The following is a 113,158-nucleotide window of genomic DNA, read 5'->3' as shown; positions in this document are numbered from 1 at the left end:
GTGGATGGTCATGCCGAGGTCTTCCATGTCGGCGCCCATCTCGAGTGCGAGCACGGTCTCGCCGATCAGTTCGCCGGCGTTGGGGCCGACGATGCCGGCGCCGAGGATGCGCTTGGTCTCGGGGTCGAACAGCAGCTTGGTCAGCCCCTCGTCGCGATGGATGCCGAGCGCGCGGCCACTGGCGGCCCAGGGGAAGACACCTTTTTCGACCTCGATGCCCTTGGCCGCGGCCTCGGTCTCGGTGAGGCCCATCCAGGCCACCTCGGGGTCGGTGTAGGCGACTGAGGGGATGGTCATCGGATCGAAGAGCGCTGGTTCGCCGGCGATGACCTCGGCGGCGACCTTGCCCTCGTGCGTGGCCTTGTGTGCGAGCATCGGGCCGCCGACGACATCGCCGATGGCGAAGATGGTCGGCACATTGGTGCGCATGTGCTGATCGGTCTGGATGAAGCCGTGCTCGTCGACCTTGACGCCGGCGGCCTCGGCGTTGATCAGCTTGCCGTTGGGGCGGCGGCCGATGGCGACCAGCACCTTGTCGTAGCTGGCCTCGCCGGGGTGCTTGCCTTCAAAGACGACGTCGATGGCCTTGGAGCTGGCGCTCATGGTGGCGACCTTGGTCTCGAGCCAGATGTTCTGGTAGCGCTTTTTGACCACCTTTTGCAGCGCGCGCACCAGATCCTTGTCGGCGCCGGGCATGAGCTGGTCTTTCATCTCGACGACGTCGATCTTGGCGCCGAGCGCGGCATAGACGCTGGCCATCTCGAGGCCGATGATGCCGCCGCCGACCACCAGCATGCGCTCGGGGATGCCGTCGATCTCAAGTGCGTCGGTGGAGTCCATCACCCGTGGATCATCGTGCGGGAAGCCGGGGATGCGGATCGGGGTGGAGCCGACGGCGATGATGCAGTGGTCGAAGCTGACCGCGATCTTGCCCTCGCGGCTGTCGACGCTGATGCGGTTGGGGGTCTCGAAGCGGCCGCTGCCTTGCACCACCTCGACCTGGCGCTGCTTGGCCATGCCGCTGAGGCCGCTGGTGAGCTTCTTGACCACCTTGTTCTTGCCTGCGCGCATCTTGTCGAGGTCGATCTCGGGTGGGGCGAAGGTGACGCCCATTGCGCCCATGGTCTTGGCCTCTTCGATGATCTGCGCGGTGTGCAGCAGCGCCTTCGAGGGGATGCAGCCGACATTGAGGCAGACGCCGCCGAGGCTGGGGTAGCGCTCGATGAGGACGGTGCGCAGGCCGAGATCGGCGGCGCGAAAGGCGGCGGTGTAGCCACCGGGTCCGCCGCCGAGGACGACGACTTGGGCGCTGAGTTCTTTATTCGGAGCGGTGTCGCTCATGAAGTCTCTCGTTCAGGTGTTTGTGGTTGATCACTGCAGGTGTGCCCAAGCTTCGTCTTCCTCTGGTCGTAACCAGTCCCTTCCGAGCGATGCTTCTGAAAGTAAGAGTGTTTCATCGCGTTCAATTGGCAGCTCGTCAAGGATCGTCACCAGCGCCCGATGCTTACCCTCGAGCTTGATCGGCTCGGCAAGCTCGATGGCGCCATTCTCGTCGATCACGGCTTCGATGGTACTCATCATGGGGGTCACCGATTGAGGCCCCTGAAGGGGGCCGCGCTAGTTGACATCAGGATAGAAGTCAGGATTGAGGATCTGTGCTTGAGAATAAGGGCAGCTGACCGGGAAGGTCTTGACCGGCAGTTCTGACTCGCGTGCGGCAAGCTCGACGGCTTGCGGGTAGGCCTTGGTGATGGCCTCGCCGATCTTCCCCTTGAGCCCCGGATACTCTTCTAGCAGGTAGCCTAGAGCAAGTCGCTGCTCAATGAGTGTGTTGCGCCAGCGCTTGCCTTCGTATTCTGCCCAGCGCTCTGAGAGCTGCCGATACTGATACTGCCATTTCAGCAGATGGGCAAGGAGGATTCGCAGGCGGCTCACTAGTTCATGCCGCTGGCTCTTGCCCATGTCGTCCAGCTCCTCCAGCAGATGATCCAGGTCGAGTTCTGAGAAGCGGCGCTGGCGGAGCAGTTCGGCTGTCTTTGCCGCCCAGCTGGAATAGTCAACATCGTATAAGGTGCTCAGTGCGTTCATCAGAGGCCTCGCCCGATCCAATCTGCAGCAAGTGCGTCAGATGACGGGCATCGTCGTCATGGAAAACTCGATAAAACAGCAGTGTAAACCTTTCTCTCGGGGATGCGTTCACCCTGTCTATTACAACAGTAAGCGCCGAATATCACTGAGTAGCCCAGCCAGCAAGGTCGTGAAGCGCACACCATCAGCGCCATCGACGACACGATGGTCATAGGACAGCGACAGCGGCAACATGAGCCGTGGCTCGAAGCTATTGCTGTCAGCATTCCAGACCGGTTTCATCTCAGTGCGTGAGACACCGAGGATGGCGACCTCGGGGGCGTTGACAATGGGTGTGAACGCAGTGCCGCCGATGCCGCCGAGACTGGAGATGCTGAACACGCCACCTTGCATATCGCCCGGTAGCAGCTTGCCATCACGTGCCTTGGTGCTGAGCGTCATCAGCTCGCGGGCGATCTCGAACAGGCCCTTCTTGTCGACATCGCGGATCACCGGCACCACCAGCCCGTTCGGTGTGTCGACGGCGACGCCGAGGTGGGTGTAGTGCTTGAGGATCAGGTTGTCGCCGTCGGGCGAGAGCGAGGCCTTGAGCGTCGGCATCTGCACTAGTGCACCGGCGACGGCCTTCATCAAGAACGGCATGAAGGTGAGCTTGACGCCGGCCTGCTCGGCGGTCTGCTTCTGGCCTTTGCGGAAGGCCTCGAGCTCGGTGATGTCGGCCTCGTCGAACTGAGTGACATGCGGCACCGAGAGCCAGGCGCGGTGCAGATGGGTGCCGCTGAGCTTCTTGATGCGCGAGAGCGGCTGCGTCTCGGTCTGGCCGAACTTGCTGAAATCGACCTCGGGCGCGGCCGGGAGCTGGAATGGCATACCGCCGGCTGCGGCAGGAGGGCCTCCGGCTGAGAGTGTCTTTTTGACGTAGGCCTGAACGTCGTCCTTGAGGATGCGCCCCTTACGCCCACTGCCCTTGACCTGTGCCAGGTCGACGCCGAGCTCGCGCGCGAAGCGTCGGATCGCTGGGCTGGCATGCGGGGTGCGGCCACTGGCGATGGCCTGCATATCCGCGGGGCGTGGCAGGATCGGTGCCTTGCGGCGCTCGGCCTCACCGGGCGCGCGGCTCGTGGATCGAGCCTGTTGAGCCTGGGTGCTTTCAGAGGCGCCGGTTGCTTCGGGTTGGGCTTGGGCGCCTTCGGGTTTTGCGGTGGCCGCGGGTGCTTGCGCGGTCTCGGCCTCTTCGGCTGAGGGTGCGTCTGATCCATCCCCAACGCTCGCCTGAGCCGCTCCCTTCAGCGTCAGCAGCAGATCGCCTTGATTGACCTTGTCGCCGGTCTTGATGTGCACCACCTCGACGGTCCCGGCGGCGGGCGAGGGGATCTCCATGGTCGCCTTCTCGCTCTCGAGGGTGACGATGGATTGATCGACCTCGACCTGGTCACCAATGCTGACCAAGACCTCGATCACTGGGATGTTGGTGAAATCGCCGATGTCTGGCATCGGCACCTCGATCTGCTCAGTGGAGGCGGCGTTGGTTGTTGCCGCAGCCTGCTTATTTCCGGTTTTCGCTGATGCCGTCGAGGCGGGTTTGTTCGCGGTCGATGCGGTTGCATTGGCGCCGGTTGCGGTTGCATTGGCACCGGTTGCTGTTGCCCCTGTGCCGCTGGTTGCTGGCTCAGCGGCAGGCGCGCCTTTGGCCTCGGATGCGCTGGATGAAGCGGCTGCCGAGACTGAATCTGCTCCTGAGTCAGCGCCCTCGGCTGAATTCGAGCTTGCAGCACCGCCGTCAGCACGGGTATCAACCCGCAGCAGCAGATGACCTAGCCCAACCCGCTCGCCGACCTTGACGTTGATCTCGGTGACCTTGCCGCCGAGTGGCGACGGGATCTCCATGGACGCCTTGTCGCTTTCCAGGGTCAACAGCGACTGTTCGGGCTCGATGCGATCGCCAGGAGCGACTAGGATCTCGATGATCTCGACATCGGTGAAGTCGCCGATGTCGGGAAGCAGAATGTCTTCTACCGTTGCCACGCTGCTGTCTCCTGTGACCAGTGAGGGGCCGGATGGGGATGCGCGATCAGGGAGGGCCAGTAAGTGCTCGGGTGCCTTGGCATCCGCAAGCGCTGGCGTCGTCCCGCTGGCTTTATTGGAAAAGGCTGCGGCACGCTCATTGGGTCACCGGGTTCGGCTTCTCTGGATCGATCCGATACTTTTCGATGGCCTCGCGCACGCGCGATGCCGGGATGCTGCCCTCGTCGGCCAGCGCCTTGAGCGCGGCGATGACGATGTACCAGCGGTTGACCTCGAAGAACTTGCGCAGCTGGCTGCGCATGTCGCTGCGGCCGAAGCCGTCGGTGCCGAGCACGCTGTAGCGGCGCGGCAGATAGGGCCGGATCTGATCGGCATAAGCGCGCATGTAGTCGGTGGCGGCGACGATGGGGCCTTCGCTGTCGGCGAGCTGCTCGGTCACATAGGCGCTGCGCGGCGGCGCTTCTGGATGCAGTAGGTTCCAGCGCTCGCAATCGATGCCATCGCGGCGTAGCTCGTTGAAGCTGGTGACGCTCCAGACATCGGCGGCAACCGCGAAGTCTTTGGCGAGCAGTGCGGCGGCGGCTTGGACCTCGCGCAGGATGGTGCCGCTGCCGAGCAGTTGTACGCGCGCTGACCCGGCCTTGGCGCTCGCCTCGCGCTCTCTTGCATGAGCCGTATCGCCCGTTGTCGTCGTCGCCTGCGTCTCGTCTGCCTCAGTCGCCGATGGCAATCGGTAGAGGCCGCGCCGGATGCCGTCCTCGACCCCCTCGGGCATCGCCGGCTGCGGGTAGTTCTCGTTCATCACCGTGATGTAGTAGAAGCAGTTCTGCTTCTCGGCGTACATCCGGCGCAGACCGTCCTGGACGATCACCGCCAGCTCATAGGCAAAGGCGGGGTCGTAGCTGACGCAGTTGGGGATGGTCGCGGCGGCCAGATGGCTGTGGCCGTCTTGGTGCTGCAGGCCCTCGCCAGCGAGCGTGGTGCGCCCGGCGGTGCCGCCGAGCAGGAAGCCGCGCGCCTGCATGTCGCCGGCGGCCCAGATCAGGTCGCCGACGCGCTGGAAGCCGAACATCGAGTAGTAGATGTAGAACGGGATCATCGCCTGGCCGTGGTTGGCGTAGGCGGTGGCGGCAGCGATCCAGGACGACATGGCGCCGGCCTCGTTGATGCCCTCTTGCAGGATCTGGCCGTTGGTCTCCTCGCGGTAGTACATCACCTGGTCGGAGTCGACCGGCTCATAGAGCTGGCCAACGTGCGAGTAGATGCCGAGCTGGCGGAACATGCCTTCCATGCCGAAGGTGCGCGCCTCGTCGGGTACGATCGGCACCACCAGCTTGCCGATCGTCTTGTCGCGGAGCACCATCGACATCAGCCGGACCATGGCCATGGTGGTCGACATCTCGCGCTCGCCGCTGGATTCGAGCAGTTGCGAGAAGGCCGCTAGCTCGGGTACCGCGAGCGCCGGGGCGTCGTCGAAACGCGCCGGTAAGGGGCCGCCGAGGGCCTCGCGGCGCTCCTGCAGGTACTTCAGCTCGGGGCTGTCGGGGGCTGGCTTGTAGAAGGGCGCGGCGCCGATCTGCTCGTCCGAGATCGGGATGTTGAAGCGGTCGCGGAAGGCCTTGAGATGGGCCTCGCCCATCTTCTTTTGCGAGTGGGTGATGTTCATGCCCTCGCCGGCAACGCCCATGCCGTAGCCCTTGACGGTCTTGGCCAGGATCACCGTTGGCTGGCCCTGATGGCTCATGGCCGCGGCGTAGGCGTTGAAGACCTTGACCGGGTCATGGCCACCGCGATTGAGGCGCCAGATGTCCTCGTCGGTCATGTTGGCGACCATGTCGGCGAGTTCGGGGTACTTGCCGAAGAAATGCTCGCGGGTGTAGGCGCCGCCCTTGGCCTTGTAGGCTTGGTAGTCGCCGTCGACGCATTCTTCCATGCGCTTGAGCAGGAAGCCCTGGTTATCGCGTGCCAGCAGTGGGTCCCAATAGCTGCCCCAGATGACCTTGATGACGTTCCAACCGGCGCCGCGGAAGACGGCTTCAAGCTCCTGGATGATCTTGCCGTTACCGCGCACCGGGCCGTCGAGCCGTTGCAGGTTGCAGTTGACGACGAAGACCAGATTGTCGAGTCGCTCGCGCGCGGCCAGGGAGATGGCGCCGAGTGATTCGGGCTCGTCCATTTCGCCGTCGCCGAGGAAGGCCCAGACCTTGCGTCCTTCGGTGTTGAGGACGCCGCGGTCACTCAGGTAGCGCATGAAGCGTGCCTGATAGATGGCCATGATCGGTCCCAAGCCCATCGAGACGGTCGGGAACTGCCAGAAGCCCGGCATCAGCCAGGGGTGCGGATAAGATGACAGTCCTGGACCGTCGACCTCCTGGCGGAAATTGTAGAGCTGCTCCTCGCTGATGCGGCCTTCGAGGAAGGCGCGCGCATAGATGCCGGGGGCCGAGTGGCCTTGCATGAAGACCAGATCGCCGCCGTGGTCCTTGCCGCGGGCGCGGAAGAAATGGTTGAGGCCGACGTCATAGAGCGTGGCGCTGGAGGCGAAGGAGGAGATATGTCCGCCCAGTTCCGAAGACAGCCGGTTGGCTTGGACCACCATCGCCATCGCGTTCCAGCGGATGAAGGAGCGGATGCGTCGCTCCATCGCCCGATCGCCAGGGAAACGCTCCTGCCTCTGCATTGGGATGGTGTTCAGATAGGCGGTGTTGGCGCTGAACGGCAGATAGGCGCCGGAACGGCGGGCCTTATCGATCAGGCGCTCGAGCAGGTAGTGCGCGCGCTCGATACCCTCGTTCTCCAGCACGGCGTCCAGGGACTCGAGCCACTCTTGAGTCTCCTGGGGGTCGATATCGGGCTTATTGGACATGGCGTTTCCTGAAAGCGAGGGCGTAACGCGACGGCGAGCGGTTGAAAGCTGCCAAAGCTACCGGAGCCTCAGTGAATTGGCAAATACTGATTATAGGTTTAACGTCGATGGGGTCAGATTGACAAAGCCTGTTCAAACAAAAAGCTCCCGATTGACGGGGGCTTGCGCTTAGGCTGCCGGATGCCGCTGCGCCCAGCGGAGGCTAAGCGTGGTCGGTTGATCCATGACGGAGCCTGTCGCCGAGCGAGCCGTTTGGTCACCGGACCCTGCGCGGCTGCCGGTCTTCGGCCTGCCTGACGAGCCGCAGAAAGGCCTGGCAGCGTGCTGTGAGCTCCTCGCCCGCATGCAGGTCACCACCGATCAGCAGCATGCTGTCGCGTCCATAAAAGGTCACCAGCTCAGGCACCTGCTCGAGGCGCATGCCGCCGGCGGGCACCGGCCAGATCGGCGCGAGTCCAGCCAGCGGCGCCCTGGCGGCGGTCGTGATCTCTTGGCACTCGGTCGCAGTGAACGCGAAGCGACCGCCAAAGCTCGGGAAGATGGTCGCGTCGGCACCGGCGAGACGGGTGAGGGTGCCGAACAGCAGGCCGTGGGCTAGGCCCTGGCTCGATCCCAGGCCTGATCCCAAGCCTGATCCCAGGCTAAGGCCGCCGAGCAGTGCCGGATGACTCAGTATCGGCAGTGCGATCTGATCGTCAGCGGCGAGTCGTCGCAGGCTGTCGAGTCCGGTCAGGCCCGGACAGAGCAGCAGGCCACCGGCGCCCTGCTCGCGAGCATACTCGGCACGGGCGTTGAGTTCATCTGCGGGCGCGGTGATGTTTGGCAGATAGAGGCTGGTGTGACCCGTCTGCTGATTGGCGCGGGCAATGGCCTCGGCGCAGCGGCTGACCCGCTCGTCGAAGGGGCAGAAGGTCTGATCGCTCAAGCCGTGGTCGTCCTTGATTAGGTCGATGCCGCCGAGGGCGAGGCGATAGGCCATGTCGGCCAGTTCACTCGGGCTGAGTCCCATTGGCTTGAGCGCGGTGCAGAGCAGTGGCCGATCGGTGATGCCCAGCCGTTGGCGCAGCCCAGCGATACCGAAGCGTGGTCCTGTGTGGTGCTGCAGCAGCGCGGGCGGGAGATCGATGCGCTGCAATCGCACCCCGGGCTGCAGCGCGACGTTGCCGAAGAGGACATTGAGCAGCTGGGTGAGCTCGCGTCCAGCGGCCTCGATCGGGTAGCGGATGCTAACCTCGAAGCTGCTTGGGTTTTCATCGCTGGCGTCGTGGTTGGAGTTGCCGCTCCAGCTCGCGCCGGATATGGAATCAGTACCGGGGTGAGTGCTGGAGCCCATGCTGGAGCAGGGCTCGATCTCAGCAATGGTGCCGACGATCTGCGCGCGAATCGCCTCATTTGGGATCAGCGCCTCTGGGAACTCGACTGTCTGCTCGAGGCAGATCGCGCGGGCGCGCGCCTCAACCTCCGCCGTTGTGCCGCTGAGGCGATAGACCGCGGTGAAGCGCTCGCCGCTGAGGGAGAGTGTTGAACTGGCTGTCATCGGGGCTTTTTGGTGTGCTGGTTTTTTAAGTGCTCTCAAGAGGGCGCTTATAGGCGTTAAGCGCTTCCATTGGGGTGATTGTTGATTTTGACTCGGATTGTTCTATAATCGTTCCCAGCAGAGTTCTAAAGTTAATCATCAGTCCTGTTGGGAATGTTTAGATGGAATCACCGATCCCTTTGCCGGTTGAGCGTGCGATTCGCAAATTGGGCACTGATCTCTCGCTTGCGCGTCGGCGACGCCACATCAGCCAGGCATCGCTCGCGGAGCGGATGGGCGCCTCCCTGTCCACGGTCCGGCGCATGGAGAAAGGCGATGTCCGCGTGCCCATTCACTTCTTTGCTCGCGCTCTGCATGTCTTTGGCGACATTCAGGCGCTGGAGCAGCTACTTGATACCGCGAATGATGATATTGGTCTGACGCTGATGGATGAGCAACTGCCTAAGCGGGTGCGCAACAAGCGCAACACTCCTGAGGCCTTATAGCGCAGGCCTTATGGCGCAGGCCTTATAGCGCAACACCCTGAGGCCCTATGATGATGGAGAGGTCATGAATTCTGCGGCAGCATCGGTCCGCCAACAAGTCGAACTTCGCATCGGCAAGGCGGGAACGCGAGTCGGCCATCTGATCTATGTCCGCCAGGGGCGACGGGAAAACACCGCGCTGGCCTATGCCGAGTCATGGTTGTCCAACCCTGACCGATTCAACATCTCCGCCGATTTGCAATTGGGCCTGGGCTACCAGCCCCACAAAGCGGCCACCGCGCAGGATTCCGTCTTTCATGGGGCGATCGCTGACACGGCCCCGGATGCCTGGGGAAGACGGGTCATTGCCCGTGACCATGCCAAGCGCCGAAAAGAGCAGCCACGTCTTGCTCCACTCACAGAGATGGACTACCTGCTTGCGGTCGACGATTTTAGCCGTGTCGGCGCCTTGCGCCTCTCTGATGGGGATGGATGTTACCTCCGAACAGTCGAAGAAGGACGTCGCAGCACACCGCCGCTGATCGAGCTGAGTCGGATCTTCCAGGCCAGCCAGGCGCTAGAGCGCGGTCAGGAAACCATCGCCGATTTGCGTTACCTGCAGGGCAAGGGGACATCGCTGGGTGGCATGCGTCCCAAATGTTCTGTGGTGGAGGAGGACGGCTGGCTGGCGATCGGCAAGTTCCCAAGTGTCGGCGATCTGCGCAGTGTCACCCGAGGGGAAGTGCTGGCTCTGAAGTTGGCTCGGCGTGCCGGCATTGAAGCGGCTCAGGCGCGTATCGTGCAGCTGGATAACATCCCTGTGGCCGTGATTCGTCGCTTCGACCGCAGCGAGAGCGACGCTCGGATACCCTACCAGTCGGCGGCAACGCTACTGCAGGCCTCCCGCGCAGAGGAACGCAGCTACACGGAAATCGCTGATGCGATTCGCCGTTATGGCTATGCCCCGACGCAGGACTTACAGCAGCTCTGGCGCCGGCTGGTCTTTAATCTGTTGATCACCAATGTGGATGACCATCTGCAAAATCATGGTTTCCTGCACCTGGGAAAAGGTCTCTGGCAGCTGGCGCCCGCGTTCGATATTAATCCTTTTCCGGACAAGGAGCGGGAATCCAAGACCTGGCTGTCTGAGGAGGATGGGCCGATCACGGATGTGACCATGTTGCTAGCAAGAGCCGACTATTTTGCGCTGAGCCAGCAGCAAGCGTTGGCGGCTCTGGCCGAGGTGTATGTGGCAGTCTCGAACTGGCGTCAGATTGCACTCAGCTCAGAGGTGAGACTGCAACCAGCGGAGCTGGACGACTTCGCACCAGCCTTTGAGCATGATCAGACAGAGGCAGCTGCGCTGTTGCTCAGGCAATAGGCAAAGTCAAGCAAAGACTGTCTTCCAGTGCCAGATCAACCAACAGAGACGAGTATGGCGTCTCAAGCGCGCAATATCAAAGCTTGAGTTTGATAATGCAAGGTTACTCGGCAACTGGGCCTTCGATGATCACTGCCAGCGAGAGATCCACGATCAGAGGTCTTCGGTCTTATCCGCCTTGGCGAGGGTCTCGCCCTGAGTCTCGGCGCGAATGTCGGCTGCGATCTTGGCTAAGATCGCATCATCGATCTGCAGTGATTCGCCGATCAAGGTCTCAGCGGCTCGGACCAGCGCTGCTGCATCGAGTCCGTATTCGCGCATCAGGTAGGGCTTGCTGGCGCCGTGGGCATAGGTGTCGCGTAGGCCGAGCCGGATTAGCCGCTTGCCGATGCCTTGCTCGGCGAGCTGTTCAGCGAGCGCGCTGCCGAGTCCGCCGATGATGCTGTGGTTTTCGATCGAGATCGCGCCATGGCGGGCCTTGGCGATCTGCTCGAGCAGCTGGGGGTCATCGAACGGCTTGAGGGTCGAGACGTGCAGATGGCTGACCGAGACGCCATGGCTACGCAGCGCAGCGACGGCGTTGATGGCTGCTTCGGTACAAATACCGGAGCTGATGACAGCAAGATCGCTGCCTTCGCCAAGCAGCCGCGCCCGGCCAAGTCGTAATGGCTGATCGGCCGGGAACAGTCGTGGCACCTCACCACGGAGCTGGCGCACATAGACTGGGCCGTCGATGGCTTGTGCGACCGCGAGCACGGATGCCACCTCGGTCGCGTCGCCGGCCTCGAGGATGGTCATGTTCGGCACCGCGCGCAGTAGGGCGATGTCGTCGATGGCCTGATGGGTGACGCCGCCGGGGGTGGTGATGCCGGGCAGGAAGCCGATCAGCCGCACCGGCAGGTTCGGATAGGCAATGCTCATCGCCAACTGATCGAAGGGGCGGCGGGTGATGAAGACCGAGAAGGTGTGGATATAAGGAAAAAAGCCTTCGCGCGCGAGCCCGGCGGCGAAGCCCAGCATGTTCTGTTCGGCCATGCCGAAGGAGAAGAACCGCTCCGGGTACTGATCGCGGAAGCCGTCGGCTTCGCAGGAGGCGGTGAGGTCGGCGCCGAGTACCAGCAGGTCCGCGTGCTCGGCAGCAAAGCGGATCAGGTTCGATCGATGGGGGCGGGTGACCAGCTCGATCATCAGTGGTGGTCCTGGGGGAGGGGCTGAAGCATGGACTGACGAGGCGGGCGCCCCGACTCGACATTTCGCTCTTCAGTCAGCCTGAATCTCGCGCGATTCATCTTTGCGGGGTTGCGCACGGCCATGTTCGTTGGCTGCGATCTGGCGTTCATTGGCTGATACTGTCCTGCCAGTGCTCGAGCAGGTCCTCGTAAGCGTCTTGCTCTGCCGTTGTCTTGAAACGCAGATAGTGCAGCTTCGGCGCTCGTTTGCGGAGTAGGTCAATGCCGCGGCAAGGGTCGGTGCGGGCAATGACGACCAGTGGCCGGTCGGTCGGTGCCGGCTCGGCTGGGTGCTCGGGCATGGATGCCGTTGCTGTCACTGCTCTCGACGTTGCGCCTGTGTCCGCGCCTGCTGCCGATAAGCGCGCCAGCGCCGGCGCGGCCAAGGCCTGGCTGTCGTGGCCATCGACCTCATGCACCTCGGCGCCAAACGCACGCAGGCGATCGGCAAGGGGCTCGATGGTCATCACATCGGTCATGGGACCATCGCATTGCTGGGCATTGGCATCGATGTAGACCCCGAGATTGCCGATGCAATGATGGGCCAGCGCGGCGAAGGCCTCCCAAGTCTGGCCCTCTTGAAACTCGCCATCGGACATGAACACCCAGACCCGTCCGGTCTCACCGCGCAGCCGGCGCGCGAGCGCGATGCCACCGGCCTGGCTCAGGGCCTGGCCGAGCGAGCCGGCGGTGACCTCGTGACCGGGGGAATGTTCGGCACCGATCAGCTCGACCGTGCTGCCGTCGGTGTTGAAGGCCGCTAAGGCATCCGGGCCAAGTCGGCCAAGCTCGATCAGCAGCGCATACAAGACCAGTGCGTAATGCACCGGGGAGAAGATGAAGCGATCCAGCTCGGGCGCGCGCGGGCCGTTGTAACCGGCGCCAGTGAAGGCATCGGGGTTATCACGGCTGGGCACGCCGGCAAAGGCGCGCGGGATCAACGGGGCGATACTGGGGCCGAGCCGCATGACCCGCAGGTAGAGGGTCGCGAGGATCTCGGCGGACGAGCAAGCCTGGCTGAGATAGCCGCCGTTGTTGCGCAGGGTATGCTCGAGGACGCGACGGCGGATGCCCGCAGCGACGGCTTCAACCGTCAATGTCGATGGTGGCTGAGCGGACGTTGCCTGCTGTCCAGTGTGCAATGGTTGCGCGCTCATTGTTCTGGGGCTGCGCTGGCAGGCGCGGATTGTGCGCTGAATGCCTGGCCGGTTACGCCGCGTGACTCGGGTCCGAGCAGGTAGAGATAGGCGTTGATGATCTGCTCAGGAGGCGCCAGCCTGGTCGGATCTTCGGCTGGGTAGAGCTGCCGCCGCTGCGCGGTGCGCACCGCGCCGGGATCGATGCTGTTGACGCGGATGCGGCTGCTGTTCTCGGTCTCTTCAGCGAGCGTCTGCATCAGCGCCTCGATGCCGGACATCGCGGCGGCGAAGGCGCCCCAGTAGGCAAGTGCACGGCGACCGACGCGATCGGATTGGAACAGGATCGAGGCGGCTTCCGCGGCGCGCAACAGTGGCAAGCAGGCCTGGGTGAGCAGGAAGGGCGCGGTCAGATTGATGCGCAGCACCTTGTTCCACTGCTCGGCGTCGTAGTCATCGATGCGGCTCAGGAAGGGGATGTATTGGGCCGTGTGCACCAGCCCGTCGAGCCGGCCGAACTCGTCGCCCAGGGTGGTTGCGATGCCGAGCATCAGTGGCTCGTCGGCCTTGTCGAGGTCGAGTGGCAGGCTGGCCGGCTCAGGCGAGCCCTCGGCGGTGATCGCGTCGTAGACCGACTCGAGCGCCTTCTCGCGGAAGCCGCTGAGGATCACGGTGGCGCCATGGCGAGCTGCGGCGAGCGCCAGTGCCTTGCCGATGCCTTCGGCGGCGCCGGTGATGAGAATCACGCGGTCCTCGAGCAGGTTAGGGCGGGGTTGGTAGTCCTGCAGGTTAGGCTTCACGGCGATGCATCAGTGTGTCGACAATCATAAGGCGTATTTCCAGGGCCTCTCTCGCCAGCACTCGCAGCACTCGCGATGATAGAGCGCAAGCGCTGAAGAGCAAGATAGCGATGGCTTGAGGCTAGCGTTGATCAGCAAGGCCAGTCAGCGTGGGCGCTCAGGATCGCGTGCTGGCGTTGATGGGGTCAAGCCGGTAGATCGTCCTCTTGGGGGTCGTCTTCGGCGCCACCCAAACACTGCGACGACTCGTACCACAAGACATTGATGATGCCAAAGGCGACGGCGAGTAACACGCCGAGAATCCAGGTGAAGTACCACATGCGTTGCTGCTCCGAATCGGGATGGACCGCGCCAGCCATTGGCTGGCGCTTGGGTGGCTGCTGATCAGGCGACTGCCGCCTCGGTGTCTAAGACCGTTAAGGCGTCCAAGGCCACTCAGGCAGCCTAATAGGCCAGCTTGTCCTGAGCGCGAATCTCCTCCACCGTGATCCGACGCCACATCTTGACATAGGTCCAGGTGGTGTAGGTGAGGATGATCGGGATGAAGATGACCGCGGCCCAGAACATCACCGTCAGCGTGAGATGACTGGATGTGGAATCCCAGGCGATCAGGCTGCTGTTCGGGTTGCTGCTCGAGGGCATGATGAACGGGAACATGGCGGCGCCGGCGGTCATGATGATGCCGGTGATCCCGAGCCCGCTCATGATCAGCCCGAGCCCGGCCCGATCGCGCATCGACAGCGAGATCGCAAGTCCGAGTCCAGCAAAGCCGAGGATCGGGAATAGCAGGGTCCAGGGATACTGCCGGTAGTTGGTCAGCCAGCCGTAAGGGTCGACGATGACCTCCTTGGTCAGCGGGTTTGGCGTCGCATCTAGCGGCGGCATGCTCACCACCTTGAAGCCATCGACGCCGAGCGTCAGCCAGATCCCGGCCAACGCGAAGGCCGCAATGGTGCCTAGCCCGACGATCTTCGCCCAATCTTTGGCGCGCGAGGCGATCGGCTCGCTGGTGCGCAACTGCAGCCAGATGGCGCCGTGCATGGTCAACATGCCGAGGCTGATGAGTCCGGCGAGCAGCGCAAAGGGGTTGAGCAGGCCGAAGAAGCTGCCGGTGTAATAAGGCCGCAGCAGCTCATCCAGGTGAAAGGGTACGCCCTGTAGCAGGTTGCCAAAGGCGATGCCGAACACCAGCGCCGGCACCGCACCGCCAATGAACAGCCCCCAGTCCCAGGCGTTGCGCCAGGCCTTGCTTTCGATCTTGCTGCGGTAATCGAAGCCAACCGGTCGGAAGAAGAGCGCGAACAAGGCCAGCAGCATGGCGAAGTAGAAGCCGCTGAAGGCGGTGGCATAGACTAGCGGCCAGGCGGCGAAGATGGCGCCGCCTGCGGTGATCAGCCAGACCTGGTTGCCGTCCCAGTGCGGGCCGACGGTGTTGATGATGACGCGGCGCTCGTCGTCGCCCTTGCCAACGAAGGGCAGCAGGGTGCCGACGCCCATATCCATGCCGTCGGTGACGGCAAAGCCGATGAAGAGCACACCGACCAGCACCCACCAGATCAGTTTGAGGACTTCGTAGTCGATGATCATGCGCCATCTCCTAGGTGCCGATTGGCGGGTGCGCTTGCTGAGGGGGCGCCCGCGCCGCTCGGGTCGGTCTCGGGCTTCGTCGTTGCTGCCTGCTGTTTCTCGAGTGTCTCGAAGTGATACTTGCCGGTGTGCAGCGAGCTTGGTCCCTGACGACCAAACTTGAACATCAGGAACATCTCGATGATGAACAGCGCTGTGTAGAAGATGATGAAGGCGCTGAGGCTGATGAGCAGGTCGTTCGCGGCCAGGCTGGAGGCCGCAACCGAGGTCGGTAACACCTCACCAATCGCCCAAGGCTGGCGACCGAACTCGGCCACGAACCAGCCGGTCTCGGCGGCAATCCAGGGCACCGGGATGCTGAAGAGGAAGGCGCGCAGCAGCCAGCGCTTATCCTGCACCTGGCGCTTGGCGTTGTAGTAGAAGCCGAGCGCGAACAGCAGCAGCATCCAGAAGCCAGCGGCGACCATGACGCGGAAGCTCCAGAACAAGGGGGCGACCTCGGGGATCGAGTCCTTGACCGCCATTTGGATCTGCTCCTCGGTGGCCTCGGCCGGGTTGTCGATGTAGGCCTTTAGCAGGAGTCCGTACCCGAGATCGTCCATGTGGTCCTTGAACATGGCGCGGTTACCCTCGGTATCCTGACCGTTGCGCAACCGCTGCAGGTATTCGTAGGCGATCATGCCGGAGCGGATTCGGATCTCGTGCTCGACCATCAGGTCTTTCAGCCCGGTGACCTCTTGATTGAGCGAGCGGGTCGCGATCAGGCCCATCAGCCAGGGGATCTTGATCGCGTCGTGGGTCTCTTCGTCCTCATTGCTCGGCCGTCCGTAGGCGGTAAAGGCGGCCGGCGCCGGCTCGGTATGCCATTCGGCCTCGATCGCGGCGAGTTTGACCTTCTGCACGTCGCCGACCTCATACCCGGACTCATCGCCGAGCAGGATCACCGACAGGATCGACGCCAGGCCGAAGCCCATCGCGACCGAGAACGAGCGCTTGGCGAAGGCGAGGTCACGCCCTTTGAGCATGTAGTAGGCACTGATGCCGGCGACGAACATCGCCGCGGTGACATAGCCTGCAGCGACGGTGTGCACGAACTTGACCTGCGCCACCGGGTTGAACAGCACCTCGCTGAAGCTGACCATCTCCATGCGCATGGTCTCGAAGCTGAACTCGGAGCCGACCGGATGCTGCATCCAGCCATTGGCGATCAAGATCCACATCGCTGAGAGGCTGGAGCCGACAGCGACCAGGAAGGTGACGGCCAGATGCTGGCGTTTGCTCAGGCGCTCCCAGCCGAGGAAGAACAGGCCGATAAAGGTCGATTCGAGGAAGAAGGCCATCAGGCCCTCGATGGCCAGCGGTGCGCCGAAGACATCGCCGACATAATGGGAGTAGTAGGCCCAGTTGGTGCCGAACTGGAACTCCATGGTCAGGCCGGTGGTGACGCCGAGGGCAAAGTTGATGCCGAACAACTTGCCCCAGAACTTGGTCATATCCTTATAGATCTGACGTCCGGTCATCACATAGACACTTTCCATGATCACCAGCATCCAGCTGAGCCCGAGGGTCAGCGGGACGAAGAGAAAGTGATACATCGCGGTGATGGCAAATTGCCACCGCGATAACTCGACCATTGCGCTATCTAGCATGGTTGGAATCCCGAGTGAGGGCTGGGTTCGGTTTAGTGCTCGTGGGGTGCGGCGGGCGGCAATGCTTGCCCGTTCGCGATGGCGCTCAGCGCGGCTGCGATATCGGTCTCGGAGGTCGTGATGACGCTGATCTCTTGGCGCGCCATGCGCTCGATGAAGAGGTCTCCGGCGCCGCCGGTCAAAATATGGCTGAGCTGGCGCTGATAGAGCGGATGGTCGGGGCCGTGGTACTCGTGCAGCGAGAGTTCCTTAGGCAGATCGAGCCGTTCGATCTCGACCGGCGCGCTGCCCGGCTCGAGATCGTAGATCAGGAAGCGGCGGCTCTTGCCGGCATGCCCGGTGATGGTCTTGAAGTTCTGGCTGCTGACGGCAATGCGCATGGGTTGGGTCTCTCGGTGGATGGGCTCGGCTTGGGCCTATGCCTGCTGCGGCTCGTCGTCGTTCTGACGCAGTTCGAGCGCCCAGTCTTCCATCGCCGCGTTGGCGACGGGCATTGGCGTTTCCATGAAGCTGATCACGAACTGATCGTCCAGCTCGGCGATGCCGATCGAGCGCGGCCGGAGCCCGAGGATCTCGGGGCTCGGAAGCGCCAGGCCGAAGCAAAACAGCACATTCTTCGCCGCGCGGATCTCGCTGGCCATCTGGCCGTCTGGCAGGGCGCAGGTATGCGCATAGTGATCGAAGATGGAGATGAAATGCGCGCAGCGATGGGCTTCGATGCAGCCGCGAAAGTAGTCGCAGATCTCGTTGATGCTGTTGAATCGGGTCTCGTTGCGATCGAGCCTGAGCACAAAGAGCGGGTAACGTTCGTTGAGCAGGGTTTGCTTCATGGTGCGGTGCGTCGCTTGGCCCGAATGGCCACTCGGGGTTGTTCTTACGCGTCGTCCGCGCAGCATAGTGGGCCTGACTCAACAGCGACATTGAAAGCTGTCATTGACCGCACAAGTCACTGACCGCTCGGATGGAGGAAACCCGCGAGGAGCGGGTTCGAGTGACGGTTTCGGCGCCTCTCGGGGAGCGCTGTCCGGGTCATCGCCTAATCCTCGGCGATGCGCCTGAGGTTGGGGATGTCGAGCAGGAAGCGATTCGGGCGCGACTCAACGATCAGGCTTTCACGCTTGAAGCTCGCGATGGTGCGGCTCGCCGTTTCCGTGGTGATGCCGAGCATCGCGCCCATGTCTTCGCGGCCGAAGAGCTGGCATTCGCTCGATTCGCGGTCGCGCACCAAACGCAATAGTAAGCGCGCGACGCGCTGCCGAGCCGAGCCGGTGGAGAGTTCAGTGAGCCAGGCATCGGCCTCGTTCAAGGCGCGTTGCCAGCGCTGCATCAGCTCTTCGTGGAGGCTGGGATTATCCTTACTCAGCGCTTTGACGATCCGCGTTGGGAAGCGACAGATCTCAGTCGGTGCGAGCGCAACGGCGTCGTGCTGATAGGCATTGCCGAGCAGCGCTTCGAGGCCGAGCACGTCGGTCCCGCGCGCGATGCGGACGATGCGCTGGCTGCCTTCTGGCAGATATTGCACCAGCTTGAGGGAGCCGCTGCGCACAGTGAACATGTAATCGCCGATCTCGCCGGTTTGATACAGGGCGGTGCCCGGCTTGAGTTCAAACTGATCGATCGGGTCGTGGATGCGGTCGAAGTCCTGCTCGGCGAGTCCGGCGAACAACACCGATGCTCGCAGCGAGCAATTCCGGCAGTCGGCCTCGCCGGCCCAAGCCTCACGGAGTGTCACGGATTTGACCATGCCTCTAAGTCTATTATCAGCGCTGTCAATGACGGTTAGCGGACGAGTGTACAGGAATTTTGCGCTGCATAATCGGCCTAGCGAAGGAGTACTCGATCAACAGGCTCGCAGTATGATGCAGGGAATCGATGTTTGATCCTAGTCTTGCTGAGGCCGATTGTCCCTATGTCCTTGCTCTCGCTGCGCTCTGTCACGCTCTCTTATGGCCATCCGCCGCTGCTCGCGGGGATCGATCTCGAGATTAGTCCAGGTGAGCGCGCCTGCCTGATCGGGCGCAACGGTACCGGCAAGAGTACCTTGCTCAAGATCATCGATGGTGAGATCCAGCCCGATGCGGGCTCGGTCTGGTGCAGCGACGGTCTGCGCGTTGCCCGTCTTGCCCAAGAGGCGCCGCTTGGCGATGAGCATCGGGTGTTGGATGTGGTGGCTGGCGGTCTGGGCGAGTTGGGTCGCCTGGTGGCCGAATATCATCATCTGAGCCATCGTTTGGCTGAGCATGGTGCTTCGGCGTCGGAGCGTGACTTGGCGCGGTTGGCCAACGTCCAACACGCGCTGGAATCAGAGCATGGCTGGGAGATCGAGCAACGTGCCGAGCGCGTGATCTCGCGGCTGGGCCTTGATGCCGAGGCGGTCTATGCCACCCTCTCCGGCGGCTTGCGGCGGCGCGTGATGTTGGCGCGGGCGCTGATCAGCGAGCCGGATCTGCTGCTGCTCGACGAGCCGACCAACCACTTGGATATCGAGACCATCGAGTGGCTCGAGGAGCTGTTGCTCGGCTTTCAGGGCTCATTGCTGTTCATCACCCACGATCGTCGCTTCTTGCGCAACCTGGCCACCCGCATCCTCGAGCTTGATCGCGGCCAGCTGACGGACTGGCCTGGCGATTACGATAACTATCTGCGCCGGCGCGAGGAGCGTCTGCATGCCGAGGCCAAGGAGCGCGAGCGCTTCGATAAGCGTCTCGCCGAGGAAGAGGTGTGGATTCGGCAAGGCATCAAGGCACGCCGGACGCGCAATGAGGGCCGGGTGCGCGCGCTGCAGGCGATGCGAGCGGAGCGACAAGCCCGACGCGAGGGTCCAGGGCAGGCGCGCCTGAGCATCGACAGCGGCGATCGCAGCGGTAAGTTGGTGGTCGAGGCCGAGGGCGTGAGCTTTTCCTATCAGCCTGATGCGGCCGTGCCAGCGACCATCCAGGGACTCAGCACCCTGATCCTGCGCGGCGATCGGGTTGGCATCATCGGCCCCAATGGCGCCGGCAAGTCGACCTTGCTGAAGTTGCTGCTCGGCCAGTTGCAGCCGGACTCTGGGCAGATCCGACTGGGTACGAACCTAAAGGTCGCCTACTTTGATCAATTGCGGGCGCAGCTCGATCCGGCTCGGAGCGTGCGCGATAACGTGGCGGGTGGCAGCGATAAGGTCGAGGTCGGCGGGCGCAGCCTGCACGTGCTGTCGTATCTGAAAGACTTCCTGTTCGCCCCCGAGCGTGCGCAGCAGCCGGTCTCGGCCCTTTCCGGGGGTGAGCGCAATCGGCTGCTGTTGGCCAAGCTGTTCACCCAACCGGCCAATCTGCTGGTGCTTGACGAGCCCACCAACGATTTGGACGCCGAGACGCTGGATCTGCTGGAGGAGCTGCTGAACGACTTCGACGGCACCCTGCTGCTGGTCAGCCATGATCGTGACCTACTCGACAATGTGGTCACCTCCAGCCTGGTGCTCGAGGGCGACGGGCGAATGCAGGAATACGTCGGCGGTTATTCTGATTGGCAGCGGCAGCGCCAGCAGCAAGGCAATGACCGCGCTGCGGGGTCGCCTGCGCCGGCGACAAAACGCTCGTCGGCCCAGCCGAAGACGTCAGCGTCAAGCCAGAAGGGCCAGCGTCACGACGATGGGCGTGCCGCCTCGGCGGGTCGCGGCAAATCACCGGCCAAGCTCAGCTATAAGGATCAGCGCGCGCTGGAGCAGCTGCCGCAGCAGATTGAAACACTCGAGTCCGAGGTCGAGCAGCTGCATGCGCGGCTGGGTGATCCGGCGCTGTACCAGGGGCCTGCGGGCGAGGTCAGCAGCGTTCAGGCGCGGCTGGCTGAGGTCGAGGCCGAGCTGCAAGACTGCTACGAGCGTTGGGAGGCCCTCGAGGCCGCTCAAGAGGCATTGCAATGAGCAAGGATGGCTTGATGATTGCTTACCAGGATGTCGTCTTAAATCGACTTGCTCGCAAAAACCCTAGGCAGCCTGATGTTACAGATCGATACGCTGAATCAATATTACGGCGAGAGTCATACCCTGTGGGATCTGTCGGTGACCTTCCCGGAGGGTGAATGCACCTGCGTGATGGGCCGCAACGGTGTCGGCAAAACGACGCTGATGGACTGCATCATGGGACTGCGCCCACTACGCAGTGGCGCAATCCAATTCCAAGACCACGACCTTGCGCGCCTACCGGCCGAACGTCGGGCGAGGCTTGGCATCGGCTATGTGCCGCAGGGACGGCAGATCTTTCCGCTGCTGTCGGTCGAGGAGAATCTGCGTATCGGCCTGCCGGCACGGGCGGATCGCAGTCGCCGCATCCCTGACTTCATCTTCGAGCTGTTTCCGGTGTTGGACCAGATGCGTAGCCGCCGCGGCGGTGATCTGTCCGGCGGTCAACAGCAGCAGCTGGCGATCGGTCGGGCCTTGGTGATCGACCCAACGCTGTTGATCCTAGATGAGCCTACCGAGGGTATTCAGCCTAATATCGTGCATGAGATCGGCGACATCATCCGCCGCTTGATGGAGCAACTTGGCCTGACCGTCATTCTGGTCGAGCAGAAGCTGCCATTCGCACGCCGGGTTGGTGACCGCTTCGCGATTCTTGATCGCGGTCGGCTCAAGGCCGAAGGGACGATGGACGCGCTCGGCGATGAACTGGTGCGCGAGTACCTGACCGTCTGATGCCGGCAGCACGGACTTTGAACGAAGGCCGGCGCTTGGGGCCGCTGATGCAGGCACCGGTGAATCCATCAGCCAATCCATCAGCCAATCCATCAGCCAATCCAACCCCGCCATCGGCACTGCCGCCGGTGGCCCGATCAATGAAGCCGGCAGCAGGGTGGGGCGCACGCATCGGGCTTCAGTTCGAGTCGCGCGGCGAGCGCACCATTCTGGCGCAAAAGCAGCAGCAGGGCCCATTGACGGTGCAGCGTGCCTTCTATCCGGAAGGGGCGGCCTGTCATCTCTACCTGCTGCATCCGCCTGGCGGTGTCGTTGGCGGCGATCGTCTCGAGATTGAGGCCCAGGTCGCAACTGGCGCACACGCGCTGCTGACCACGCCCGGTGCAGCCAAGTTCTACCGCAGTGCCGGCGCCATGGCCCAACAGCGCCAGCACTTCGAGGTCGCCGATGGTGGCGTGCTTGAATGGCTACCGCAGGAGTCGATTCTGTTCCCGGGTGCGCGCCTCGAGTTGCGGAGCCGCATTGCTTTGCGCGGTAGCGCGCGCTTGATCGGCTGGGAGATCCTCAGCCTCGGGCGGCCGGTCATCGATGAGCGTTTCGATCGGGGTTGCGCCACCATCGGGCTACGCATCGAGCGCGATGGCCATCCGCTGCTGAGCGAGCGTCTGCGGCTCGATTTGGAGCAGTCGCCTCAGATCGGGCTTGACGGTGCCAGTGGCCTGCGTGGTCTGCCGATCACGGCAACCTTGATCGCGACTGGTGCGACCGCTGCTGATCTGGCGGCGGCGCGGGCCGCGGTTCCGGCCGAGCCTGGATTCGCGCTCGGCCTCAGCCTGCTCGACGACCTGCTCGTGGCGCGGGCGCTGGGGGCGAAGGTCGAGCCGGTGATGCACCAGTTCCGCGCGATCTGGCGTTGTCTGCGCCCACGACTGCTTGGGCTAGAGGCATCCTCGCCGCGTATCTGGGCAACCTGAACGCCAGCCAGAAAGTCACCCAGATGGTCGCTCTAGCATATTCACCTTAGCAGGGAGTCTGACCCTTTTGCTCGATGCTGTATCGGCAGACGGCGCTGGCGTAAACTCTCAACTTTCCATCCGCGACTCGACGAGGCGTCGACCATGGAACTGAATCCCCGCGAAAAAGATAAGCTGCTGTTGTTCACGGCTGGGTTGCTGGCCGAACGGCGCAAGGCCAGAGGGCTGAAGTTGAACTATCCGGAGGCAGTCGCCTTCATCAGCTGCGCCATCCTCGAGGGTGCGCGCGATGGCCGCACCGTCGCCGAGCTGATGGATTTCGGCCGCACGCTGCTGACCCGTGACGATGTCATGGACGGCATCCCAGAGATGATCCCAGACGTGCAGGTTGAGGCGACCTTTCCGGATGGCACCAAGCTGGTCACTGTCCACGATCCAATCGTCTAGCCCGTTTCCCCACCTTGAGGATCGCAGCATGATTCCAGGCGAACTCTTTCCAGCCGCCGGTGAGATCGAGCTCAACGCTGGCCGGCTTCCGTTATCGGTCGAGGTTGCGAACACCGGCGATCGGCCGATCCAGGTCGGCTCCCATTACCATTTCTACGAGACCAACCCGGCACTGCGTTTCGATCGTGGCCCCACCCGCGGTCACCGACTGGATATCCCCGCGGGCACCGCGGTTCGCTTTGAGCCTGGCCAGTCGCGTACCGTGACCCTCGTGCCCTATGCTGGTGATCGCATCGTGTTCGGGTTTCGTGGCGAGGTGATGGGGCCGCTCGACCCCGAGCCTGCGCCAAGCAGTGCGGCCGACGACGACAGTGCGAACAATGGGGTCGAGCAGGAGATCAAGGCATGAGTCGAATCAGCCGGCAGGCCTATGCATCGATGTACGGTCCGACCACGGGCGACAAGCTGCGCCTGGCCGATACCGACCTGATCATCGAGGTCGAAGAAGACCTGACCCACTACGGCGATGAGGTCAAGTTTGGCGGCGGCAAAGTGGTTCGGGATGGTATGGGACAGTGCCAACGCCAGTCCGACGAGGTGATGGATCTGGTGATTACCAACGCCCTGATCCTCGACTTTTGGGGCGTGGTCAAGGCCGATGTCGGGATCAAGAGCGGGCGGATCGCGGCGATTGGCCAGGCCGGCAATCCGGACACGCAGCACGGCGTGGATGTGCTCATCGGGCCTGGTACCGAGATCATCGCCGGTGAGGGCCGCATCCTCACCGCTGGCGGCATCGATGCGCATGTGCACTTCATCTGCCCGCAGCAGGCCGAAGAGGCGCTTGCTTCCGGCGTCACGACGCTGCTCGGCGGTGGTACCGGTCCGGCCTCGGGTAGTCTGGCGACGACCTGTACCCCCGGGCCCTGGAACATCCGTCGGATGCTCCAGGCCGCCGAGGGGCTACCGGTCAATATTGGTCTGCTCGGCAAGGGCAACGGTAGCCAGCCGAATGCGCTGGAGGAGCAGGTGCGCTGCGGCGCCATGGGCCTGAAACTGCATGAGGATTGGGGCACGACCCCGGCCTCGATCGACTGCGCGCTCGGCGTGGCCGAGAAGATGGATGTGCAGGTCGCGATCCACACCGATACCCTGAATGAATCGGGCTTCGTCGAAGACACCATCGCCGCCTTCAAAGACCGTTGTATCCACACCTATCACACCGAGGGTGCCGGCGGTGGCCATGCGCCGGACATCATCAAGGCCGCCGGTCTCTCCAATGTGTTGCCCTCGTCGACCAATCCGACCCGTCCCTACACGGTGAATACGGTCGATGAGCACCTGGACATGCTGATGGTCTGCCATCATCTGTCCCCATCGATCCCCGAGGATGTCGCCTTTGCCGAGTCGCGCATTCGGCGCGAGACCATCGCGGCCGAAGACATCCTGCATGACCTCGGCGCCTTCTCGATGATCTCATCGGACTCGCAGGCGATGGGTCGGGTCGGCGAGGTCGTCTGCCGTACCTGGCAGACCGCGCATAAGATGAAGGTGCAGCGCGGCCATCTGTCGGCACCGGATTGGGCAGGCGTGGTCGACCGTGGCGATAACGACAATTACCGCGCCAAGCGCTACATCGCCAAATACACCATCAATCCGGCCATCACCCATGGCATCGCCCATGAGGTCGGGTCGATCGAGGTCGGCAAGCTGGCCGATTTAGTGCTGTGGAAGCCGGCCTTCTTTGGTACCAAGCCGAGCCTGATCCTCAAGGGCGGCATGATCGCGATGGCGCCAATGGGTGATCCCAACGGCTCGATCCCGACCCCGCAGCCGGTCCATTATCGGCCGATGTTCGGCGCCTTCGGCGGCGCGCTCGGTGAGACCTGCATGACCTTCATCTCCCAATGGGGATTGCAGGCTGGCGAGCCACAGCGCCTGAACCTGAGACGACGGATCGGCGTGGTGCGCGATGTGCGCCAAGTGCGCAAGGTCGACATGATCCACAACTTCTGGCAACCAACCATCGAGGTTGATCCGCAGACCTATCAGGTGCGTGCGAATGGTGAGCTGCTGACCTGCGAGCCGGCGGATGTGCTGCCGATGGCGCAGCGGTATTTTCTTTTCTGATGCCTCATCGTAACTTGTCACGCTCAGCACGGTTTGGCGCCGAGCAGCACACCTGGTGCGGTGATTTGAGATCAAATCACCCAAGACGATGGCTAGGTGCAGCACGATGATGTTTAGAGTCCAGCACGATGACGCATAGCCACGATGTCTTGCTGCGTCTGGTGCGTCGGGTCACGACCGCGCATGAAGCGGTCGCTGAAGTCACCGGGACGGATCGGACCGAGACACCGAGCGGGACACTCTCGCTCACCTACGAGCAGCGCTCACGCTCGCGCCTGCGTGCTCAGCTGGATGACGGCCGTCAGGTTGGCATCCTGCTGCCGCGCGGCGAGACCCTGCGCGATGGAGATCTGTTGGCGGATGAGCAGGGCGAAGTGATTCGGATACGAGCGGCCGCCGAGCCGGTGTCCTGCGCCGAGGTCGATGACCCACTGCAACTGACGCGTGCTGCCTATCATCTCGGTAACCGGCATGTGGCGCTGCAGATCGAGCCTGGGCGACTGTGCTGGCTGCATGATCATGTGCTGGACGCGATGGTGCGCGGGCTCGGGCTGAGGGTGCGCGCCGAGCAAGCGCCGTTTGAGCCTGAAGCGGGTGCTTACGGTGGCGCTGCGATTGGCCCGGGACATGGAAATGGGCACGGACATCGACATGGGCACGGACAAACGCTAGGCGAGGCTGGGCAGGAATATGGTCACAGCCACCATCACTGATGGGCAGATAAGGCGGCTGCGATTGTTCCAACTGCTCAGCCCGTCGCTGCCGGTGGGCGCCTTCGCCTACTCGCAGGGCTTGGAATGGGCGGCCGAAACCGGCTGGGTCAACAGCGAACAGGCGCTTGCGAATTGGCTCTCGGATCAACTCTCGCAGGCCTTGACCTATGTTGATCTGCCGGTCCTGCTGCGCATGATAGAAGCGGCAATGGCCGACGATGCGCAATGGATGTCGCACTGGATCAGCGAGCTTCAGGCGCTGCGGGAGACCGCGGAGCTACGTGCAGAAGAGACCGGACGGGGCCGGGCGTTGGCCGATCTTCTCGGCTCACTGGGATTGCTCGATGAGCCAGGCACGTACTGGCGAACGCTACTCTCGGGCAGTCAACTCTCAGGCTTCGCCTTTGCCGCCGCGGCCTGGCAGATTGAGTCCACCGATGCGCTGCTCGGCTATGCCTGGTCTTGGGCCGAGAATCTGACCTTGGCGGGCGTCAAGCTGATCCCGCTCGGGCAAACCGCTGGACAGCGTGTCCTGTTGCGGCTTGCGGAACAGATCCCGGCCGCGGTCGAGGCTGCGCAAAGGCTCGATGACGCAGACATCGGCGCCAGCACACCGGCCCTGGCCATCGCCAGCAGTCGACACGAAACCCAATACACACGACTCTATCGCTCATGACCACAGCAACCTCGAATCCGCTCCGGGTCGGTGTTGGCGGCCCCGTCGGCTCCGGCAAGACCGCGCTGCTGGATGCGCTCTGCAAACGCTTGCGCGACCGCTATCAGATCGCCGTCGTCACCAACGACATCTATACCCGTGAAGACGCCGAATTCCTGATCCGCAGCCAGGCGCTGCCGGCCGAGCGCATTATCGGCGTTGAGACCGGCGGTTGCCCACATACTGCAATACGAGAAGACGCCTCGATGAATCTGACCGCGGTTGCCGATCTGCAGCAGCAGTTTCCGGCGCTCGATCTGATCTTCATCGAAAGTGGCGGCGATAACCTAGCCGCGACCTTTAGTCCGGAGCTTGCCGACCTAACCCTCTATGTGATCGATGTCTCCGAAGGCGAGAAGATCCCGCGTAAGGGTGGCCCGGGCATCACTCGATCCGACCTGCTGGTCATCAACAAGATCGATCTCGCGCCGCATGTCGGTGCCTCACTCGAGGTCATGGAGAGCGACACCAAGCGCATGCGCGGGGATCGCCCTTTCGTGATGACCAACCTGCGCGCCGGTGTGGGCGTTGAGGCCATCGTCGATTTTGTGGTTCGCCAAGGGATGCTTGTTTGAGCGCAGACTTGGTGCAGAGCTGTCCGCTTGGCATGTCGCCACGCTTGCCGGGGCTCTGCTAGACTGCTCGCATGCGCCATCATATCGACCCCAAGATTGACTGCGTCTTCAAGGCGCTACTCGGCGCTGAGGCCAACCGCTGCCTGCTGATCCACTTTCTCAACGCCATGCTGGAAGCGGATCTACCCGCGCCGATCACCACGGTCGATATCCTTAACCCTTACAACGAGCGCGAATTCCTCGACGACAAGCTCAGCGTCGTCGACGTGAAGGCCCGTGATGACTACGGCGGACTGCACCAGGTCGAGATCCAGCTTTTGACTTATCGCGATCTTCCCGCCCGCATCAGCTACGGATGGGCTGATCTCTACAGCTCCCAGCTCAACAGTGGGGAGACCTATGCCAAGCTTAAGCCAACGTATGCCATCTGGCTGCTCGCCCAAGACCTCATCTGCGACAGTGATGCCTATCTGCACGACTTCCGTCTGCGTGATGTCCAAGGCCTCAGCCTCGTCGAGCACGGTGGCATCTGGGTTCTTGAACTGAACAAGTTCCACGCTGAGCTGGTCGAAACTGAGCAAGAACGTTGGTTAAAGTTCTTTAAGGAGGGCGCCAGCCTCGACAGCGAGGCGCTCCCCCCTTGGATGCAGACCCCTGAGATGAGGCAAGCCATGAGCACCTTAGAACGCTTTTCTGAGAAAGACCGCGCCTATCATGCCTATCAAGCGCGGCAGAATTATCTACGCCAACAGATGAGTATTCAGCAAGAGCTAGACGAACGCCGCGCCGAGGCCGAGCGTGAACGGTTGATGGCTGAGCAGGCGCGGCAAAATGCAGAGCAGGCGCGGCAAAATGCAGAGCAGGCGCGGCAAAGTGAAGAGCAGGCGCGGCAAAGTGAAGAGCAGGCGCGGCAAAGTGAAGAGCAGGCGCGCATGGCGCTTGAGCAAGAGCGTGCGGCCAAGGAATCCGCCCTTGCGGAGGTTGAGCGCCTCAAGGCTCAGCTGCGCGGTTCAGTGGACTAGCTCCAACGGACCTCGATGCTGCATGCCATTGGCCGAAGATCGATCAGTTGCTCCGCCGTTTCTTTATGCGCAGCCTATGGGCTGAATCACCAGGTCATTATCACCAGGTCATTAACGAACCGTGACACTGAACCAAGAAATCAAGAACATTGTCGATTTTTCCAAAGGCAATGGGCTGGTGACGGCTATCGCCCAAGATGCCGAGACCGGTGAGATCTTGATGGTGGCGAGTATGAATGAGGAATCTCTTGCCAAGACCATCGAGCTGGGCGAGGCGGTCTACTGGAGTCGCTCGCGTCAGAAGCTCTGGCATAAGGGCGAGGAGAGCGGCAATACCCAGAAGATCCGCGAGCTGTATCTGGATTGTGACGGCGATGCACTGCTCTTGAAGGTGGAGCAGATCGGCGGCGCGGCCTGCCATACCGGGAAGCGCAGTTGCTTCTTCCGTCAGCTCGATCAGGATGGCGTCACCGATGTTGGCGTGCAGGTCTTCGACCCGAGCGAGGTGTATAAAAAATGACCAACGATGAAGCCCGCTCGCGTTTCAATAAGCGTATCGAGTGATGACGGAGGCTAAACAGCGATGAAGAGGCAAGAAATCGACGCAGTCATCGCGATCTTGGTTGCACTGCTGGTGGCCGCTGCTGTTGCCTGGGCGGGTAGCCAAGGCGGCGTCAGCATCGCTGGCGTTCCGTTATTCGCACTGGCTGCTGTGGTCGCCTTCGGCATCCAATGGGCGGTGTTCGTACCATCCTATCGGCAGCAGACCGAGCACTGGTATGACCTGACGGGGAGCCTGACCTATCTCAGCATCGTGATCGGTACGCTCATCTTGGTGGGGCGTTTCGACCCGAGATCGCTGGTCATCGTTGGGTTGGTGACGATTTGGGCTGCACGCCTCGGCAGCTTTCTCTATCGGCGTGTGCAAAAGGCTGGCAGCGACAGTCGCTTTGATGAGATCAAGCCATGTTTCGCCAGCTTTTTGATGGCCTGGACCCTGCAGGGTCTTTGGGTCTTCTTGACCTTGGCTGCGGCACTGGCCGCAATGACGGCGTCGACAGCGCCATCATGGGGTCTGCTTGGTGTGATCGGCATCATGGTGTGGATATTCGGCTTTGCGATCGAGGCGATTGCCGATGCTCAGAAGCAGAGCTTTCGCAAAGATCCTGCCAACAAGGGGCGCTTCATCCACTCTGGGCTCTGGGCCTGGTCACGACATCCGAACTATTTCGGTGAGATCACGCTCTGGTTTGGCATGGCACTGATCGCGCTGCCAGCGCTCTCAGGTTGGCAGTATGTGACGTTGATATCGCCGCTGTTCGTCTATGTGCTGATCGTTTTCATCAGCGGTATCCCAATGCTGGAGTCGCGTGCCGATGAGCGCTGGGGTGATGATCCGACCTATCGCGACTACAAGGCGCGCACGCCGGTGCTGTTGCCACGGCCACCGCAGGCTTGACCCAAGGCCACTGAACAAATTCGCGGCCTAGCTGCGCACAAGCCGGGCGCGCGCTTGCTAAGGCGATTGGCGGAAAAGCTCGTACCGAATTGCACAGGATGTTCGTTTGCCTTCGAGAAGTGTCGTCGAGGGCATGGACGAGCTTGTGACCGGGCGGCGCGACGAAGAAGACCAGCGAAAAGACCAGCAAAAAGACCAGCAAGGCTGGTATGAGCTTCGACAGTAATCGCCTATGTTCCCGGCGTATCTTGAAACAATGCCTCCATGCGCTCTAGCTCGCGCGGCGGGACGTGCTGCGGATGTCCGGCGAGGATGCCGGAAATGCTACGGAAGGCGCGGCCAATATGCATGCCGGTGCCATCAATGCTGAACTCGCGGATGTCTTTATTGTGCGGTGAGCCGCGCATCTTCAGCACCGTGAGTCCTCGTTTCATCTCGCCGAGCATCTCGACATAGCGCAGCAGGATGATGGAGTCGGTGATGGTGGAGATATGTCCATCGGTCACCGATTCGCCGCCGAGTAAGGTGTCGGTGGTCACCGTGAAGAGTCCGGCGATCTCCCGGTCCTTGATGAATGAGGTCAGTCCGATGACGAATTCGCGAAAGCCCTTGACGCTGGCCATACGCTCGAGCGCGGACAGGCTATCGACCGCAACCCGATTGGGATTGAACCTTTCGATGGCATGCTTGATGGCGATGAGGTGATCTTCCAGACCACAGGTTTCAGGATAGGTCGCGATGATCTCGAGGAGTCCGGCCTGTTCGTAGGCCTCGAAATCGCGGCCCCAGCCACTGGCATTGCGCATCAACTGATGCCGACTTTCTTCAAAGGCGAGCAGTAGACAGCGCTCGCCGCGGCTGACGCCGCCGGCGATGAACTCAGTGGTCATCAGGGTCTTGCCGCAGCCGGTCGCGCCGGACAGCAAGATGATGGAGTCGCGGAAAAAGCCACCGCCGCACATCGCGTCGAGTTCGGTATTGCCAGAGCTGATGCGCACATTCGATGAGCGCTGCTTGAGCTTGATCGCCGATAGCGGGATGACGACGATGCCTTCATCAGGCATGACGGTGAAGGGGTATTCACCCTTCTGATGCGTGGTGCCACGGAACTTGAGCACCTCGACGGTGCGCCGACGTTTCTCGGTTTCGAGCACATTGCGCAGCACGATGACGTTATCGGCGACGAATTCCTCGACCCCGTGGCGGGCGATACGGCCATATTCGTCATCGCGCTCAGCCGTCATGACCGCGGTGACGCCCATCTGTTTGAGCGCGACAGCGAGACGAAACAGCTCGTTGCGAATGATGCTGGCGTTCTGAAACTGGTTGAAGATGGCGCCCAATGAATCCAAGGCAACGCGTGTGGCGCCAACCCGTTGCACAGCCAGCTCAATGCGCACGATCAGTGCCCCCAGGTCGTAGTCGCCCGTCTCTACTACCGGCTCGCCGGGTTGCGGAGCAGCGTCGACAAAGGTCCATTTTCCAGCGGCCTCGAACGCCTCGATATCCCATCCGAGCGAGGCCACATTGCGGCGGATATCAGCAGCGCTTTCCTCAAAGGTGATAAAGACGCCGGACTCGCCGAACTTTTTCACGCCTTCGACCAAGAACTGAGCGGCGAGAATCGTCTTGCCGCTGCCTGCTGTGCCACTGATCAGTGTCGTGCGACCCTGAGGTAGCCCGCCGTCTGTAACGATATCGAGACCAGGAACGCCGCTCGGTAGCTTTTCGATGGTTAGCATGGTTTCTTTGTTCATGAGTCGTCTCCTGATGCCTCTCCTGATGCGTCTATTTCATCTCTTGATGTGTCTTCGTCATCCCTGAAGGCCGGTAAGACATCGAGACCTGAGAGGACCCGTTGTTTGTCGGAGAGATCGCCGATGATCCGTCGCAACGGCGGTGGTAGTTGTTTAATGAGCGTGGGCGTGACGACGATGCGCTGGCGCTCGCCTTCCTCGGGGTCTTCGACCAGGTCAATCACCTCCATCTCATAGCGCCCTTGCAATTCCTCGGCGCAGATGCGTTTGAGATTGGCGATGGCGCGTTCCGCCTGTGTGGTGTGGCCGGTGATGTAGAGACGGAGTTTGTAATTGCTCATTGTGCATGCTCTCGATTCATGAGCGGACTCATCAGGCACCCTTGGCCTGAGTACCCATGCTGCCAACATAGTAGCGCCGGTAGTAGGAGACCAGGTAGCCCATGAGCTCAAGGATCGTGATGCGACCCTCATTGATGATCAGGCGTTCATGCGCAGGGCCGACGGAGTGGGTCTCGATTTCGAGCGCGGCACTGTGGATATCGATCAGGTCGCGTGGACTGGCGCGGACGAACCCGAGCTGATCGGCGAGCTTGCGGAGCTGATCGCTAATCGGGTGTTGAACCTGATAGACCTGCCGCTCGGCCGCGGCGCGCAAGATCTGACCGTAGGTATCGCGGATTTCAGAGAACAGGGTTGGATCGCTCTCGCGCAGGGGCTTGAGACCAAAGGCACTGGCGCTGACGCGCACCTTGGCGATGCTGCCGATGCGTCCGAGCCCCGTGGCCTCCTGTTCACGCTCGGCGATCTGCACACGCAGGCGTAAGCGGTGCCGCTCCAGTGCAAAACGCAGCGAACGTTTGATCAGCGCGGCATCGGCAATCCAGTCCTTTTGTAGGAAGTCCTCAGCGCCGACCCGCAGCGCCTCGAAACCGAGCTCGTCGTCGCGCAGGCCGGTCATAACCACGATTGGAATGCCAGGAGCCTCCGCGAGCAGTCGGATCAGCCCATCCAGTCCTTGACTGTCCGGCAGACCAAGATCGAGCAGCACTAACTCGACATTCCCCTCGCTCAAGCGCGCTTCAGCAGCGGCTAATGAGTTCACCGCTTCGGTGGTAATGGTGGAGCCGCGCAACATCTCTTCGATCAGCCGCTGGTCGGCTGGACTGTCTTCGACGATGAGCAGCCGCACTGGTGTGCTGGGGTCGTAACTTGGAGTCAAACGGTCCGACACGACGCGCCACCCCTGCAGATGAATCGCGCGAGATTCACGTTAAGCATGAACGTGTTGGATCAGTTGGCCGTGAAACAAGCGCATCATCGTCCGGGGAGCATGCTATGTACGTTAGACGCGATAAGCGATCGCGGGGCTAGGCTCGGCATGGCGCTTGATCTCGCGCGGCATGAACGACTCATCAGTATACAGGTAAGTCGAAGGAGAAGACGGACCCGTGGCCGGGTTCTGACTCCACCCAAATATGCCCGCCATGGCGCTCGACGATACGTTGGCAGACCGCCAAACCAATGCCGGTTCCAGGATACTCGGAGCGGGTATGGAGACGCTGGAAGATGATGAAGATGCGTTCGAAATACTGCGGCTCGATGCCGATGCCGTTGTCGGCGACTGAAATTACCCAGGCTGGTCCTTGAGTTTGTAAACCGGGGGCAGCGTCGGCTTTATCAACAATCGGTTCGTCAGGCTCGATGCGCTTGGCTGTGATCCGGATCAGTGGCGCTGCCGCGCTGCGGTAGCGAATCGCATTCAAGATGAGGTTGCTAAAGAGTTGGGCCATCTGACTGCGGTCGGCGAGCAGGGTCGGTAAGGTCGCGACCTCAATCTGTGCATCGGTCTCGGTCAAGCGGTTGGCAAGATCGGCCTGCACCTGCGCGACCACTTCGTTCAAATCCACCGACTCGAATGCCTGAGCGCGGGTGCCGACCCGCGAGAAGGTCAGCAGATCGTCGATCAGCAGCTTCATGCGTCGCGCGCCGTCGATGGCAAAGTTGAGATACTCGGTTGCCGTCTCATCCAAGTCATCACCGTAGCGGCGCAGATAGAGTTGCAGGAAGCTGGTGATGGTCCGCAACGGTTCCTGCAAGTCGTGCGAGGCAACCGAGGCGAACTGCTCGAGCTCTTGATTCGAGCGCTTCAGCTCGCGCTCGGCGCGGGCACGTCGGCTGGCCTCGGCCTCCATGTGATCGCGGGAGGCGGTGGTGCGTCGCAGTCGCGACAGCAAGCGGTCGAAGGCGCGTGCCAAATGCCCGATCTCATCGTCTCGATCTAGGCCAATACGCTGATCGAGATCGTGAATGTCGATGTTGTCGAGGGCAGCGGTCAAACGTGCTAGGGGTTGCAGCACCGTTCGTGTCAGCCACAGGGTGGCGATACCGACGGCCAGCGCGGTCAGTAACAGTCCGACCAGCGCTACCGTGAGTAAGCGCTGCTTCAGGCTCAAGACGCGCTCGGCGTTGCTTTGATCGAGTTCGCTGAGATTCTGGCCGAGCTGAGCTAGGGCCGTTTGCAGATCACGAAAATGGAGCTGAACCCGATCGGTACGCTCCCGGCTGAATGGCACCAAATCGGTACTGTCGGAGACAAAGGCATTTAGCCGTGCCTCGATCTGGCCGGCATCGGCAAGCAGGCGTTCAACCAGTGCCGAGTCCGCCTCAGAGGATTGCCACAGCAGTGCGAGCAACGATAGTAGCTCGGCCTGGCGAGCGCGCCACTGCTGCAAGGCCTGTTCATCGCCGCTGATCAGATAATCGTAACCGACCGCTTGCAGCCGTGCCACCGACTGGCTGGCCTCCCAGATTTTACGATGGTCGTCGACCACGACGGACAGATCCTGCGTCACCAGAAGCGTCAAGACGATGAGCACGGCCGCCGCGGCTGCCACAAGCCCCGTCGCGAAGGCGAGCCGGGTCTTGATCTTCATCCGCTTGGGGCGGCTTCTGTTGATGAATCAATGACCTGCCGCTTCATCTCCTTCGACGCAATCAACACATACATCGCCGGCACCACGAACAGCGTGAACAGGGTACCGATGCCGAGCCCAGTCGTGATGACCAGCCCGATATCGAACCGGCTCACCGCACCGGGTCCGGTCGCCAGCAGCAGCGGGATCATCGCCACCAGCATCGCCACCGTGGTCATCAGGATTGGCCGCAGCCGGATCATCGAGGCCTTGAGCACGGCGGCGCGCTTGTCGAGGCCTTCCTCCTCGCGCACCTGGTTGGCGAACTCGACGATGAGGATGCCGTTCTTGGCGATCAAGCCGATCAAGGTGATCAGTCCGACCTGGGTGTAGATGTTGATGCTGGCGAAGCCGAGGAACAGGAAGGCGAGGGCGCCGGCGATGGTCAGCGGCACCGACATCAGGATCACGAACGGATCGCGCCAGCTCTCGAACTGCGCTGCCAACACCAGATAGATCACCAGGATGGAGAGGAAGAAGGTGGTCTCCAGCGCCGCGCCCTCGCTCTTGAACTGGCGCGACTCGCCCTTGTAGTCCCAGCGCACATTGCGCGGGAAGAGCTCGGTCGCGGTCTGCTCCAGGTAATCAAGCGCATCGCCGAGCGCGATACCGGGCACCATCATGCCGGAGATGGTGACCGCGTTCAGCTGCTGGAACTGGGTGCGCTTGGACGGCTCGATGGTCTCGCTGATGCTGACCAGGGTCGACAGCGGCACCAGGTCGCCGCTGCTGGTGCGGATGGAGAAGTCCTCGATGTCGGTGATGGCGTTGCGCTCGCGCTGATCGACCTGCGGGATGACCTTATAGCTGCGGCCTTCGAGGCTGAACCAGTTGACATAGTCCTCGTTCAGCAGCACCGCGAGCGAGCGCCCGAGCTGTTCCATGTCGATGCCGAGATCGCCGGCGAGGTCGCGATCGACCTCGATCACCGTGCGCGGGCGTTCGTACTTGACATCCTTGTCCAAAAAGATGAATTGGCCCGAGCCCATGGCGCGACCGATCAGCTCGCCACTGAGGCGGTCGAGTTCCTCATAGTCGGCATCCGAGACCATGACGAATTCGATCGGGATGCCTTGACCAGGCGAGGGCAGGCTGGGGCGCGGAAACACCAGCGCCTGGAACCCGGTCACGCTGGCCAGCGCGCCCTGCAGCTGCGGCTGGATCTCCATCTGCGAGCGCTCGCGCTCCGAGGGCTGCCGCAGCTTGAAGCCGCCAAAGCTGGTGGTCGGGCTGCCGCCGAAGCCGGCGAGCAGGAAGCTCTCCTTGTACTCGGGGAACTGCTCGAACACCGCCTGCATCTCTTGCACATAGCGGATGTCGTAGTCGATGGTCGCGGTCTGCGGGGCGTTGGCGAGCACGAACAGGATGCTCTGATCCTCGGTCGGCGCCAGCTCCTTCTGCGTCATCGTGTACATGGCATAGATGCTCGCGGTGACGACCAGGGCGACGATCACGGTGACGCCGGGATAGCGCAGCCAGCCGTGCAGCGCCTTGCCATAGCTCCGCGCCAACCCTTGGAAGAACTGCTCGACCGCGTGCTCGAAGCGGCCCTGCTGCTTGCTCGAGCGCAGCACCCGCGCCGAGATCATCGGCGACAGGGTGAGCGCGACGATCCCCGAGATCAGCACCGCGCCGGCCAGGGTGAAGGCGAACTCGACGAACAGCGAGCCGACCAGGCCGCCCATGAAGCCGATCGGCGCGTAGACCGCGACCAGGGTGGTGGTCATGGCGATGATCGGCAGCGCCAGCTCGCGCGCCGCATCGACGGCCGCGCTGATGCCGTCCTTGCCCATCTCCAGATGGCGATGCACGTTCTCGACCACGACGATGGCGTCGTCGACGACGATGCCGATCGCCAACACCATCGCCAGCAGCGTCAGCAGGTTGATCGAGAAGCCCATCAGCAGCATCAGGAAGGCGGCACCGACGATCGACAGCGGCACCGCGACCGAGGGCACGATGGCGGCGCGCACCGAGCCGAGCGAGAGGAAGATCACGAACAGCACGATCAGGACCGCCTCGGCCAGGGTCTTGAACACCTCAATAATCGACTCTTCGATGAACTCGCTGGCGTCATAGGGGATGTGCGCCTCCAGTCCCTCGGGGAACTGGGTGCGCAGCTCGGGCAACAGCCTGTGGATGCGCTCGGCGACCCGCAGCGGGTTCGCGCCTGGGGTCTGTTCGACGCCGATGAAGATCGCCGGGATGCCCTTGTACAGGGTGCGTGAGTCGTAATCCTCGGCGCCCAGCTCGATCCGGGCGATGTCCTCGAGCCGCACCAGGGTGCCGCCGTCCTCGCGCACCACCAGCTGACGAAAGGCCTCGACGCTACCGACATCGGTGGTGATCGAGAGGTCTTCCTGGACATTCTCGCCACGGATCTGGCCGATCCCGGCGAGATAGTTGTTGGCGCCGAGCACCCGCGCCACCTCATCGCCACTGACGCCGAGCGCGGCCATCTGGTCCGGGTCCAGCCAGACCCGCATCGCATAGGTCTGGTTGCCCAGCAGCTCGGCCTTGGCCACGCCTTGTTGCGCCTGCAGCTGCGGCTGCACCACGCGGATCAGGTAATCGGTGATCTGCGGCAGGGTCATCTCGCGGCTGTAGAAGGCCAGATACATCAGCGCGGTGGAATCGCCGGTAGTGGAGTCGATCACCGGGTTCTGCGCCGCCGCCGGCAGCACATTGAGCTTGCTCGCGACCTTGGCCTGGATCTCGGCGATGGCGGCGTTGGGGTCGTAGTTGAGGCGCATATTGGCCTCGATCACCGAGACGCCCTGGGTGCTGGTCGCGGTCAGATAGTCGATGCCGTTGGCCTCGGCGATGGCCTGCTGCAGCGGCGTGGTGATGAAGCCCTTGACCAACTCGCTGCTGGCGCCCGGATAGGCGGTGGTCACGGTGACCACGGTGTTCTGGGTCTCGGGATACTGGCGGATCTCGAGGCCGAGCATGGCGCGCAGCCCAAGCACCAAGATCAGCAGGCTGACCACGCTGGACAGCACCGGCCGATGGATGAAAATGTCGGTGAATCTCATTCTTCGATACTCACCGCAACGCCATTGCGCAGCTTGACCTGGCCCGACGAGACCACCTGATCGCCGGCCTCCAGACCCGCTAGCACCTCGACCTCTTGGTCGCGCACGGCGCCGGTCTTGACCTGTCGCCGTTGCACCACGAGCTGTCCGTCTTGCTCGCCCTCGCCGGGCTGGATCAGGAACACCGAATCGCCATAAGTATTGAAGGTGATCGCTTGCCGCGGCAGGGTCAGCACCTGATCCTTGACCGGCAGCAGGGTGGAGATCTTGGCGAACATGCCCGGCAGCAGTCGTTGATCCGGGTTCTGCAACAAGGCGCGTACCTGAATGTTGCGTGTTGCTTGGTTTACCGCCGGGCTGATGGCGCTGATCTTGCCCGCAAAGACCTGATCCGGGTAGGCGCTGACGCGGACCTCGACCGGCTGGCCAACGGCGATCTCAGACAGTCGTCGCTCGGGCAGTGCATAGTCGACATAGACCGGGTCGAGCGCTTCCAGCTCGACGATCGCCGAGCCGGCATCGAGAAACTGCCCCAGATTGACGCGCCGGATGCCGAGTTGACCGGTAAAGGGCGCGCGGATGGTCTTCTTGCGGATCAGCGCCTGCTTGGCCTGTACCTGGGCCAGCGCCTGGGTCACTTGGGCGCTGATCTGGTCGAAGTCGCCCTGCGAGACGGCGCGATCGCGCAGCAGCTTCTGGTTGCGCTCCAGCTGTAACTGGGCCAGATTCAAGCCAGCCCGCAGTCCATTCAGGTCGGCCTCGTCGACCTCGGTGTCGAGCCGCACCAGCTCCTGACCCGCGGTCACCTGATCGCCGGACTCGAATAGGATCTCCTTGATCTGCCCGGCGACCTCGTTATTGACCATTACCCCCTGCACGGCCTGGACATTGCCAACCGCCTCCAGTCGCGGTTGCCAGCGGCTGAGCTGGACCTTGGCCGCCGAGACCACGGCGGGCGGCTGCGGTTGCGAGAACATGGCCATGCCTTCCTGGATCTGCCGATACTTGAGAAAGGCGAGTCCGCCGGCCAGCAGGGCGAGGACGAGGACAACGAGCAGCGAGCGCAGGATCATCAAAGGATTCCGTTAACAGCTAGGATGCAGGATCAGAATTCAAACATCTGTTTATTTCGAGCCTCTAGTATAGCGAAGCGATGGCTGTTCAGTGCACGCCTATCCACTGCCTTGGTGCTGGCGATGGGGGACGCCGAGGTGCGCTGTTCTTGCGGCAGCTACCCAGGATCACTAGTATCGTCAGGCGATTAACCGACTCAAGGGTCGCTCCGAATGTCTCAACGGCCAATCACAGGTGAGCCCGTCGCCAGCCTCGAGCCGATCTCCGCCGACGGCCGGCTGGTGACTGAGGCCGAGTACTGGCAGGACTGGTACAACACCGCCGATCTCAGCTACGAGTGTTTGTGTCATCCTATCCTGACCCTGCTGGTGTTGCGCCACCGCCACCCCGGCGGATGAATCCGGCGAGATTTTGGTCAACAGACTGCAAAGAAGCCCCCATGCACGCGCGCGTCCAGCCCAGTCTTTATCAACAACTGGAATCGCTGCCATCTGGCCTGATCGGCGAGATTCTAAACGGCCAGCTGCACACCCAGCCTCGCCCGTCTGGTCCTCACGCCTATGCAGCCTCAGCCTTGGGCGCCGAGCTTTTTCCGCCATTCTCCAAGGGGCGCGGCGGGCAGGGCGGCTGGTGGATCATTGACGAGCCCGAGCTGCATTTCCTGCTTGATGAGGAGGTCGAGGTGCCAGACTTGGCCGGCTGGCGGCGCGAGCGGATGCCGAACATCCCAACGGGACATCGCTTCAGGGTCGTGCCGGACTGGGTCTGCGAGGTCCTGTCACCGTCCACCGAGAGCAAGGATCGGGAGCTGAAGATGCCGATCTATGCCCACTTCGGTGTTGCCTTTGCCTGGCTGCTGGACCCGCGCAAACGGCTGTTGGAGACCTACGCGTTGTGCCAGGGGCGATGGCGCGAGACCGGTCGCTTTAGCGGCAATGATCAGGTGCGGGCCGCACCATTCGAGACCCTTGCCATCGCGCTGGATGATCTCTGGGTGTCCTGAGCCGGGTGTGATCAAAGCGCGCTGATCTCCTGCCATTGCCACGACCATCGTCATCGTCATCGCCGTTAGGCCTTGGCCCCCTAAGGCGCTCGCCTTGCAACACAGGAATGTTCGTCCATGCTGTCGCCGCGTCCGTTGTTCGTGCTCGTCTCGGGCATCTTTGCCCTGATCCTCACCATGGGCGTGGCGCGCTTCGCTTACACCCCGATGCTGGCTTACATGCAGCCACAGACCGGCATGGGCGATGCGCTCGCCGGTTGGCTGGCGGGCTGGAATTATCTGGGCTATCTGTCCGGCGTGCTGCTGGTGACGCGGCTGAAGGATCTGATGCTCAAAGACCGCCTGTATCGCATCAGTCTGCTGTTGGCGGTGCTGACCACCGCGATGATGCCGCTGGCCGAGACCTCAGGCGCGAGCTGGATGGCCGATGCGCCACTGATCTGGGGCCTGAGCCGCTTTCTGGCCGGGCTCAGCACCGCCGGCGGGCTGATGCTCGGCTCTGGGCTGATCCTGAACTGGCTGATCCGCCATGGCCACCGCAGTGAGCTGGGCATCCATTTCAGCGGACTCGGACTGGGGATTGTGCTCGGTGGCCTGCTGGTCGAGCTAGCCGCCCCCTATACCGACTGGCGCGGCCAATGGTGGCTGCTCACCGGCGTCGGGCTGCTGCTGTTGATCCCGGCCTGGCGTTGGCTGCCGCGGCCGAATCAGGGCCTGCCCCTCCAAGCGGGCGCGGCCACGGCCGAGGGCGAGCCTGGACCGCTTTGGTTGTGGCTGCTGCAGGCGGCTTATCTCTGTGCCGGCTTCGGCTACGCGATCAATGCCACCTTCACCGTGCTGATCACCGAGCAGCAGCCAGCGCTGAGCGGGCAGGGTGGGCTGATGTGGCTACTGGTCGGGCTGGCCGCGGCCCCGGCGCCGATCCTCTGGGACCGGGTCGCGCGCCGCTGGGGTTATCTGCGCACGCTGCAGGTCGCCTATCTGCTGCAGATCATCGGTATCCTGCTACCGGTGCTCAGCGGCTCCTTGATCGCCGCGGTGGCCAGCTCGCTGCTGTTTGGGCTCACCTTCATCGGCATCGTCTCGCTGGTGCTGACCATGGTTGGCGTGCGCTATCCGGCGCATCCGGCACAGATCATGGCGCGGCTGACGGTGGGTTACGGCATCGCGCAGATCATCGCGCCGGTGGTCGCTGGCGAGCTGGCTGAGGTGACAGGCAGCTTCGATGGCTCGCTGATCTGGGTCAGTGCGATGATGGGACTCGGCTTATTGTGCCTGGTGGCGATGGCGATGATTGCGGTTCGAGATCGCGGTAGGGGCGCTCGGTAGTGCTACAGATATGTTGGTAACGAGTAGATGACGCTATCCCTGTAACCCTGTAACTGGATCATCACGCCATGGTTTCGGAGGGCATCCAGATCTATAACACTACCGGCAAAGGCACAAGCGCTCTTCTGCCAGTTCTTCTCTGAGAATGAGTGGTCGCGTCCGAGTTCAGTGTGCTCGTCTTCGCCGGCCTGGATGCGATCAAGGACATTGAGCCAGTCCATTCAGGCCTCGCTATCGTTGGGGTTGGTTCCGGACATCTTTAATGAGCTTAGACGTCAGCTCCAGAGGTTGCTGAGCTCGAGCTTCAGCGCCTCGAAGGGGGCGACCGCGATGCAATCGTTACCGGCTACCTCTGCGAGTAACCGCCATTCGCCGCTATCCAGTCCATAGGCCTCCAAGGTTCGTTGTTTGGGATCAACGAGCCAGGCGTAGGCAACCCCGTAATGAGCGTAGATGGGCATCTTGATGTGACGGTCTTTGCTTTCGGTCGAGGGGGATAGGATCTCGCAGATCCAGTCCGGGACGACCTCGAAGCGATGTCCCTCGGGGATTTGAGGCATGCGCGTTTTGCGCCAACCCGAAAGGTCCGGAACCGTGACCTCCGTATCGGTGATGAAGTGGATCTCGGGCTCGACGATAATCCACCAGCCACCCGGTCCGCCTCGGCCGCGCCCATAGCTGCCGACCAGATCGTAGGTCAGCTCAGTCTCTGCTTTAGCGTGAGACCCAGCTGGCCGAGGCTGGGCGTGCAATTGGCCGTTGAGGATCTCTCCGGTGAGCCCCTCGGGCAGGGTTTCGAGCTGTTCGTACAGCGTTTGCTTGTAAGCATGTTGCATGGCTAACGATAGACCTCGTCGTGAGTGCCGATGTCGAGCAGGATGACCTCCTGCTCGGTCACCCTAACCTGCAGGGTTAGCCGATATGAATAGGTCAGGCTGACCGCCTGCACTCCGCCTAGATTGCCGGAGAGCGGATGGATGCGGGCGCGCAGACGCTCCCAGAGCGCGTCGGCGTCTCGCCGCGATCGGTGCCCTTATTCGTGAGCGCTTAACGATCGGGCCGACGCGCGATCAGCGCCCGTATTTCAGGAGCGAGACTCGCGGGTACAGCCATCATGATCATATCTTCTTGCTCAAAGGCCGCTTCAATGTCGGCGAACTGTTCGTCCTCCGACTGGCCCTCATAATGAGCGATCACTTGATTGACACGCTCTTCATCCCAGCCTTTTGGAAATCGATTACTCATCGCTTTTTCCTCCGTTGTCTTCGTCGATAGGCGGTCTTGGCTTTGCCTTGCAGTTCATAGGCTGTGATCACAAAGACGCTTTCAGGATTTTCATCAGGAACATAGATGACTTGAAGATATCGCCCCCCATGGGTCTGCCCAATCTTCATTCGTGAGTTCCGCTTTGCAGGCAAATCTTCGCCCATTCCAAGCAGAACTTCGGATACCTCGGGCTCAGTGACATCATGCTCGTAGATGTGAGGTACACCTGTTAAGGGATCGTTGTAGAAGCGTATCTCCACATCTTTTCCTCTTAAATGAGGACTCGCGCTTGTCTGATGAGCCCTTTAGTCGTCGTTGGATTGATCAACAAACCTGCCCATGCACATCAAACAACGCATCCAACTGCGGGTTAGAGGTCACCAGCAAGACCTGTTTGCAGATGCTGGAATCATTCATCTCCAGGCGCTGGAAATGGCCGTTGCTGTCTTTGCGTAGGAGCTGAATCCGCCCAAACAGATGTCCATGGTGCTCGGCAAAGCGCGCCAACCCGATGGCCTTCTCAAAATTGTCAGACCGGCTCGGGTCGTGCGGTTCGAGGATGTCGAACAGATAGCTTGGCTCTTTCCCGTCGTCAGCGGTTTGCTGGCGCACCATGACTAGATCGGGAAACAGGGGCCGAATGTCGCCGCCGGTTTGGTAGGGGATCTCTAACGACCAGGACTTGCGATCCAGGTTGCGCAGCCAGCCCACTCGATCCGACTTGGCCAGTTCTTGCTCGAGCAGTTCGCGCTCCCAAGTGCCAAGGTCTGCACGAAATTGGCCGTCTTCCTCCAAGTACAGGTGCTTTTGGTAGATCGGTGCGTTCGCGCTGCGACGGAAGTCGATGCTGCCTTCCAACCGCCAATCGATCACCTCCGGTTTAGCCGTCGCGAGGCGTAGTCGGTTGTAACGCTGCCGCTCCTTCTCGCCTAGCTTGCCGATCGCCTGTTTGTGCTGATCGTAGAGGCGATCGAATGCCTGTTCCGCCTTGGCTTCGAGGTCGGCGATGCTTTGCGGCTGGCGGCTCAGCACGATGACTTCGACCTTCACATCCAAGGCATCGCGCTCAGCCTGGGCCTCCCAGTAGGCCTGATGCAAGGCGTTGCTGAAGCCTCGACCCGCCTCGGCAAATTGGCGCTCGATGTCGGCTTCGGACGCCTCCAACGCATAGTCACGCACCGGGGTGGTGAGGCCGCTGCCGAGGTTCTCGGGGTGATCCGGATCGGACTCAGCGGTGATGGTGGTGACCTTCACCCGCGTGATCGCGGCCTCGGCCTTGGCATAGCGGCCGTCCGTCTTCAACGCCTCCACCGCTTCTTGCATCCAAGCGACCATCTGCTGCTTGGCCTGCTTCCAGGCAGATGGCTCGATCGCATCGATATTCAGGCGCCGTCCTAAATCGATATAGCGTCGGATTGGGCTCTGGGCACGGACGGCGTTGACCCGATAGGTCTTGAGCGTTTCGCTGGCGGCAAAGATCGCCTCGGTGCCTGGTCGCCGGGTCAGAATCACCAACTCGCGGCTGGAGCCGGTCTCGGCCGGCGGCGTTTCCTCGACATTGTTGAGATCCTGGATCACCGCCTCGACCGCGTCCTTGTCGAAATGGGGCAGGAACAGATGGACATCGTTCAGCGTCGCGTCACGCTCGATGCGTCGCGCCAACGGAGTGCGCACCATACGTCCGAGCAACTGCGCGATATAGGTATGATCCTCGGCCCGGCGGAAAGACATCATCACTTCGGCACGCGGACAGTCCCAGCCGGTCGACAGACTGGTCTTGAAGAAGACCAAGCCGATGTCCTTGTTCTCATCGATGCGCGAGGCATCCACCCGCCGGATGTTGTGGCCGGCGATCGCCAGATCGCCGCAGTCATGCAATGCATGCACTGCCTCACCTTCGCGCAGGCGCTCGCCCATTGCGCGCTCGATCGCGGCGATGGCGGCAGCCAGATCGGTGCGTGAGGTTTGAGTCTCGGTGCCGTTCTCAATCTGCACCACCAGCACCGGCCAGACCCGCTGCGGCTCGTGCTCTGCTGTGCAGTAGGCGTCCCAGGCGCGGCGCATCCTCATCCAAGTGCGGGCAGCCTCTTCGAGCAGCGTCATCTCCGCTTCGCCCGCTTGATCCGGGTGGTGAATCGGCACCCGATCTTTCAGCAAGCCCGAGGCGCGCACATCGGCCACCGGCACGCTGACCTTGTGCTGGCTGTGCGGTGCATGCTCCAGCAGATCGATGAAGCGTTTGGGTGTCGCTGAGATGCCGATCACCAACGGCATCGGGATCAGACCGCTTTCGGGATGTCCAAGGAGAAAGCGTTGCACCAGGGTGCGGGCTTCGTTGCGATTACGGGCACTGGTCATGCCACGATGTGCTTCGTCGATGACCAGATAGAAGCGCTCCGGGCCTGAGCGGGCGGTGTTGGTAAAGGTGCTCCAAATCGGGTAAGCGCGGCTGTCGCCGCGGCGGGTCAGGCGCTTGTCGTTGCCGAGCTTCTGGATGTTGATGAAGTGGATCACGCCCGGCTCTAGGCGCTCGCGATCGAAATCGGCATCGATGGTCAGCAGGCGCTGCTCGCCGATGCGATCCGAGACCTGTCGGATGCGCCGATGCGTCTGCTCGTTCAGCTCTGGCATATCGGACAGCCAGAGGATGGATGCATCGGGCTGGGCCTCCAGGTCAAGCGCGCCGAATAGGATGTCCTCGAACAGCGCGGCCATGATCAGGGTCTTGCCGCTGCCGGTGGGCGCCGAGAAGGAGATGGCCTGCGGGTACTGAGGGCTGGCCAGTGCGCGCGCTTGCCCGACCCGCACGCGCAACTGCTCGAGCGCGGTTTGCTGGAAGTCGAACAGCTCGAACTTCATACCACAGCCTCCCGCTGCGCGGCTTGGATCGGATCGATATTGATCAGGAAGTTCTCAAGATAATCCCGGTAGAGCTGCACCGTTTCCAATGCTGGGCTCGAGCCTGCCAGATGAGCGCGCGCCTCGGCGGATAATTCCTGGAAGGCCTCTTCGGCATCGGTGACGATGAACAGCAGGCGCAGATGGGTGCGACCATCGAGTGCCTGCAACAAGGGTTGCATGGCGCCTTCATCCAGCAGGACCGCGAAGGGATTCTCCGGAGGGGCGAAGAAGTCGGGATCGGGCGCTTCGGCTGGCAACTCCGGTCGCGGCCCGATGGCGCCGGCCTTGAGCCAAAGCAACGGCAGAATCTCGCGAAAGGCGCGTTTGAGCGCGACCCGATCCTGATCAAGAAAATCCAGGCGGAAATAGGCGAGATTGGCGGCGAAGCCCTCGGCAAGCGGGCGCTTTTCTTCCTCGGTGATGCGCAGAGGGCCGAGCAGGGTCTGCACCTGCGCCTTGATCTGATTGAAGACCTTCTTGGTGGTGGCGACGACGTACAGGTCGGTGATCTGCGCCTGGCCGTCCAAGGCGTCGAGCCAATCAGCGGCGGCCGTCTCGTCGAACAGCACAGTGGTGGCATGGTCCTCTGAGACGATGAAGGCGTCGTCTTCGGTCGCCAGCGTTTGCGGCAGGCCGGGCAGCAGCGCGACCAGTTGCTTTTTGCGCGCTGCGGTGTTGAGTGCAGCCGGATCGACGAAACCAATATGGACGATGCGACGCGGGCGCTCGCGCTCCACCGTGCCGCCCGTCAGATAGTCACCCGGTAGCGGGGTGCCATCGTCGCGCTGCCCGCGAATGGTGAATCTGCTGCGCGGCCAGGTCACCGAGCGGCAGATGCCCTGGGCTTCCCAAGCCTCGTCGCCCGGTTGCAGCCCGCGAGCGCGCATGGCTTCGGCTTCGTCGGCTGAGACCTCGTTGTTGGTGACCAGGATGCAGCGACGCTGGCCGCCGTCGGTGGCGTTGAGCAGGTTGACTGCGTTCAGGGTGGTGCCGCTGCCGGCGAAGAAGTCGAGGATCAGGGCATTGGGTCGATCATGACAGACGGCGGCGATGGCATCACGGGTGGCATACAGGGACTTCGGAAAGGCGAAGGAAGCCCCGCCACCAAGGATGTTGCGCAGCAGCGTCGAGCCATAGTTGCCTGAATCGTGCAGGCCGCGATGCCAGACCGTTTTGACGTTGCGTTTCTGGCCTTCGGTGTATTCGACGGTGACCTCGCCGGAGTTGGGATCACGCGAAGCAAGGCGCATCGCCCCGCTTTGCAGCTGCCCTCGCGCCTTCTCGCCCAGATACAGAATGGTCCAGGTACCGCGCCGCTCGTCGAAGCCACCGAGCCGGACGAAGCCATCGGCAAGCAGCTGTCGGAGGGTCGGTGGGCTGACCCGCCAGTTGCCGAGACTGCCATCGGTTCGCAGTGGCCAGGCAATCCGCCGCTGGCCAAGATCGCTGAGATCGGGCTCCTGATCCAAGGGCAGGGGGTCACCGATCTCTGTAATGCGCGGGATGCTCGGATCGATCATGATCGGAAAGAACAGCCGCTCGCGGTCAGCCCGCCTGGAATTGGTCCCGCCGCGCAATAACCGTTCCCAGCGTGGCGTCCTGAAGCGTTTCGCGTCCTTGGCGTCCGGCGACAGCAAATCGTCGTCCTGGGGCGTCAAGAGCGCTTCGGGCTGGAAACTGAAAAAGGCGTATTCCTCGGCGCGCGACAAGCGGCCCTGCGCCACACCCTTTTGGTTGATCACGATGGTGACCAGTTGCTGAGCCGCGCGCGGGAAGGTCTGCTCCAGCAGGACCCCCAGATGATTGACCTCATGCTCGTCAATGGTCACGATCAAGACGCCCTGCGACGGATTCAGCAGTCGCTCGGCGAGTCGCAGCCGCTTCTCCATAAACGACAACCACTTGGAATGCCGCCAGGCATCATTCCCATCGACATAGTCGTTGTTGTACTTCCAATCCCGTGCCCCGGTGTTGTAGGGCGGATCGATATAGATGCAGTCCACCTGACCGGCATAGAGATAGCTCAGCAGTTGCAAGGCATGGTAGTTATCGGCCTCGATCAGACAATGCCAGGGCGCATCAGCCGGGCCGTTCTGCACCTGATCCATGGGCGTGAGTGAGGGAAAGATCGGCTCGCCGAACTGACGCACCACCACCAGCTCCGCCAGCGGCCAGACGAACCGCGCGCCGGCATCTGCTGCACCTTCCGGACGCAGGCATTCGGCCACCCCATCGCGGACCCGGCGCACCCGCCAGCGCTCGGTGAGCGACTGGCCTTTCTTCGCCACCAGATCGCCGCGCTTGGGTGTTACCTTCGGCAGCGGCACCAGCTCTGGCAGATGGCGGTCGAACACCAGCCCAAACTGGCGCGTCTTGCGCACCTCCGCCCACTCGCGCTTGAGCTGCTCGCGCACGCGCGGTTCAGAGACTTGGGCGATCAGATCATCGATCGAGGCCAATGCGGGCTCCTTGGCAGGATGGGAAACTGGGGTTTCGGAGATTTTGCGACTGATCGAGCGGATGCTCCGTTGGCCCGCCGGATTGGATGCGGAGTTCTGTAAGCGGGTTTGCTGATGAGGAGCCGTACCATCTGCCCTATGTTACAACCCTTGGGCCGCATGGTGCCGAGAAAGGCTGGCGGCAGGATGAAGCCCGAATGTTGTCGCCTTGGGATGCGAGGCCGTGGTCGTTTGACGGCTCAGCCTCTCCACCGGCTTGCGCCAATCGGCTAGACTGCCTGCATGAGCTGCGCCCCTGCATCCCCGGCATGAATTGCTCGGCAAAGCCTTGATGGACATGCTGATTGGGCTGCTGTTTGGTTTGGCGTTGCCTCGTCACAGCGTCGAGACGGCCCACGAGGACATTGACATGCCGATGACCACAGTCACTTCCAGTGATTTTGCGCGCGATCTAACCGAGGCGAAAAGAGCGGCCAGTGCTGGCCCGGTGATCGTCACCGACGGGGGGCGACCGGCTTACGCGCTGCTGAAGATCGACGACTACTACAGACTGGCCAAAGACGCGCAGAAAAGCCTCCTGGCGATCATGGAGGCGATACCAGGTGGGGATATCGACTTTGATCCGCCAACACTCACCGAAAACGATCTAAAACCCGCGGACTTCTGATGAGCGCGCATGTTCTTACTCGATACCAATGTCATTTCCGAGTTACGCAGCGGCAAACGACGGCCATCCGAAGCCGTTCGGGCCTGGGCCGACACCGTACCTGCACTTCAGCTCTACTTGTCTGCCGTGTCGGTGCTAGAACTAGAGATGGGGGTGCTGCGCATGGAGCGAAAGGACGCACCGCAGTGAGCCATTTTGCGCGCATGGGCCACAACGGTCATCCAACAATTCCAGGATCAGGTGCTGCCCTTCACAGCACAAACTGCGCAGCTCTGTGCACCGATGCATGTGCCCGACGTACGCAGCTTCCGTGACTCAATGATCGCGGCAACGGCGATTCAGCACCGACTCATACTCGTTACCCGGAATGTATCGGACTTCAAAGGGTTGGGTATCGCGCTACTGAATCCATGGGAAATACAACGCTGTCCGGCTCCAAAATCAATGGATTGAGGTTCTGTCAGCGGTACGCCTGTTGATCGCTACCTTGGTCGCCCATGAGTATCAGGGCTTGGGTGACCTGCTGGTACCACCGGGGTCTTGACAGCGAGTGCTCACTTAAACTTGATCCAACCCTGCCCGCACGCAGCGCAGCACCCCATAGTCATACTCGCCGTTCAGGGCATCGAAGGCCGGTTTCAGCGTCATCGGTGAATCAGGAGGGATCTGCTCGAGCGCGTAGCGGATGGTCTTCAGCTCGCCTTCGGAGAGCGTGACGACCTCGCGTAACGACAGCTCGCCAAGCTCGATGCAGCGCGCGAGATGGCTGTAGACGGTGCTGTGCTTGAGCGCACGCGTTTGGGCAATCTCGTCGATATCGGCCCCGGCGCGTGCGAGTTCCAGGGTCTCGCGAACGGTGTCACTGAGACCGCTTTCCCAGATCCGGCCGCTGGAGCCTCGAAGATCATGCCCGCGCTCGGGCCGCAGCTTCTCCGGTGGCAGTGGTGGCAGATGCTGGGGGCGGCCATGCTCGGCTTCGTGCGCCAAGAGTTCAGCGATAAAGGCCTCGCCATAGCGCTCCAGCTTGACCACGCCGACCCCGCTGATCCGCGCCAGCTCATCGGGGTTGCGGGGGCGGTAAGCGACCAGCTCGCGCAGGGTGCTGTCGGGGAAGACATGGAAGGGCGGCACGCCTTGCTCCTCGGCCAGCGCGCGGCGGCGGCTGCGCAGACGCTCCCAGAGCGCGTTGGCCTCGGGGTCGGCAGGCGCCGCAGCCGGTGCGCGGCGCTCGGCGCTGGAGCGCTTGCGGTCGGGATCGCGGCGCAGCTTGAACGACTGCTCGCCACGAAACAGCGGCCAGCAGGCCTCGCGGTTCAGCCGCAGCCCGCCATGACCCTCGATATCGACCTGCGCCAGCCCCGCCGCCACCAACTGCCGATAGACCGACTTCCATTGCTCGGCGCTCAGCTCGGTGCCGATGCCGAAGGTGCTGACCTGGTCATGGCCAAAGCGGCGCATGCGCTCGTCGGCCTTGCCGAGCAGCACATTGGTGAGATAAGCGGCGCCGAAACGCTCCTCGGTGCGATGGATGCAGGACAGCGCCTTTTGGGCGATCACCGTGCTGTCCTCGTAGCAGTCCACTGGGGTCAGGCAGGTGTCGCAATTGCCGCATGCCGGGCTGCCGGTCTCGCCGAAATAATCGAGCAGCACCTGACGCCGGCAGCGGGTGGTCTCGCAGAGGCCGAGCAGGGCATTGAGCTTGCGCAGGTCGACCAGCTTGAAGCGCTCCTCGGCCTCGGAGTTGTCGATGAAGCGGCGCAGGCTGACCACGTCGCTGAGCCCATAGGTGAGCCAGGCATCGGCCGGGAGCCCATCGCGGCCGGCGCGGCCGGTCTCCTGATAGTAGGCCTCGATGCTCTTGGGCAGATCCAGGTGGGCGACGAAGCGCACATCGGGCTTGTCGATGCCCATGCCAAAGGCGATGGTGGCGCAGATGATCACCCCCTCGCCGCGCAGGAATTCGGCCTGATGGGCCTGGCGGATGCGGGCATCGAGTCCGGCATGATAGGGCAGGGCGTTGAAGCCTTGGGCGGCAAGAAAGTCGGCGGTCTCTTCGACGCGCTTGCGCGACAGGCAATAGACGATGCCGGCGTCTTGCGGATGCTCCTCGCGCAGGAAGCGCAGCAACTGTTGCCGCGGGCTCTGCTTCTCAACGATGCGGTAGCGGATGTTCGGGCGGTCGAAGCTGGAGACGAAATGCCCGGCCTGTTCCAGCTGCAGCCGGGTGATGATCTCGTTGCGGGTCGGGCCATCGGCGGTGGCGGTGAGCGCGATGCGCGGGATCTGCGGCCAGCGCTCATGTAGCCGATTGAGCTGCACGTACTCGGGGCGGAAGTCGTGGCCCCATTGCGAGACGCAGTGGGCCTCGTCGATCGCAAACAGGGCGATCTGAGCGCGCTCGAGCAGCGTCAGGAAACGCTCGGTGAGCAGGCGCTCGGGGGCGACGTAAAGCAGGTCGAGTTGGTCGTTGAGCAAGGCGTGCTCGACTCGGCGTTGCTGGTCTAGGTCGAGCGCGGAGTTCAGGAAGGCCGCGCGTAGGCCGAGCTGACGCAGGGCGTCGACCTGATCCTGCATCAGGGCGATCAGTGGCGAGACGACGATGCCGGTGCCGGGGCGTAACAGCGCCGGGATCTGATAGCAGAGCGACTTACCGCCGCCGGTCGGCATCAACACCAGCGCGTCGCCACCGTCGACGACATGCCGGATGATCTGCTCTTGCGCGCCGCGAAAGCTCGCATAGCCGAAGGTGCGGTTGAGGATCTCGAGGGCGGTTGGTGGGGTAGTGATCGCGTCCATCTATAGCCAACTTGGGCGGAGATTCCAGATTCATCGGATGTTTTACCGAGACTGCCTGCAATGGAACAGTGGGGTCAATGCTCGCTGGGTTATCTCTTACCTGGCTTGCCTGTGTGCGGCGGCGCAAGCAGGCGTTCTCCACAGCCGCTGTTAGAACTATTGTGGATAACCTGTGATGGAGCCTGCCAAGTGGCTCTTTGACTTGCATAAACCGCTAGGCTGGTCAGACATTGACCAGGCGGAAAAGAACCGTCCATCTTGGAGCCTGGCTCGAGTGCGCGATTATGGAGAGTTTCCAGTCCTGCAAACCGGCTGAGATCATGATGATGCATCAGCTCAGCAGCGTCTGTGATTGCGGTTTAATGGGAGTCCATGCGAAAGCTGTTGGCGAAGGCTGTCTTTGTAGGCTGTTTCTGTAGGGTCAGGAGCCATTGTCGTCCTTGAATGCCCTGACCCACATCGCCGTTGCGCCGGCGACGGCGGCGGGCATGACGACGAAGTTGAGTACCGGGATCATGGTCAGCGCTGCGGCGGCTGAGCCGAAGCCGAGTGCGATGACGCGGCGCTGGCGCAGTCGGGCGCGCTGCTCGCGGAACAGCAGGCCGTGGTTGCCCATCGGGAAGTCGCTGTACTGCACCGCCAGCATCCAGGCCGTGAACAGAAACCAGATCAGCGGGCCAATGACCGGCACCACCAGGGCCAGGATCAAGAACGGTATGGTCCAGATGAGCGCGTAGAGGATCTTCTTCATCTCATCCCAGAGGATGATGGGTAGCTCCTTGATGAGCTTGGCGTAGTCGATCGGCTCATTGAGCGAACGTTCGGTCAGCATTGCTTCCGCCTTCTCGGCGAGGACGCCGTTGAACGGCGAGGCGATCAGATTGGCGACCAGCGTGAAGCTGTAGAAGACGATGATCAGTAGAGCCAGCATGAAGACCGGCCAGAGCAGCCAATCAAGCCAGTGCAGCCAGCTCGGCAGTTGTTGCTCCATCCAGCCGAGCGCAGCCTCGAAGCGATGGATGCCATACCAGATGGCCGCGCCGAAGACGCCGATGTTGACCAGCAGCGGAATAACGACGAAACGCCTGAGGCCGGGGCGCAGGATCAAACGCAGGCCTTCGAGCATAAAGACGGCGCCGCGAATCGGATTGGACGGCATTGGGCCCTCGTCAGGGAGTTGGTTGTAGGGGCGGAGGACCGCATTCTATCGAAGCTCGGGTCTTCGAGCTGTCTCCTGTATCCTAGGCGCTGAAACAGCTGCTGGAGACCCAGTAGCACTCGGCAGTCCAAGGCGAGGAGGATGTTCGATGACAGAGGCACAACAGCGCTTTTCGCAACTGGCGCAACAACCTGACGACAGCATCGATCTGGCCACCGCAGCACTTGCGGTGAGTGGCTTGTTTCAGCCCGGGCTAGCGCCGAGCCAGACGCTGCAGAACCTCGAGGCACTGGCTGCGCTGGCGGCTACTCAGGTGGCGCCTGAGGCGGATCTGTTCGACAAGGTGCGGGCCTTGAACGGCTTTCTGTTCGATGAGCTGCGCTTCGCGGGCAATCAAGACGACTTCTACGATCCGCGCAACAGCTTTCTGGATCAGGTGCTGGAGCGACGACTGGGCATTCCGATCAGCCTCTCGGTGATCTATATCGAGATCGCCACGCGGCTGGGCCTGCCGGCCTATGGGGTGGGGTTTCCGGGGCATTTTCTGGTTCGTATCGGACGCGGTGATACAGCGCTGATGCTCGATGTCTACGCCGGTGGCGTTGCTTTGCCCGAGGATGAACTCGATCAGCGCTTGGCGGACCTCTACGGGCGCGGCACACTCAACATCCGCAGCCATCCGGCACTGCTGCGGCCCGCCACCAAGCGCGAGATCCTGGTGCGGATGCTGCGCAATCTGATCGGCATCTATCGCGATCGCGGTGAGCGCATCAATCAACTGTCGGCCCTCACGGCTGCCTTGACCCTGGCACCCGATCTGCCTGCTGAGCTACGCGAGCGCGGGCTGCTGTACCGCGATCTCGACTATGCGCCGGCGGCGCTGGGTGATCTGCGGCGTTTTGTCGAGGTCTCCGACGATGCCGAGCAGATCGCCGCAGTGACGAAGATCATCGATCAACTTGGCGGTCAGCCGATGCGGTTGCATTGATATGTAACCCGATGTATTACTCGATGTATTACTACAAGGAGAACATCTGGTGAGACTTCTAGCGCTGTTACCTCTAGTTGTTGTCCTCGTCGTCCTGGCGGCCGGCGCCATGTTTTTCTTTAAAGGCCAGACAACGTCAGTGAGCCTCTATCACATCTGTGGCAAAAAGGTTGGTTGGTATGATGCCATGTTCATGACCCCGGTTCTGGATAAGGCAGGCTGTGCAAAGTATGGACCGGTGCCCTGTTCAAAGACGCCTTGAGTGAGCCTCCTGAGCTTCCGGAATGGGTCGCTCTTGGTGCTGCGCTTTCATGGCGTTGATTGTCGCGCTGCTGCAGTTAAATCAAGCAAGGTCACGCTTTGCTCAAGGCCGATCGCTAGGTTTGGCTTGAGGACCTGGTCTCTGACGATCTGCATAACCGGGCGCCCATAGAGATCATAAGCTAAAAGTCCATCGTTGATCACTTGCTTCTCATGCAGATAAATATATTCCAGGCTGAGACGAATGGATAACTGGTGATTTTCCTCTGGCTGGTTTCCCGATTTGGTGATAGGGATTGCGATTTGCACCCGCTGCTCAGGCGCATCAAGTGAGTAGCGGTTGAGGTTTTGGCCAAACAGGGTGGCGCCCTCAAGCATGAGTGCGCTTGTGATGTTTATTGGTAGAACGATCCGTGGGTCAGTGATTTCGACGAGTTCAATTTCGACAATGATAGAATCCTTGTTTATTACGATTGGGTTAGGATAAGTGATGATGCTGTTGAAAATAATTCCGTCGAACTCTGTTTCGCGAAATTCACTACGAAAGATCTGGTCTTCTTTTTTGTAGGATGGTTCGCACATTCTTAATTCAGTGCATAACATCTTAATAAATCTGGCGATGACAGTATCGCCGTTTTCTGAAATATAAGAGATATTCCGTTCGCACTCGCCGCAATCTTCTGGGCAAGTGCATCTGTTTTCAATTGGTGAGCGTTCTGCTGCGGCCTCTGATGTAAGCTCTAGAAGCGTGTTGGGCAAGATTGCTTGGTTGTCTGGCGCAGCCTCTTCGCCGTCGACTGCAGCGTCTTCTGCGTCGGACAGGTTGTCTTCGAGCAGGGGCTCAATACTGGGCTCAACACTGGGTTCGACTGTGTCTTCGCAAATACCATTTCCACAGCAATGAGCAATGATGGTTGCTTTACAGATTCCTGCATCGCAAATGCTTTCGAAACAGGCGCCTGCAGCAGGGCAATCGCTATCTTGTTGACACTGTGGTTCTCTTGCGCATCCTGCAAGCAAGACGAATGTCAGCCATATCGTCAGTGATAACGTCAACAACATTGGCGACATAAGGCTGTAGTGAAACTTTAACATCTGGGTTCCTGAACACCTGACTGTTGACCTGAATCTCACGCGATTCATGTTCCGGGGTGGCGTCGCGCCATGAGCGTTAGGGTGTCGTGAGCTTGCGATAGCGGACAGTCTTGACGGCGGTGTCATCGGCTTGAATGATCTCGAGCGGATAGCCGCGTAGCTTGAGGCTCGTGCCTGGCTCCGGGATGGTCTCTAAATAGTCGATGATGAGGCCATTCAGCGTTTTCGGGCCATGGGTAGGCAGTGCCCAGCGCATGGCCCGATTGAGCTCCCGGATGGTGATGGTGCAGTCGATCAGCAGGCTACCATCGTCACTGCGGTGGATGTCCGGATAGGCGTCGGCCGGGTCGGTGGTGAATTCACCGACGATCTCTTCTAGGAGGTCAGCTAGGGTGATCAGCCCCTGGAAATCGCCATACTCATCGACCACTAGGCCAACCCGTTGACGGGCGCGCTGGAAGTTGACCAGCTGCTGATAGAGGTGAGTTCCCTCGGGCACGAAGTAGGGTTCGCGGGCGATCGATCGGAGGTCGTCCTTATCGATCTGGCCGCGGCTGAAGCCGTGTTCGAGCAGCACGTGCATGGCTGTGCGTGAGTGGATCAGGCCGATGACGTTATCGAAGTTGCCGTCGAAGAGTGGAAGCAGGGTGTAATTGGCTCGGCGAATACTGGCGATGATCTCGTCAGGCGGATCTTGCAGGTCGATCCCTTCGACCTCGTTGCGCGGGATCATGATCTCTTCGACCGTGGCGTTCTCCAGATCGAGGATCGCGATCAGCATGTCGCGGCTCTGCTGCGGGATCATCGCGCCAGCCTCGATGACCACAGTGCGCAGTTCCTCGCGGCTGAGGGCCTGGCCCTGGCCCGACTGTGGCCGCACGCCCATCAGGCCGAGTAGGCCGTTGGTGATCAGATTAACGGCGGCGACGACCGGGTAGAGCAGTTTCAGTAAGGGAGTGTAGATGTACGCGGCCGGATAGGCGATGCGCTCTGGATGCAAGGCAGCGAGGGTCTTGGGGGTGACCTCGGAGAAGATGAGGATGATCAGCGTCAGCAGGCCGGCAGCGGCGGCAATCGCGCCTTCGCCGCCGAGGCGCAGCGCGATCACGGTGGCGAGCGAGGAGGCAAGGATGTTGACGAAGTTGTTGCCGAGCAGAATCAGGCCGATTAGTCGATCAGGGCGGTCGAGCAGACGCTGGGCGAGGATGGCGCCGCGCCTGCCTTGCTCGGCCTGATGGCGCAGCCGGTAGCGATTCAGCGTCATCAGCGCGGTCTCGGAGCCGGAGAAGAAGCCGGACAGCAGCAAGAGCACGCCGAGCGAGGCGAAGAGGACGGACAGCGGGAACTCGTTCACGATGATGCGCGGATGGACGGGATGCGATCAGTCGCCAAAGGATTCGGTGCGGTAGCGTGCCACCTGGATCTGCGGCGACCAATGATCTGGCGCCAACCCTGCCTTCTGCTTCAGATGTCTGAGAAACTCCTCCCGGGTTGGCAACTGCTCCCAGACCGATGGCAGGAAGGTTCCGCGCCGGTTGCCTTCACTGAGGATCAGCCCATCGACGCCAGGCTCGATCGCCGCGAGCAACTCAGCCTCGCTGCTGAACGCGAGCGGCTGCGATGGCGTCAGCACCGAGATGTGGATCTCTAGATCGCCGATCTCCTGGGCGGAGAGTGGCGCGAAGCGTGGGTCGCGGAAGGCGGCGGCATAGGCGTTCTCGGCGACGTCGCAAGCGAGGGCGGTAACTGCTTCTAGATGACCAATGCAGCCGCGCAGCCGGCCCTGGCGTTCAAGGGTGACGAAGCTTGCGCGCTTGGCCTGAAGGGCTGGCGCTTCTTGCTCGGCGATCAACTGTAGCGCACATCCCTGCTCGAGCCCCTGTCGAATCGACAGCCGAGCGATCTCGAGCAGGCGCTGCCGCGCGCTCGGATCGAGCGATGATTCGAGGGGCGTCGGGGATGGGGGCGGCGGATCAAGCGAGCTCATAGGCGCCATAGCCTACCACGCGATCGCGTGGTCCCGCGGTATCGCCCGAGCTGCGTAGATCGAGCAGCCGCGCCTCCGCATGCTGCGCCTTGGCCAACTGCAGCAGGCCGGCGATGGCGTTGCGCCCGCAGGCCTGTTCTGGGCCGATCCGCTCAGCGTCTAGGCTCAAGATAGCCTCTGAGGTCCGCGCATCAAGGGCCTGCCCCGATGCATAATCCAGGTAATGACTGAGATCGGAGCTGATCAGGATCAGGCTATCATCCTGGCTCCAGAACGGCTCCAGCACCTCAGCGACCTGCTGTGGCTGGCTGCTGCCGACCAGCAGTGGGACGATGCTGAAGCGATCGAGCAGAACCTGCAGGAAGGGCAGCTGCACCTCGATACAGTGCTCACCGTCGAAGGCCTGGTCGAGACGCTGAACCTGCGGGTAATCGGCGAGCAGACGCTCGATGGCTGCCTGATCGACCGGTACGCGGCCGAGCGGGGTCTCGAAGGCATCGGCACTGCTGGTGGCGAGCCCGCGCACCGGGAACCGATGCGGTGGCCCCAGGATCAGCACGCGCTCGATCTGCTCGGCCTGCTCGGCGATGGCCGCGTAGGCGCTGCCGGCGATGGAGCCTGAATAAACATAGCCCGCATGCGGCACGATGAGCGCCTTGGCGCGCGGCAGCGGTTTGCCGCCGGCCCGGGCAACGCCCTCGGCGACAAAGCCCCGCACCTCGGCGTTCAATTGTTGTGGATCAGCCGTGTAGAAGAGGCCGGCGACGGCCGGCGCTTGTACATTTTGCATCATCATCCTAGTAGACCTCGAGATAGTAGACCTGGCGAGAGTAGACCTCGCGAGAGTAGATCTTGCGCAACTCGATCTTACCGACATGCCTACTACAATTTTAGTCAAGAAAGAACGAGGCTTCAGGGCAAACGATGGAGGTGCATGATGTTCAAGTCGACAGCCGACTCATCGGGCTTGCAAGGCCGCCAAGTTCGAGGCCACCCCACGCAGTTCTATCATCAGCTGGATGACGGACGGGTGCAATGCGATGTCTGTCCGCGCGCCTGCGCGCTGCATGAGGGGCAACGCGGGCTCTGTTTCGTGCGCGGCCGCGAAGGCGATCAGATTCGCCTCTATGCCTATGGTCGTGCCAGCGGTTTCTGCATCGATCCGATCGAGAAGAAGCCGCTCAATCACTTCCTGCCCGGCACCTCGGTGCTCTCGTTCGGCACCGCTGGTTGTAACCTGACCTGCCGCTTCTGCCAGAACTGGGATATGAGCAAATCCCGCGAGATGGATCTGCTCGCCGAGGAGGCGTCGCCGCGGCAGATTGCCGATGCCGCGCTCAGGCACGGTTGCCGCAGCGTCGCCTACACCTACAATGATCCGGTCATCTTCCTCGAGTACGCCTGTGATACCGCGCATGCCTGCCGCGAGCAGGGCATCCGCAACGTCGCCGTCACCGCGGGCTATCTCAGTCCCGGCGCACGCGAGACCTTCTTCGCCGAGATGGATGCCGCCAATGTCGACCTGAAGGGATTCACCGACGCGTTCTACAAGCGCCTCTGCAGCGCGCGGCTCGGCCCGGTGTTGGAGACATTGGAGTATCTCCATCAAGAGACCGACGTCTGGCTCGAGCTGACGACGCTGCTGATCCCGGGCGAGAACGACAGCGATGCCGAGCTGAGCGCGATGGCGGCCTGGGTGGTCGAGCATCTGGGACCGGAGGTGCCGATGCATTTCAGCGCCTTCCATCCGGCCTACAAGATGCTGGATGTGCCGCCGACGCCAGCGGCGACCCTGACCCGGGCGCGGCGGATCGCGCTTGAGCAGGGGGTGCGCTATGCCTATACCGGCAACGTGCATGACGGCGAGGGCAACAGTACCTGGTGCCATGCCTGCGGCCACCTGTTGATCGAACGCGATTGGTACCGGCTTGGGCGCTGCGGCTTGACCGCCGAGGGGACCTGTGAGCGCTGCGGTACCCGCTGCGCCGGGGTGTTCGAGGCCGAGCCCGGGGCGTTTGGCGCAGGTCGGCTGAGGGTGCGCCCGGCGGCTGTGGCCTCCTGAGCGCGAACCTGAGTGGCATGGATGCCCGACGACCGGCTAAGCTGAGTCTTTCATTGCCAACAGCCTCAAGGGTCATCAACCATGTCTGGGCATGTTCGACCAATGATTGCGCAGCCGCCGGTCAAGACTCGGCTGGCGCATGTGGCGATTCCGGCCGACCTGCTCGCCGATGCCGCGATCGAGGACCACCGGGTTTTCTTGCGGCAGGCCAGCTGGGACGATTTCGAGCGCGTGCTGGCCATGCGTGGCGAAAGATCCGCGCCGAGAATCGCCTATGACCGGGGAACCATCGAGATCATGAGCCCATCCTCGCATCATGAACGGATCAAATCGCTCATCGGTTGCCTGGTCGAGGTCTATTGCCAGGCGCGCGATATCGATTTCACCCCCTTTGGCAGCTGGACGCTCAAGGACGCGGCCAAGGAGGCCGGCCTGGAGCCAGACGAGTGCTACATCTTTGGCACCGACAGCTCGCTCGAGCGGCCTCACCTCGCCATCGAGGTGATCTGGACCTCAGGCGGGATCGACAAGCTCGCGCTGTATCACCGGCTGGGTGTGGCTGAGGTCTGGATCTGGCAGCATGCGCGAGTGACGCCCTATGTTTGGCGCGATGAGCAGTACCGGCCGGTGGCAACCAGTGAGGTGCTGCCCGATCTCGATCTGAGGCTGCTCGAGCGTTTTCTTGACGGCTATGACACGACCTCGGCGGCGATGCGTGCGTACCGCGCGGCGTTGCGTCAGGCATCCGCCGATCCCGCGGGCGATGATCCGGCCAGCGCGCGGCCGTCTTGAGTTGAATCCTCGTTCGTCGCGGTTGCCGTGGGCCTCGCCGCCGGCTGGCGCGGACCGCATCCGTTGGCTGCTTGATCGAAACCACTTGCGCGGAAAGCGGCGGGGTTCATAATGCCGGGCTTTTTGCGGAGGATCGGCTGTGTTCAAGAACGCCAAGGTGTATCGGCTGCAGGTGCCGTTCGAGCTGGATCAGATGGGCCTGCATGCGCAGTTGGGCGAGCGCCGCTTCCGCCCCTGTGGTCCGGTCGAGACGGCGACCATGGGCTGGACGGCGCCGCTGGGGCCCAAGGCCGAGATGCTGGTGCATACGGTCGGCACGGTGCATCTGCTCGCCATGCGCCGGCAAGAGCGATTGCTACCGGGCTCGGTGGTGACCGAGGCGGTGGCCGAGCGCGTCGCTGAGATCGAGCAGGCCGAGATGCGCGAGGTGGCCCGGCGCGAGCGCACGCAGCTACGCGAAGAATTGCTCGCCGAGATGTTGCCCAAGGCCTTTACCCGCTCGCGGGTGGTGCGCGCCTATATCGATGCGGAGGAGGGCTGGGTGGTGATCGACGCCGGCAGCGACAAGGCGGCGGAAGAGCTGCTGGCGTTGCTCCGCGAGAGCCTCGGCAGCTTTCCGGTCAAACCGCTGGAGCCACAGGTCATCGCCGCTGAGCGCCTGAGCAGCTGGATACGCGCCGGCCAGGCCGCCGAGGGCATTGAGCTTGAGGATTCCTGTGTGCTGCAGGATGCCGAGGATGCGCGCTCGACGGTGCGTTGCCGGGGTCAGGACCTGAGCGCGCCGGAGATCCGCAACCATCTCGATACCGGCAAGCGCGCGGTGAGCATTGGCATCAACTGGAAGGATCGTCTCTCGCTGCTACTGGGTGAGGATCTGAGTCTCAAGCGCTTGCGCTTTGCCGATGAGGTGAAGAATGATCTCGATACCGGCGATGCCGATGATGAGGGTGCGCTCCTCGATGCCGAGCTAGCGCTGCTCTCGCTCGAGCTGCGCGCGGTGCTGGCGCGGATTTGCGAGGAGTTCGAGGTGTTGTCCGAGCGGTCCATTGCCGCTCCAGCCCTGGGATTCGGTGCCGATATCCAGAGGCCAAGCGAGCCGATGCCGACGTCCCAGCTTGAGCCGAACTCGACGTCGGTTGCGGTATCGGACCAGGCTTCAGGGGCCGCTGAGACCGAAGATCGCCCACCTTGGGAGTGATGCTTGTGCGTGGCCAGCTCGACCGGCTGCGATCAAAGCAGCCGCATTGGACTCGTTATCAGGCCATCCTGGCCTGAAACAAGCCGGGCTGCAAACACCGGCAGCGCGGCATCAGGAAGTGTCCATCTTTTACTTCCCGACGCTGCTGCGACCGATGGCTGCAAAACAGGGAAGCAATTTCTGGACAGTCACTCAACGTCAGACCTGGTAATACGCCCGATACCAGTCTACGAAGCGCGCGACGCCGGTTTCAACGCTGGTGGCGGGTTGATAGCCAAGATCCTCGACCAAGTCAGTGACATCGGCAAAGGTATCCGGCACATCGCCCGGCTGCAGCGGGAGCAGCTGTTTCTCGGCGCTGCGCCCGAGACAGTGCTCTAAGGTCTCGATGTAGTGCATCAGCTCTACTGGTCGGTTATTGCCGATGTTGTAGAGGCGGTAGGGCGCGCTGCTGCTGGCCGAATCCGGTTCGGCGCCGCTCCAGCTCGGATTCGGCTCCGGCACCCGATCGAGCACGCGGATCACGCCTTCGACGATATCGTCGACATAGGTGAAATCGCGCCGGTGTTGGCCATAGTTGAAGACCTCGATCGGCTCCCCGGCAAGGATCGCCCGGGTGAACTTGAACAGCGCCATATCCGGCCGGCCCCAAGGGCCATAGACGGTGAAGAAGCGTAGACCAGTGGTCGGCAGCCGATACAGATGGCTGTAGGTATGCGCCATCAGCTCATTCGCCTTCTTGCTGGCGGCGTAGAGGCTGAGCGGGTGATCGACGTTGTCGTGTACCGAGAACGGCATGCTGGTATTGGCGCCATAGACCGAGCTGCTGGAGGCGTAGACCAGATGCTCGACGCCATGGTGTCGGCAGCCCTCGAGGATGTGGGCAAAGCCGACCAGGTTGGTATCGATGTAGGCGAGCGGGTTCTCGATCGAGTAGCGCACCCCGGCTTGCGCCGCCAGGTTGACGACGCGCTCTGGCTTGTGTTCAGCAAAGGCGCGCGCAATACCCTCACGGTCTTCGAGATCAAGGCGCAGATCGGTAAAACCGGGTTGACCTTGAGTCCGCGCGAGGCGCGCTTGCTTGAGTCCGACATCATAGTAATCGTTCAGGTTGTCGACCCCGACGACCTCATCGCCGCGCTCGAGCAACCGCATCGACAGCGCCGAGCCGATGAAACCGGCGCTTCCCGTAACTAGCACCTTCATGCTTGCACCTTCCTCAGCGCTATCATTGCGCTATCTGTGAATCCGGGATGCTGCAGGCTCGATCATCGTTCCGGCGAGATGATACTGCCGGATGCGACCCTGGGCCTTCTTGACGCACAAGGGCGGGTTAGAAACCCTGGTGACGCGCGCTTTGCCCGCAGCTGGATGGAGAGACGATGCGATGTATCGCGCTTCGGCGATTGGCAGCAATCGCCTTACGCCTGTTTCTTACGCCAAGCCTCGGCCTCATCCTCGCTTAGCGTCCGCGCCTCGTCCTCGAGCATCACCGGGATGCCATCGCGGATCGGGTAGGCGAGCCGTGCGGCGACGGCGACCAATTCCGCGTTATCCTTGTCGTAGATGAGCGGGCCTTTGGTCACGGGGCAGACGAGGATGTCGAGGAGCTTCTTATCCAACATGATCTTCTCTGGTTCAGACAGGTTGCGGTCACAAACCTGAATGCTACCTCAGCCTTGCGCGTTTCGCGTTGTCGATTCGTCGATCGGGCCCGTAATGTGAAACGGCCGGAGCGGGATTGCTCCCGTTCCGGCCGTTTGTATCACTGCAAGCCCGGCCCCTCAGCTAAGGATTCGGGCCTGGTGATCAGTGCTTACCAGCGGCGACCGCCGCCTGGACCACCGCCGCCACCAGGACGACCACCGCCGCCGCTACGCTCAGCGCGTGGTTTGGCCTGGTTGACGCGAATCGGACGACCCTTCATCGGCTGCTCATTGAGTGCCTTGATGGCGGCGTCCGCCTCGCTGTTGTTAGGCATTTCGACGAAGCCGAAGCCCTTCGATTCGCCCGTGAACTTATCCATGATCAGGTTTGCACTTTCGACTTCGCCGTAAGCGCCAAAGGCTTCACGGAGCTCATCCTGGGTCACGCTGTAGGCCAGGTTGCCAACGTAGATATTCATCAGTCTCGTCTCTCTGGAAATACACACTGTAGAAAAAGGAACCGCCGCAGACCAGTGTGCAAATCAAGCGGCCGTAGCAGTGGATGAACAGGTCATCCGTCGGATCGATAAAGCGAGGTTAAGCGGGCGGCGGGGTTGCACAGCCCAGACTCCATCGGCTTGCACAACGCGATGATCGATGGCGGGAGCATACACGGCCGATTCGGCGGTTGAAAGGAAAATCTGCCGCCGTTGCGTTGGTTCAGCGATTGGCTGATGCCGAATCCTCAATTGTCCCTAGCGATGGAATCAGGGTTTCCCTGACAAGATGGATCGAGGCCTTTTGCATGCCGTTCGGCATGGGCGATGTCGATAAACATCTGGATGTCGCGTAGGCGCCGACTCTCTGACAGTGGCTTCTCTTTGGCTGCTTGCCAGGCCGCGTCGATCTTGGGATACAGCGCCTCAGCGGCCTCGGGATCGCCGCGATCCCGAAAGATTGCGGCCTTCAGCATCAGCCCTCGCTCGACATTGTCGACATTGCCTTTTGCGATGGCCTGATCGGCAAGCATCAGCGCCTGATCGTAGCTGCACTGACCAAAAGCGATGAGCGCGAACCGGTTCTCGGGCCCCATCGGGTCTTCGGCGCAGCTGGCCAGGAGCAGCGCGGAAAGCAGCCCGAGGAATCTGAGTCGGCTTGGCCGCTGGCGCAAGGTAGTGGCGGTCATGAACGATATTCCTTCTGCAGGTTGAATAGGCGTCCGCCGTCTCGAGCAGGCGTTGACGCGAGCGTTAATGCTGGCGTCATTCTAGCGGAAGCCGCCCTTCTGACGGCGTTCGTCAGGAAACCGTTTTGTCGAGGCATTGTAGCGCTCTAGGCCTCATACACGGCCTAGAGAATCAGGCCGGGCAAGAAGAGCGGGCCATCTAGCGCTGCAGTGGCTGACGGGCTAAACAGGTGCCGCTCTGAACCCCCCTTCGGCACGACGCGCTGCGGCAATGGCTGGCGGCCCTTGATTGCTCGGCGCGCGTTCGCCGGCGACTTCTGCTTCGATGCGATTTCGCCCCCGCGCCTTGGCTTGGTAGAGGGCTCCGTCAGCTCGATCGATTAGGCTCTCGTGGTCCAACGCACCGAGCGTGTTGGTGGCGACACCGGCGCTGATCGTGACCTTGCCAAAGGGGGCGGCCGCGTGGTCGAGATCAAGGCTCAAGATCGATCGACGGAGTTCTTCCGCAATCTTGACGGCGCCTTTGGGCCCCGTGTTCGGCAAGACCACCACGAACTCCTCACCGCCGTAGCGGGCACAGAAATCGGTGGCGCGGTGCAGGCCTGCCTTTAACGCATCGGCCACCGTGCGTAAGCAACGGTCTCCGGCCAGATGGCCATAATGGTCGTTGTAGTGCTTGAAGTAGTCGATATCAAAGATGATGAGAGACAGTGGTACATGCTCGCGCGCGCCGCGGTGCAGTTCGCGGATCAACTGTTCGATAAAGTAGCGGCGGTTTGGGATGCTCGTCAGCGCGTCGACCACAGCCTGTCGTCTCAGCTCGTCATAGGCGCGCCGCAACAGCCAGCCAAGCCCGAGGATCAAGAGCAGGCCGGAGACTGCGATGGCTATATGACTGCCAACCAATCCCGCGATCGGCAACGGCGCTAGGGTCGGCAAGGTGACACTCACCCCACCGCGTACGTCGCCAACCTGATACCCTTGGTCGGCATGGCACTTTAGGCAGGCCTGTTCGGTGATGAGGGGCGCCATGTATCGGTAGATCAAGCGTTCACCATCGCGTGCGATCTCGCCGAATTCTTTGACGCCGGCTTCAAACTGTTTCAGCGCCTGCTCTTCCCATGGATATGGCGCGTTGGCGGGGCGAATCGGGTTCAGGCTGGTGATATGGAATTGAACGCTGCTGCGCTCCATGGCCATCTCACTGAGCTGCCGGGTCATAAAGGCCGGGTTGATCTTGGTGAGCACCAGGTCATCGGAGACACGAATCTCGCGCCGCTCGTCGTCGAGATAAGGGTTTGGCTGAGTGATCTCGGTGACCGGCACGTAGACGCCGCCATGCAGGGCATTCCAGTGCCGGGTCAGCAGCAGTTGCTCGAAGAAGGCGTTTGCCGTCTGTCGGGCCAGGAGATCTCGGCTCTGTGTGGCCTGATGGATGTTCCAGGCCAAGGAGGCACTGACGATAAACAACCAGAATCCACAGACCAATAACAAGCGTTGATGCAGACGCAACCCGGCCGTCGAGGTTAGATCAGTCATACTTCACTCCGAATGAGCGAGGTGTGGTTGATGGTCGTTGTTCGAGGATTGGACCGGCCAGGTCCTTAGAGACAGCGGTGATGATCATCACCAGCACATCGTCAGCGTTGAACATCGGATGGCCTTCGTGGCTGCTGCTTACGGATAAACAGGACAGTTTATCAGGATCGGTGTCCATCGGCGCCAAAAGGGTGCAGCAAAATCGCGTGGGTCTTATGATAGAGGTTCGGGTCGATACCAAGCCCGGCGCAGGCCCTTTCCTTACGTCCGCGCAGTTGCGCAGGTCTAACCGTGTACCTTAACTATTTCGGCCTTAGCGAAGCCAGTTTCTCGATCACCCCAGACCCGCAGTACCTGTTTCTCAGTGAGCAGCATCGGGAGGCACTCGCGCACCTACTCTATGGTGCCGGTGAGAACGGAGGCTTCGTCTTGCTGACGGGCGAGGTTGGTACCGGCAAGACCACCATCTGCCGCGCATTCTTGGAGCAGACCCCGGAGCAGGTTGACGTTGCGCTGGTGTTGAACCCGGCGATGACGGCGATCGAGCTGATGCATGCGATCTGCCAAGAGTTTGGTGTCGCGACGTCGGAGCACCATGATTCGGTCAAGGTGCTGGTGGATCGGCTGAACAGCTTTCTGCTCGATGCCCATGCGCGTGGTCGTCATCCCGTGGTCGTTATCGATGAGGCGCAGAATCTGCGTCCGCGGGTGCTCGAGCAGGTGCGGCTGCTGACCAACCTCGAGACCTCTAAGCAAAAGCTGCTGCAGATCTTTCTCATCGGCCAGCCCGAGCTGCGCGAAATCCTGGCCTCGCAGGAGCTGCGTCAGCTCAACCAGCGCATCACGGCGCGCTTTCATCTCAGCCCGCTGTCGGCGCGCGAGACCGCGGCCTATGTCGATCACCGGATTACGGTTGCTGGCGTGCAGCGGCCCTTATTCAGCGCCGCAGCGCTGCGCGAGGTGCATCGGCGATCGCGCGGTGTGCCACGGTTGATCAACCTGATCTGCGACCGCTCCCTGCTCGGCGCCGCGGTGAGTCGGCGCATGCAGGTCACACCCGCGATTGTGCGTCGAGCCGCCCACGAGCTGCTCGGTGGCGAGCAGCCGCGGCAACGCTCGCGCCATCAGCCGCAATGGGCGATGGCCGCGGCCTTAGTCTTGGCCCTTGGCGTTGGCGGCTGGCTTGGTGCCTCTGGTCTGTTGGAGCGTACACAGCAGCAGCTCGATCGGGCCGCTAAGGTCTGGGCCGAATTGGGTGTCGATGATGAGGCTGCGCGGTTGGCGGGTGCTGTGGATTCCGACCCTGACGCTGACCCTGAGTCGGGCGACGCGACCGATAAGACCGTCGCCGACGGCGCGCTGATGGCGGCAAACGACACCGATTCCGCGAGCCTGGCTGCAGAGGCTGCAGAGACGTCCGAGGCTGACCAGGTCGCGGCGATCGACCCTGACGCGGTCTCTATGGAACAGGCTGGAGCCGAGCTGAGCGCAGCCACTGCGGCATCGGCCGTGACGCCGCTGGCCGAGACCAGTCAGGGTATCCCCCGCATCGCGCTCGCACGCATCACTCCCCAGGTTCCAGAAGCGGAGATCGGCGAACTTCCAGCGCTGTTATTGGATGAGGACGAGTCGATCTCGGCGCTGGTGCAGCGCTGGGGCCATGCGCCAGAAGAGGCGATGGATTGCTACGGCGTTGCCAGCCTGGGACTTGAGTGTGAGCGTTCGCGTGAACGCTGGAGCGATCTGCGGCTCTTCGATCGGCCTGCGGTGCTGCAGCTGCTGATCGATGGTCAAGAGCGGTATGCGCTGATCACTGGTATCGATGATGAGTTTGCCGTGCTGCAGCGCGGTGAGATGCTGCGCCGGGTGCCGATCGCGGCGCTCGATGAGCGCTGGTCTGGGGATGTGCTGATGCTGTGGCGACTGCCACCGGACGGTGTGCGGATGATTGGCCCGGGTACGTCCGGCGATACGGTGCGCTGGCTCAGAGAACAGCTGGCAGCGCTGCCTGACGCATCCTTGACCGACACGAGCAGCCCGCGCTACGACGCCAATCTGAAGGCAGTGGTGCGGGAATTTCAGGCGGGTCGTGGACTCGCGGTCGATGGCATCGCCGGGCCGCGCACCATGATCCTGCTGAACAATGCGCTCGCCGACAGCGAGATCCCGCGTCTTAGCCGGTCTCAACGTCCCTGATGACCCCGATCCCTGCTGGATTGGCTCATCGCTCTAACGTTCATGGCGCGGCGCTAGCCTGAAAAATGGGTCGCGTGAGATTCACCTAAACGTCCTATGTCGTACATCCTGGAAGCACTGAAGAAATCGCAGCAGGAGCGCGAGATGGGTCAGGTGCCGCGTCTGCAGGCGACGGCGTTCGAAGACCCGCTCGAGCGCACCCGTACCCAGCCCTGGGTGTTCACGGCCGTTGGGCTGGCGGCGCTTGCGGTGGTGGTTGCAATCTACGCCGCGCTGCGTCCAACCACGGCTCCCGATGCTTCGTCGCTGCTCAGCGGCGAGCTTGAGCAAGGCATCAGCGCCGGCATCGGCTCGGGCCAGCGCTCGGTTGCTGGGCTAGATGCTGATTCCGATGAGGGATTGGCTGATGGCAGCAGCAGGCCTGAGGGTGCGGCGCTGCAAGCAGCCGCTGTTCAGGGCGCAGTGGGCGCCGAGGTTGGGGTTGCGAGCGCCTCAAGCGCTTCGCCGACGTCGCCGCTGCGACTCAGTGATCCCGATGACCTCAGTGTCGAGCCGCAGGTGCTGGTCGTGCCGGCAGCGCCAAAGCCGGGTGAGCGCCTCCCGCGCGGTGCCGATGAGCTGAGACGCGCGGTGCTCGGCCCCGAGGCCTCTCCTTCGATCGAGCGCCGGCAGGCGAGTCCTGACAGCGCTCCGCCTGAGCGTGACTTCGCCACAGTGCCACCGGACTTGATCGCCGAGATCGAGGACTTCAAGCGGACATTTCAATCCGGTGGGACTCGCCCTGCAGCCAGCGCGAGCCGGGATGCAGAGGCGGTGCGTCGCAGTGCTGCAGCGCCGGAATCGACCGAACGCAGCATCGGCAATCGCGCCGAGAATAACCGCCAGGCCGCATCGGGCGAGCGGCCGGCGCCGCTGTCTTCCACCTTGCGGCGCCAGCTTCCGCCGTTCCTGATGACGGTTCATGTCTACGACGATGACCCCGTGCGGCGCTTCGTCTATCTGAATGGTGCCAAGGTGCGTGAGGGCGAGCTGACGCGCGACGGGTTCTTCGTCGAGCAGGTGCTGGCCGATGGTGCCATCGTGCGTTACGACGACTACCGCTTCTTCCAGTCGCCCTAAGCGGTCGATCGACCTTCATATCGGCCTGAGATCAGCGGTGAAAAGCGGCTGCAAGCGACGCTCGGCAAGCGGGAGTTCGCTCGGCTCGGCGCAACGGCCGACGCCGAACGCACAGACGGAGACTCAGACGGAGACTCAGACTCAGACTCAGACTCAGACTCAGACTCAGACTCAGACTCAGGCAAAGGCGATGAGGCGCAGGGCATCGAGGCGCAGTCGGCTATTCGCAAGCGTCTCGGCAAGCGCATCGCGCTCAGCCGCTAGGGCCTCGATCTCCGCAGGGCGCACCGCGGGGTTGCGGCGGGCGAGGGCTTGCAGCCGCTCCAGCTCTTGATCGAGCTGATCCCGCATCAGTCTTACCGCTTGCTCGCGTAACGCCCGGCTCTCGCGCGCGGCCTCCTGTTCGGCCAGCGCGACCATCGCCTCGATCACCTTGCTCTTGGCCTTGATGAGTGCACGTGCTAGCGGTCGCCGTGAGCGCAGGCACTTGCCGCCGAGGGCGTTGATGTCGATCTCGGCGCTGCGTTCCTTGCCCTCTTCGTCGATCAGCATGCGCCGAGCGGTTGGGGGCAGGAAACGCTGCGCGTTGAGGATCGGCGGCGCTGGACATTCGGCGACATAGACCGCCTCCAGCAGCAAGGCACTGGAGGCGAAGCGCGGGTCTTGGGTCAGGATGATCGCGCTGGTTCCCATGTGCGAGCCGGTCATCAGCTCGAGCGCGGCACGCGTCATCGGATGTTCGCGGGTCAGGAAGCGTCGGTCTTCATGCGCCAGTGCGTGCTTGCGGCTGAAGGTCGCGGTGATGCCTTCGTCCGGCAATTCGGGAAAGCGCTCTTGCAGCATGTGGGCGCCGGGTCGGACCACGAGACTGCCACCCGGACCAAGCTCGCGCTCGACGCCGAAGGCGTCCCAGAGCCCGGTCAAGAAGGTCTCGGTGGTTGGATCATGATCTTCTGCCGCGAGTGCCTCCACCAGCGCGGCGCCTCGCGCCGGGCGATGCGAGCTGAGCTCGAGTAACCGATCGCGGCCAGCGGCGAGTTCGGCATCCAGCCGCAGGCGCAGCGCCTTGGCCTCGGTGATCAGCGCCTCGACCTCAGCGGCCTCGGGGATCGGGTCTTCGAGCAAGGCCTGCAGCGTCTCGCGTTGTTCCCAGAAGATCGCGGGTGCGGCCGGTTGATGGGCGGAGAAGGCGTCGAGACCCTCGTGATACCAGCGAAACAGGGTCTCGTCCGCGGTGTCGGCCCGGTACGGGACATGGATGCGGATGGTTTCGGTCTGTCCGATCCGATCGAGGCGGCCGATGCGCTGTTCCAGTAGCTCCGGGTCGGCGGGCAGGTCGAACAGGATGAGGTGATGAGCGAACTGGAAGTTGCGCCCCTCGCTACCGATCTCGGAGCAAAGCAGGATCTGGGAGCCCTCTTCGGGGTCCGCGAAGAAGGCGGCAGCCCGATCACGCTCGACGATCGGCATCCCTTCATGGAACACCGCGGCCTGGATGCCGGCGCGCTCAAGCAGGGCGCGGCGCAGATCGAGTACGGTCTCGGCACTGGCGGTGATCAGCAGGATCTTAGCCGGCGCCAGCGTGCGTAGCTGTGTGATCAGCCAATCCAGCCGCGGGTCGTCGTCCAGGCGATCAACGTTTTCGATCGCGGACCAGAGCGCGTCGAGCGGATCGGCCTCGGCCTCGGTGGCGTCATCGCGCTCGCTGACCGAAGACTCGAGCCGCGCCGGATGCAGCTCCCGCTTGGGAAAGCCACTGATCGCGGCGCGCGTGTTGCGGAACAGCACGCGACCCGTGCCGTGGCGATCGAGCAACCGCTCGATGATGGCTTGGCGATCGGACTGAGCGTCGAGAGGCTGGCGACGAGGCGCAGACTCGGCTGTCTCGGCGTCGGTCATGCCGTCGGCGTCGTCGAGCAGGGCCTCGAGTCGCGACTGCTCTTCAGTGGTCAGTGGGGTTTCATCGCGGAGACGGCTGACCAGTTCGGCAACCGGGGCGTAGCCCTGCTCCTCTTCCAAGAAGGACTGGTAGTCGCCGAAGCGCTCCGGGTCGAGCAGTCGCAAGCGACCGAAATGGCCGACGCGTCCGAGCTGTTCAGGGGTCGCGGTGAGCAGCAGCACGGCGGGCGTGATCGCGGCCAGCGCCGCGACAAGGTCATAGGCGGGGCTGCTGGCCGTGGGCGACCACTCCAAATGATGGGCCTCGTCGCAGATCAACAGGTCCCAGCCGGCATGCAGGGCGGCATCGGCAAGACTCGGATCACTGGTCAGCAGATCGAGGCTACAGAGGATGTGCTGCTCGGATTCGAACGGATTCGGCGCATCGGCGCCTTGCGCGAGGGCGCTGACCCTTGTGCGATCAAAGAGCGCAAAGCGGAGATTGAAACGCCGTAATAGCTCGACCAGCCATTGATGCAACAACGGCTCGGGCACCAGGATCAAGACGCGACGCACACGCCCGGCCAGCAGGAGCCGATGCAGGATCAGACCGGCCTCGATGGTCTTGCCGAGGCCGACCTCGTCGGCGAGCAGAACACGTGGATGATGGCGGTCGGCAACCTCGGCAGCAATATGGAGCTGGTGCGGGATCGGGCTGATGCGGGCACCGAGCAGCCCACGCGCTGGCGCGGTTGCCAGTTGTGCCGTTTGATCTAGGGCCTGCACCCGGAGTCGGAACCAGGTATCGCTGTCGAGACGCCCGGCGCGCAGACGCTGCTGCGGGCGGCTCAGGCGCAGCCTGGGGTCGATGCGGGTCTCCGGCAGTGGCTGCTCCTGACCGGCGGTATCGCGCACCAGATAGGTGATGAAGCCATTGTGCTCGAGGTGATCGACTACGGTCAGATCTTGGCCATCGAGGTCACGCAACAACTCTCCGGTGGCCAGCTGCGCTCGCCACAGCGGCGTATTGTCGGCGGCATAGGTGCGGCGCTCGCCGGTGGCCGGAAACAGCACAGTGACGCGTCGATGCTCGACGGCTTCGACCATGCCGAGGCCGAGCTCGGGCTGAGTTTCAGAGAGCCAACGTTGGCCAACGGCAAAGGCAGGGGCGGGCTCAGGCATAGGGCAGCTCGGTCGGAGAAATAGCGAAGATCAAGATGGCGAAAATGACTGTGGTGAAGATCGACAGGGTAAAGATCGACAGGTGCAGGTGGAATCGATCATGCCGGGTGAATTATCCCGACTTTTGCCCCGCTTCGCTCGACTGCGTGACCTTTCCGCTGGTCAAATATCGCTTGTACAAGGCTGATCGGCTGACTGACAAAGGGGTTTTTCCGGCTCCGCGCACGCGCTAGGCTGGTCAGCAACATTCATCGATTAGGGCTTACCGATGCACGCTGCCGAGAAGTTTCCTTGCCCCTGTTGCGGACACCTGGTCCATGATCAGGTCCCTGGTTCGCATCAACGGTGTCCGATCTGTGGCTGGGAGGATGACCTCTCGCAACTGCGCTTCCCGGAGATGCCCGGAAGCAGCAACGGGGTCAGCCTGGCCGAGGCGCAGCAAAACTATCAGCGCTATGGTGCCTCAGAGCAGCGCAACCGGGGTTTGACCCGGTCTCCGGTCGAGGGCGAGCCGCGTGAGGGCAGCTGGCGGCTGCTCGACCTGGCCAACGACAATATCGAATATCCGCGGCGCGGCGTTGGCTATGGTGACTCGTATCCGTGGCCAGATACCACGGTGCTCTACTACTGGCGCCGCACCTATTGGCGCCGGCTCGCAAGCTGAGGGCGCGCATCTTGATCTGCGCCGAACTGATACAGAAAAGCCACAATGAATGCATACAAGACCTACGTCCGTATGGATGCTTCAAACTGCCTCGTGCTAGAAGGCATGCCTTTTCCCGAAGGCGCCTTGCTGGAAGTACTGGTAGTCGATCAAACGCGCCAACCTGAAGAGCGAACCGAAAGCTGGCGTGCGCTGATGCGCCATGTGCAGAGTCTGCCCCAGTCGGCGACGCTCCTCGACGAGGACATTGCAGCCGAAATCGACGCGCAGCGGAGCGGGTGTTAATGCGCTAATGCTGGCAGACCGCGCAATAGAAGCTCGAGCGCTGGCCGATGCGGCATTGCCGGATCGGGCTGCCGCAGCTCGGGCAGGGCTGTTCGGTGCGGCCATAGACGCGCAAGGATTGGGCGAAGTAGCCGGGATTGCCATCCTCCTGCACGAAATCGCGGAGGCTGGTGCCGCCCTGTGCGATGGCGTCAGCGAGCACGCTGCGAATGGCGCCTGCGAGGCGATCGAGACGCTCGCGGCTGATGCGTCCGGCGGCTCGGTTCGGATGGATGCGAGCCAGATGCAGCGATTCGTTGGCGTAGATGTTGCCAACGCCAACCACGACCTGGCTATCCATGATGAAGGTCTTGATCGGTGCGCGCCGACCGCGCGAGCGCTGGAACAGATAGTCGCCGCTGAAAGCAGGCCCCAGTGGCTCCGGCCCGAGATCGCGCAGGAGCGGATGCGCCTCGGCGGGGGCGGGCGTCCATTGCAGCATGCCGAAGCGGCGTGGATCGCGAAAGCGCAGGCACTGCCCGTCCTCGAGACAGAGGTCGACATGATCGTGCCGCCCCGGCATCGTCGTTGCGGACAATACGCGTAGGCTGCCAGACATGCCCAGATGCAGAAGCAAGACACCTTCCTTGAGGTCGAACAGGAGGTACTTGCCGCGCCGACGTAGCGCGACGATGATCTGATCAGCGAGGCGCTCAGCGGTGTCCACCGGGATCGGCCAGCGCAGACGGTGATCGCGGACCACAAGCCGCGCGATCCGGCGTCCGACCAGATGTGGCGCGATCCCCCGTAGGCTGGTCTCGACCTCAGGCAGCTCAGGCATGTCCGCGCTTACTCGGGTTAGTTGGGCTCATTTGGTTGGTCTGACATATCAAGTTGGTTTGGCACGGCGACTGGGGTGGCGTTTGGTGTGATTGGGGCGTTGTCTGTCGAGCCGGCTGGTGCTAGACCCGGCGCTGGCAGCTGACCAGGCTCACCGAAAGCATCCTCGTCTCGCTCGGCCAGTGGTGGCTGTGTGAGCCAGTAGCTGAGGCGCTGGTCGAGCCGAGTCCAGCGCGTGCCACCCTCGGCCACCAGGAAACGCAACTGTTGGTCGCCGTCGGCGGATTGGATGGCCAGGATGCGCCCGCCCAACTCGCCGTCGATGGGCTCGACGCGCTCCGCGACCACATCGACCAGCGTGGCGAGTGTATCCGCCGAGAGCGGGCGGCCGTCGATGCTGCCAAGCCCTGGGCTGAAGTCGGCCGGCAACAGGCGTCGACTGAGAAACTGCTCGGGCGGTGCGAGCAGCCAGGGCAGCTGGTCATCGTCGATGAGCTGGACCAGGTCGCCAATCATCACATAACGGCGGTTGCCGACTGGGTCGCTCTCGCCGATGTTCAGCGTCAGGCCGTCTAGCGTCAGTCGAACCCGCGGTGGGTCGAGCCCGAGCCGGCCAGCGGCGGTTGCATCGGCCGGCAGCACGCGGCTGACGCGTGCGTGGGCGATGTTCAGTAGCCGGCCCACCGCCGCTTCGTCTGCCGGTGCTTCGATTGGCGCGCGCATCGACCAGCCGTGATCGCGCCGCTCGAGCCGGATTAAAGGCCCAGCGCTGCGCTGCAGCGCGATGCTTTGCACCCGCTCGGGTGCGAGGTCGGTAAGCCGCCCGCTGCTGACCTGCTGCTGCACGTCTTGCATGGCGAGCACGCCGAGCCAGGCTGCGATCAATGCGAGGCCGAGATTCGTGAGCCAGCGTTCGAGCATCATCAGGTACGGCTCCGTGGCCTCATCAGGTCCGAGTCCGTGACCAGTAGATGCCGAGCCCGGCGAGGGCGAGGAGGCCGGGCATGAAGAAGAGGGCGCTGGCACTCAGCAGCAGCATTCGCAGCGGCGTCAGGACGAGCGCAACCCGGTCGTTGGCTGGGGGCGGGACCGCGATCAGGTCTTCGCGATGGGCGAGCCAGCGCACTAACTGCAGCGCGAGCGCCTTGTTGGCGCCCTGATCGAGATGTGCATTGGCGAGAAAATCGCCATCGCCAAGGACCGCGATCCGCTGACGACGGGGTGCATCCAAAGGCTGGTGATCGATCGGGTCGCGGGTTGGATCATACTGCGGGGCGCGGGTCACCGGGCGGGTGAGGAGCAGGCCGACGCTGAGCGGCCCGAGCTGCTCTCCCGCATTGGGGTCGCGCGCGACCTCGCCGCGGACCGGGCCGGTTTCGTTCCAGCTCAGGGTGCCGGTCTGAAAGGCTGCTGCCTGTAGCCAGATGGACGGCTCGCCGAGCTTGAGCGCGACTGCGCCAGGAAACAGCGCAGGACCGCTCAAGTCGGCGGTGAGCGGATGGCTTGGCCAGTCTTCGACCACAGCGAAGGTTGGCGCCTCTAGGCGCAGGTCGCCGGCCGTTGCGTCAACGATTTGGCCCGGCAAGAGCTGGAGGTTCAGCTGCGCTTGCAGTGGCTCGAGTCCGAGCAGGCCATCATCACCGGGTGGGTCCAGCAACCAGAGCAGGTTGCCGCCGCGCTCCAGGTAGCTGACCAACGCCAGCGCTTCGCCGGGGAAGAGCGCGATGGAGGGGGTGCTGATGATCAGCAGATCGATGTTGTCCGGCACCTGTGCCAGCAGGGCGAGGTCCAGTGGCTGCAGATGCAAGCCGCGCTGCAGCAGCAGCTGGGCAAAGCGCCGCAGATCGCCGGGGCCGGCGCCATTGAGCGCGCGCTCGCCATGCCCCTCGAGCACGGCGATCCAGGGCGGGTCTTGCAGCTGCATGCGGGCGATGGCGTTGGTGAGGATGCGCTCGTTGAGCCGGTCGAGGACCACCCGCCGATCCTGATACTCGAGCACCAGCTGACCCTGCAGCCGCACATCGGCGGCGCGGGCCAGCTCGGGGAAGAGCTGTGGATCGATGAAGTCGGTCCGCACCCAGCGGCTCGCGCGCCGATAGGGTGCAATGACCTGCTCGATGGTGCGCCCAAGCTCGCCGTCCGGGGCGGTAAAGATGCGGATGTTGAGCGGGTCTTCGAGCGCAGCAAGCACGCCACGACTCTCGTCCGAGAGGCTATTGCGTCCGCTAAAGCTGAGGTCCCAGCTCTGATCATGGCGTGCAATCAGCCAGCCTGAGAGCAGCACGACTGCGATTAGCAAGAGCAGGAAGCTGAGGTCGGCGGCGGGGCGATTGAGCCGCCTTAACAGTCCGACGAGCGCTGAGCTGCTCGGGATGGTCTCGGTGGGTTCTGCCATGCTGAGTTTCGCTTGTCCGGCCGGCTCTACTCTCGGGTTTAGCGCACAATGTCGGGGCTCAATCGCTGGGCTCGGCGTCAGTGCCGCTCACCCGAGCTGACGATTCGCGAGCTGGCGCTCCGCCAGGGCCAGGAAGAGGGCGGACATCAACACAAAATAGCTGAGATCACTGAGTCGAGCCACGCCATTGAAGAGCCAGACCAGATGCTGGCTCCAAGAGAGCCAGTCCAATAGCGACAGCTGCAGCGCGGCGAGCTGATCGGCGTCGTGGATCAGCGATAGCATGATCAGGAGGGCATAGGCGAGTATTGCAGCGAGCGTCGGTTGTCGCACCAGGCTGGCGGTCAAGAGCCCAACGCTGGCAAACAGCAAGGCGCTGAGGCAGAGGCCGAGCGTCGCGGCCAGGAACAGACCGAGATCGACCGGCGAGGCGCCGACCAGCCAGGCGACCAGCAGCAGCGGCAACAGCGTAAGCAGCCAGAGGGGCGCCAGCAGGGCAATGAGCTTACCGAGTAGGATCGCGCTGATACGCACCGGTGCTGATCCGAGCAACTGGTCGGTGCCGAGCTGCCGATCCTGGCCTAGGCTGCGCGCTGCCAGCAGCGGCGCGATCAGCAACAGGAGCATCAGTGTTGCGCCATAGAGGCGCTCGGCGAGCGCGGCGTTGAAGCCGATCTTGAGTTCGGGTGCGGCGATGCCTTGATACTGATCGATGACCTCGAGAAAGACCCAAGCCAGCAGCAGCTGAGTTGCCGCCAGCAGCATCCAGGCCAGCGGCGTCTGGAAGACGGCGGCGAGCTCGCGACGGGCGATGATCAGGATCATGCTGCGGACTCCATGCCGATGCAACTGAAGAAGACCTGCTCAAGATCGGTGCGGCAAGGACGCAGTTCGAGCAGACCGTAGCCATGCTCCATCAGTGACCGAGCGAGGACATCGGCGCTGGAATCCTTGCGCAAGCGGATGCGCAGAGCATCCTTGCCGCAAGGCTCAGCGGTTTCCACGGGTGGCAGCGCGAGTACCGAGCTGAGCACCGGCGGTGGTCTGAGCCGCACCTGGACGTCGCGCGCTGCTGCTGCCTGCAGCCTAAGGTCGGCCTCATGCAACTGGCGCCCCTGGTGGAGAATGATCGCGCGCGAACAGCTCGCCTGCACCTCGTTGAGTGCATGGCTGGAGAGGATGACGCCGGCATTTTCAGCAATGGATCGGATCAGACCGCGCAGCTCGCGAATCTGCACCGGGTCTAGACCGTCGGCGGGCTCGTCGAGGATCACCAGGTCGGGCTGATGGATGAGCGCCTGAGCAATGCCGGCGCGCTGTTGATAACCTTTCGACAGCCGTCCCAGGAGCCGCTGCCCGACATGCGTCAGCCCGCATTGCGCCTTGACCCGAGCGATGGCTTCGGTCAGCTCGCCGGTGGGCATGCGGCGCAGCCGCCCGGCGAAGGTGAGATACTCATCGACGCGCATCTCCGGATAGAGGGGCGCGCGCTCCGGCAGATAGCCCAGCCGCGCCTTGGCTTGGCGTGGCGAGCGCTGCATGTCGATTCCGTTCAGCAGCACCCGGCCGCTGTTGGGCGCAAGCGTCCCAGACAGGATGCGCAGCGCCGTGGTCTTGCCGGCGCCATTGGGGCCGAGGAGCCCCAGCACCTCGCCGCGACGCAGGTAAAAGCGCAGACCATGCAGCACCGGCTTGGGCCCGAAGCGGCGTGTGACCTGATCGACGGTGAGGAGCATGCTACATGCGGGAAGCTACGATAGCGCGTGGCGCGTTTACGCGATAGCGAAAGACGGTGGCTCAGGCGCTCATCAGAGCCTTACTAGCAGCAAGGTTTTGTCTCCGATGCGGGAACGCGCTCATCTGAGAGTTGCCATAGTCGGGCAGAGCATGCAGAGTCGCACCGAGGTGGTGCGCTCATCACGGCTCAAGACATAGAGAACATTCATGACAGTATACGGATTGCTTAACCTGCCGGCCTGGCAGGTGGTATTGATCACTCTGGGATTCACCCACATCACGATCGCGGCGGTGACGATCTTTTTGCATCGTGCTCAGGCGCATCGCGCACTGAGTCTACATCCGATCCCGGAGCACTTCTTCCGCTTCTGGCTCTGGCTCACCACCGGCATGGTGACGCGCGAGTGGGTGGCGGTTCACCGCAAGCATCACGCCCGTTGCGAGACTGCCGATGATCCACATAGCCCGCAGGTGTTCGGGTTGCGCAAGGTCTTTTGGCAGGGCGCCGAACTCTACAGCGCCAGCGCCAAGGATGTCTCCATCGTCAAGCGTTTCGGCAGCGGCACTCCGGATGACTGGATCGAGCGCAACCTCTACAGCCGCCTGACCTGGCAGGGCTGTGCGCTGATGTTGATTATCGATGTCGCCCTGTTCGGTGTCTATGGCATCACCGTCTGGGCAGTGCAGATGCTCTGGATTCCGATCCTGGCGGCGGGCGTGATCAACGGTGCCGGTCACTTCTGGGGCTACCGTAACTTCGAGACGCCGGACGCATCGACCAATGTTTCGCCTTGGGGCATCCTGATTGGCGGTGAAGAGCTGCACAACAACCATCATGCCTTCCCATCGTCGGCGCGCCTGTCGATGCGCTGGTGGGAATTCGATATTGGTTGGCTCTACATCCGCATGCTGTCGCTGCTCGGGCTGGCGAAGGTCAAGAAGTTACCGCCCCAAGCGACCGTGGTCGAGGGTAAACAGGTGGTCGATATGGAGACGCTCAAGGCGCTGTTGGTGACGCGCATGCACGTGATCCGCCGGTACAGCAAAGAGGTCTTGCAGCCGGTGACCCGCGCCGAGCTTTGCCGCAGTGAGCCAGATTGCCGACGGATTGCCCGGCGCGCCCGCAAGTTACTGGTTCGTGAGCGTCTGGACGAGACGAGCCGCCAGAATCTGGAACAGATCCTCGCCCACAGCCAACAGCTCAAGGTGGTCTATCAGTTCCGTGAGCAGCTGCGGCAGATCTGGGAGCGCAACGCGCCGTCTCAGGAGGCGCTATTGAGCTCGCTCCAGGATTGGTGTCAGCGTGCCGAAGCGACCGGGATTCAGGCGCTGGAAGGCTTCTCGCGCAACCTGCGAGGGCTTGCGCTGGTCGGCGCGCCGGCTTGATCGACGAGGGCTGTTCGCTGGGCGTCTCGTCTGGCGCCCGCAAGGATGTAGACGCCCTCAGCAATCGCGTGACAATCCTCAGTTGCCCGGCCTTCTGGCTAGGGTTCTGCGCTTAGGTAGCAGATCCAGCCTGCATCGGGCTCCGCCTTGGTCACGGGCTTGAAGTGTCCGTCGGGCTCGCCATTTTCGTCCCAGCCCTGCCAGTAGATCTGCAGATTATGGAAGCCGGCCTCGGTCAGGATCTCGCGCAGCTCAGGCAGCGTCCAGAGTCGCCAGCGGTAGCGGAAGGCATTCTCCAACCGCGAGCCATCCGGAAACTCGAAGTGGATCGCGCATTCCATCAGGCCACTGATCGGATCATAGTCGGCCTGGTCCCAGATGTAGGTGAAGGAGGGTTCAACGCCATCCTCAATCGGGCGCTCCTCGGTGATCACCCGAAAGGCATCATAGCCGCCATAGGCATCGAGCACGAACAGACCATCGGCGACAAGCCGCTCGCGAACACGCCTAAAGTAGCGCAGCAAGTCTGCACGCTCGGTGATCAGCCACCAGCTGAAGTTCATCGCCAGAATCAGGTCGACGGGCTCGCAGCCCACCCGTGCCGACCGCTCGGGACCAACATCCATCACATCGGCTTCGATCAGCCGCAGACGCGAGCGCTGCTCGGCTGACAGCGCCGCGAGCCGCTGCACCCGCGCATAGGCAAGCACAGCCGGATCATTGTCGGTGCCGATGGCGCGGTTATCCGGATGCCTCTCGATCCACTCGCCGCAAACCGCAGCCGTGCCACAGAAGTCCTCGGCCAGTGAGAGGGCAGGGCGTCCGCGCCGCTGGAGGAAGATCTCGGTGACGAAATCCACCTCGGCCTCCGGGCACTGTACCGCGCGCTCGTAGAGCGCATAGCGGTCGGCCTGATCCGCGAGGATGCTGTCATCGCCTTCCTCTTGATTAGGCACAAGAGATGCGGGCGCTGAAAGTCGCGTCGCGTCCGGCCTGCCGTCAGCAAACGAGCTCGCGTCTGCGCCTTCGCTGGTCATCTCTTGCTCAGGATTCATCGTTTGTCCGGGCGGAGCTGGGGGGGTGTACTGGGTTCATTGAATTTGCAAGCGAACACATGTTCGCTTAAGCTTGTCGGCTTGATGCACAGGCGACAAGTCGCCGACGTCCCATCATCGTAACGATGGATACAAACGGGCGTCAGCATCAACCCGCGTTCCGGAGAGGTGTCCGAGTGGCTTAAGGAGCATGCCTGGAAAGTATGTATAGGTTAATAGCCTATCGAGGGTTCGAATCCCTCCCTCTCCGCCAATAATGCGGGAAAATTATAGAAAATCCAATTGCTTATAATTTATTAAAAAAATTGGTCCCCATCTATTCCCCCGCTTAACTGTCGCTACGCTACCGGCTTTTCTGTCCTAGCGTCCGCCTCCACCTCGACAAAGGCGGACAGCGGAGCAAGCATCGCGGGGTTCTCTGAGTGTGAAGGCGTCGGCAGGATCACCAGGCAACGATACGCCAGTCATTCTCACACGGCCTCAGCAAAAGACACCGAAGCCGCTGGTCGCTCGCCATCAACGTAGCCAATCGCTGTCTCATGCAGAAGACTCACTTGGAGTCACCAACGACCGTTGTAGGCCGATTGGCCTCATCGTCAGGGTTCGCCCCAAATTGATCCTGACGCAGCAACGCCTCGTCGCTGGACTGTCCTCGGCTGCTGAGTTGCCGGCTAACTTTGCCGACGAAGCGCGTTTTTTGCTCGCTGTTAAGCTGTTTGAGCAAGGCCGCATCTCATCGGGAAAAGCCGGCCGACTGTGCGATATGGGCCGCATCTTCCTGTTTTTTGCTCCTGTTGAACGACAAGCTGCAGGAAATCGCCCGCACGCTCGGCAAACTCGGTGAGACGCCGTTACCCGGTCACTCGTTGGACGTCAGTGGCTTGCCGGCAGTGCGCCAACGGTCGATACCGCCTGAGAGATACCAGACATTGTCATAGCCAAGCAGGCGTAACGCCATCACCACTTGAGTGCTGCGCAGCATGGTTTGACAATAGATCAGTGCTGGCTGGCTGCGATCCTCCCCAAGGGTCTCCAACAGCGGGGCGATGTCGGTGTAGGGGATATGCTCGGCGCTTGGCAGCGCTTCCCCGTTCTCGAATTCGGCCGGACTGCGGACATCGAAGACCAGGTAGAACTCGTCGCTTGGGTCGTCGGGCAGGGCCTCTGGCTGGAGCAAAAAGTTCTCGATCGGCCCGGCGGCGAGATAGGACTGAATCGCTGAAAGGGTTTCATCGGCCGTCCCTATCGGCGCGCTGCACAGCAAAGCTGTGGTGAGTGTGACTTGTGCGATTCGCCAGCGGTAGCGGTTGGCAGGAGGGGCATGTTGTGGCTTCATTGTTTCACGCGATCGGGTGACGCTATAGACGGGCTATAGACTGGTCAATCTGTCAGTCTGACTCGCGCTAGCCGTCCGCTTGCGCCTCAGGATCGACCTCGCCGCGCAGAGGCTCGGCCAGGCCGATGAGGCCATCGTTCAAGGACCTATGACGCAACGGCAGCCGGGCGGTTGGTCGTGAGCAGGCGCGAAATGCTATCTTAACCGAGCCTGGATGCCGGTCGGGGTCTCGATGGCCTTGGTTCAGCCCCCGTGGCCGGCGCCTTTGACGCCACCTCCAAGGTCATCATCATGACCCATGACCCTGCTGCTGAACGTCCTGCTGACCCCGTTGCACCCCATCCCTCTGAGTCGATTCCGGCCGCACTCGCGCTCTTGCAGGTCGATGTCGACGGCCAGCCGCGTTTTCGCTTCGTCAGCAAGCAACTGCTAGAGATGCTGGACCTGTGCCGGGAGCAGGTGATCGCCGATGCGCGCGAGGTTCTGGAGTGCGTGCATCCGGACGATACGGCCGAGTTGCTGAGGCGCGTGAAGCAGGTTCTGGCCGCGCCGCAAGCCTTTTCCTGGGACGGGCGGGGCCTGGTGCGCGGCCAGATACGTTGGTGGCATCTGCAAGCGCGGCCGCGTTTACTGGCCGACGGAGCCAGGCTCTGGGAAGCGGCCTTGAGCGATCTGACGGACACCCGAGCAGCAACACGGGCGCAGCAGGCCAGTGAGGCCCGCTTCGAGCGTTTAGTGCACTTCGCGCCCGTGCCCTTGGGTGGCCTTGATCGCTCCGGTCGGACGCGTTTCTACAATCAGCGGTTCACCGAAACCTATGGTTACAGTGCTGCTGAACTGCCCGACATGCAAGCCTGGTGGCAGGCCTGTTATCCCGACCCGGAGCATCGCCAGTGGGTGCTTCAGACCTGGGATGCCGCCCTGGCGGCACAGGCCGCCGGGGATTCGAGTCGCATGCCCTTCAAAACCAAGGTGACCTGTAAAAACGGCGAGCAGCGCACGGTCGAGATCCATCACACGGAGATCGATGATGGCTGTCTCGGCGCGTTCATCGATATCAGCGACCATCAGCGCACAGAGCGGCGCGAGCGTGAATTGCAGGCGATTTTGCGCGAAATCCTGAACGACACGCCATTGCCGGTCATCGCCATGCGCATCGTCCGCGCTGCCGAGGCGGCGTTTCCAGGCTGCCTCTGTTCGCTGTTGCGAGTGGATGCCGACCAGCAGCGCTTGCGTCTGCTCGCCGCGCCGAGCCTGCCGGCCTTTTATAACCAGGCGATCGACGGTCTCACCATCCGCGAGGGCAACGGCACCTGCGGTACGGCGGCGGCGCGGCGTAAACGGGTGATGACCCGGGATCTGCGCGTCGACCCCGACTGGGCCTCCTATCGCGTGCTCGCCGAGCGCGCCGGATTGAGCGCCTGCTGGTCAGAGCCGGTACTGACCGAGAAGGACCAAGAGGTGCTCGCCACCTTTGCGCTCTACTTCCGGCAGCCGCGCATTCCAAAGGGACAGGAGATCCGCCAGATCGGTGCCTTGGCCAGTCTGCTCGGGCTGGCCATCGAGCACGCCCGAGTGCTCGAGCAACTGGCCCAGCGTACCCGCTGCGAGGAGGCAGTGCGCGACATCTCGCGGCTGTTTTTGGCGATCAACACATCCGATCTCGATGCGGCGATCCATGCCGCGCTCGCGCGCATCGGTGCCTGTGTGGGCGCGCATCGCTGTTATCTGTTTCAGATGGATGCGGGCCAGCTGTCGATGACTTGTAGCCATGAATGGTGCGCGCAAGGGATTCGTCCGCAGATCGATGAGCTGCGCGCGCTGCCTGTGGATCGCTACCCCTGGTTGCCGCGAATTGCCTTGAGCCGCCAGGCGGCCTGGGTCACCCAAGACGACATCGCCAAGCTCTCGCCCGAGGAGCTGAAGATCATGCAGGACGGCGAGATTCAATCCATGCTTGCCATGCCATTGTTCGAGACCGAGCAGATGCACGGCCTCTTGGGGCTTGATTATGTGCGAACGCGAAAGCAGTGGACCGACTTTCAGCTGCGCCTGCTGCGGTTGGTGGCCGATATCATCAGCGCGGCGCTGGAGCGCGATCGGCTCCAGCGCGCCCTGCAGGCTCAGGCTTATCAAGATGCGTTGACCGGACTCGCCAACCGACGGGCGTTTGATGAACGGCTGCGCGCCGAGATGGATCGGGCACGGCGCTATCGGCAGGTGTTTGCGCTGCTACTGTTCGACATTGATCGCTTCAAGCATATCAACGATACCCATGGCCATGCGGTCGGCGACCAGATCTTGCAAACCCTGGCGAAGGTGATGCTCGAGCGACTGCGCCAGAGCGATGGCTTGGCGCGCTGGGGCGGTGAGGAATTCGCTCTGCTGCTGCCCGAGACCGATGCCAGCGGTGCCCTGCGGCTGGCCGAGCAGTTGCGCCAGACCATTGCCGAAGCCTGCTTTCCGGTCATTGAGCGACTCACCGTGAGCATCGGGGTGACCGAGTTCACCCAGGATGACAGCAGCGATAGCCTGTTTCGACGTGTCGATCAGGCGCTGTATCTGGCTAAAGAGCAGGGAAGGAACTGCTGCAGGCTGAGCACCCTTACGCTCTGAACGGTTCCTACAGCGGGGCGCTGCCTTATCAAACCACCGTGCTGGAATGCTACCGCTGCTCCGTCATTCGGCCCGAGACCGGCCCTAGGTTTGCCGGCTCGTCCCCAGTTAGCTGTGGATGATCCGTTGCCGGCGGCTCGGTGTTGGGTGGTCCACCCAGCAGGGCGGCAACCCAGCGTGAATCAGGAAATCCTTCCATGACGATCTTCGCGATCTTGGTCAGTGGCAGTGAGAGCAGCATGCCCACCGGCCCGAACACCCAGCCCCAAAACACTAGCGAGACGATGACCACCAGAGGCGAAAGTCCAAGTCCGCGTCCCATCAACCGCGGCTCCAGAATGTTGCTAATGCCGGCATTGATGGCGATGTAGCCGAGCGCGCACAGCAGCGCGGTCCCGGGGCCTTGCTCGACCAGCGCCAGCGCGACGCCGGGCACGCCAGCGATCACCGAGCCAATAATCGGGATGTAGTTCAACACGAAGGCCAGAAAGCCGAGCAAGGGCGCGAAGTTGACATCGAGCACCATTACCCAGAGTAGCACCAGGCCACCGGTGATGGCGCTGGTGAGGGTCTTCATCGTCATGTAGCGGCGCACATCGATGAGGATCTGGTCGAACTGTCGCCAGAACCCCGGCGAGAACTCAGGAATGCCGTGCAGCTTGCGCGGCAGGTATTGCGCCTCGAGCAGGATAAACGCGGTCAGCAAGAGCACGAATAAGGTCTGGCCGACGAAGCCGGTCGCCCTGGTCAGCGATGAGCGAAGAAACGCGAAGGCCGAGCGCCAATCGAACATCGCATGGAACTCCTCATCGTCGAGGTCGGGCTCAAGCGTCTTCAGCCAGATGATCAGTTCTTCGAATTGGCGCTGAACGATGATCTGGTAGTCCGGGAGCTTATTGCGCAGATCGCCAATACCGATCTGGATAATAACCGCGGTCAGTAGCGATAGCGCCACCAGCGCCAGGAGCAGGATCATCAGCGCGAGCAATGGCGGCACACGCAAACGCTGCATCGCGAAGAAGGCCGGCGCGCAAATGCTCGCCACAAACATGGCCAGCAGCAGCGGCACGAGGATCGGTGATGCCGCTCGCATTCCGGCTACCGCGACCACGAAGGCGGCGATGATGATGAGCGCCTTGGCTGGGCCAGAAAACAGCGGTGATGTGGGCGTGACCAACGACGGGGTCTCTCTGTGAAACGGTTACGCGCACAGACCATATCATCGACCCCGGTGCCGGCGACACCTCGAAGGTCATCGAGCCATCGCCAGCGATGGCCGATCAGGCCGAGGCGCACATGTTTCTGAAACGAAACCCATCCCGAGGGTGTTCGGGTCGAACGAGCGGCAAAGGGTTCATCGCCGAGTCGGTGCTGAGACCTCGACGCGGTCACCCACCTTGATCAAGCCCGCCGTGCGTACACGAAGGCAGTGACCGGACTGGCGCCCTAAGGCCTTGGCCGTTCCCGGACCGGAGATGCGGTCGAGATAACCGCACGGCGGGCGAACCCGATGCCAGTCGAACACCGCCTCGCCGATGCGAATCGCCCGATGGCGCAGTTCAGTCCGCGCTAACCCGGACACGACCAGATTCCGCCGATGTTGACCGGCATCGAGTGACAGCCCCTGTCGGCGCTGTACCCGCGCCAGATCCTCGGCGTGGATCAGCGTGACCTGGCAGCCATCGGTCAGCCGCCAAAACCCGCGGCCCAATGCGTATCGATCATCGGCAAGCCCAGCGTCAACCAGGGCTAAGGTCTGATCAAGGGAGTGCATCGGCGCGCCGGCGTGGTCGGCGACGAAGATCGCCGATAGTCGACCCACTTGGCCGCGTTCGCGACGCAGGCGGTGGCGCTGTGTCAGTAGCCAGTGCAGCCAAGGGGGCATCGGTTGCTCCATTCGATCACGCAGGGTTTCGGTCTCGGTGATCAATTGCGGTCCAGGCCGCGGATGGACAAGAGAACAGGGCCTTGCGGCTCCCGAGGCCTTAGGCTTGCTAAGAGCCCCATCGGAAGAGAGCCCATCGGATGTCAACGGTCGGTGACAGTAGCAGCCAGTACACCAATCCTGTCGGCTTCATCTAATTCGAGCAAGGAGGGACGAGAAAATCGATGGATTTTCGTCAGGATTGGGGTTGACGAACGGGCTAGAGCTGCTAACCTTATTGAGAATCGTTCTCAAAATAGAGCGATCCTCCAGCCAGCCCCGACGTCGAGATCGACGGCCAGCCGGATCTGTTCATCACCATTTGGCCCTCGAGGCCCATGACGGAGACACTGGCATGCAACAGTTTTCTAACGGCACCGCTGATCCTACCCTTGCCCTTGATGCTCTCCCGCTGCATCTGCCGCCTGAGCAGCTCAAGGCGCGTCTTGCAGGTCTGATCCGGGCTTCCGTCAGTCAGGGGGCTGCGGCTGTGGCGGAGGCGGTGGTGCGCCATTTTCAGGCGCTGTCCCTGCACCCGCAGCTCGCGGCCGATCTGGATCAGCGCGCCGCCTATTGCCGTGGTGCACAGCATTGGCGTGGACTGGCCGCGATCGGCGAGCGCTCTCTGAACCACTGCGCTGGGCAGGTTCCAGCAGGAGCCCACTGATGGCGAGCCCCTACCTGACCGACTTCAGTGCCGGGCTCGCCACTGCGCAGTCGGCTGCGACCAAGACGGAGACGAGCCTGCGGTCCTGGTCTGGAGCACGACCTGTATCGAGACCTTCGGGCGGTTTGGACGCCGCCATGCCCATATCCATGCCCATATCCATGCCCATTGCGCTGCAGCCTTCCGAGCCGGTTCGCTACCTCGGCCATTGGCCGGAGCTATTGGCCGATCTGGAACTGCTCGGGCGCGTCTGGATCGAGACCGAGCAGCGCGGTCTTCGCATCGCCCAGCGTCAGCGCCTCGGTGGACTGCGGGTGCAGGGCATGCTGGGTCATCTGGACAAGCCTGGGTATCAACTGCGGGTGCTGCTCGATCAGTGCCATGCACTGGCCTCCCAAGACGATCTGCAGGGCTTGGTGATCGAAGACGCGACTCAGCAGCCGCTGGTGAGGATTCAACTGGAGGCCGGGACGCATCCGCTGCCGTTGCGTGTGCTCTTATCCAGTCTTGGGGCCAATGGGCGCCGTGTCGTGCCAGCGCCAGCGCCGCAAGATGGTCGGCAGATGGCCGCGCTTGAGCAGCATGCCATCCACCGCTTGCAGCGCGATTGTCAGGCCTTGGAGCCGGAGCCGAAATGTCTTGGGCTCAGTTTCCGAGATCTCGCCGAGCTGAGCGGCCGCCAGAGCCTGAATCCTCTACCTTGGATGCGGGCTGCGGCGCGCGGCGATGAGCCCGCGATCGCGGTCGATCCAGCGTTGGTGCCCTGTGCGCTCGAGACGCTCGTCGATCAGGTGCATCCGCTAGCGCTGAGTAGCGGAAGTCAGGGGTGGGTCAGCCGATCGATCCAGCAGTTCTACGGCCACGCCTATCTCGATGGTCAGCTCTCACTGCGCGGTGACCATGCGCGACTCGAGCTTGATGTGCGCGCGATCGACAGCGCCTGGGTCGTTGGTGAGCGCAGGGGGGAGATCGATCGGCGCTCGCTTCGGCTCTACGACGACGAGGGTCGAGCCATGGCGATCATCGGTTCCGCTGCCGCTGCCGCTGCCGCTGCCGAGGGCGACGACTGCGCAGACGCATGGAGCACCGGGTTGGCCGATACGGCTGAACCTGGGGCCGCGACTCCCGACGCGTTTCGGTCTCAGGGTCACCCCCGTTTCCGCCGCGACGAGGCGCGGCTCTGGACCACCTTGATGAATGCCTTGACCAGTTGAGCGCCTGGCCTTCTGAACTGGCAGCGCCAGCAGGTTGTTTCAGCCTCGGTTGTTTTAGCCTTGATAGGGGAGTGCATGTTGAGAGCGCGATAGGCCGCCTGAGCTGAGCGACCTGGCCTGGTTGCTTCTGTGCTGAGGTTCTCCTTCAAACCCTTGGTTGATGGCGATTGAAAACTCCGATAAGGGGAGGCAACCACGATGTCGACACCAAGCCATGATTCGCTGACGGCGCGGGCATCCGTCCGGCATGGATGGAGAAAGGCTTGCCGGGCGGCTCGCGCGATGAGTGCAGGCCAGCCTGGAGCCGTCGGATTGATGCCAGCCGTGCTGATCGTCGGGCTGACACTTGGGCTCATGCTCTGGGCCTTGCCACCACAGGACGACGGTGTTCGATCGGCCTTACAGTCGCTGACGCTGCCATCCCATCTGGGCGCTTTGTCTGAGCACTGAGCGCTGAGCACTGAGCGCTGAGCAGAAAATCAGTCAGGGATTGTCAGACAGGAATGCGAGCGGTTATCATAACGCTTTAGTGTTCAGAGCGCCGATCAGGAGCGACATGATGAGCGAAGCGGAGCGTGAGTCAGCAGGCGCGGGTGGGTCCCGGCATGCGGGCGGTGGAGCAGAGACCGGGAGTTCGCCCGAGCAACAGGCGAACGCTGGCTCTTCACCGCAATTAGCGGCACGAGGGGCCGCGCAGCAGGCACCCGGCCCGGCGTGGACTGCTGCCAGTGACGACTCCTTTGGAGCTTACCAAGCGCAACGGGCGCCTGGCTATGCGGACCAGCATCAGGCCTATGCCCAGCACCCTTTTCCGCCTCAGCCTCAGCCTCAGTTCCAGCCGCCGCCTCAGGGTCAGCCCCAGTTCCAGCCTCAATATCCGCCTGGCTATCAACCAGGCTATCAGCCAGCCTATCAGCCCCAGTACCATCCCCAGCAGGCAACTTATGCACCAGGCGGCTATGGCTATCCCTATCCAGGGCCAGCCATGGGAGCTCCGGCCTATGCAGGTGTTGATGCTGCCCATCAGGCCGCTGGGTATCCGCCAGCAGGATATCCGCCAGCGGGGTATCAGAGCGATTCAGCGGGTGCGGCGATGCCTCACCAGGGGGCACCCACTCACCAGGGGGCGCCCATGGGAGCACACGCAGCCGGGATGGCCGGTGCAGGGCAGGGGCCAGGTCCCGGCCCGCAAGCAGGCATGCAGCAACTGTTCGAGGAGCTGGCCGAGGGCGGCAATGGGCTCAATACCCTGACGCGGATGCTCAGTCTCGATGACACCGAGTTCTGGAAGGGGGCCTTGGTCGGTGCGGCCGCGGTGCTGCTGCTGACCAACGATCAGGTCCAGGATGCGCTGTTCAAGACGGGCGCCAAGGCCAAGGGTGCGGTGAAGAGCGGCGTAGACTCAGTGAAAGAGCGGATGTCGACCGCGTCCGAGAAAGAAGGTGATGCATGAGTGATGACCGTCTGGCGTTGATGTCAACCCCCGAACCTTATGGTCCGTCGGCTTATCCGGCCCTGGCACCAACCGATGGCTGCTCGGCGATCGCTCAGCTTGCGCTTCTCGGCGCCGTGATCGGTGGCTCGGCCGCCGCCGGTGCCAATATCCGTCGACTGCAACAGCAGGAGACGGATGCCGCCGGCGCCTTGGCCGACATTGGTCGAGCGGCCCTGGCCACCGCCGCCGCCAGCGCGGTCGCGGGGGCTGCGGCGAGCGCCGTGCGCCAGCAGGGTCTGTTACGGCTCGGTGTGCTCTTTGCCAGTGGCACGGCGGTGATGTATGGCATCCAGCGCTACCTTGAGCAAGGTGCCGAGCCATGAGCCGGGCCGAGCATGGCCTACAGCGCCAGCGCCATGGGGTAGCCAAGAACCTCGCCGAAGGCATCGGCGGCCTGATCGTGGGCGCCGCGCTGGTGGTGCTGACCAGCCAATGGCTAAAGCGTCGCCGCAAGCACGCCTTGACGACCGATCACAGCCATGTCGATGCCGATGCCGATGTCGATGCCGATTCCGATGCCAAGACCGGGCTCGCCGATCGATCCGCGCCCGCAACCACCGACCCCAAGGCCTCACCCTCATCCTCATCCGGGAGCGACGCTTATGAGCCAGTATGATGACCGATCCTGGTATCCGACCATGGCCAGTGGCCAAGGGACGCCAGCCTACCCTGTGTCTTGCAGTTCAACGCCTTACAGTCCGAACGCGGCGTTCCAGATGGCCAAGCTCGGCACCCTGATCGGGCTGACCGGTGCCGGCGCCCTGAATCTGCATCGCTACCAGCAGGGCGAGCTGGCGCCCAGCGAGGCGGCGCTGAATACGTTGCGCGCTGGCGTTGCCTCTGGATTGGCAACCGCGGCGGCGTCCCTGGTGGCCAGTCAGTTTCGCAGTCCGACCTTGGCGATCGCCGCCACCTTGGTTACCGGCACGGCGGCGATGTATGCGTTGAATGCGCCGTCGAAGCCAGACCAGGCTTCTGAGGTGCCGGCCAATGAGTCCGATGCCGAGACGGCCTGAGTCTGCGTCCTCGTGCCGGAGCGCGGCGACTGACGGCTGTGTGCTTGTGCCGCCTCGATTCAGCGATCCAGTGTCCATTTGTCCGATGATCGCCGCGGCCGCTCACCTTGAATCGAGATGCCATTGGATCGACCGCTCTCTAGGCCGGCAAATGCAGCCTGATTAGGCCAAATCCCGGGACCGCCGATGAGCCGAACGCCATCGGTGAGAGACACTGTTAAGACCTCCTACATGAGTATCAGAGCATGAGCTATTATGCCAATCCACAAGGACCTGTTCCGCCCGCTCAGCCGTCAGCGCGAGCCTCCTCTCACCCTGACGGCTCCCAGCCATCGATGCCCGGTGCGCCCATGCAAGGTGCGCCCATGCCAGGTGCCGCGATGGGCTCAGGCCAGGCGATGCATCAGGGCTATGCGCCCCAGCAGCCAGCCATGATGCCGGCTGGCGGCTACTACGCCGGCTATCATCCCGCTTATCAGCAGATGCAGCAGATGCCGATGGCTGCTCCTGGCGCCCCGATGGCCACAGCGCCGGGTGCCGGCGCCATGCCGGGCAGCGCTTATGCTGCACAGACCGCGTCCTCCTCGTTCTTGAACCTTGGCAACGACCGCTTCCTCAAGGGCCTGTTGATCGGCGCCGCGGCCGCCTATCTGCTCACCAATGAGGGCGTTCAGCGCACCGCGATCAAGGGCGTCGTTAAGCTCTGGGGTGGTCTCCAGGGTGGGGTCGAGGAGATCAAGGAGCGCTTCCACGATGCCGAGGCCGAGATCCAGGCCGCGGAGTCGCACAAGGACGCCTGAGCCCGCGCTTAAGCCTAGTGCTGATGGCGCATCTAGCCTTCAAAGCCGATCCAAAGCCGACAACCGACTGAAGATGCTCTCATCGCGTCCGTGGCGCTCACCAACTACCGAATCATCCATGAAGTGCCAGGCCGCCTGCGCCTGCGCATCCCAGCCCTGGGCGAGCCCGGCTATGAGGCCGCGGCGCTTGAGGATTGGATCGACGCCGCGGCACCGACTCAGGAGGTGCGCGCCAATCGGTCCGCGCGCACGCTGATCATCCACTACCAGGGCGGCACGGAGGCACGGCGCGCGCTCTTGCGTCGGCTCGAGCACTTCTCCGGCGAACCGATCCCCGGCTACAGCGAGGATGGCGTGCGCGAGGCCGAGATCGCGCCGATGATCACGACCCTGTTCACGCTGGCGGCGCTGCCGTTCCTGACGCCGCCGATGCGCGTCGTGCTCACCTTCGCCAACGTCGGCTCCACCCTCGCCAAGGGCGCCGACACCCTGATCCATGAGGGCATCAAGGTCGAGGTGCTCGATGCCCTGGCGGTCGGCCTCGCCGCCGCCAATGGCAAGCTGTTCACCGCCAATCTGACCGATCTGCTGCTCGATCTGGGCTCATTTCTGGAGCGCCGCACCCAGCGCCAATCCGATCGGCTGCTGCGCCGGCTGTTGCGACCCGATCCGGCGATGGCCTGGGTCGAGCGCGATGGTGAGCTGATACAGGTCTCCGGCGATGAGGTCGGCCTCGGCGAGACGGTGGTGGTCGGTGTCGGTGAGACCATCCCGGTCGATGGCCATGTCATCGACGGTCTGGCGCTGGTCAATCAGGCTGGCGTCACCGGTGAGGATGTGCCGGTGCGCAAAGAGGCGCCGGCGCGGGTCATCGCCGGCTCGGTGCTGGTCGAGGGGCGGCTGCGACTCGAAGCCACGCGCGTCGGCGAGGACACGACCACCGCGCGGGTCTCACGCTTCATCCAGGCCTCCCTGGCCGAGCAGGCGGCGACCCAACGCCTGGCCGATGAGCTGGCCGATAAACGCGTCTATCTCACCCTCGGCACCGGCGCCGCCGTTTATGCCCTGACCCGCGATCTGGCGCGGCTGCAATCGGTGTTTCTGGTCGATTATTCCTGCGCGCTGAAGCTCGGCACGCCGGTCGCCTTCAAGTCCGGGATGTCGCGCGCCGCCGAGCATGGCGTGCTGATGAAGGGCGGCGAGGCGATCGAGACCCTGGCCGCGATCGACACCCTGGTGTTCGACAAGACCGGCACCCTGACCCACAGCGATCTGCTGGTGACCGATGTCGTCGTGCTGCCCGGCCGCTGCGCCTGCACCGAGACCGAGCTGCTGGCGATGGTGGCCTCGGTCGAGGAGCATGCGAGTCATCCGATCGCCCAGGCCGTGGTCGAGGCCGCCCGCGAGCGTGATCTTGAGCATATCTCCCACGGCGAGGTCGACTATCTGGTCGCCCATGGCCTGCAGGCTGAGGTCGATGGCGGGCGTATCGTGGTTGGCAGCCGACATTATCTGGAAGCGCACATGGCGATCGATTTCCAGCCACATCAGGCGCAGATCGACGCCCTGCACGCGGAAGGCAAGACGCTGCTGTTCGTCGGCAACGCCGAGGGCGCGGTCGGGCTGATCGCGCTGCGCGATACCCTCCGCGAAGAGGCGCCGGCGGCGCTCGCGCGGCTGCGGGCGCTGGGCATCCAGCAGTTGGTGATGATCACCGGCGATCGGCGCGAGAAGGGCGAGGCGCTGGCCGCCGAGCTCGGACTCGATGCGGTCTATGCCGAGATGGCGCCCGAGGACAAGGCCAGCGTGATCGAAGGCCTGCAGCAGGCAGGGCACAAGGTCGGCTTCGTCGGCGACGGCGTCAACGACGGGCCCGCGCTGGCGGTGGCCGATGTCGGCATCGCCATGCCGCGCGGCGCTGATATCGCCCGCGCCACCGCCGATGTGGTGCTGATGGACGATCGGCTGCAGGCGGTGGCCGATGCCCGCGAGATCGCCCACAAGACCATGCGCCTGATCCAGCACAACTTCACCGCCGCGGTAGGCATCAACACGGCGGTGCTCGGCGGCGCGGTGATGGGATGGCTGTCACCAGTGGCCAGCGCGCTGCTGCACAATGGCTCGACCATCGGCATTCTGGTCAATGCCCTCAAGGGGGTCTCGTTGGAGGCCGAGTCGCAAGGATGACGGCTCGAAGAGCCGCAGGCCGATCGCTATCTTGGTGAGTTGAACGAGGGCATGGCCGCGCTGAGCGGTAATCCTCTACTCGGTGTCGATTGCAGCTGGATTCGCGTCGGCTACCGAAGTGTGACGATTCAGCATTACAACGTCTACGACCCTGTTGTCACCCTGCGCATCGAGATCATCCGAGTCGTGTATGAGCGCATGGAGCCAGATCGTCATCTCGCTCTAGCGGTTCGATGGTCGCGAGGTCTTCGCTCAGTTCCGACTGGCCGAAGTGAGTTGGAATATGCCGCGCGGTCGCGAGTTGGCGAAACGCCCGTAGGGATAGCTCCCCATAGACGGCTTCGACCTCGATCAGGCCGCCGATCTCGATATGCTCAAACCAGTCAAGACGCTCGAGGTGATCGATCTGCAGCTGATCCGCAAGGCACTGGTCGAGGCCCAGGGCGAGTCGACCGAGGCCGCGCGCGCCCAAGCGTTCGTGGCCTCGTGGTCAGCACTGCTGCTGATGTCAGGTGATCTTGAACTCGGCAACGCGATCGGCGCCCTGATCGGGCTGCGGGAACTTGATCAGCAGGCGCTGGAACGACTGATCTTGGGATGAGACCGGGGCGGATCACAGGGCGAAGCGGCTCTGATCAGAGCCGATCCTGCGCCTCCGGCTCGACATCTGGCGCATCGTTTAGGATCTCCAGCCCCTCTTGGGGGGAGGCAGCCATTGCCCGCAGTTTTGCAAGATAGGCCATCTGTTCACGCATCAAGAGACCTTCGCGAATGAGGTCGGCGTACAGCCGATTCTCCGAAACGCCGAGCTGCTTGGCCAATGCGCGGGCACGCTCACGTTCCGTCTCGTTTAATCTCAGGGGAAAGGACCTGTGTTTGTGCATCAGCGATACCTCAACGTCAGGATTTCTGCGGGTCGGGCAACGTGGACACCGGCGAATCGCCGCTCTCCCTGACGAAAATCGCGGATGTTGTGGGTAACGATGGTGCAGGGACTGGCTGCAATGGCGATCTCCAACACGAAGTTGTCGTTCTCGTCTGGCAGGTTAGGGCGCCATAAATAGTGAACAGATATCTCGTCAGCGATGCCGACATAAGCCGCGAGAAAGCGATCCACAGCTGCCGCATCCAATCCTGTCGCCCTGAGATGCTCCTCTCGTAGCAATACCTCCCGGTATTCCGCAACCAGCTTGAAATGCACAACCACTGGGAGATTCGCCTCGAAAGCCTGACGCAAGAGCGCATTGCTTGCGCCACGCCGCGAGCGCAGTGCGGACAGGACAACGCAGGTGTCGATCAGATAACGCATGACAAGATGATATCCATTTGGATATCTATGCGCCATCGCTTCTTCATTGGCGCTGGTCCATCACAGGCTCAGCCAGATGCAAGACCGAACCCCAGCGGTTTGCATGGCTAGCGCCATCTTGGGCGCCTAAACGCTGCCTGGCAGTAACCCCAGACCTCCCGGAACTGCTTAAAAACCAGCTAGCTTTTTGGACAGTTGACCACAGAACATCAGCGCTAAACCGGCGCCACGCCGACCTCGATGCGCAACCACTTGCCACCTGGAATCTTCGCCCCCAAGCCGGTGAGCTTCCGGCGCAACTGCTCCTGAGCCGCCCGCCGTGCCGGCTGCTGCAGCGGCTCCAAGCGCACCACCACCCACTGCCCATTGCAGCGAATCCAGCCCTGGCAGTTAAAGATGGCATAGAGCGGCTCGAGCCACGCGATGAGCTGCCGACGCGCATTCCAGACTGCGGCGGTGACCACGTCAAAGAGGTTCTTGCCTTCGTTGTCGATCGCCTTGAAGGAACGGTAATCGCTCAAGGTGCTGACATCGACACGCTCGGGCAGTTGAGCCTTCACGATCGAACACCTGCAAGGGCATCACGCCCAGTGCCTGTTCACGGGCATCATCGCCCAAAGCCAGGATGCGCGCGCGCAGATCGCCTTTACCCTCTTGGATATCGAAGCAGGTAGTGTTCTCGATCTGGATGTCTCCCGTCGTCGTGGGGCTATGATCCAGTCACTGGGATTGCATCATCGACTCGACACCAACTATCTGTAGCACGACCAGCACCGCCTTGGTCCGGCAAGGCCGGACATTCCACCCGATCTCCGCTATGCTCGCCTAACCAACCCTGTCCAACAGGCAAAACATCCTGCCTGCTGGCCTTGGCGGCGTCTTTGAACCAGGAAGGCCGCTATCGGACGCTGTATGCCAATCTGGAGCCGGCCCAAGCCTATCGAGAGCAGCTGGACCCCGGCATGGCGGTGGTCGTCGAGCAGATCTCCCACCGGGAAGTATTACCACGCGCCTTGGCGAGCGGTCCACAGGACTCCTTGCCGCAAACCGCGCCCATCCGGCCCGCATGCTCGTGCTGAAACTGAGCTTAGTATTGACGTTGGCAGCGCTTACGGTCGAGGCCGCGGCGGCCCGGGCGCCTGGTGGATCATCGACGAGCCCGAGGTCCACTTCATTACCGATGTCGAGGTCGCGGTTCCGGATCTTGCCGGCTGGCGTTAAGAGCGGATGCCGCAGATCCCTGAGGGACACCGCTTCAAGGTCGTTCCGGATTGGATCTGTGAGATCCTCTTGCCGTCAACCGCTAGCAAGGATCGAGTGATCAAGATGTCGATCTACGCGCACTCCGGCATGGCCTCCGCTTGGCTCGTTGATCCCAGGCGCCGGAGTCTCGAAGCCTACGGTCTGGAAGAGGGTATAGACACTGGTTCAGAACTCCACCGCAAGCTGAGCGACGAAGGCGTTGGCGTTGTTGCCGGTGCCGCCATCGCGGGTGCTGTAGTCCTTGTCATGCGCGTATTCAAAGGACAGTGCTGTGCCATCGAAGAGGCCGATCGACCAACCAACCGCCCAGCGCGTCTCGGGCAGCTCGAGATTGACCGCCTCGCTGGTGCCTTGATAGGCGACGGCGGCGACCGATTCCTTGCCAAAGACCTCGAAGCTGTAGCCCAGCTCGATATTCCAAGCCGCGGGCTCCGCGCCCTTGCCCTTGAAGCTCAGGCTATCTGGATCGAACCGTCCGCTGGCCGAGAGATACTCGCCGATCAGATTGACGTTGCGATAGACCAGCCCGAGGTTCGCGGTCCAGCCGCCGGTGCGCTCGGTGGGGTCGAGGCTGAATTGCTCCGCCTCTTCGGGGCGCAGCTCCGCGATCTCGAGCTGAAGCGCGGCGCGGTTGTCGGCGACGCTGTCTTGTAGGCTGTCGGAGTCGCCAAGATCGTTGATGTAGCCGGCGCCGATCGTCCAGGTCAGATCCTCTCGCTCCTGGGCGAAGGCCAGGTTCGCGCCCCAGCTGTCGATGTGATTGTCACCCTTGACCTTGTTGTCGCCATTAAACGCGTAGGCACTGCCGCTGAAGCCCTGATAGACGAAGCCGAGCTGGGCCGCGGTCTCACGGCTCTCGCCGATCTCGAGTGTGAGCGGATCGGAGACCAGGTTGGTCTCATAGGCGCCGAAGGGGACGTAGAACTGACCGGCCGTGAAGAACACCGGTGTCACATCCGGGTTGGCGATAGTGATCATCGCCAGATCCACCTCAAGATCGGTCTCGTCCTCTTCGTAGAGCAGCGAGGCCATGGCCTCGACCCAGTCCGTGACCTGAGCGGCAATGCCGAGCTCGACGGTCGCGAGCACCAGATCCGATTCACTCGAGCCCTCATAAGGGTCGACATAAACGCCTTCGACCTCGATCAGGCCACCGATCTCGATGTGCTCGAACCAGCCACCGCGGCCGGTGCCGGCGTCGCGCTTGAGCTCTAGGGTCTCTTCCAAGCGCTCGACCCGCTGCGGAGCCCCTTCGAGCTGTTGTTTTTGCTCGGCGATGGTGCGCTCATGCTGATCGATCGCGGCGGCCTGCTCGCGGTTCTCTTGCTCGAGGCGTCGGACGCGCTCCTCGAGGGTTTGCGCCGTCGCCTGGCCTGCGGTGCCGGCACCTAGGATCATGGCAATGGCCCAATTCAGTCGTCTGGTCTTCATGGGTTGTCTCGCTCCGATTGTAGGTTCAACGAGGTAGGGGTTTGGCACCGGCAACCGTGGGCCGGAATGGGTTAGCAATGCGACTATTTTACCTAACAATATTCTTAACGAGAAGCGTTTTTATTCGCATAAAACCAACTGCAGAAGTTGGTGATGCAGCATGCTAAGGTTGCCGACGCCGTCGGCATCGGGCCGGCTGCGGTTCACCAAACGCCAAGACCTCAATGGTCATCAGGCACCGGAGGAGTCTCTTGATGAAAATGACAACAATCTCAGTAGCACTGTGGTTTGGAGCAGCGAGCCTAGCTGCCGTTGCGAATGATGCGGCTTTACGCGATCAGGCAACCTCGGCTGGTTTGAAGCCAGTGCCTTACGGACTGCAACCGGTCTCGGACAACGCGCTGACGCGCGAGAAGATCGAGCTCGGGCGCATGCTGTTCTTCGATCCGCGCCTGTCTGCCAGTGGCTTCATCAGCTGCAATAGCTGTCATAACCTGGGCACTGGTGGTGATGACAACATGCCAACATCGGTTGGCCATGGTTGGCAGACCGGACCGCGCAACTCGCCGACCGTGCTCAATGCGGTGTTCAATGCCGCCCAGTTCTGGGATGGCCGCGCTGCGGATCTGAAAGAGCAGGCGAAGGGACCGGTCCAGGCGGGGGTCGAGATGGCCAATACGCCCGAGGCGGTTGTTGACACCCTGAATAGCATGCCGGAGTACGTGGAGCGATTTGGTCGCGCATTTCCTGGCGAGGATGACCCGGTGAGCTTCGATAACATGGCGAAGGCGATCGAGGCCTTCGAGGTCACCTTGGTGACGCCGAATGCACCTTTCGATCAGTGGCTGGAGGGTAACGACGGGGCGTTGAGCGACAAGCAGAAGGCAGGCTTGGGGCTGTTCCTCGACAAGGGCTGCGCCGCCTGCCATAGCGGGATCAATTTTGGCGGTCAGGACTACTATCCCTTCGGTCTGATCAAACGGCCGGGCGCGGATATCCTGCCACCAGAAGACAAGGGGCGTTTCCAGGTGACCGAGACCGCCTCGGATGAGTACGTGTTTCGGGCCGCACCGCTGCGGAACATCGCGCTGACGGCGCCGTATTTCCACTCGGGCCAGATCTGGGACCTCGAGCAGGCCGTCGCGGTGATGGGCACGGCGCAGCTCGGCACCCAGCTGAGCGATGAGGAGGCCGCGACCATCGCCGAGTTCCTGCATAGCCTGACCGGTGAGCAGCCAGTGGTGGAATACCCACTACTGCCGGTCGAGACCGCCGCAACGCCGAAGCCTCAGCTCTAGGGGCGCTATAGACCACGAGTGATGCGATGACGAGAGCGCTGGCAGGGTAGCGCAGCGCTCGTCACGACAGGATTGAACCGTTGGCTAGCGCGTTTCGACAATCAAAGATCGTATCGATGGCGCACGGACGTGCCAAAAAAGGCGAGGACGCTGAGGTCCTCCTCGATATCGAAGAAGGCATGATCACAGGCTGTGCGCACGTACATCATGGTGCCTTTTTCGACATGATGATCCTCATCTTCGACCCTGAGCCGAGCGCGTCCTTCGAGCACCAGATAGAGCTCGTCTTCCTCATGCGCACTCTGCATCTCCTTGGAGCCCGCCGGGATGTGGTAGAGCGAGCAGCTCAATGAGGGTGTTCGCAGTAGCTCCTTGAACCGGGTGGCGTTCGCGTTTTGCTGAGACATCAGCTCGGGGAGTTGGAAGACTAACCAGTTGGGAGTGCTCATCGGTGGTGGGCCTCTGGGTTGAAGATCAAGGACACACAAATTACAGGGATTAAAAAGCGATGCGAATGATTTGCATCAGCTATCGGTCTGAGAGTACAATGCGAACCGTTCCCGTTGCGAATCTTCCTTGCAAGCTAAACCCAAGATGTTGGAGTCCCTGCCAAGATGAGCCAGTACATCCATCACGTCCCCGGTCGTATTCGTGTCCGTTCGAAGGCGTTCCAGTGTCACGGCGAGCGTGCGCAGCAGGCGCAGATCCGATTGCTGGCCATGGAAGGTGTTCAGGATGTCAAGATCAATCCGCGTGCCTCGAGCATCCTGGTCCAGTACGATCCGGCTTGCCTATCGCGGGTCGAGCTGTTTGCCGCGCTTGAGGAACTTGGCTGCATGGCCCCCGCGCGCCGGGATCAGGGCCATTTCAGCTCACCCGGCGAGACCTTTGGCAAGGCGTTGGTGGGTGCGGCCGTGCAGAAGGTGCTTGAGCACTCGGCGCGCTCGCTGGTGGGTGCCTTCGTGTGATATGAGTGGAGCCATGCCCAACCCCGATCAGCACGACAATCTAGCGCAGACCTCAGCTAAAGCGCAGACCGTTTGGCACGACGACGAGATCGGCAAGGTCAGCACGCTGTCATGCCGCACTGTTGCCGCGATTCGTGCCGTAGATGCAGAAGATGCGACGGTCCCCTATGAGGAGCCACTCGCTGCCTGGCTTGCTGGTGACGATTGGCTTGGGCGCATCCGCCAGATCAAGCAGGCGAGCGATCAGTACCACAAGGGACTCATCAGCGACGTCTCTTTGCGCTGCATCGCGATTGACGCCGCCGTGCTGGACGCCTGTCACGGCAGCGCTGGCATCAAACAGGTCGTGCTCCTCGGCGCCGGCATGGACACGCGGCCCTATCGTCTTGAGATCCCCGATGTCGCTTGGTTTGAGGTTGACGTGCCGGCCATGTCTGACCTCAAACAGCGGCTGATCGAGCAGGTTCCCGAGCCGCTTCGGCCGTTCACCCTGCTGCGCGTAGGGCGCCTCGAGCGCTTGCCCCTAGATTTGGCAAGGTCGCTGGATGCACTGCTGCCGATGTTGGTCGCGCGCGGCTTCGATGCAAATGCCCCGGCGCTCTGCGTCATGGAAGGCTTGGTGTATTACCTCTCCAGCGACGAGAACCGGCAGCTGTTCCACAAGCTGCCGGCAGCGCCAGGCTCAGAGGCCTTGGTGACCTGTATCCCTGCAGCGCTGAAGACCATGGTCAATGACCCCGCCGTGCAGGAGAAAATGCCGCATTATCGGATGATCGCGCCGGCATGGAAGACGGATCTGGATACGTTCCGGGGAACGGTTGGCAGCCGGTGGGCAATTACCCAGGAGGTCAATCTCTTCGATTACGCAGAGCACAGCGGCAGGGCATTAGCCCGGGACAGGGACATTGCGCTCGATCACCGTGATGTGGCCGAGCGTTATCTTGTGATGAATGCCACCTGAGCCGAGCGTGCTGATGGTCTAGACTTTGGATCCAGGATCGACTCATACAGGCTCGTGCCGTCAACTCAGAGCAGCGGGCGCGATCCCGGAGACGCTGATGATGGAGATTGGCCAGAAACAAGCACTCGCGCTCGCCGAGCCCGCTGGTCACTATGATGCCGGCAACAGCCCAGCCCTCTCGCGGGACCAGCGCCGGCATCAGCGCTTCAGCTACCGCGATCCGGTCCAGGCGCGGCTGATCGGTCTGCCCGGTGCGATAGGCGCGACGCAGCTGTGGACGCTGCTCGCGTATGACCTCAGCGAAACGGGTTTGATGCTGTCCTCACCAGAGCTGTTTCCTGTGCGTTCCCGTCTGCTGCTCGTGATCAGCCCGGCCGAAGTGAGCGAGCCGATTCGTGTCGTTGGACGGGTCATATGGACGGCCCGCGAAGATTTTCAGGAGCGCTACCAGTTGGGTGTCCACCTTGAGCAAGCGAGCGATCTGGCACGGGTGCAGCTGCAACAGTTGGTGGTCAAGCGTGCTCGATTAGCCGCTGGCGCTTGATTCGGATCGAGACTGAGATCACTCGAGATGTTGCTGCGTTGAGCGCGTCTCATCTGAGCCGCGTATCATCGAGCTACATCCGATCTCGCTCTCAGGCCAGGCCGTGAAGTTTATCCACAGCGCTGATGTTCACCTTGATAGTCCGTTACGCGGGCTCGAGCGCTATGAAGGCGCGCCGGTCGACGCGATCCGCGGCGCCTCGCGCCGGGCGTTCCAGAATCTGATCCAGTTGGCGATCGATGAGGAGGTTGCTTTTGTCCTCCTCGCCGGCGATCTGTTCGATGGCGACTGGCGGGATTACAACACCGGCCTATTCTTCATTCGGCAGATCGCCCGCTTGCACGACGCCGGTATCCGTGTGTTTTTTGCGGCCGGGAATCATGACGCGGCGAGCCAGATGACAAAGACGCTGCGACCGCCACCGAATCTACACCTGTTCGCCACTCGGGCCGCAGAAAGCGTCCTGCTCGAAGACCTTGGCGTGCTGATCCACGGGCAAGGATTCGCTTCCCGCGCCGTGACTGAAGATCTTACCGCCCGATACCCACTCGCTGATCCGGCCCTGTTCAACATCGGCCTGCTACATACTGCGTTGGACGGCCGATCTGGGCACGAGACCTATGCGCCCTGCACGCTGGATGGCCTGCGTTCGCGCGGCTACCACTATTGGGCGCTTGGCCATGTGCATCGTCGGGAGATCGTCGCCGAGGACCCTTGGGTGGTCTTCCCTGGCAACCTTCAAGGCCGACATGCACGCGAGACCGGAGCCAAAGGCTGCTCGCTGGTGCGGGTCGAGGCCGGACAGGTTGCGTCAGTCGAGCACCGCGCGCTGGACCTGGTGCGCTGGTCGCGGTGTGAGCTGGATGTCAGTGAGGCGCAGACGCTGGACGAGGTCTATGACCTGCTGATGCCGGCGCTCGCCGATGTGCTCCATGCGGCCGAGGGTCGCTTGGTCGCGGTGCGGGTGCGGCTGCATGGGGCCTGCAGCATCCACCGGCAGCTGCGTGCAGAACGCGAGCGAGTGATCAATGAGTGCCGCTCGCTCGCGCAGACGATCGGCTCTGGTGCCATCTGGATCGAGCGCCTGGTCTTGGAGACGCGACCATCGGTGTCGGAGGCATCCGCGCTGGCTCGTGATGATGCGTTCAGTGGCCTACTGCGCTCGATTCGTGATCTGGAGCTGGATTCGGATCGCCTCGCGATGCTGGCTGAGGATTTCGCAGACCTGAGCACGAAGCTTCCCATCGAGCTGCGCTCAGGGCCTGACCCCATCGATCCATCAGCGCCTGAACAGATTTGCGCTCGCTTAGAAGACGCCAAGGCCCTGTTGTTGGAGCGGCTGTTGCGAGAGGGCCATCAACAGTGAAGATCCTCGACCTCCATCTGCTCGCCTACGGGCCGTTCACCGACCGAACCTTGGATCTCAGCAACGGCAGTGAGGGGCTGCATCTAGTCTACGGCGCCAACGAAGCCGGCAAAAGCTCAGCGCTGCGCGCATTGCGTGCGCTGCTCTACGGCGTACCGGAACGCACGCAAGACGACTTTCGGCATGCAAGAACCGAGTTGAGGGTCGGCGGTCGGCTGCGCGGCGCCGATGGTGCCGAGCTGTGCTGTTATCGGCGCAAAGGGCGTAAGAACACGCTGCTCGATGCAGCAGGCAGTCCGCTGGCCGAGGACCGTCTGCAGCAGCTTCTAGGTGGGGTAGCAGAGCCGCTGTTTGAGCGTTTGTTCGGGATCGATCATCAGGCGTTGGTGAGCGGCGGACAGGCACTCCTGGTTGAGCGCGGGCGCGAGGCCGAGGCGCTGTTCGGGACTGGCCTCGGGAGTACCTCGGTGCACGCTCTGCTAGCCAGTTTTGAGCAGGAGGCGCAGTCACTGTTTGCACCTCGCGCGTCGAAACCGGTGCTCAACGCTGGCTTGAGTCAATTGTCAGCGCTCAAGCATCAACAGCGCGAGCTGTCGCTCTCCGCCCGGCATTGGGATGATGCGCGTCAGGCGGTTGACGAGGCCATCGGTCGCTTGACCGAGATCGATCGCGCGCTGGCCGAAGCCGCTCGGCGCCGAAACACCCTGGAGCGTATCAGGCGTGCGTTACCAGGCCTGGCCAAACGTCGTCACCTGCGCGAGCAACTCGCTGGCCTCGGCGAGGTGCCGTCGCTTGAAGAGGATGTTGGGCAACGGCGGGAAGCCGCGTTGACCAAGCGCAGGGTTGCGCTCGAAGGTCGCTCCAAGGCCGAGGGGCGGCTCAAAGGGCTGAGAACGGATGTAGCCAGCTTGCCGATCTCATCGCAACTGCTGGCCGAGTCAGAGGGGATCGACGAGCTGCGCGATCGGCTCGGCGGCTACCTCAAGGCCAATCGTGACCGACCCGGCCTGCTCGAGCGACGGTCGACACTGATCGAGCAGGCCCGGCAGCGTTTTGCCGAGATTCGTGCCGATCTGGCCTTTGATGAGGTCGAGCAGTTGCGGCCGATGCTCGGCCGTCGGCGTCGGGCGACCGAGCTTGGCGGGCGGCGCGAAGCCCTGGAGTCCGCGGTCAAGCAGGCTGCCGAGCGCTTGGAGGCAGCAGCAGACAAGCTCAACCAGAAGCAGGCGCAGCTGAATGGCTTGGCTGCGCCGATTGCTGATGATGCGCTGCGGCAGGCTGTCAGCGAGGCCCGCAGGGCAGGGGATCTCGACCGCGCGGTCGCCGAGGCGATGGCAAGGTCCGCCCAACATCAGGCGCTCTGCGAGCGTGAGCTGCAGGCCTTGGGACGCTGGCACGGCAGCCTTGCCGCCCTGGCCTGCTTGGCACTGCCTAACGCGCAGACGCTCGCGCGATACAGTGATCAATTCCAAATCCTTGAGGACGAGGCGCGCCGTTTGAACGCGAGCATCGCCGACCTGCATAAAGAACAGCGTCAGACCGAGTCGGCGCTACAGGCGCTGCGCCTCGCGGGGGAGGTGCCCACTGAGCCTCAGCTGCAGAGCGCCCGCGAGCGACGCGATCTGGGCTGGCAGCTGTTGAAGCGGCAGTGGATCGATCAGGAAGACGTCAGCGCCGAGGTCGAAGGCTTCGACCGGGAGACGCCGCTGCCAGAGGCGTTTGAGCAAGGCATCGCGACCGCCGATGAGGTTGCAGACCGGCTGCGGCGCGAGTCACAGCGTGTGCATGAACAGGCGAGCGCACAAGCAAGGCTCGAACAGTGCCGTCAGCTCAATGCCGATGCGCTGGCTGCATTGCAACGGATTGAACAACAGCGGTTGGAGCTCGAGGCGTCATGGCAGGCCCTGTGGGCGGACATGGACCTCGTGCCGCTGCCGCCGCGTGAGATGTCGGCCTGGGTGGAACAGCTGCTTCGGCTGCGCGAGAAGACCGGGCAGGGTGAGGAGCTGCGCGAGACAGCGAATGCGCTGGCGTTGAATCGGGACGCGCTACGTCAGCATCTGATCCGAGCCCTAACGGTTTGTGAGCAGCCGCAGCCGCAACCGCAACCGCAAACCGAGCTGCAACCGACGCTAAGGCCCGTACTCGAGCATGCCGAGTCTTGTCTCAGCGCCATCGAACGCAGTACGAGTCTGCGGGCAGGATTGGAGAAAGATGTCGCAGAGCTCGAAGAGACAGCGCGGTTGCTCGGCCGGGAGCTTGCGCATACTGAGAAGGCGCTTACTGCCTGGGTCTCAGAGTGGGCGGTGCTCATGCAAGAGCTTGGGCTGAAGGACCAGACCACGCCCGGTGAGGTCTCGGACCATCTGCAATCGATCGCCGATGGCTTGCGCTTGGCGGACGACGCGAAGCAGATCGAGATTCGCATCCAAGCAATCGAGCGCGAGTCGGAGGACTTCGAGCATGATGTCCAGGCCCTGCTGCTCCGGCTCGCTCCGAACCTCACCGATCGACCGGTGGACGAGGCGATGCATCAGCTCAACGCTCAGCTCACCGAGCAGCGCGCGGCAAAGAGCCGGCTCGACGAACTCAACAAGCAGCTTCGCCAGGCCGAGAACGAGGCGCGTGACGCCGATGCGGAGCTGCACGCGGCCGATGCGGTGCTGGGAGAACTCTGCCGGCAGGCGGGTTGCGACAACGTCGACCAGCTCGAGGTCATCGAGCGACGTTTCTTGGAACGGCGCGCGCTGACCGACGAGCTGCGCGAGGTCGAGCGCGAGCTGATCGATAGCGGCGATGGACTGAGCCTGGAAGGATTAGAAACCGAGGCTGCGGAAGTGGATCGCGACCAGGTGCTCGCCGAGATCAACGCGCTCGACCAGCGCATCAATCAAGAGCTCAATCCACAACGCGGGGTGATCTTCGAGCAAAAACTGGTTGCGGAACAGCAGTTCCAGGCGATGGCCGGTTCGGATGAGGCATCCGCGTTGGCAGAACAGGCCCAGCAGACCCTGTCGGAGGTGCGCGCACATGCTGAGCGCTACATCCGTTTGCGGCTCGCGGCGCGCCTGCTGCGCGATGAGATCGAGGCCTTTCGGCGCAAGCACCGCGATCCAATCCTGACTCAAGCCAGTCGCTACTTCAGTAAGCTCACCTGCGCCTCACTCAGCGGGGTGGAGACCGACTTCGACGAATCGGATCAGCCGGTGCTGGTTGGGGTTCGCCCCAATGGCGAACGATTGCGCGTGGAGGCCATGAGCACCGGTACACGGGACCAGCTCTATCTGGCGCTCCGGCTAGCGGCGCTGGACCACTATGCCGAAAGCGCAGAGCCGTTGCCGCTGATCGTCGACGATATCCTGATCCAGTTCGATGACGATCGATCGCGCGCGACGCTCGACGCGCTCGCCGAGTTTTCTTGCAAGACTCAAGTCATCCTGTTCACCCACCATGGGCGGGTCGTCGAGGAGGCGAGACGGCTCGAGCGTGCGAGCGAGCGCGTCTTCGTTCATGCGCTTGCGTAGGCGGCGTGAGGGATTGCTGTCTGAGCTTTTCCGGCCTCGACCTAACTCTGGCGAGCACTCGAGGTTGGCCGATAAAAGAGGTGGCGGCCAATCTGGGTCGTGCGTTGAAACGATCGTGACCATTTCGGGGAGACGTAGGTTGCGTGGTAAAACAACGCGCCGTCGGTTGGGTCTGACATCTGTTCTGCTAAAACGCGTCGACCTAGGTCAAGCGATTTCCGCCAGGCCTTCATTTCCGTCGGCTGGTCCGACTTACCGTCACACCACCAGGAGAACTGGCAGCGATTGCGTTTCTGGCCTCCTTGCTTCACGACCTCGCATACCGAATGCGGGAAAGACTTTGACGCGACCCGGTTGAGGGTCACCTGAGCGACAGCTATCTGACCGGAGAGCGGTTCTGAACGGGCTTCGTGATAGATGTTGAGCGCTAGACAATGGAGCTCTTCATCGATCGGACTGGTCGCACGAGCGGCCTGGGCCGTCGGCGTCTCTAGAGCCGTGGGCGCCTCAGGAGGTAGCGCGGATGCAATCGGCACTGCGGACGTCGTCTTGGTGATGGCAAGCGCGGGAGAAATCGGGGAGATAGGCTCAAGCTCCAGCTTGGCTGGGTAGAGCCGCGGTGTTTCGCGCGGCTCTGGTGCCGAAGACAAGAGCAAGGGGGGGAAGAGAGTGGCCACAAACGCAGTAATGGAGAGGGTTCTCATAAGCTAAGACCTAGTTATTCTTGATCATTTGGCGACATTAGAGGCTTATGATATACGAATTCTTCGCATAAGGGAAATCCCTAAGTTCCGGCGGCGTCTCCTGGTGCCCTTCGGCACTTAAAAATGGGTTTGGAGCGTCCTGACCAGCGTCTGAACTGAGCTTGTCGCTCGCATCCCAGCAAAAGTTTAGGGTATGCTAATAAGGTTTTTGTCAAGCTGTACCCACACTGAAAAAAGGCGCTAGCCATCGGCTTGGCGTGAAAGCTAGGAGAGATTCGTTGTGAGCCCTGTCAAATCGAAGCGTCAAGACGGCCAGACCGTCTCACTTGTCGTTCTTTTCATGCTGGCGGTCATCATTGCCGTTGGTGTTTTCCTGCGCGGGCAGGCCTTTCTAGCAACCGAGGTTGTCGAGCCGCTACAGGCAGGCTCAGCCGACGCCTACGCCTTGGCGCAAACGCTGAGCAGTCAGGGTGCTTATAAGGTGCTGACAGCGCCGATCGAGGCCGGCTCGGATGCGGACCCAGCACAGACCTTCGGCAGCCTCGGCTATCCGTTGTTCCTGTCGCTGTTTGCGACCTCGGAGGCGGACGCGAGCGGCATCAATGCTGCCGTCATCGCCCAGCTCGTACTCGGCGCCCTGGCGATCCTGCTGGTGTTCATGTTGACCAGCCGGCTGATGGATCCGCACTGGGCGCTGACCGTCGCCTTCCTGACGGCGGTGAGTCCGTCGCTGGTCAACATCAGTCTTTATTTGGTCAGTGCCACACTGTTGCTCGTCGCACTGCTCCTGTACCTCGTGACAGCGGCAAAGATTAGCGACCGTTGGGCAATGATCCGCAGCTTTATTGCAGCCGCGTTGCTCGGCATCGTGGCCTGGGTCGATCCGACCTACGAGTTCCTCATCCTGCCCTGGCTACTGGTCTTGTTTGCCGCTAGCAAGGGTGTCTGGAAGCTGTTCACGCCGGTTGCGGCCATCCTCGGCTTCATGTTGGTGTTTGGTCCCTTCATGGCACGCAATCAAGAGACGATCGAAACCCCGATCGCCACAGCCCCCATCGTCGCCAGCATTCAGCAGGGTCTGCCGCCCGCTCAAACAAGTGATGCAGCCGTGCAGGCGGGCGAGACGAGCAGTCCCGGCGCTGCCATCGGCCAACTTGGCGGCAGCTTTATCAACGACCCGCGTGGCTTCTTGAAGTGGTACCTCGTCGAAAAGCCGAAAGTGCTCTGGTCCTTGGGCGAGCCAGGGAACGTCGAGCAGACCTTTGTCTATCCGGTCGCGGCGACGCCCTATACAGAGAACCCCATCTTCCTCACCAGTGAGGAATTCATGCAATTGCTGTATGGTCCTGTAGCCTTGATCGGGGCGCTGGGTGCGATTCTCGTCTGGCTGCCGATCGCCGGCCGCCGGTTAACACCGACACAGCGCATCGGCCTGCGCAGCGTGAGCTTGGTCCTGATCTACGCCACCCTCGCCAAGATCGTTGGGACCGCGGCCCCGCAATACGCGACACCGCTGATGCCGCTGTTGTTCGTGATGGCGTTAACGCCGCTGTACCTCATCACCGCGCCTCAGCTTGAGGCGGCGCCGAAGAAGGCGCCGAAATCGAAGGTGAAAGCCAACGAGGCGAAGGATGATGCCAGCGAGGCTGAGCCTGAAGCCGCCTAGGCTTGTCGAGGCCGCATGACGAGATAAGGTCGAGTCGCGAAAGGAATCGCGCGGCCTTGCTTTGACCTTATACCGTCCTCGCGCATCCTATAATGCGCTGATCCTCGCCGTTTTGCAGCGAGCGTAGTTCTCAGATCTGATTCAGCTGTGCATCGATCAGGGCCTAGACAGGCTCAGGCATCGCGTCGAGTTGGATCGAGCATTGGTCGGCTGCATAAAGCGGTGCTCCTCGCTTACAACACAGGCCCTAGCATCGCCACGGTGTTGTTGATCAACCGCCTGTGGCGTGGCCAATTCGCGACTTGCTCGGCGTCGACGAGCAAAGCGCTGTTGAGATAGTGCTGCTGGCGTGTGCGGATCTGTTGGGTCAGCTCTGGATCGTAGAGCAGGATATTGTTTTCGTAGTTGAGATCGAAGCTGCGGCGGTCCATGTTAGCGGAGCCAATGAGGCTGATTTCACCGTCAAGGGTGAGGGATTTGGTGTGGAGTAGCCCACCAACGTATTCGTAGATATGCACGCCGGCGGCGAGGAGGTCGGCGTAGTAGCTGCGGCTGGCGGCGGCGACGATGCGGCTGTCGTTGCGTTGCGGGAAGACGATGAGGGTCTCGACGCCACGACGGGCGCTCGCGCAGAGCGCGGCCTGCATGGATTCGTCCGGTACATAGTAGGGCGTGGTGATCACCAGGCTGTGGCGGGCGCTGTAGATCAGGGCTTCGAACAGCTCGGGCATGGCCGAGTAACGCACTGTGGGGCCGGTGCCGACCATCTGGGCGCTGATGCTGGTTCTGGCCGCAGAGGTGTGGGTGGATTCAGCGGTGCTAGGAAGGGGGCGGCGCAGTAGCGCGTCGATGTCATCCTCGACATGCGCCATCCAGTCGCCGGCGAACAGGTGCTGGTTCTGGCGTGCGATCGGGCCCTCGAAGCGGATCATCATGTCGACCCAGGGGGCGTACTTGGCCTTGACGCGGAACTCGGGGTCAGCACAGTTCTGGCTGCCGCAGTAGGTGATCCAGTCGTCGATGACGACGATCTTGCGGTGATTGCGCAGGTCGATGCGGCCGCCGAGCATGCGTAGGAGTGGGTTGCCGATGGGCAGGGCGCGGGCCAGGTTGACGCCGGCGGTCTGCATCGAGCGCCAGTGCTCAGAGTGGATCATGGCGCGTGAGCCGAGATCGTCGGCCATGGCGCGGCAGGTGACTCCGCGCTTGGCCGCGCGCATCAGGGCTTGGGCGACCTTGAGGCCGTTGTTGTCGGCGAGCCAGATGTAGAACAGCAGGTGGACATGATCTTGGGCGGCGTCGATGTCGGCGACTAGGGCGTCGATCACGGCGTTGGAGTCTGGCGGTATCCGGGCAGTATTACCGCCGATCGGCTCGAAACCGCTGATGGAATGGCCGACGTGGAACAGATGTCGGTGGCGCTCCGGAATCTCAGGGACAAGGCTAGGCGCATCAGCGCCTTGCGCGGCCCTGACCTTGGGCATCTGTTCGAGCACGCGGCGCATGCGCTCGGCGCGCTTGCGGCCGATGTTGGTCTCGCCGAGCAGCAGATAGGCGATGATGCCAGCGATGGGCAGGGCGATGACCACCACCACCCAGGTCAGCCGGGCGGTGGGGTCGCGGTGTGGTTTGAGCAGCACGCGGATGATCAACAGCACCTGAAGCATCAGGTGCAGGGCGACGCCAACTGTGGCGAAGAGGACGGAGTCGCTCATATAGTTCGTCCTATCGATCGCAGATGACGCCGATGCGCACAGATCAAAAGCTTATAAGACAAGGCTCTATCGGCTTTAGCAGGGTCACCTAACAGGTGAGGCTTTGATGAGCAGCCGCCGATTGAAAGCGCTGCGTTAATCTGCGAAATCTGCGGTTGAAAAGCTGTTTTTGGGTGATGAGTAACAGTCTCGTCGGCGACTGCTCGCTGGGGTCGCAGAGGTCGCGATCAACCATCAGCCGAGCTCGAAGCTGGTGACCCCAAAGATCTGTTGATGGGCAATGTCCGGGACCGCTCCTAGGTACATGCGTGCGCAGCCGAAGACCTCGACCATGCCGTGGCGCTGCATGAGCGCGAGTGCGGCCGGATTGTTCTCCGGCGCATCGATGAAGAGCGGATGCTCGCCGGCGAAGGCCGCGAGCGGGGTAAACAGGCTCTGTGCGGCCTCGGCATCGTCGGCGAACAAGGGGCCGATCTTGTAGCCTTCGACGCAGCGGCGCGTGACCCCAAAGCCGCTCAACGCGCCATCGCGCAGTAGGCCGAGCGCGAGTCCGTCTTGCTGGGTGATCCAGCCTTTGAGGAAGCCAGGGCGCGGGGCCGGAAAGCAGGTGCGGTCGTAGGCGAGGAGGCTGTCGAAGGGAATCTCGGTCAGCGGCATCAGGGTGCTGTTGTGTGAATTCTGCCCCAACTTCTGTCCCAACTCCTGACTCAACTTGGCGCCGAATTCGCCCCTGAAGCGAATGTTGCGATGCGAGAAGGCGAAGCCTCCACGCGCATAGTAGTCCTGCATCGTGAAGACGCCATCGAGACCGATGGTTGCGCCTGGGCGGAGGCGGGCGAGGAGGCGCTCACGGCGGGCTCGCCAGATCTGATCGCCGAGCCCGAGGCCGCGGAATTCAGGGCGCACGATGAAAAAGCCCATGAAGCCGTACTCGCCCGAGTAGGAGGTGATGGCGCCGCCGCCGATCAGCTCGCCATTGAGCTCCGCGGCGATGAAGGCGTCGGGGTCGGTGCTCCAGAACAGCTCCGCATCGTGCAGGCCTGGGTTCCAACCTTCCAGCTGAGCCCAGTGGACCAGCTCATTGACCTCAGCGTGGGTCATCTGGCGAATGTTCAGCGCGTTTGTCATGGTGCGGCGGTATCTGGTTATCGTTGACAGAAACTGACCTCAGCTCAGCTGTTTAGCTCAGCTGGTCAGCCACGGCGTTGACCTGCTGGAGCCGTGCATCGAGCATTCGGCGATGGTAGTCGGTTTGCAGCCGCTCATCTTCATGCGCAGCCCAGGCTTGCTTGTCGACATAATGTCGTCGTGCTGCCGCGAGGTCATCTCGCGCCTTGGAGTGTTTGTTCGCGCGGATTCTGGTTGAAGCGATTGTTGGCGGACTCGGACGGTTCGCGCTTGCGTTGGCGCTTGCGTTAGCGTTGGCGAGTCGAGTGTCGGTCGCGTCTGCGGTGACCACTGCCGTTGACCAGGCCGGGTCAGGTAGCGTCAAACCAAGCGCGCGCCATGCGCGAGCCAAATGCAGGTCACCGCGCATCAGCGGGTCGTCGCCAATCCCTGGATAGTCGAGCCAGGTCTCGACGCTGAGCCAGTCACCCTCGCGCAGCAGCACCCGCATGGCGTCGCGCGCGAAGTCCTCGCGATGGCCGTCGATCTCTTCGAGCCAGCGGAGCACGCGGCGGGCCGTGGTGACCGCGTCACCGCGCGCACCGGCTGGCGCTGCGATGCCGGCGCGATAGCAGAGCAGCCGCACCTGCTCGGCGCGTAGCCGATCGCCTTCGACCGCCTTCGGAGCGGCATCGATCTCGCGACACCAGTGGCTCAGCGCCTTGGCGTCACCAACCATGAAGCTCACCTCGGCAAGCTTGATCTGGTAGGAGGCGAGGGTGAAGCACAGCGAGCCGGTATCGACTTGCTGGTGCTCGTAAGCGGCGTGATAGTGCTGCTGTGCTGCTTGCCAGTCACCCCGACGCGCGGCCAGATCGCCCTCGCTCAGGTCGAGCATGTGGCGCGAGCGCTGCTGGTTATGATGCTCTAGGTGCGCGCGCCCTTGCGCGATGAGTGCCTTGGCCTCGGCTAGCGGGCGCTCAAGGATGCTGATGTTCAGTAGCGTTGAGATGGCGTTGAATACATCGCTCGGGTCGGCCGGTGGCTCGGCTTTAGCGGCGCGGCTCAGCGCCGCGACAGCCTGCTCTGTCTGCTTGAGCTGCCAGTGGCTCTCGCCTAGCCAGACGAGCATCAAGGTTTGGGCTGCGAGGTCATGGCGCGCTTCGGTCAGATGCAGACCCGCGGTCGCTAGGCGGACGCAAGCGGCAAAGTCGCGGGCGCGATAGGCGTCGCTAAATTGGCGTCGAATCTGGTTCAGCTCGGTCTCGCTCATCGGGGCTCATGATGACTGGTCGAACCACGAATGCTATACCAATGGCATCACTCAGTGCTCATGGTCAGCCGGCTCATCCATGGCGACGGCATCCAGCACCGGCTGATTGACCTGCTCGGGTGGCGGCATCTTTTCGACCTCGGGGCCGAGCAGGATGGCGATCGGGCGTGTGGTCGGGCTCGCATCCAGCGCGATGACCAAGGTCACCGTGAGTGGGACGGCGAGGAACATCCCCACGCTGCCGAACAGCCAGCCCCAGAACAAGAGCGCCAAGAACACCGCCAAGGTCGAGATGCCGAGCCCCTTGCCCATGATGCGCGGCTCGATGATGTTGCCGATGGCGGTATTGATGACTAAGTAGCCGACGATGACCATCAATGCAGTCGAGAGGTCGGCCTGCACCAGCGCGAGCAGAGCCGGTGGGATCATCATGATGACGTTGCCGACCACCGGGATGAAGTTCAGGAAGAACGCCAGGATCGCCCAGAAGATTGCAAAATCGATGCCGAGGAGCCAAAGCAGGAGATAGGCACAGACGCCCGTCGCAAAGCTGGTCGCCGCCTTGATCTGCATGTAGCGATTGATCGAGCCGAACAGCCGACGGATGCGCTCTTCGCCCTCGGGCGTCAGTGAGAAGGCCGCGTGCAGTTTGGCCCAGAGGGTTGGCGCCTCGAGCAGGATGAAGATCACCGTCAGCAGCACCAGCAGGCCATTGGCGAAGATGCCGCTGGCGTTCGACAACAGCAGGCGCACACCAATCATCAGCTTGCTCGGGTCGAGCAGGTTCGGGACTGCGTCGCCTGAGTTGTCCATGCCGGCTGCTTCCAGCCAGGTGCCGAACTGACCCGCAAGCAAGGTCAGGCGCTCCTGATAGGAGGGGATACTCTCGCGAAAACCCTCAACGGCCCCGGTCGTGACCAGTGCTAGGAGGCTGCCAACGTCAAGCAGCACGAAACCGATGACGGCCAGCGCGGCCCATTTCGGCACTCCCTTGCGCCGCATCCAGCCCAATGCGGGGGTGACGACGATGGCGATGAACACCGCCAACAGGATCGGCGCCAGCAGTGACGAGGCCATTTTGAGAACGGTGACGACCAAGGCGAAGGCGGCCGCGACGATCAGGCCACGCGCGGGAGCACTGAAGTCTGAGAGTGCGTTCATGAACCGGTGGTCCTCTTGATAGGAAGCTGATAGGAAGCTGATAGGAAGCTGATAGGAAGCTGATAGGAAGCTGATAGGAAGCTGTGCAGCATGGGAACCTGTGCAGAGTAGCCGAAACCGGAGCCTTCAGGGCGAAACCGTTCTACGCCTAACTGACGCACCTTAGAAGCACTTACCCTCGGATCTGGACATTTCCGCGCGTCTGGTTCAAACTGCCGGGCAATGTTGATTGGCGAGGCGGCGCGATGAACCTG

At 62.4% G+C, this 113,158-nt stretch carries 107 protein-coding genes, 1 tRNA gene and 1 pseudogene (1 of these 109 cut by a window edge); 49 read left to right on the top strand and 60 right to left on the bottom strand.

What is annotated here, in order from left to right:
• The 6 genes from lpdA to CCR96_RS14045 form a co-directional block, all read right to left on the bottom strand.
• Positions 1-1,341 carry the 5' portion of a dihydrolipoyl dehydrogenase gene (lpdA, locus tag CCR96_RS14070; RefSeq protein ID WP_201220746.1) on the bottom strand. It extends 90 nt beyond the left edge of the window, so the window shows 1,341 of its 1,431 coding nt (coding positions 1-1,341); it begins with the start codon at positions 1,339-1,341; the stop codon falls past the left edge of the window.
• 30 nt (positions 1,342-1,371) lie between these two features.
• Positions 1,372-1,578, bottom strand: a complete 207-nt coding sequence (locus CCR96_RS14065; RefSeq protein WP_242519094.1) for a hypothetical protein — start codon at positions 1,576-1,578, stop codon at positions 1,372-1,374.
• 39 nt (positions 1,579-1,617) lie between these two features.
• Positions 1,618-2,088: a DUF29 domain-containing protein gene (locus CCR96_RS14060; RefSeq protein ID WP_201220744.1), complete on the bottom strand. Its 471-nt coding sequence runs from the start codon at positions 2,086-2,088 to the stop codon at positions 1,618-1,620.
• A 120-nt stretch (positions 2,089-2,208) separates the two neighbouring features.
• Positions 2,209-4,113: a dihydrolipoyllysine-residue acetyltransferase gene (gene aceF / locus CCR96_RS14055; protein WP_201220743.1), complete on the bottom strand. Its 1,905-nt coding sequence runs from the start codon at positions 4,111-4,113 to the stop codon at positions 2,209-2,211.
• A 136-nt stretch (positions 4,114-4,249) separates the two neighbouring features.
• The gene (gene aceE, locus CCR96_RS14050; protein WP_201220742.1) at positions 4,250-6,979 is read right to left on the bottom strand and encodes a pyruvate dehydrogenase (acetyl-transferring), homodimeric type; all 2,730 of its coding nucleotides are present in this window, start codon (positions 6,977-6,979) and stop codon (positions 4,250-4,252) included.
• 256 nt (positions 6,980-7,235) lie between these two features.
• Positions 7,236-8,516 carry a RuBisCO large subunit C-terminal-like domain-containing protein gene (locus tag CCR96_RS14045; RefSeq protein WP_201220741.1) on the bottom strand — a complete coding sequence of 427 codons (1,281 nt, stop codon included), beginning with the start codon at positions 8,514-8,516 and terminating at the stop codon, positions 7,236-7,238.
• 161 nt (positions 8,517-8,677) lie between these two features.
• Between CCR96_RS14045 and CCR96_RS14040 the strand changes: the two genes are divergently transcribed.
• Together CCR96_RS14040 and CCR96_RS14035 are read left to right on the top strand one after the other, a co-directional pair.
• Positions 8,678-9,001: a helix-turn-helix domain-containing protein gene (locus tag CCR96_RS14040; protein WP_201220740.1), complete on the top strand. Its 324-nt coding sequence runs from the start codon at positions 8,678-8,680 to the stop codon at positions 8,999-9,001.
• Positions 9,002-9,065: 64 nt separating this feature from the next.
• On the top strand, positions 9,066-10,361 hold the full coding sequence (locus tag CCR96_RS14035) for a type II toxin-antitoxin system HipA family toxin (protein WP_201220739.1): 1,296 nt from the start codon (positions 9,066-9,068) through the stop codon (positions 10,359-10,361).
• Between the two features lie 153 nt (positions 10,362-10,514).
• Here the strand turns inward: CCR96_RS14035 and CCR96_RS14030 are convergent, their stop codons facing one another.
• The 9 genes from CCR96_RS14030 to CCR96_RS13990 form a co-directional block, all read right to left on the bottom strand.
• Entirely contained in the window at positions 10,515-11,549 is a 1,035-nt protein-coding gene (locus CCR96_RS14030; RefSeq protein WP_207191971.1) for a transketolase family protein, read from the bottom strand.
• Positions 11,550-11,697: 148 nt separating this feature from the next.
• Entirely contained in the window at positions 11,698-12,747 is a 1,050-nt protein-coding gene (locus CCR96_RS14025) for a transketolase (RefSeq protein WP_242519093.1), read from the bottom strand.
• Positions 12,744-13,526, bottom strand: a complete 783-nt coding sequence (locus CCR96_RS14020) for a YciK family oxidoreductase (protein ID WP_338035884.1) — start codon at positions 13,524-13,526, stop codon at positions 12,744-12,746. Before CCR96_RS14020 ends, CCR96_RS14025 begins: the two co-directional genes overlap by 4 nt.
• A gap of 185 nt (positions 13,527-13,711) precedes the next feature.
• A complete protein-coding gene (gene cydX / locus CCR96_RS14015) occupies positions 13,712-13,885 on the bottom strand; it encodes a cytochrome bd-I oxidase subunit CydX (RefSeq protein ID WP_428995631.1) in 174 nt (57 codons plus the stop codon).
• Between the two features lie 85 nt (positions 13,886-13,970).
• Positions 13,971-15,113: a cytochrome d ubiquinol oxidase subunit II gene (gene cydB / locus CCR96_RS14010; protein WP_207191970.1), complete on the bottom strand. Its 1,143-nt coding sequence runs from the start codon at positions 15,111-15,113 to the stop codon at positions 13,971-13,973.
• Positions 15,110-16,762, bottom strand: a complete 1,653-nt coding sequence (locus tag CCR96_RS14005) for a cytochrome ubiquinol oxidase subunit I (RefSeq protein ID WP_201220737.1) — start codon at positions 16,760-16,762, stop codon at positions 15,110-15,112. The genes cydB and CCR96_RS14005 overlap by 4 nt, the downstream gene beginning before the upstream one ends.
• 32 nt (positions 16,763-16,794) lie before the next feature.
• Positions 16,795-17,142: a NifB/NifX family molybdenum-iron cluster-binding protein gene (locus tag CCR96_RS14000; protein ID WP_201220736.1), complete on the bottom strand. Its 348-nt coding sequence runs from the start codon at positions 17,140-17,142 to the stop codon at positions 16,795-16,797.
• A 36-nt stretch (positions 17,143-17,178) separates the two neighbouring features.
• Positions 17,179-17,592: a DUF6858 family protein gene (locus tag CCR96_RS13995; RefSeq protein ID WP_201220735.1), complete on the bottom strand. Its 414-nt coding sequence runs from the start codon at positions 17,590-17,592 to the stop codon at positions 17,179-17,181.
• A gap of 206 nt (positions 17,593-17,798) precedes the next feature.
• A complete protein-coding gene (locus tag CCR96_RS13990) occupies positions 17,799-18,506 on the bottom strand; it encodes a Crp/Fnr family transcriptional regulator (protein ID WP_201220734.1) in 708 nt (235 codons plus the stop codon).
• Between the two features lie 165 nt (positions 18,507-18,671).
• Between CCR96_RS13990 and CCR96_RS13985 the strand changes: the two genes are divergently transcribed.
• The 12 genes from CCR96_RS13985 to CCR96_RS13930 all read left to right on the top strand — a co-directional run bounded on the left by CCR96_RS13985 (position 18,672) and on the right by CCR96_RS13930 (position 29,469).
• Positions 18,672-20,663 carry an ATP-binding cassette domain-containing protein gene (locus CCR96_RS13985; protein WP_201220733.1) on the top strand — a complete coding sequence of 664 codons (1,992 nt, stop codon included), beginning with the start codon at positions 18,672-18,674 and terminating at the stop codon, positions 20,661-20,663.
• A 75-nt stretch (positions 20,664-20,738) separates the two neighbouring features.
• Positions 20,739-21,434 carry an urea ABC transporter ATP-binding subunit UrtE gene (urtE, locus tag CCR96_RS13980; RefSeq protein WP_201220732.1) on the top strand — a complete coding sequence of 232 codons (696 nt, stop codon included), beginning with the start codon at positions 20,739-20,741 and terminating at the stop codon, positions 21,432-21,434.
• A 140-nt stretch (positions 21,435-21,574) separates the two neighbouring features.
• On the top strand, positions 21,575-22,408 hold the full coding sequence (locus CCR96_RS13975; RefSeq protein WP_201220731.1) for an urease accessory protein UreD: 834 nt from the start codon (positions 21,575-21,577) through the stop codon (positions 22,406-22,408).
• Positions 22,409-22,552: 144 nt separating this feature from the next.
• Complete coding sequence (gene ureA / locus CCR96_RS13970) at positions 22,553-22,855, top strand: urease subunit gamma (RefSeq protein ID WP_201220730.1); 303 nt, start codon at positions 22,553-22,555, stop codon at positions 22,853-22,855.
• Positions 22,856-22,883: 28 nt separating this feature from the next.
• Positions 22,884-23,264 (top strand): urease subunit beta, encoded by a 381-nt coding sequence (locus CCR96_RS13965; RefSeq protein WP_201220729.1) that lies wholly within the window; start codon positions 22,884-22,886, stop codon positions 23,262-23,264.
• A complete protein-coding gene (gene ureC, locus CCR96_RS13960; protein WP_201220728.1) occupies positions 23,261-24,985 on the top strand; it encodes an urease subunit alpha in 1,725 nt (574 codons plus the stop codon). The genes CCR96_RS13965 and ureC overlap by 4 nt, the downstream gene beginning before the upstream one ends.
• A 158-nt stretch (positions 24,986-25,143) precedes the next feature.
• Positions 25,144-25,698, top strand: coding sequence for an urease accessory protein UreE (gene ureE, locus CCR96_RS13955; protein ID WP_420827272.1), 555 nt, complete (start codon positions 25,144-25,146; stop codon positions 25,696-25,698).
• 22 nt (positions 25,699-25,720) lie between these two features.
• A complete protein-coding gene (locus CCR96_RS13950; protein WP_242519092.1) occupies positions 25,721-26,374 on the top strand; it encodes an urease accessory protein UreF in 654 nt (217 codons plus the stop codon).
• The gene (gene ureG, locus CCR96_RS13945; protein WP_201220725.1) at positions 26,371-26,988 is read left to right on the top strand and encodes an urease accessory protein UreG; all 618 of its coding nucleotides are present in this window, start codon (positions 26,371-26,373) and stop codon (positions 26,986-26,988) included. Before CCR96_RS13950 ends, ureG begins: the two co-directional genes overlap by 4 nt.
• Positions 26,989-27,059: 71 nt before the next feature.
• Positions 27,060-28,010: an Rpn family recombination-promoting nuclease/putative transposase gene (locus CCR96_RS13940; RefSeq protein WP_201220724.1), complete on the top strand. Its 951-nt coding sequence runs from the start codon at positions 27,060-27,062 to the stop codon at positions 28,008-28,010.
• Positions 28,011-28,137: 127 nt separating this feature from the next.
• A complete protein-coding gene (gene hisI / locus CCR96_RS13935; RefSeq protein WP_201220975.1) occupies positions 28,138-28,530 on the top strand; it encodes a phosphoribosyl-AMP cyclohydrolase in 393 nt (130 codons plus the stop codon).
• Between the two features lie 63 nt (positions 28,531-28,593).
• Entirely contained in the window at positions 28,594-29,469 is an 876-nt protein-coding gene (locus CCR96_RS13930) for a DUF1295 domain-containing protein (protein WP_201220723.1), read from the top strand.
• A gap of 230 nt (positions 29,470-29,699) precedes the next feature.
• Here the strand turns inward: CCR96_RS13930 and kaiC are convergent, their stop codons facing one another.
• From kaiC to CCR96_RS13900, 6 genes are all read right to left on the bottom strand, one after another.
• Complete coding sequence (gene kaiC / locus CCR96_RS13925) at positions 29,700-31,226, bottom strand: circadian clock protein KaiC (RefSeq protein ID WP_201220722.1); 1,527 nt, start codon at positions 31,224-31,226, stop codon at positions 29,700-29,702.
• The gene (locus CCR96_RS13920; RefSeq protein WP_201220721.1) at positions 31,223-31,567 is read right to left on the bottom strand and encodes a circadian clock KaiB family protein; all 345 of its coding nucleotides are present in this window, start codon (positions 31,565-31,567) and stop codon (positions 31,223-31,225) included. Before CCR96_RS13920 ends, kaiC begins: the two co-directional genes overlap by 4 nt.
• Positions 31,568-31,598: 31 nt before the next feature.
• A complete protein-coding gene (locus CCR96_RS13915; protein ID WP_201220720.1) occupies positions 31,599-32,459 on the bottom strand; it encodes a response regulator in 861 nt (286 codons plus the stop codon).
• Positions 32,460-32,640: 181 nt separating this feature from the next.
• Positions 32,641-34,161, bottom strand: coding sequence for a sensor histidine kinase (locus CCR96_RS13910; protein ID WP_201220719.1), 1,521 nt, complete (start codon positions 34,159-34,161; stop codon positions 32,641-32,643).
• On the bottom strand, positions 34,158-37,235 hold the full coding sequence (locus CCR96_RS13905) for an efflux RND transporter permease subunit (RefSeq protein WP_201220718.1): 3,078 nt from the start codon (positions 37,233-37,235) through the stop codon (positions 34,158-34,160). The genes CCR96_RS13910 and CCR96_RS13905 overlap by 4 nt, the downstream gene beginning before the upstream one ends.
• On the bottom strand, positions 37,232-38,308 hold the full coding sequence (locus tag CCR96_RS13900) for an efflux RND transporter periplasmic adaptor subunit (protein WP_201220717.1): 1,077 nt from the start codon (positions 38,306-38,308) through the stop codon (positions 37,232-37,234). The genes CCR96_RS13905 and CCR96_RS13900 overlap by 4 nt, the downstream gene beginning before the upstream one ends.
• Before the next feature lie 213 nt (positions 38,309-38,521).
• On the opposite strand from CCR96_RS13900, the gene CCR96_RS13895 reads away from it, so the two are divergent.
• The 3 genes from CCR96_RS13895 (at position 38,522) to CCR96_RS13885 (ending at position 40,641) form a co-directional block, all read left to right on the top strand.
• Positions 38,522-38,707, top strand: a complete 186-nt coding sequence (locus tag CCR96_RS13895; protein WP_201220716.1) for a hypothetical protein — start codon at positions 38,522-38,524, stop codon at positions 38,705-38,707.
• Between the two features lie 41 nt (positions 38,708-38,748).
• A complete protein-coding gene (locus CCR96_RS13890) occupies positions 38,749-39,312 on the top strand; it encodes a Uma2 family endonuclease (RefSeq protein WP_201220715.1) in 564 nt (187 codons plus the stop codon).
• 117 nt (positions 39,313-39,429) lie between these two features.
• A complete protein-coding gene (locus CCR96_RS13885; protein WP_201220714.1) occupies positions 39,430-40,641 on the top strand; it encodes a YbfB/YjiJ family MFS transporter in 1,212 nt (403 codons plus the stop codon).
• A 2-nt stretch (positions 40,642-40,643) separates the two neighbouring features.
• Here the strand turns inward: CCR96_RS13885 and CCR96_RS13880 are convergent, their stop codons facing one another.
• The 6 genes from CCR96_RS13880 to CCR96_RS13855 all read right to left on the bottom strand — a co-directional run bounded on the left by CCR96_RS13880 (position 40,644) and on the right by CCR96_RS13855 (position 47,267).
• Positions 40,644-40,862 carry a hypothetical protein gene (locus CCR96_RS13880; protein ID WP_201220713.1) on the bottom strand — a complete coding sequence of 73 codons (219 nt, stop codon included), beginning with the start codon at positions 40,860-40,862 and terminating at the stop codon, positions 40,644-40,646.
• 54 nt (positions 40,863-40,916) lie between these two features.
• Positions 40,917-41,477 (bottom strand): Uma2 family endonuclease, encoded by a 561-nt coding sequence (locus tag CCR96_RS13875; RefSeq protein WP_201220712.1) that lies wholly within the window; start codon positions 41,475-41,477, stop codon positions 40,917-40,919.
• Between the two features lie 211 nt (positions 41,478-41,688).
• Complete coding sequence (locus CCR96_RS13870) at positions 41,689-41,886, bottom strand: hypothetical protein (RefSeq protein ID WP_200245683.1); 198 nt, start codon at positions 41,884-41,886, stop codon at positions 41,689-41,691.
• Positions 41,883-42,167, bottom strand: a complete 285-nt coding sequence (locus tag CCR96_RS13865; RefSeq protein ID WP_201220711.1) for a hypothetical protein — start codon at positions 42,165-42,167, stop codon at positions 41,883-41,885. Before CCR96_RS13865 ends, CCR96_RS13870 begins: the two co-directional genes overlap by 4 nt.
• Before the next feature lie 64 nt (positions 42,168-42,231).
• The gene (locus tag CCR96_RS13860; protein WP_201220710.1) at positions 42,232-44,766 is read right to left on the bottom strand and encodes a DEAD/DEAH box helicase; all 2,535 of its coding nucleotides are present in this window, start codon (positions 44,764-44,766) and stop codon (positions 42,232-42,234) included.
• The gene (locus tag CCR96_RS13855) at positions 44,763-47,267 is read right to left on the bottom strand and encodes a site-specific DNA-methyltransferase (protein ID WP_201220709.1); all 2,505 of its coding nucleotides are present in this window, start codon (positions 47,265-47,267) and stop codon (positions 44,763-44,765) included. The genes CCR96_RS13860 and CCR96_RS13855 overlap by 4 nt, the downstream gene beginning before the upstream one ends.
• 313 nt (positions 47,268-47,580) lie before the next feature.
• On the opposite strand from CCR96_RS13855, the gene CCR96_RS13850 reads away from it, so the two are divergent.
• Complete coding sequence (locus CCR96_RS13850) at positions 47,581-47,934, top strand: type II toxin-antitoxin system Phd/YefM family antitoxin (RefSeq protein WP_242519091.1); 354 nt, start codon at positions 47,581-47,583, stop codon at positions 47,932-47,934.
• A 9-nt stretch (positions 47,935-47,943) separates the two neighbouring features.
• A complete protein-coding gene (locus CCR96_RS25580; RefSeq protein ID WP_242519090.1) occupies positions 47,944-48,123 on the top strand; it encodes a PIN domain-containing protein in 180 nt (59 codons plus the stop codon).
• 369 nt (positions 48,124-48,492) lie between these two features.
• Here the strand turns inward: CCR96_RS25580 and recQ are convergent, their stop codons facing one another.
• Both recQ and cysZ read right to left on the bottom strand, forming a co-directional pair.
• Complete coding sequence (gene recQ, locus CCR96_RS13840; RefSeq protein WP_201220708.1) at positions 48,493-50,730, bottom strand: DNA helicase RecQ; 2,238 nt, start codon at positions 50,728-50,730, stop codon at positions 48,493-48,495.
• Between the two features lie 421 nt (positions 50,731-51,151).
• Positions 51,152-51,889: a sulfate transporter CysZ gene (gene cysZ, locus CCR96_RS13835; RefSeq protein ID WP_201220707.1), complete on the bottom strand. Its 738-nt coding sequence runs from the start codon at positions 51,887-51,889 to the stop codon at positions 51,152-51,154.
• A 148-nt stretch (positions 51,890-52,037) separates the two neighbouring features.
• Here cysZ and CCR96_RS13830 point away from each other — a divergent pair, with 148 nt between their 5' ends.
• Complete coding sequence (locus tag CCR96_RS13830; protein WP_201220706.1) at positions 52,038-52,877, top strand: SirB1 family protein; 840 nt, start codon at positions 52,038-52,040, stop codon at positions 52,875-52,877.
• 309 nt (positions 52,878-53,186) lie between these two features.
• Here the strand turns inward: CCR96_RS13830 and CCR96_RS13825 are convergent, their stop codons facing one another.
• The 4 genes from CCR96_RS13825 to amrB all read right to left on the bottom strand — a co-directional run bounded on the left by CCR96_RS13825 (position 53,187) and on the right by amrB (position 57,016).
• On the bottom strand, positions 53,187-54,233 hold the full coding sequence (locus CCR96_RS13825) for a hypothetical protein (protein ID WP_201220705.1): 1,047 nt from the start codon (positions 54,231-54,233) through the stop codon (positions 53,187-53,189).
• Between the two features lie 76 nt (positions 54,234-54,309).
• Entirely contained in the window at positions 54,310-55,587 is a 1,278-nt protein-coding gene (locus CCR96_RS13820; RefSeq protein WP_201220704.1) for a CNNM domain-containing protein, read from the bottom strand.
• A gap of 27 nt (positions 55,588-55,614) precedes the next feature.
• On the bottom strand, positions 55,615-56,220 hold the full coding sequence (gene amrA / locus CCR96_RS13815) for an AmmeMemoRadiSam system protein A (protein ID WP_201220703.1): 606 nt from the start codon (positions 56,218-56,220) through the stop codon (positions 55,615-55,617).
• A complete protein-coding gene (amrB, locus tag CCR96_RS13810; protein ID WP_338035883.1) occupies positions 56,207-57,016 on the bottom strand; it encodes an AmmeMemoRadiSam system protein B in 810 nt (269 codons plus the stop codon). Before amrB ends, amrA begins: the two co-directional genes overlap by 14 nt.
• Before the next feature lie 141 nt (positions 57,017-57,157).
• Here amrB and amrS point away from each other — a divergent pair, with 141 nt between their 5' ends.
• From amrS to CCR96_RS13795, 3 genes are all read left to right on the top strand, one after another.
• A complete protein-coding gene (gene amrS, locus CCR96_RS13805) occupies positions 57,158-58,282 on the top strand; it encodes an AmmeMemoRadiSam system radical SAM enzyme (RefSeq protein ID WP_201220702.1) in 1,125 nt (374 codons plus the stop codon).
• 102 nt (positions 58,283-58,384) lie between these two features.
• Positions 58,385-59,074, top strand: a complete 690-nt coding sequence (locus CCR96_RS13800; protein WP_201220701.1) for a Uma2 family endonuclease — start codon at positions 58,385-58,387, stop codon at positions 59,072-59,074.
• 139 nt (positions 59,075-59,213) lie between these two features.
• A complete protein-coding gene (locus CCR96_RS13795; RefSeq protein WP_201220700.1) occupies positions 59,214-60,272 on the top strand; it encodes a recombination-associated protein RdgC in 1,059 nt (352 codons plus the stop codon).
• A 198-nt stretch (positions 60,273-60,470) separates the two neighbouring features.
• Here the strand turns inward: CCR96_RS13795 and CCR96_RS13790 are convergent, their stop codons facing one another.
• The 6 genes from CCR96_RS13790 to CCR96_RS13765 form a co-directional block, all read right to left on the bottom strand.
• Positions 60,471-61,478: an NAD-dependent epimerase gene (locus CCR96_RS13790; RefSeq protein WP_201220699.1), complete on the bottom strand. Its 1,008-nt coding sequence runs from the start codon at positions 61,476-61,478 to the stop codon at positions 60,471-60,473.
• A gap of 215 nt (positions 61,479-61,693) precedes the next feature.
• On the bottom strand, positions 61,694-61,894 hold the full coding sequence (locus CCR96_RS13785; RefSeq protein WP_201220972.1) for a Trm112 family protein: 201 nt from the start codon (positions 61,892-61,894) through the stop codon (positions 61,694-61,696).
• 194 nt (positions 61,895-62,088) lie between these two features.
• The gene (locus CCR96_RS13780; RefSeq protein ID WP_201220698.1) at positions 62,089-62,397 is read right to left on the bottom strand and encodes an RNA recognition motif domain-containing protein; all 309 of its coding nucleotides are present in this window, start codon (positions 62,395-62,397) and stop codon (positions 62,089-62,091) included.
• Between the two features lie 266 nt (positions 62,398-62,663).
• Entirely contained in the window at positions 62,664-63,104 is a 441-nt protein-coding gene (locus CCR96_RS13775; protein WP_201220697.1) for a hypothetical protein, read from the bottom strand.
• A gap of 222 nt (positions 63,105-63,326) precedes the next feature.
• Positions 63,327-64,643, bottom strand: coding sequence for a sensor domain-containing diguanylate cyclase (locus tag CCR96_RS13770; RefSeq protein ID WP_201220696.1), 1,317 nt, complete (start codon positions 64,641-64,643; stop codon positions 63,327-63,329).
• Positions 64,636-64,821 (bottom strand): hypothetical protein, encoded by a 186-nt coding sequence (locus CCR96_RS13765; RefSeq protein WP_201220695.1) that lies wholly within the window; start codon positions 64,819-64,821, stop codon positions 64,636-64,638. Before CCR96_RS13765 ends, CCR96_RS13770 begins: the two co-directional genes overlap by 8 nt.
• A gap of 113 nt (positions 64,822-64,934) precedes the next feature.
• Here CCR96_RS13765 and CCR96_RS13760 point away from each other — a divergent pair, with 113 nt between their 5' ends.
• Both CCR96_RS13760 and CCR96_RS13755 read left to right on the top strand, forming a co-directional pair.
• On the top strand, positions 64,935-66,839 hold the full coding sequence (locus tag CCR96_RS13760; RefSeq protein WP_201220694.1) for an AAA family ATPase: 1,905 nt from the start codon (positions 64,935-64,937) through the stop codon (positions 66,837-66,839).
• Between the two features lie 96 nt (positions 66,840-66,935).
• Positions 66,936-67,958, top strand: coding sequence for a general secretion pathway protein GspB (locus CCR96_RS13755; protein WP_201220693.1), 1,023 nt, complete (start codon positions 66,936-66,938; stop codon positions 67,956-67,958).
• 177 nt (positions 67,959-68,135) lie between these two features.
• Here the strand turns inward: CCR96_RS13755 and rapA are convergent, their stop codons facing one another.
• Complete coding sequence (rapA, locus tag CCR96_RS13750; protein ID WP_201220692.1) at positions 68,136-71,018, bottom strand: RNA polymerase-associated protein RapA; 2,883 nt, start codon at positions 71,016-71,018, stop codon at positions 68,136-68,138.
• Between the two features lie 268 nt (positions 71,019-71,286).
• Between rapA and CCR96_RS13745 the strand changes: the two genes are divergently transcribed.
• Positions 71,287-71,682: a CPCC family cysteine-rich protein gene (locus CCR96_RS13745; protein WP_201220691.1), complete on the top strand. Its 396-nt coding sequence runs from the start codon at positions 71,287-71,289 to the stop codon at positions 71,680-71,682.
• A gap of 45 nt (positions 71,683-71,727) precedes the next feature.
• On the top strand, positions 71,728-71,967 hold the full coding sequence (locus tag CCR96_RS13740; protein ID WP_201220690.1) for a hypothetical protein: 240 nt from the start codon (positions 71,728-71,730) through the stop codon (positions 71,965-71,967).
• A 4-nt stretch (positions 71,968-71,971) separates the two neighbouring features.
• Here the strand turns inward: CCR96_RS13740 and mutM are convergent, their stop codons facing one another.
• From mutM to CCR96_RS13715, 5 genes are all read right to left on the bottom strand, one after another.
• Positions 71,972-72,787 (bottom strand): bifunctional DNA-formamidopyrimidine glycosylase/DNA-(apurinic or apyrimidinic site) lyase, encoded by an 816-nt coding sequence (gene mutM, locus CCR96_RS13735; RefSeq protein WP_201220689.1) that lies wholly within the window; start codon positions 72,785-72,787, stop codon positions 71,972-71,974.
• Between the two features lie 17 nt (positions 72,788-72,804).
• Positions 72,805-73,710: a DUF4340 domain-containing protein gene (locus CCR96_RS13730; protein ID WP_201220688.1), complete on the bottom strand. Its 906-nt coding sequence runs from the start codon at positions 73,708-73,710 to the stop codon at positions 72,805-72,807.
• Positions 73,711-73,732: 22 nt separating this feature from the next.
• Positions 73,733-75,181, bottom strand: coding sequence for a GldG family protein (locus CCR96_RS13725; RefSeq protein WP_201220687.1), 1,449 nt, complete (start codon positions 75,179-75,181; stop codon positions 73,733-73,735).
• An 87-nt stretch (positions 75,182-75,268) separates the two neighbouring features.
• Positions 75,269-76,006 carry an ABC transporter permease gene (locus CCR96_RS13720; RefSeq protein WP_201220686.1) on the bottom strand — a complete coding sequence of 246 codons (738 nt, stop codon included), beginning with the start codon at positions 76,004-76,006 and terminating at the stop codon, positions 75,269-75,271.
• The gene (locus CCR96_RS13715; protein WP_201220685.1) at positions 76,003-76,917 is read right to left on the bottom strand and encodes an ABC transporter ATP-binding protein; all 915 of its coding nucleotides are present in this window, start codon (positions 76,915-76,917) and stop codon (positions 76,003-76,005) included. The genes CCR96_RS13720 and CCR96_RS13715 overlap by 4 nt, the downstream gene beginning before the upstream one ends.
• 208 nt (positions 76,918-77,125) lie before the next feature.
• On the opposite strand from CCR96_RS13715, the gene CCR96_RS13710 reads away from it, so the two are divergent.
• On the top strand, positions 77,126-78,304 hold the full coding sequence (locus CCR96_RS13710) for a DesA family fatty acid desaturase (RefSeq protein WP_201220684.1): 1,179 nt from the start codon (positions 77,126-77,128) through the stop codon (positions 78,302-78,304).
• Positions 78,305-78,402: 98 nt separating this feature from the next.
• Here CCR96_RS13710 and CCR96_RS13705 read toward each other — a convergent pair whose 3' ends face one another.
• Positions 78,403-79,260 carry a class I SAM-dependent methyltransferase gene (locus CCR96_RS13705; RefSeq protein WP_207191969.1) on the bottom strand — a complete coding sequence of 286 codons (858 nt, stop codon included), beginning with the start codon at positions 79,258-79,260 and terminating at the stop codon, positions 78,403-78,405.
• Positions 79,261-79,521: 261 nt separating this feature from the next.
• Between CCR96_RS13705 and CCR96_RS13700 the strand changes: the two genes are divergently transcribed.
• Both CCR96_RS13700 and CCR96_RS25335 read left to right on the top strand, forming a co-directional pair.
• Positions 79,522-79,612 (top strand) — tRNA-Ser (locus tag CCR96_RS13700).
• 171 nt (positions 79,613-79,783) lie between these two features.
• Positions 79,784-80,203: a UPF0175 family protein gene (locus CCR96_RS25335; protein ID WP_242519089.1), complete on the top strand. Its 420-nt coding sequence runs from the start codon at positions 79,784-79,786 to the stop codon at positions 80,201-80,203.
• 15 nt (positions 80,204-80,218) lie between these two features.
• Here CCR96_RS25335 and CCR96_RS13690 read toward each other — a convergent pair whose 3' ends face one another.
• Positions 80,219-80,695, bottom strand: coding sequence for a rhodanese-like domain-containing protein (locus CCR96_RS13690; RefSeq protein WP_201220683.1), 477 nt, complete (start codon positions 80,693-80,695; stop codon positions 80,219-80,221).
• A gap of 252 nt (positions 80,696-80,947) precedes the next feature.
• Here CCR96_RS13690 and CCR96_RS13685 point away from each other — a divergent pair, with 252 nt between their 5' ends.
• The gene (locus CCR96_RS13685; protein WP_201220682.1) at positions 80,948-83,311 is read left to right on the top strand and encodes a diguanylate cyclase; all 2,364 of its coding nucleotides are present in this window, start codon (positions 80,948-80,950) and stop codon (positions 83,309-83,311) included.
• A gap of 49 nt (positions 83,312-83,360) precedes the next feature.
• On the opposite strand, the gene CCR96_RS13680 is transcribed toward CCR96_RS13685, so the two are convergent.
• Entirely contained in the window at positions 83,361-84,488 is a 1,128-nt protein-coding gene (locus CCR96_RS13680) for an AI-2E family transporter (protein ID WP_201220681.1), read from the bottom strand.
• A 177-nt stretch (positions 84,489-84,665) separates the two neighbouring features.
• A complete protein-coding gene (locus tag CCR96_RS13675; RefSeq protein WP_201220680.1) occupies positions 84,666-85,196 on the bottom strand; it encodes an MOSC domain-containing protein in 531 nt (176 codons plus the stop codon).
• A 394-nt stretch (positions 85,197-85,590) separates the two neighbouring features.
• On the opposite strand from CCR96_RS13675, the gene CCR96_RS13670 reads away from it, so the two are divergent.
• The 10 genes from CCR96_RS13670 (at position 85,591) to CCR96_RS13630 (ending at position 93,215) form a co-directional block, all read left to right on the top strand.
• A complete protein-coding gene (locus tag CCR96_RS13670; protein WP_201220679.1) occupies positions 85,591-85,902 on the top strand; it encodes a hypothetical protein in 312 nt (103 codons plus the stop codon).
• A 149-nt stretch (positions 85,903-86,051) separates the two neighbouring features.
• Entirely contained in the window at positions 86,052-87,116 is a 1,065-nt protein-coding gene (locus tag CCR96_RS13665; protein ID WP_201220678.1) for a hypothetical protein, read from the top strand.
• A 315-nt stretch (positions 87,117-87,431) separates the two neighbouring features.
• A complete protein-coding gene (locus CCR96_RS25100) occupies positions 87,432-87,566 on the top strand; it encodes a hypothetical protein (RefSeq protein ID WP_274601119.1) in 135 nt (44 codons plus the stop codon).
• Positions 87,567-88,248: 682 nt separating this feature from the next.
• The gene (locus CCR96_RS13660) at positions 88,249-88,569 is read left to right on the top strand and encodes a hypothetical protein (RefSeq protein ID WP_201220677.1); all 321 of its coding nucleotides are present in this window, start codon (positions 88,249-88,251) and stop codon (positions 88,567-88,569) included.
• The gene (locus tag CCR96_RS13655) at positions 88,566-88,934 is read left to right on the top strand and encodes a magnetosome protein MamC family protein (RefSeq protein ID WP_201220676.1); all 369 of its coding nucleotides are present in this window, start codon (positions 88,566-88,568) and stop codon (positions 88,932-88,934) included. The genes CCR96_RS13660 and CCR96_RS13655 overlap by 4 nt, the downstream gene beginning before the upstream one ends.
• A complete protein-coding gene (locus CCR96_RS24635) occupies positions 88,931-89,227 on the top strand; it encodes a hypothetical protein (RefSeq protein WP_242519088.1) in 297 nt (98 codons plus the stop codon). Before CCR96_RS13655 ends, CCR96_RS24635 begins: the two co-directional genes overlap by 4 nt.
• Positions 89,214-89,627 carry a magnetosome protein MamC family protein gene (locus CCR96_RS13645; RefSeq protein WP_201220675.1) on the top strand — a complete coding sequence of 138 codons (414 nt, stop codon included), beginning with the start codon at positions 89,214-89,216 and terminating at the stop codon, positions 89,625-89,627. Before CCR96_RS24635 ends, CCR96_RS13645 begins: the two co-directional genes overlap by 14 nt.
• 335 nt (positions 89,628-89,962) lie before the next feature.
• Positions 89,963-90,427: a hypothetical protein gene (locus CCR96_RS24630; protein ID WP_242519087.1), complete on the top strand. Its 465-nt coding sequence runs from the start codon at positions 89,963-89,965 to the stop codon at positions 90,425-90,427.
• A gap of 90 nt (positions 90,428-90,517) precedes the next feature.
• Complete coding sequence (locus CCR96_RS13635; protein ID WP_201220674.1) at positions 90,518-92,614, top strand: heavy metal translocating P-type ATPase; 2,097 nt, start codon at positions 90,518-90,520, stop codon at positions 92,612-92,614.
• A gap of 370 nt (positions 92,615-92,984) precedes the next feature.
• Positions 92,985-93,215 carry a hypothetical protein gene (locus tag CCR96_RS13630; protein WP_201220673.1) on the top strand — a complete coding sequence of 77 codons (231 nt, stop codon included), beginning with the start codon at positions 92,985-92,987 and terminating at the stop codon, positions 93,213-93,215.
• A 34-nt stretch (positions 93,216-93,249) separates the two neighbouring features.
• On the opposite strand, the gene CCR96_RS13625 is transcribed toward CCR96_RS13630, so the two are convergent.
• The 3 genes from CCR96_RS13625 to CCR96_RS13615 form a co-directional block, all read right to left on the bottom strand.
• Positions 93,250-93,498, bottom strand: coding sequence for a hypothetical protein (locus CCR96_RS13625; RefSeq protein ID WP_201220672.1), 249 nt, complete (start codon positions 93,496-93,498; stop codon positions 93,250-93,252).
• A complete protein-coding gene (locus CCR96_RS13620) occupies positions 93,498-93,923 on the bottom strand; it encodes a putative toxin-antitoxin system toxin component, PIN family (protein WP_201220671.1) in 426 nt (141 codons plus the stop codon). The genes CCR96_RS13625 and CCR96_RS13620 overlap by 1 nt, the downstream gene beginning before the upstream one ends.
• A gap of 215 nt (positions 93,924-94,138) precedes the next feature.
• Positions 94,139-94,483: a hypothetical protein gene (locus CCR96_RS13615; protein ID WP_201220670.1), complete on the bottom strand. Its 345-nt coding sequence runs from the start codon at positions 94,481-94,483 to the stop codon at positions 94,139-94,141.
• Between the two features lie 667 nt (positions 94,484-95,150).
• On the opposite strand from CCR96_RS13615, the pseudogene CCR96_RS25330 reads away from it, so the two are divergent.
• A pseudogene (locus CCR96_RS25330) lies at positions 95,151-95,327 on the top strand (Uma2 family endonuclease); the annotation flags it as partial.
• A gap of 24 nt (positions 95,328-95,351) precedes the next feature.
• On the opposite strand, the gene CCR96_RS13605 reads toward CCR96_RS25330, so the two are convergent.
• Complete coding sequence (locus CCR96_RS13605; RefSeq protein ID WP_201220669.1) at positions 95,352-96,617, bottom strand: LbtU family siderophore porin; 1,266 nt, start codon at positions 96,615-96,617, stop codon at positions 95,352-95,354.
• A 254-nt stretch (positions 96,618-96,871) separates the two neighbouring features.
• Here CCR96_RS13605 and CCR96_RS13600 point away from each other — a divergent pair, with 254 nt between their 5' ends.
• Positions 96,872-97,915 (top strand): cytochrome-c peroxidase, encoded by a 1,044-nt coding sequence (locus tag CCR96_RS13600; protein WP_201220668.1) that lies wholly within the window; start codon positions 96,872-96,874, stop codon positions 97,913-97,915.
• Between the two features lie 101 nt (positions 97,916-98,016).
• Here the strand turns inward: CCR96_RS13600 and CCR96_RS13595 are convergent, their stop codons facing one another.
• Positions 98,017-98,364 carry a cupin domain-containing protein gene (locus tag CCR96_RS13595; RefSeq protein WP_201220667.1) on the bottom strand — a complete coding sequence of 116 codons (348 nt, stop codon included), beginning with the start codon at positions 98,362-98,364 and terminating at the stop codon, positions 98,017-98,019.
• 165 nt (positions 98,365-98,529) lie between these two features.
• On the opposite strand from CCR96_RS13595, the gene CCR96_RS13590 reads away from it, so the two are divergent.
• The 5 genes from CCR96_RS13590 (at position 98,530) to CCR96_RS13570 (ending at position 105,278) form a co-directional block, all read left to right on the top strand.
• Positions 98,530-98,883 carry an HMA2 domain-containing protein gene (locus CCR96_RS13590; protein ID WP_201220666.1) on the top strand — a complete coding sequence of 118 codons (354 nt, stop codon included), beginning with the start codon at positions 98,530-98,532 and terminating at the stop codon, positions 98,881-98,883.
• Positions 98,884-98,896: 13 nt separating this feature from the next.
• Complete coding sequence (locus CCR96_RS13585; RefSeq protein WP_201220665.1) at positions 98,897-99,844, top strand: class I SAM-dependent methyltransferase; 948 nt, start codon at positions 98,897-98,899, stop codon at positions 99,842-99,844.
• 97 nt (positions 99,845-99,941) lie between these two features.
• Complete coding sequence (locus CCR96_RS13580; protein WP_201220664.1) at positions 99,942-100,388, top strand: PilZ domain-containing protein; 447 nt, start codon at positions 99,942-99,944, stop codon at positions 100,386-100,388.
• 103 nt (positions 100,389-100,491) lie between these two features.
• Complete coding sequence (locus CCR96_RS13575; protein ID WP_201220663.1) at positions 100,492-101,754, top strand: metallophosphoesterase; 1,263 nt, start codon at positions 100,492-100,494, stop codon at positions 101,752-101,754.
• Positions 101,751-105,278, top strand: coding sequence for an AAA family ATPase (locus tag CCR96_RS13570; protein WP_201220662.1), 3,528 nt, complete (start codon positions 101,751-101,753; stop codon positions 105,276-105,278). Before CCR96_RS13575 ends, CCR96_RS13570 begins: the two co-directional genes overlap by 4 nt.
• A 41-nt stretch (positions 105,279-105,319) precedes the next feature.
• Here CCR96_RS13570 and CCR96_RS13565 read toward each other — a convergent pair whose 3' ends face one another.
• Positions 105,320-105,982, bottom strand: a complete 663-nt coding sequence (locus CCR96_RS13565) for a cell wall hydrolase (protein ID WP_201220661.1) — start codon at positions 105,980-105,982, stop codon at positions 105,320-105,322.
• A 280-nt stretch (positions 105,983-106,262) separates the two neighbouring features.
• On the opposite strand from CCR96_RS13565, the gene CCR96_RS13560 reads away from it, so the two are divergent.
• A complete protein-coding gene (locus tag CCR96_RS13560) occupies positions 106,263-107,648 on the top strand; it encodes a hypothetical protein (RefSeq protein WP_201220660.1) in 1,386 nt (461 codons plus the stop codon).
• Between the two features lie 233 nt (positions 107,649-107,881).
• Here the strand turns inward: CCR96_RS13560 and cls are convergent, their stop codons facing one another.
• The 5 genes from cls to CCR96_RS24240 all read right to left on the bottom strand — a co-directional run.
• Positions 107,882-109,363, bottom strand: a complete 1,482-nt coding sequence (gene cls, locus CCR96_RS13555) for a cardiolipin synthase (RefSeq protein ID WP_201220659.1) — start codon at positions 109,361-109,363, stop codon at positions 107,882-107,884.
• Positions 109,364-109,597: 234 nt separating this feature from the next.
• Complete coding sequence (locus CCR96_RS13550; RefSeq protein WP_242519086.1) at positions 109,598-110,491, bottom strand: GNAT family N-acetyltransferase; 894 nt, start codon at positions 110,489-110,491, stop codon at positions 109,598-109,600.
• A 52-nt stretch (positions 110,492-110,543) separates the two neighbouring features.
• Positions 110,544-111,743 carry an ATP-binding protein gene (locus CCR96_RS13545; RefSeq protein WP_201220658.1) on the bottom strand — a complete coding sequence of 400 codons (1,200 nt, stop codon included), beginning with the start codon at positions 111,741-111,743 and terminating at the stop codon, positions 110,544-110,546.
• 51 nt (positions 111,744-111,794) lie between these two features.
• Positions 111,795-112,904: an AI-2E family transporter gene (locus CCR96_RS13540; RefSeq protein WP_201220657.1), complete on the bottom strand. Its 1,110-nt coding sequence runs from the start codon at positions 112,902-112,904 to the stop codon at positions 111,795-111,797.
• Positions 112,901-113,158: hypothetical protein (locus tag CCR96_RS24240; RefSeq protein ID WP_207191967.1), on the bottom strand; the 258-nt coding region annotated here is incomplete at its 5' end. The genes CCR96_RS24240 and CCR96_RS13540, both read right to left, overlap by 4 nt.

The sequence above is a fragment of the Halochromatium roseum genome (assembly GCF_016653315.1).
GTDB classification, from domain to species: domain Bacteria; phylum Pseudomonadota; class Gammaproteobacteria; order Chromatiales; family Chromatiaceae; genus Lamprobacter; species Lamprobacter roseus.
The sequence above is the reverse complement of the archived record's forward strand: the minus strand, read 5'-3'. Positions and strand labels throughout refer to the sequence as shown.

What these genes read in the sequence shown, in the direction of transcription:
- CCR96_RS13730 (WP_201220688.1), bottom strand. Translation starts at nt 73,710, where the DNA reads ATGATGCTCGAACGCTGGCTCACGAATCTCGGCCTCGCATTGATCGCA.
- CCR96_RS13545 (WP_201220658.1), bottom strand. Translation starts at nt 111,743, where the DNA reads ATGAGCGAGACCGAGCTGAACCAGATTCGACGCCAATTTAGCGACGCC.
- CCR96_RS13875 (WP_201220712.1), bottom strand. Translation starts at nt 41,477, where the DNA reads ATGCAACATGCTTACAAGCAAACGCTGTACGAACAGCTCGAAACCCTG.
- CCR96_RS24630 (WP_242519087.1), top strand. Translation starts at nt 89,963, where the DNA reads ATGCCCGGTGCGCCCATGCAAGGTGCGCCCATGCCAGGTGCCGCGATG.
- CCR96_RS13595 (WP_201220667.1), bottom strand. Translation starts at nt 98,364, where the DNA reads ATGAGCACTCCCAACTGGTTAGTCTTCCAACTCCCCGAGCTGATGTCT.
- CCR96_RS13775 (WP_201220697.1), bottom strand. Translation starts at nt 63,104, where the DNA reads ATGACCGCCACTACCTTGCGCCAGCGGCCAAGCCGACTCAGATTCCTC.
- CCR96_RS13800 (WP_201220701.1), top strand. Translation starts at nt 58,385, where the DNA reads ATGATTGCGCAGCCGCCGGTCAAGACTCGGCTGGCGCATGTGGCGATT.
- aceE (WP_201220742.1), bottom strand. Translation starts at nt 6,979, where the DNA reads ATGTCCAATAAGCCCGATATCGACCCCCAGGAGACTCAAGAGTGGCTC.
- CCR96_RS13755 (WP_201220693.1), top strand. Translation starts at nt 66,936, where the DNA reads ATGTCGTACATCCTGGAAGCACTGAAGAAATCGCAGCAGGAGCGCGAG.
- CCR96_RS13890 (WP_201220715.1), top strand. Translation starts at nt 38,749, where the DNA reads ATGCACGCGCGCGTCCAGCCCAGTCTTTATCAACAACTGGAATCGCTG.
- CCR96_RS25100 (WP_274601119.1), top strand. Translation starts at nt 87,432, where the DNA reads ATGCCAGCCGTGCTGATCGTCGGGCTGACACTTGGGCTCATGCTCTGG.
- CCR96_RS13895 (WP_201220716.1), top strand. Translation starts at nt 38,522, where the DNA reads ATGTCTCAACGGCCAATCACAGGTGAGCCCGTCGCCAGCCTCGAGCCG.
- CCR96_RS14025 (WP_242519093.1), bottom strand. Translation starts at nt 12,747, where the DNA reads ATGAGCGCGCAACCATTGCACACTGGACAGCAGGCAACGTCCGCTCAG.
- CCR96_RS14060 (WP_201220744.1), bottom strand. Translation starts at nt 2,088, where the DNA reads ATGAACGCACTGAGCACCTTATACGATGTTGACTATTCCAGCTGGGCG.
- CCR96_RS13965 (WP_201220729.1), top strand. Translation starts at nt 22,884, where the DNA reads ATGATTCCAGGCGAACTCTTTCCAGCCGCCGGTGAGATCGAGCTCAAC.
- CCR96_RS13620 (WP_201220671.1), bottom strand. Translation starts at nt 93,923, where the DNA reads ATGCGTTATCTGATCGACACCTGCGTTGTCCTGTCCGCACTGCGCTCG.
- CCR96_RS13910 (WP_201220719.1), bottom strand. Translation starts at nt 34,161, where the DNA reads ATGAAGATCAAGACCCGGCTCGCCTTCGCGACGGGGCTTGTGGCAGCC.
- CCR96_RS14045 (WP_201220741.1), bottom strand. Translation starts at nt 8,516, where the DNA reads ATGACAGCCAGTTCAACACTCTCCCTCAGCGGCGAGCGCTTCACCGCG.
- ureG (WP_201220725.1), top strand. Translation starts at nt 26,371, where the DNA reads ATGACCACAGCAACCTCGAATCCGCTCCGGGTCGGTGTTGGCGGCCCC.
- CCR96_RS13900 (WP_201220717.1), bottom strand. Translation starts at nt 38,308, where the DNA reads ATGATCCTGCGCTCGCTGCTCGTTGTCCTCGTCCTCGCCCTGCTGGCC.
- urtE (WP_201220732.1), top strand. Translation starts at nt 20,739, where the DNA reads ATGTTACAGATCGATACGCTGAATCAATATTACGGCGAGAGTCATACC.
- CCR96_RS13975 (WP_201220731.1), top strand. Translation starts at nt 21,575, where the DNA reads ATGAAGCCGGCAGCAGGGTGGGGCGCACGCATCGGGCTTCAGTTCGAG.
- CCR96_RS14000 (WP_201220736.1), bottom strand. Translation starts at nt 17,142, where the DNA reads ATGCGCATTGCCGTCAGCAGCCAGAACTTCAAGACCATCACCGGGCAT.
- recQ (WP_201220708.1), bottom strand. Translation starts at nt 50,730, where the DNA reads ATGGACGCGATCACTACCCCACCAACCGCCCTCGAGATCCTCAACCGC.
- rapA (WP_201220692.1), bottom strand. Translation starts at nt 71,018, where the DNA reads ATGCCTGAGCCCGCCCCTGCCTTTGCCGTTGGCCAACGTTGGCTCTCT.
- CCR96_RS13905 (WP_201220718.1), bottom strand. Translation starts at nt 37,235, where the DNA reads ATGAGATTCACCGACATTTTCATCCATCGGCCGGTGCTGTCCAGCGTG.
- amrA (WP_201220703.1), bottom strand. Translation starts at nt 56,220, where the DNA reads ATGAGCTCGCTTGATCCGCCGCCCCCATCCCCGACGCCCCTCGAATCA.
- cydB (WP_207191970.1), bottom strand. Translation starts at nt 15,113, where the DNA reads ATGATCATCGACTACGAAGTCCTCAAACTGATCTGGTGGGTGCTGGTC.
- CCR96_RS13665 (WP_201220678.1), top strand. Translation starts at nt 86,052, where the DNA reads ATGCCCATATCCATGCCCATTGCGCTGCAGCCTTCCGAGCCGGTTCGC.
- CCR96_RS13580 (WP_201220664.1), top strand. Translation starts at nt 99,942, where the DNA reads ATGATGGAGATTGGCCAGAAACAAGCACTCGCGCTCGCCGAGCCCGCT.
- CCR96_RS13995 (WP_201220735.1), bottom strand. Translation starts at nt 17,592, where the DNA reads ATGAAGCAAACCCTGCTCAACGAACGTTACCCGCTCTTTGTGCTCAGG.
- CCR96_RS13590 (WP_201220666.1), top strand. Translation starts at nt 98,530, where the DNA reads ATGAGCCAGTACATCCATCACGTCCCCGGTCGTATTCGTGTCCGTTCG.
- CCR96_RS13720 (WP_201220686.1), bottom strand. Translation starts at nt 76,006, where the DNA reads ATGATCCTGATCATCGCCCGTCGCGAGCTCGCCGCCGTCTTCCAGACG.
- CCR96_RS13825 (WP_201220705.1), bottom strand. Translation starts at nt 54,233, where the DNA reads ATGTTAAAGTTTCACTACAGCCTTATGTCGCCAATGTTGTTGACGTTA.
- amrB (WP_338035883.1), bottom strand. Translation starts at nt 57,016, where the DNA reads ATGATGATGCAAAATGTACAAGCGCCGGCCGTCGCCGGCCTCTTCTAC.
- CCR96_RS14065 (WP_242519094.1), bottom strand. Translation starts at nt 1,578, where the DNA reads ATGAGTACCATCGAAGCCGTGATCGACGAGAATGGCGCCATCGAGCTT.
- cysZ (WP_201220707.1), bottom strand. Translation starts at nt 51,889, where the DNA reads ATGCCGTCCAATCCGATTCGCGGCGCCGTCTTTATGCTCGAAGGCCTG.
- CCR96_RS24635 (WP_242519088.1), top strand. Translation starts at nt 88,931, where the DNA reads ATGAGCCGGGCCGAGCATGGCCTACAGCGCCAGCGCCATGGGGTAGCC.
- CCR96_RS13715 (WP_201220685.1), bottom strand. Translation starts at nt 76,917, where the DNA reads ATGCTCCTCACCGTCGATCAGGTCACACGCCGCTTCGGGCCCAAGCCG.
- CCR96_RS13990 (WP_201220734.1), bottom strand. Translation starts at nt 18,506, where the DNA reads ATGGTCAAATCCGTGACACTCCGTGAGGCTTGGGCCGGCGAGGCCGAC.
- CCR96_RS13565 (WP_201220661.1), bottom strand. Translation starts at nt 105,982, where the DNA reads ATGAGAACCCTCTCCATTACTGCGTTTGTGGCCACTCTCTTCCCCCCC.
- CCR96_RS14035 (WP_201220739.1), top strand. Translation starts at nt 9,066, where the DNA reads ATGAATTCTGCGGCAGCATCGGTCCGCCAACAAGTCGAACTTCGCATC.
- CCR96_RS13710 (WP_201220684.1), top strand. Translation starts at nt 77,126, where the DNA reads ATGACAGTATACGGATTGCTTAACCTGCCGGCCTGGCAGGTGGTATTG.
- CCR96_RS13690 (WP_201220683.1), bottom strand. Translation starts at nt 80,695, where the DNA reads ATGAAGCCACAACATGCCCCTCCTGCCAACCGCTACCGCTGGCGAATC.
- CCR96_RS13830 (WP_201220706.1), top strand. Translation starts at nt 52,038, where the DNA reads ATGACAGAGGCACAACAGCGCTTTTCGCAACTGGCGCAACAACCTGAC.
- CCR96_RS13930 (WP_201220723.1), top strand. Translation starts at nt 28,594, where the DNA reads ATGAAGAGGCAAGAAATCGACGCAGTCATCGCGATCTTGGTTGCACTG.
- CCR96_RS25580 (WP_242519090.1), top strand. Translation starts at nt 47,944, where the DNA reads ATGTTCTTACTCGATACCAATGTCATTTCCGAGTTACGCAGCGGCAAA.
- CCR96_RS13880 (WP_201220713.1), bottom strand. Translation starts at nt 40,862, where the DNA reads ATGGACTGGCTCAATGTCCTTGATCGCATCCAGGCCGGCGAAGACGAG.
- CCR96_RS13920 (WP_201220721.1), bottom strand. Translation starts at nt 31,567, where the DNA reads ATGAGCAATTACAAACTCCGTCTCTACATCACCGGCCACACCACACAG.
- CCR96_RS13790 (WP_201220699.1), bottom strand. Translation starts at nt 61,478, where the DNA reads ATGAAGGTGCTAGTTACGGGAAGCGCCGGTTTCATCGGCTCGGCGCTG.
- CCR96_RS13885 (WP_201220714.1), top strand. Translation starts at nt 39,430, where the DNA reads ATGCTGTCGCCGCGTCCGTTGTTCGTGCTCGTCTCGGGCATCTTTGCC.
- CCR96_RS13675 (WP_201220680.1), bottom strand. Translation starts at nt 85,196, where the DNA reads ATGCCCCCTTGGCTGCACTGGCTACTGACACAGCGCCACCGCCTGCGT.
- CCR96_RS13670 (WP_201220679.1), top strand. Translation starts at nt 85,591, where the DNA reads ATGCAACAGTTTTCTAACGGCACCGCTGATCCTACCCTTGCCCTTGAT.
- CCR96_RS13860 (WP_201220710.1), bottom strand. Translation starts at nt 44,766, where the DNA reads ATGAAGTTCGAGCTGTTCGACTTCCAGCAAACCGCGCTCGAGCAGTTG.
- CCR96_RS13625 (WP_201220672.1), bottom strand. Translation starts at nt 93,498, where the DNA reads ATGCACAAACACAGGTCCTTTCCCCTGAGATTAAACGAGACGGAACGT.
- CCR96_RS13645 (WP_201220675.1), top strand. Translation starts at nt 89,214, where the DNA reads ATGAGCCAGTATGATGACCGATCCTGGTATCCGACCATGGCCAGTGGC.
- CCR96_RS13585 (WP_201220665.1), top strand. Translation starts at nt 98,897, where the DNA reads ATGCCCAACCCCGATCAGCACGACAATCTAGCGCAGACCTCAGCTAAA.
- CCR96_RS14030 (WP_207191971.1), bottom strand. Translation starts at nt 11,549, where the DNA reads ATGATCGAGCTGGTCACCCGCCCCCATCGATCGAACCTGATCCGCTTT.
- CCR96_RS13940 (WP_201220724.1), top strand. Translation starts at nt 27,060, where the DNA reads ATGCGCCATCATATCGACCCCAAGATTGACTGCGTCTTCAAGGCGCTA.
- CCR96_RS13725 (WP_201220687.1), bottom strand. Translation starts at nt 75,181, where the DNA reads ATGGCAGAACCCACCGAGACCATCCCGAGCAGCTCAGCGCTCGTCGGA.
- mutM (WP_201220689.1), bottom strand. Translation starts at nt 72,787, where the DNA reads ATGCCTGAGCTGCCTGAGGTCGAGACCAGCCTACGGGGGATCGCGCCA.
- CCR96_RS13655 (WP_201220676.1), top strand. Translation starts at nt 88,566, where the DNA reads ATGAGTGATGACCGTCTGGCGTTGATGTCAACCCCCGAACCTTATGGT.
- CCR96_RS13870 (WP_200245683.1), bottom strand. Translation starts at nt 41,886, where the DNA reads ATGAGTAATCGATTTCCAAAAGGCTGGGATGAAGAGCGTGTCAATCAA.
- CCR96_RS13550 (WP_242519086.1), bottom strand. Translation starts at nt 110,491, where the DNA reads ATGACAAACGCGCTGAACATTCGCCAGATGACCCACGCTGAGGTCAAT.
- CCR96_RS13540 (WP_201220657.1), bottom strand. Translation starts at nt 112,904, where the DNA reads ATGAACGCACTCTCAGACTTCAGTGCTCCCGCGCGTGGCCTGATCGTC.
- CCR96_RS13745 (WP_201220691.1), top strand. Translation starts at nt 71,287, where the DNA reads ATGCACGCTGCCGAGAAGTTTCCTTGCCCCTGTTGCGGACACCTGGTC.
- CCR96_RS13630 (WP_201220673.1), top strand. Translation starts at nt 92,985, where the DNA reads ATGCTCAAACCAGTCAAGACGCTCGAGGTGATCGATCTGCAGCTGATC.
- CCR96_RS14040 (WP_201220740.1), top strand. Translation starts at nt 8,678, where the DNA reads ATGGAATCACCGATCCCTTTGCCGGTTGAGCGTGCGATTCGCAAATTG.
- ureC (WP_201220728.1), top strand. Translation starts at nt 23,261, where the DNA reads ATGAGTCGAATCAGCCGGCAGGCCTATGCATCGATGTACGGTCCGACC.
- CCR96_RS13600 (WP_201220668.1), top strand. Translation starts at nt 96,872, where the DNA reads ATGAAAATGACAACAATCTCAGTAGCACTGTGGTTTGGAGCAGCGAGC.
- CCR96_RS13765 (WP_201220695.1), bottom strand. Translation starts at nt 64,821, where the DNA reads ATGGACACCGATCCTGATAAACTGTCCTGTTTATCCGTAAGCAGCAGC.
- amrS (WP_201220702.1), top strand. Translation starts at nt 57,158, where the DNA reads ATGTTCAAGTCGACAGCCGACTCATCGGGCTTGCAAGGCCGCCAAGTT.
- CCR96_RS13770 (WP_201220696.1), bottom strand. Translation starts at nt 64,643, where the DNA reads ATGACTGATCTAACCTCGACGGCCGGGTTGCGTCTGCATCAACGCTTG.
- CCR96_RS13780 (WP_201220698.1), bottom strand. Translation starts at nt 62,397, where the DNA reads ATGAATATCTACGTTGGCAACCTGGCCTACAGCGTGACCCAGGATGAG.
- ureA (WP_201220730.1), top strand. Translation starts at nt 22,553, where the DNA reads ATGGAACTGAATCCCCGCGAAAAAGATAAGCTGCTGTTGTTCACGGCT.
- CCR96_RS13740 (WP_201220690.1), top strand. Translation starts at nt 71,728, where the DNA reads ATGAATGCATACAAGACCTACGTCCGTATGGATGCTTCAAACTGCCTC.
- CCR96_RS14005 (WP_201220737.1), bottom strand. Translation starts at nt 16,762, where the DNA reads ATGCTAGATAGCGCAATGGTCGAGTTATCGCGGTGGCAATTTGCCATC.
- CCR96_RS13605 (WP_201220669.1), bottom strand. Translation starts at nt 96,617, where the DNA reads ATGAAGACCAGACGACTGAATTGGGCCATTGCCATGATCCTAGGTGCC.
- cydX (WP_428995631.1), bottom strand. Translation starts at nt 13,885, where the DNA reads ATGGCTGGCGCGGTCCATCCCGATTCGGAGCAGCAACGCATGTGGTAC.
- cls (WP_201220659.1), bottom strand. Translation starts at nt 109,363, where the DNA reads ATGAGCGACTCCGTCCTCTTCGCCACAGTTGGCGTCGCCCTGCACCTG.
- CCR96_RS13985 (WP_201220733.1), top strand. Translation starts at nt 18,672, where the DNA reads ATGTCCTTGCTCTCGCTGCGCTCTGTCACGCTCTCTTATGGCCATCCG.
- kaiC (WP_201220722.1), bottom strand. Translation starts at nt 31,226, where the DNA reads ATGAACAAAGAAACCATGCTAACCATCGAAAAGCTACCGAGCGGCGTT.
- CCR96_RS13660 (WP_201220677.1), top strand. Translation starts at nt 88,249, where the DNA reads ATGGGAGCACACGCAGCCGGGATGGCCGGTGCAGGGCAGGGGCCAGGT.